General features: G+C 70.9%; 117 protein-coding genes and 3 pseudogenes (1 of these 120 only partly in view). 53 read left to right on the top strand and 67 right to left on the bottom strand.

The window, feature by feature from the left end; genetic code table 11:
• The 3 genes from glpK to VEC03_RS04095 form a co-directional block, all read right to left on the bottom strand.
• Window positions 1-1,427, bottom strand: the 5' portion of a protein-coding gene (gene glpK, locus VEC03_RS04105) for a glycerol kinase GlpK (RefSeq protein ID WP_324912883.1). It extends 130 nt beyond the left edge of the window; 1,427 of the gene's 1,557 nt are visible here — the first part of the coding sequence; the start codon lies at window positions 1,425-1,427; the stop codon falls past the left edge of the window.
• 62 nt (window positions 1,428-1,489) lie between these two features.
• Window positions 1,490-1,699, bottom strand: coding sequence for a DUF2945 domain-containing protein (locus tag VEC03_RS04100; protein ID WP_324912882.1), 210 nt, complete (start codon window positions 1,697-1,699; stop codon window positions 1,490-1,492).
• Window positions 1,700-1,785: 86 nt separating this feature from the next.
• Complete coding sequence (locus VEC03_RS04095) at window positions 1,786-4,209, bottom strand: hybrid sensor histidine kinase/response regulator (RefSeq protein WP_324912880.1); 2,424 nt, start codon at window positions 4,207-4,209, stop codon at window positions 1,786-1,788.
• A 132-nt stretch (window positions 4,210-4,341) separates the two neighbouring features.
• On the opposite strand from VEC03_RS04095, the gene VEC03_RS04090 reads away from it, so the two are divergent.
• Both VEC03_RS04090 and VEC03_RS04085 read left to right on the top strand, forming a co-directional pair.
• Window positions 4,342-4,707, top strand: a complete 366-nt coding sequence (locus VEC03_RS04090; RefSeq protein WP_324912951.1) for a hypothetical protein — start codon at window positions 4,342-4,344, stop codon at window positions 4,705-4,707.
• A 62-nt stretch (window positions 4,708-4,769) separates the two neighbouring features.
• A complete protein-coding gene (locus tag VEC03_RS04085; RefSeq protein WP_414708453.1) occupies window positions 4,770-6,443 on the top strand; it encodes a RecQ family ATP-dependent DNA helicase in 1,674 nt (557 codons plus the stop codon).
• Here VEC03_RS04085 and VEC03_RS04080 read toward each other — a convergent pair.
• From VEC03_RS04080 to VEC03_RS04070, 3 genes are read right to left on the bottom strand one after another with little or no spacing between them, the layout of a single operon-like run.
• The gene (locus VEC03_RS04080; protein ID WP_324912879.1) at window positions 6,430-7,887 is read right to left on the bottom strand and encodes a hypothetical protein; all 1,458 of its coding nucleotides are present in this window, start codon (window positions 7,885-7,887) and stop codon (window positions 6,430-6,432) included. The two genes, VEC03_RS04085 and VEC03_RS04080, sit on opposite strands and share 14 nt — an antisense overlap.
• A 1-nt stretch (window position 7,888) precedes the next feature.
• A complete protein-coding gene (locus tag VEC03_RS04075; protein ID WP_324912877.1) occupies window positions 7,889-9,193 on the bottom strand; it encodes an SPFH domain-containing protein in 1,305 nt (434 codons plus the stop codon).
• Window positions 9,194-9,212: 19 nt separating this feature from the next.
• A complete protein-coding gene (locus tag VEC03_RS04070) occupies window positions 9,213-9,869 on the bottom strand; it encodes a hypothetical protein (RefSeq protein WP_324912876.1) in 657 nt (218 codons plus the stop codon).
• 143 nt (window positions 9,870-10,012) lie between these two features.
• Between VEC03_RS04070 and VEC03_RS04065 the strand changes: the two genes are divergently transcribed.
• Both VEC03_RS04065 and VEC03_RS04060 read left to right on the top strand, forming a co-directional pair.
• Window positions 10,013-10,729 (top strand): response regulator transcription factor, encoded by a 717-nt coding sequence (locus VEC03_RS04065; protein WP_324912874.1) that lies wholly within the window; start codon window positions 10,013-10,015, stop codon window positions 10,727-10,729.
• Complete coding sequence (locus VEC03_RS04060; protein WP_324912873.1) at window positions 10,726-12,816, top strand: HAMP domain-containing sensor histidine kinase; 2,091 nt, start codon at window positions 10,726-10,728, stop codon at window positions 12,814-12,816. The genes VEC03_RS04065 and VEC03_RS04060 overlap by 4 nt, the downstream gene beginning before the upstream one ends.
• Before the next feature lie 6 nt (window positions 12,817-12,822).
• On the opposite strand, the gene VEC03_RS04055 is transcribed toward VEC03_RS04060, so the two are convergent.
• Entirely contained in the window at window positions 12,823-13,119 is a 297-nt protein-coding gene (locus tag VEC03_RS04055; protein ID WP_324912872.1) for a hypothetical protein, read from the bottom strand.
• Window positions 13,120-13,218: 99 nt separating this feature from the next.
• The gene (gene rocF / locus VEC03_RS04050; RefSeq protein WP_324912870.1) at window positions 13,219-14,136 is read right to left on the bottom strand and encodes an arginase; all 918 of its coding nucleotides are present in this window, start codon (window positions 14,134-14,136) and stop codon (window positions 13,219-13,221) included.
• An 89-nt stretch (window positions 14,137-14,225) separates the two neighbouring features.
• Here rocF and VEC03_RS04045 point away from each other — a divergent pair, with 89 nt between their 5' ends.
• Both VEC03_RS04045 and VEC03_RS04040 read left to right on the top strand, forming a co-directional pair.
• The gene (locus VEC03_RS04045; RefSeq protein ID WP_324912869.1) at window positions 14,226-15,383 is read left to right on the top strand and encodes a zinc-dependent alcohol dehydrogenase; all 1,158 of its coding nucleotides are present in this window, start codon (window positions 14,226-14,228) and stop codon (window positions 15,381-15,383) included.
• Between the two features lie 10 nt (window positions 15,384-15,393).
• Window positions 15,394-15,915 (top strand): hypothetical protein, encoded by a 522-nt coding sequence (locus tag VEC03_RS04040; RefSeq protein WP_324912867.1) that lies wholly within the window; start codon window positions 15,394-15,396, stop codon window positions 15,913-15,915.
• Between the two features lie 16 nt (window positions 15,916-15,931).
• Here the strand turns inward: VEC03_RS04040 and VEC03_RS04035 are convergent, their stop codons facing one another.
• Window positions 15,932-16,639: a TerC family protein gene (locus VEC03_RS04035; protein ID WP_324912866.1), complete on the bottom strand. Its 708-nt coding sequence runs from the start codon at window positions 16,637-16,639 to the stop codon at window positions 15,932-15,934.
• A gap of 282 nt (window positions 16,640-16,921) precedes the next feature.
• On the opposite strand from VEC03_RS04035, the gene VEC03_RS04030 reads away from it, so the two are divergent.
• Entirely contained in the window at window positions 16,922-18,061 is a 1,140-nt protein-coding gene (locus VEC03_RS04030) for a YeeE/YedE family protein (protein ID WP_324912865.1), read from the top strand.
• 129 nt (window positions 18,062-18,190) lie between these two features.
• The gene (locus VEC03_RS04025) at window positions 18,191-18,544 is read left to right on the top strand and encodes a DUF1428 domain-containing protein (protein ID WP_324912863.1); all 354 of its coding nucleotides are present in this window, start codon (window positions 18,191-18,193) and stop codon (window positions 18,542-18,544) included.
• Window positions 18,545-18,556: 12 nt separating this feature from the next.
• Here VEC03_RS04025 and VEC03_RS04020 read toward each other — a convergent pair whose 3' ends face one another.
• Entirely contained in the window at window positions 18,557-19,564 is a 1,008-nt protein-coding gene (locus VEC03_RS04020) for an asparaginase (protein WP_324912862.1), read from the bottom strand.
• A gap of 163 nt (window positions 19,565-19,727) precedes the next feature.
• Between VEC03_RS04020 and VEC03_RS04015 the strand changes: the two genes are divergently transcribed.
• From VEC03_RS04015 to VEC03_RS04000, 4 genes and pseudogenes are all read left to right on the top strand, one after another.
• A complete protein-coding gene (locus VEC03_RS04015) occupies window positions 19,728-20,153 on the top strand; it encodes an Hsp20/alpha crystallin family protein (RefSeq protein WP_324912860.1) in 426 nt (141 codons plus the stop codon).
• A 37-nt stretch (window positions 20,154-20,190) separates the two neighbouring features.
• The gene (locus VEC03_RS04010) at window positions 20,191-21,129 is read left to right on the top strand and encodes a 1-phosphofructokinase family hexose kinase (protein WP_324912859.1); all 939 of its coding nucleotides are present in this window, start codon (window positions 20,191-20,193) and stop codon (window positions 21,127-21,129) included.
• Window positions 21,130-21,210: 81 nt separating this feature from the next.
• Entirely contained in the window at window positions 21,211-21,660 is a 450-nt protein-coding gene (locus VEC03_RS04005) for a universal stress protein (protein ID WP_324912858.1), read from the top strand.
• A 4-nt stretch (window positions 21,661-21,664) separates the two neighbouring features.
• A pseudogene (locus tag VEC03_RS04000) lies at window positions 21,665-23,491 on the top strand (carboxyl transferase domain-containing protein); the annotation flags it as partial.
• Window positions 23,492-23,506: 15 nt separating this feature from the next.
• Here VEC03_RS04000 and VEC03_RS03995 read toward each other — a convergent pair.
• Complete coding sequence (locus VEC03_RS03995) at window positions 23,507-23,911, bottom strand: hypothetical protein (RefSeq protein WP_324912856.1); 405 nt, start codon at window positions 23,909-23,911, stop codon at window positions 23,507-23,509.
• Between the two features lie 242 nt (window positions 23,912-24,153).
• Between VEC03_RS03995 and VEC03_RS03990 the strand changes: the two genes are divergently transcribed.
• The 3 genes from VEC03_RS03990 to VEC03_RS03980 all read left to right on the top strand — a co-directional run bounded on the left by VEC03_RS03990 (window position 24,154) and on the right by VEC03_RS03980 (window position 27,319).
• On the top strand, window positions 24,154-25,347 hold the full coding sequence (locus VEC03_RS03990) for an alpha/beta hydrolase (protein ID WP_324912855.1): 1,194 nt from the start codon (window positions 24,154-24,156) through the stop codon (window positions 25,345-25,347).
• A gap of 92 nt (window positions 25,348-25,439) precedes the next feature.
• Window positions 25,440-25,742 (top strand): hypothetical protein, encoded by a 303-nt coding sequence (locus VEC03_RS03985; RefSeq protein ID WP_324912854.1) that lies wholly within the window; start codon window positions 25,440-25,442, stop codon window positions 25,740-25,742.
• Between the two features lie 47 nt (window positions 25,743-25,789).
• Window positions 25,790-27,319 (top strand): MFS transporter, encoded by a 1,530-nt coding sequence (locus tag VEC03_RS03980; protein WP_324912852.1) that lies wholly within the window; start codon window positions 25,790-25,792, stop codon window positions 27,317-27,319.
• Between the two features lie 556 nt (window positions 27,320-27,875).
• On the opposite strand, the gene VEC03_RS03975 is transcribed toward VEC03_RS03980, so the two are convergent.
• The gene (locus tag VEC03_RS03975) at window positions 27,876-28,850 is read right to left on the bottom strand and encodes an AEC family transporter (protein ID WP_324912851.1); all 975 of its coding nucleotides are present in this window, start codon (window positions 28,848-28,850) and stop codon (window positions 27,876-27,878) included.
• A gap of 117 nt (window positions 28,851-28,967) precedes the next feature.
• On the opposite strand from VEC03_RS03975, the gene VEC03_RS03970 reads away from it, so the two are divergent.
• From VEC03_RS03970 to VEC03_RS03955, 4 genes are all read left to right on the top strand, one after another.
• Window positions 28,968-31,052: an ATP-dependent helicase gene (locus VEC03_RS03970; protein WP_324912850.1), complete on the top strand. Its 2,085-nt coding sequence runs from the start codon at window positions 28,968-28,970 to the stop codon at window positions 31,050-31,052.
• Window positions 31,049-31,447: a hypothetical protein gene (locus VEC03_RS03965; protein WP_324912848.1), complete on the top strand. Its 399-nt coding sequence runs from the start codon at window positions 31,049-31,051 to the stop codon at window positions 31,445-31,447. Before VEC03_RS03970 ends, VEC03_RS03965 begins: the two co-directional genes overlap by 4 nt.
• A 70-nt stretch (window positions 31,448-31,517) precedes the next feature.
• Entirely contained in the window at window positions 31,518-31,838 is a 321-nt protein-coding gene (locus VEC03_RS03960) for an EthD family reductase (RefSeq protein ID WP_324912847.1), read from the top strand.
• Window positions 31,839-31,957: 119 nt separating this feature from the next.
• On the top strand, window positions 31,958-33,127 hold the full coding sequence (locus tag VEC03_RS03955) for a phospholipase A (RefSeq protein WP_324912846.1): 1,170 nt from the start codon (window positions 31,958-31,960) through the stop codon (window positions 33,125-33,127).
• On the opposite strand, the gene VEC03_RS03950 is transcribed toward VEC03_RS03955, so the two are convergent.
• The 4 genes from VEC03_RS03950 to VEC03_RS03935 are packed head-to-tail and all read right to left on the bottom strand — an operon-like array spanning window position 33,096 to window position 35,506.
• Window positions 33,096-33,725: a lipoyl protein ligase domain-containing protein gene (locus VEC03_RS03950; protein WP_324912843.1), complete on the bottom strand. Its 630-nt coding sequence runs from the start codon at window positions 33,723-33,725 to the stop codon at window positions 33,096-33,098. The genes VEC03_RS03955 and VEC03_RS03950 overlap by 32 nt on opposite strands.
• 28 nt (window positions 33,726-33,753) lie before the next feature.
• A complete protein-coding gene (locus tag VEC03_RS03945) occupies window positions 33,754-34,557 on the bottom strand; it encodes a cytochrome b/b6 domain-containing protein (RefSeq protein ID WP_324912842.1) in 804 nt (267 codons plus the stop codon).
• A gap of 20 nt (window positions 34,558-34,577) precedes the next feature.
• A complete protein-coding gene (locus tag VEC03_RS03940) occupies window positions 34,578-35,084 on the bottom strand; it encodes a diheme cytochrome c (protein WP_324912841.1) in 507 nt (168 codons plus the stop codon).
• Complete coding sequence (locus VEC03_RS03935) at window positions 35,081-35,506, bottom strand: DUF1924 domain-containing protein (protein ID WP_414708452.1); 426 nt, start codon at window positions 35,504-35,506, stop codon at window positions 35,081-35,083. The genes VEC03_RS03940 and VEC03_RS03935 overlap by 4 nt, the downstream gene beginning before the upstream one ends.
• A 124-nt stretch (window positions 35,507-35,630) precedes the next feature.
• Between VEC03_RS03935 and VEC03_RS03930 the strand changes: the two genes are divergently transcribed.
• From VEC03_RS03930 to VEC03_RS03910, 5 genes are all read left to right on the top strand, one after another.
• Window positions 35,631-35,963: a PepSY domain-containing protein gene (locus tag VEC03_RS03930; protein ID WP_324912839.1), complete on the top strand. Its 333-nt coding sequence runs from the start codon at window positions 35,631-35,633 to the stop codon at window positions 35,961-35,963.
• A complete protein-coding gene (locus VEC03_RS03925) occupies window positions 35,963-36,625 on the top strand; it encodes a response regulator transcription factor (protein WP_324912838.1) in 663 nt (220 codons plus the stop codon). The genes VEC03_RS03930 and VEC03_RS03925 overlap by 1 nt, the downstream gene beginning before the upstream one ends.
• Entirely contained in the window at window positions 36,622-38,025 is a 1,404-nt protein-coding gene (locus tag VEC03_RS03920; RefSeq protein WP_324912836.1) for a sensor histidine kinase, read from the top strand. The genes VEC03_RS03925 and VEC03_RS03920 overlap by 4 nt, the downstream gene beginning before the upstream one ends.
• Before the next feature lie 147 nt (window positions 38,026-38,172).
• The gene (locus VEC03_RS03915) at window positions 38,173-38,676 is read left to right on the top strand and encodes a hypothetical protein (RefSeq protein ID WP_324912834.1); all 504 of its coding nucleotides are present in this window, start codon (window positions 38,173-38,175) and stop codon (window positions 38,674-38,676) included.
• 112 nt (window positions 38,677-38,788) lie between these two features.
• Complete coding sequence (locus tag VEC03_RS03910; RefSeq protein ID WP_324912832.1) at window positions 38,789-39,505, top strand: Crp/Fnr family transcriptional regulator; 717 nt, start codon at window positions 38,789-38,791, stop codon at window positions 39,503-39,505.
• 23 nt (window positions 39,506-39,528) lie between these two features.
• On the opposite strand, the gene VEC03_RS03905 is transcribed toward VEC03_RS03910, so the two are convergent.
• A complete protein-coding gene (locus VEC03_RS03905; protein WP_324912830.1) occupies window positions 39,529-39,939 on the bottom strand; it encodes a hypothetical protein in 411 nt (136 codons plus the stop codon).
• Window positions 39,940-40,212: 273 nt separating this feature from the next.
• Between VEC03_RS03905 and VEC03_RS03900 the strand changes: the two genes are divergently transcribed.
• The 3 genes from VEC03_RS03900 (at window position 40,213) to fusA (ending at window position 44,169) form a co-directional block, all read left to right on the top strand.
• Window positions 40,213-41,502: an O-acetylhomoserine aminocarboxypropyltransferase/cysteine synthase family protein gene (locus tag VEC03_RS03900; RefSeq protein WP_324912829.1), complete on the top strand. Its 1,290-nt coding sequence runs from the start codon at window positions 40,213-40,215 to the stop codon at window positions 41,500-41,502.
• Between the two features lie 107 nt (window positions 41,503-41,609).
• A complete protein-coding gene (locus VEC03_RS03895) occupies window positions 41,610-41,954 on the top strand; it encodes a RidA family protein (RefSeq protein WP_324912827.1) in 345 nt (114 codons plus the stop codon).
• Between the two features lie 163 nt (window positions 41,955-42,117).
• On the top strand, window positions 42,118-44,169 hold the full coding sequence (gene fusA, locus VEC03_RS03890; protein ID WP_324912826.1) for an elongation factor G: 2,052 nt from the start codon (window positions 42,118-42,120) through the stop codon (window positions 44,167-44,169).
• A 2-nt stretch (window positions 44,170-44,171) separates the two neighbouring features.
• Here the strand turns inward: fusA and VEC03_RS03885 are convergent, their stop codons facing one another.
• The 3 genes from VEC03_RS03885 to VEC03_RS03875 all read right to left on the bottom strand — a co-directional run bounded on the left by VEC03_RS03885 (window position 44,172) and on the right by VEC03_RS03875 (window position 46,004).
• Window positions 44,172-44,540, bottom strand: coding sequence for a PA2779 family protein (locus VEC03_RS03885; RefSeq protein WP_324912824.1), 369 nt, complete (start codon window positions 44,538-44,540; stop codon window positions 44,172-44,174).
• A gap of 92 nt (window positions 44,541-44,632) precedes the next feature.
• Window positions 44,633-45,553: a cysteine synthase A gene (gene cysK, locus VEC03_RS03880; RefSeq protein ID WP_324912823.1), complete on the bottom strand. Its 921-nt coding sequence runs from the start codon at window positions 45,551-45,553 to the stop codon at window positions 44,633-44,635.
• Window positions 45,554-45,623: 70 nt separating this feature from the next.
• Entirely contained in the window at window positions 45,624-46,004 is a 381-nt protein-coding gene (locus tag VEC03_RS03875) for a hypothetical protein (RefSeq protein ID WP_324912821.1), read from the bottom strand.
• 191 nt (window positions 46,005-46,195) lie between these two features.
• Here VEC03_RS03875 and VEC03_RS03870 point away from each other — a divergent pair, with 191 nt between their 5' ends.
• Window positions 46,196-46,600: an HIT family protein gene (locus VEC03_RS03870; RefSeq protein WP_324912820.1), complete on the top strand. Its 405-nt coding sequence runs from the start codon at window positions 46,196-46,198 to the stop codon at window positions 46,598-46,600.
• Window positions 46,601-46,610: 10 nt separating this feature from the next.
• On the top strand, window positions 46,611-46,778 hold the full coding sequence (locus VEC03_RS03865) for a hypothetical protein (protein WP_324912819.1): 168 nt from the start codon (window positions 46,611-46,613) through the stop codon (window positions 46,776-46,778).
• Between the two features lie 41 nt (window positions 46,779-46,819).
• On the opposite strand, the gene VEC03_RS03860 is transcribed toward VEC03_RS03865, so the two are convergent.
• Genes VEC03_RS03860 through VEC03_RS03835 form a run of 6 tightly spaced genes read right to left on the bottom strand, consistent with a single transcriptional unit; the run spans window position 46,820 to window position 53,732 of the window.
• Window positions 46,820-47,428 (bottom strand): UbiX family flavin prenyltransferase, encoded by a 609-nt coding sequence (locus VEC03_RS03860; protein ID WP_324912818.1) that lies wholly within the window; start codon window positions 47,426-47,428, stop codon window positions 46,820-46,822.
• A complete protein-coding gene (locus VEC03_RS03855) occupies window positions 47,425-47,925 on the bottom strand; it encodes a CBS domain-containing protein (protein WP_324912817.1) in 501 nt (166 codons plus the stop codon). Before VEC03_RS03855 ends, VEC03_RS03860 begins: the two co-directional genes overlap by 4 nt.
• A complete protein-coding gene (locus VEC03_RS03850) occupies window positions 47,922-49,184 on the bottom strand; it encodes a Tm-1-like ATP-binding domain-containing protein (RefSeq protein WP_324912816.1) in 1,263 nt (420 codons plus the stop codon). The genes VEC03_RS03855 and VEC03_RS03850 overlap by 4 nt, the downstream gene beginning before the upstream one ends.
• Window positions 49,185-49,203: 19 nt before the next feature.
• Entirely contained in the window at window positions 49,204-50,715 is a 1,512-nt protein-coding gene (gene ppcB, locus VEC03_RS03845; RefSeq protein WP_324912815.1) for a phenylphosphate carboxylase subunit beta, read from the bottom strand.
• A gap of 46 nt (window positions 50,716-50,761) precedes the next feature.
• A complete protein-coding gene (locus tag VEC03_RS03840; protein WP_324912814.1) occupies window positions 50,762-51,883 on the bottom strand; it encodes a PEP/pyruvate-binding domain-containing protein in 1,122 nt (373 codons plus the stop codon).
• A gap of 13 nt (window positions 51,884-51,896) precedes the next feature.
• The gene (locus tag VEC03_RS03835; RefSeq protein ID WP_324912813.1) at window positions 51,897-53,732 is read right to left on the bottom strand and encodes a PEP-utilizing enzyme; all 1,836 of its coding nucleotides are present in this window, start codon (window positions 53,730-53,732) and stop codon (window positions 51,897-51,899) included.
• A gap of 342 nt (window positions 53,733-54,074) precedes the next feature.
• On the opposite strand from VEC03_RS03835, the gene VEC03_RS03830 reads away from it, so the two are divergent.
• On the top strand, window positions 54,075-55,820 hold the full coding sequence (locus VEC03_RS03830) for a sigma 54-interacting transcriptional regulator (RefSeq protein ID WP_324912812.1): 1,746 nt from the start codon (window positions 54,075-54,077) through the stop codon (window positions 55,818-55,820).
• Complete coding sequence (locus VEC03_RS03825; protein ID WP_324912811.1) at window positions 55,811-56,266, top strand: pyridoxamine 5'-phosphate oxidase family protein; 456 nt, start codon at window positions 55,811-55,813, stop codon at window positions 56,264-56,266. The genes VEC03_RS03830 and VEC03_RS03825 overlap by 10 nt, the downstream gene beginning before the upstream one ends.
• A gap of 72 nt (window positions 56,267-56,338) precedes the next feature.
• Here VEC03_RS03825 and VEC03_RS03820 read toward each other — a convergent pair whose 3' ends face one another.
• The 5 genes from VEC03_RS03820 to VEC03_RS03800 form a co-directional block, all read right to left on the bottom strand.
• A complete protein-coding gene (locus VEC03_RS03820; RefSeq protein WP_324912810.1) occupies window positions 56,339-57,673 on the bottom strand; it encodes a hypothetical protein in 1,335 nt (444 codons plus the stop codon).
• Window positions 57,670-58,770: an ACR3 family arsenite efflux transporter gene (gene arsB / locus VEC03_RS03815; protein WP_324912809.1), complete on the bottom strand. Its 1,101-nt coding sequence runs from the start codon at window positions 58,768-58,770 to the stop codon at window positions 57,670-57,672. The genes VEC03_RS03820 and arsB overlap by 4 nt, the downstream gene beginning before the upstream one ends.
• A 13-nt stretch (window positions 58,771-58,783) precedes the next feature.
• Window positions 58,784-59,287, bottom strand: a complete 504-nt coding sequence (locus tag VEC03_RS03810; RefSeq protein ID WP_324912808.1) for an arsenate reductase ArsC — start codon at window positions 59,285-59,287, stop codon at window positions 58,784-58,786.
• Window positions 59,288-59,311: 24 nt separating this feature from the next.
• Window positions 59,312-59,638 (bottom strand): metalloregulator ArsR/SmtB family transcription factor, encoded by a 327-nt coding sequence (locus VEC03_RS03805; protein WP_324912807.1) that lies wholly within the window; start codon window positions 59,636-59,638, stop codon window positions 59,312-59,314.
• A gap of 100 nt (window positions 59,639-59,738) precedes the next feature.
• Window positions 59,739-60,542 (bottom strand): exodeoxyribonuclease III, encoded by an 804-nt coding sequence (locus tag VEC03_RS03800; protein WP_324912806.1) that lies wholly within the window; start codon window positions 60,540-60,542, stop codon window positions 59,739-59,741.
• On the opposite strand from VEC03_RS03800, the gene pyrE reads away from it, so the two are divergent.
• Window positions 60,541-61,221 carry an orotate phosphoribosyltransferase gene (gene pyrE, locus VEC03_RS03795; protein WP_324912946.1) on the top strand — a complete coding sequence of 227 codons (681 nt, stop codon included), beginning with the start codon at window positions 60,541-60,543 and terminating at the stop codon, window positions 61,219-61,221. The genes VEC03_RS03800 and pyrE overlap by 2 nt on opposite strands.
• A gap of 25 nt (window positions 61,222-61,246) precedes the next feature.
• Here the strand turns inward: pyrE and VEC03_RS03790 are convergent, their stop codons facing one another.
• Complete coding sequence (locus tag VEC03_RS03790) at window positions 61,247-61,717, bottom strand: MarR family transcriptional regulator (RefSeq protein ID WP_324912805.1); 471 nt, start codon at window positions 61,715-61,717, stop codon at window positions 61,247-61,249.
• A 116-nt stretch (window positions 61,718-61,833) separates the two neighbouring features.
• On the opposite strand from VEC03_RS03790, the gene VEC03_RS03785 reads away from it, so the two are divergent.
• From VEC03_RS03785 to VEC03_RS03775, 3 genes are all read left to right on the top strand, one after another.
• Complete coding sequence (locus tag VEC03_RS03785; RefSeq protein ID WP_324912804.1) at window positions 61,834-63,036, top strand: 3-hydroxybenzoate 6-monooxygenase; 1,203 nt, start codon at window positions 61,834-61,836, stop codon at window positions 63,034-63,036.
• A 23-nt stretch (window positions 63,037-63,059) separates the two neighbouring features.
• The gene (locus VEC03_RS03780) at window positions 63,060-64,094 is read left to right on the top strand and encodes a cupin domain-containing protein (protein ID WP_324912803.1); all 1,035 of its coding nucleotides are present in this window, start codon (window positions 63,060-63,062) and stop codon (window positions 64,092-64,094) included.
• A gap of 156 nt (window positions 64,095-64,250) precedes the next feature.
• Window positions 64,251-65,294 (top strand): nitronate monooxygenase, encoded by a 1,044-nt coding sequence (locus tag VEC03_RS03775; protein ID WP_324912802.1) that lies wholly within the window; start codon window positions 64,251-64,253, stop codon window positions 65,292-65,294.
• On the opposite strand, the gene VEC03_RS03770 is transcribed toward VEC03_RS03775, so the two are convergent.
• The 4 genes from VEC03_RS03770 to gatC form a co-directional block, all read right to left on the bottom strand.
• A complete protein-coding gene (locus tag VEC03_RS03770) occupies window positions 65,295-65,846 on the bottom strand; it encodes a DUF488 domain-containing protein (RefSeq protein ID WP_324912801.1) in 552 nt (183 codons plus the stop codon).
• A gap of 82 nt (window positions 65,847-65,928) precedes the next feature.
• A complete protein-coding gene (gatB, locus tag VEC03_RS03765) occupies window positions 65,929-67,374 on the bottom strand; it encodes an Asp-tRNA(Asn)/Glu-tRNA(Gln) amidotransferase subunit GatB (protein ID WP_324912800.1) in 1,446 nt (481 codons plus the stop codon).
• Window positions 67,371-68,837, bottom strand: a complete 1,467-nt coding sequence (gene gatA / locus VEC03_RS03760) for an Asp-tRNA(Asn)/Glu-tRNA(Gln) amidotransferase subunit GatA (RefSeq protein WP_324912799.1) — start codon at window positions 68,835-68,837, stop codon at window positions 67,371-67,373. The genes gatB and gatA overlap by 4 nt, the downstream gene beginning before the upstream one ends.
• The gene (gatC, locus tag VEC03_RS03755; RefSeq protein WP_324912798.1) at window positions 68,834-69,133 is read right to left on the bottom strand and encodes an Asp-tRNA(Asn)/Glu-tRNA(Gln) amidotransferase subunit GatC; all 300 of its coding nucleotides are present in this window, start codon (window positions 69,131-69,133) and stop codon (window positions 68,834-68,836) included. Before gatC ends, gatA begins: the two co-directional genes overlap by 4 nt.
• 149 nt (window positions 69,134-69,282) lie before the next feature.
• On the opposite strand from gatC, the gene VEC03_RS03750 reads away from it, so the two are divergent.
• From VEC03_RS03750 to mrdA, 4 genes are read left to right on the top strand one after another with little or no spacing between them, the layout of a single operon-like run.
• Complete coding sequence (locus VEC03_RS03750) at window positions 69,283-70,326, top strand: rod shape-determining protein (protein WP_324912797.1); 1,044 nt, start codon at window positions 69,283-69,285, stop codon at window positions 70,324-70,326.
• 21 nt (window positions 70,327-70,347) lie between these two features.
• Window positions 70,348-71,265 (top strand): rod shape-determining protein MreC, encoded by a 918-nt coding sequence (gene mreC, locus VEC03_RS03745; protein ID WP_324912796.1) that lies wholly within the window; start codon window positions 70,348-70,350, stop codon window positions 71,263-71,265.
• Entirely contained in the window at window positions 71,262-71,780 is a 519-nt protein-coding gene (mreD, locus tag VEC03_RS03740; protein ID WP_324912795.1) for a rod shape-determining protein MreD, read from the top strand. The genes mreC and mreD overlap by 4 nt, the downstream gene beginning before the upstream one ends.
• Window positions 71,781-71,790: 10 nt before the next feature.
• Window positions 71,791-73,884: a penicillin-binding protein 2 gene (mrdA, locus tag VEC03_RS03735; protein ID WP_324912794.1), complete on the top strand. Its 2,094-nt coding sequence runs from the start codon at window positions 71,791-71,793 to the stop codon at window positions 73,882-73,884.
• On the opposite strand, the gene VEC03_RS03730 is transcribed toward mrdA, so the two are convergent.
• Genes VEC03_RS03730 through VEC03_RS03715 form a run of 4 tightly spaced genes read right to left on the bottom strand, consistent with a single transcriptional unit; the run spans window position 73,868 to window position 76,573 of the window.
• Window positions 73,868-74,242 (bottom strand): hypothetical protein, encoded by a 375-nt coding sequence (locus VEC03_RS03730; RefSeq protein ID WP_324912793.1) that lies wholly within the window; start codon window positions 74,240-74,242, stop codon window positions 73,868-73,870. The genes mrdA and VEC03_RS03730 overlap by 17 nt on opposite strands.
• Window positions 74,243-74,302: 60 nt before the next feature.
• The gene (locus VEC03_RS03725; RefSeq protein ID WP_324912792.1) at window positions 74,303-75,352 is read right to left on the bottom strand and encodes a YheT family hydrolase; all 1,050 of its coding nucleotides are present in this window, start codon (window positions 75,350-75,352) and stop codon (window positions 74,303-74,305) included.
• On the bottom strand, window positions 75,352-75,801 hold the full coding sequence (locus tag VEC03_RS03720; RefSeq protein ID WP_324912791.1) for a YybH family protein: 450 nt from the start codon (window positions 75,799-75,801) through the stop codon (window positions 75,352-75,354). Before VEC03_RS03720 ends, VEC03_RS03725 begins: the two co-directional genes overlap by 1 nt.
• A 22-nt stretch (window positions 75,802-75,823) precedes the next feature.
• Window positions 75,824-76,573, bottom strand: a complete 750-nt coding sequence (locus tag VEC03_RS03715; protein ID WP_324912790.1) for a hypothetical protein — start codon at window positions 76,571-76,573, stop codon at window positions 75,824-75,826.
• 45 nt (window positions 76,574-76,618) lie between these two features.
• Between VEC03_RS03715 and VEC03_RS03710 the strand changes: the two genes are divergently transcribed.
• From VEC03_RS03710 to VEC03_RS03700, 3 genes are read left to right on the top strand one after another with little or no spacing between them, the layout of a single operon-like run.
• Window positions 76,619-77,287 carry a LemA family protein gene (locus VEC03_RS03710; RefSeq protein ID WP_324912789.1) on the top strand — a complete coding sequence of 223 codons (669 nt, stop codon included), beginning with the start codon at window positions 76,619-76,621 and terminating at the stop codon, window positions 77,285-77,287.
• 4 nt (window positions 77,288-77,291) lie between these two features.
• A complete protein-coding gene (locus VEC03_RS03705; RefSeq protein WP_324912788.1) occupies window positions 77,292-78,242 on the top strand; it encodes a TPM domain-containing protein in 951 nt (316 codons plus the stop codon).
• Window positions 78,242-78,751: a TPM domain-containing protein gene (locus tag VEC03_RS03700; RefSeq protein WP_324912787.1), complete on the top strand. Its 510-nt coding sequence runs from the start codon at window positions 78,242-78,244 to the stop codon at window positions 78,749-78,751. Before VEC03_RS03705 ends, VEC03_RS03700 begins: the two co-directional genes overlap by 1 nt.
• A gap of 433 nt (window positions 78,752-79,184) precedes the next feature.
• Here the strand turns inward: VEC03_RS03700 and VEC03_RS03695 are convergent, their stop codons facing one another.
• From VEC03_RS03695 to VEC03_RS03655, 9 genes are all read right to left on the bottom strand, one after another.
• Window positions 79,185-79,613 (bottom strand): F0F1 ATP synthase subunit epsilon, encoded by a 429-nt coding sequence (locus VEC03_RS03695; RefSeq protein WP_324912786.1) that lies wholly within the window; start codon window positions 79,611-79,613, stop codon window positions 79,185-79,187.
• 1 nt (window position 79,614) lies between these two features.
• A complete protein-coding gene (gene atpD / locus VEC03_RS03690; protein WP_324912785.1) occupies window positions 79,615-81,024 on the bottom strand; it encodes a F0F1 ATP synthase subunit beta in 1,410 nt (469 codons plus the stop codon).
• A 17-nt stretch (window positions 81,025-81,041) separates the two neighbouring features.
• Window positions 81,042-81,920, bottom strand: a complete 879-nt coding sequence (gene atpG, locus VEC03_RS03685; protein WP_324912784.1) for a F0F1 ATP synthase subunit gamma — start codon at window positions 81,918-81,920, stop codon at window positions 81,042-81,044.
• Between the two features lie 57 nt (window positions 81,921-81,977).
• Window positions 81,978-83,531 (bottom strand): F0F1 ATP synthase subunit alpha, encoded by a 1,554-nt coding sequence (gene atpA, locus VEC03_RS03680; protein WP_324912783.1) that lies wholly within the window; start codon window positions 83,529-83,531, stop codon window positions 81,978-81,980.
• Window positions 83,532-83,566: 35 nt separating this feature from the next.
• Window positions 83,567-84,097 carry a F0F1 ATP synthase subunit delta gene (locus tag VEC03_RS03675; RefSeq protein ID WP_324912782.1) on the bottom strand — a complete coding sequence of 177 codons (531 nt, stop codon included), beginning with the start codon at window positions 84,095-84,097 and terminating at the stop codon, window positions 83,567-83,569.
• A gap of 12 nt (window positions 84,098-84,109) precedes the next feature.
• Entirely contained in the window at window positions 84,110-84,580 is a 471-nt protein-coding gene (locus VEC03_RS03670) for a F0F1 ATP synthase subunit B (RefSeq protein ID WP_324912781.1), read from the bottom strand.
• A 72-nt stretch (window positions 84,581-84,652) separates the two neighbouring features.
• On the bottom strand, window positions 84,653-84,916 hold the full coding sequence (gene atpE, locus VEC03_RS03665) for a F0F1 ATP synthase subunit C (RefSeq protein ID WP_414708451.1): 264 nt from the start codon (window positions 84,914-84,916) through the stop codon (window positions 84,653-84,655).
• 70 nt (window positions 84,917-84,986) lie between these two features.
• Window positions 84,987-85,844: a F0F1 ATP synthase subunit A gene (gene atpB / locus VEC03_RS03660; protein ID WP_324912780.1), complete on the bottom strand. Its 858-nt coding sequence runs from the start codon at window positions 85,842-85,844 to the stop codon at window positions 84,987-84,989.
• Between the two features lie 16 nt (window positions 85,845-85,860).
• Window positions 85,861-86,346, bottom strand: coding sequence for an ATP synthase subunit I (locus VEC03_RS03655; RefSeq protein ID WP_324912779.1), 486 nt, complete (start codon window positions 86,344-86,346; stop codon window positions 85,861-85,863).
• A gap of 125 nt (window positions 86,347-86,471) precedes the next feature.
• Here VEC03_RS03655 and VEC03_RS03650 point away from each other — a divergent pair, with 125 nt between their 5' ends.
• From VEC03_RS03650 to VEC03_RS03625, 6 genes are all read left to right on the top strand, one after another.
• Complete coding sequence (locus tag VEC03_RS03650; protein WP_324912778.1) at window positions 86,472-87,365, top strand: D-amino acid aminotransferase; 894 nt, start codon at window positions 86,472-86,474, stop codon at window positions 87,363-87,365.
• Window positions 87,366-87,376: 11 nt separating this feature from the next.
• Entirely contained in the window at window positions 87,377-87,673 is a 297-nt protein-coding gene (locus tag VEC03_RS03645) for a DUF493 family protein (protein WP_324912777.1), read from the top strand.
• Window positions 87,674-87,684: 11 nt separating this feature from the next.
• Window positions 87,685-88,350: a lipoyl(octanoyl) transferase LipB gene (gene lipB / locus VEC03_RS03640; protein ID WP_324912776.1), complete on the top strand. Its 666-nt coding sequence runs from the start codon at window positions 87,685-87,687 to the stop codon at window positions 88,348-88,350.
• Window positions 88,351-88,358: 8 nt separating this feature from the next.
• Window positions 88,359-89,342: a lipoyl synthase gene (lipA, locus tag VEC03_RS03635; RefSeq protein WP_324912775.1), complete on the top strand. Its 984-nt coding sequence runs from the start codon at window positions 88,359-88,361 to the stop codon at window positions 89,340-89,342.
• Window positions 89,343-89,388: 46 nt separating this feature from the next.
• Window positions 89,389-90,243 (top strand): DMT family transporter, encoded by an 855-nt coding sequence (locus VEC03_RS03630; protein WP_324912774.1) that lies wholly within the window; start codon window positions 89,389-89,391, stop codon window positions 90,241-90,243.
• A gap of 166 nt (window positions 90,244-90,409) precedes the next feature.
• Window positions 90,410-92,836 carry a penicillin-binding protein 1A gene (locus VEC03_RS03625; protein ID WP_324912773.1) on the top strand — a complete coding sequence of 809 codons (2,427 nt, stop codon included), beginning with the start codon at window positions 90,410-90,412 and terminating at the stop codon, window positions 92,834-92,836.
• Window positions 92,837-92,857: 21 nt separating this feature from the next.
• Here VEC03_RS03625 and ptsP read toward each other — a convergent pair whose 3' ends face one another.
• From ptsP to VEC03_RS03605, 4 genes and pseudogenes are all read right to left on the bottom strand, one after another.
• Window positions 92,858-94,615, bottom strand: coding sequence for a phosphoenolpyruvate--protein phosphotransferase (ptsP, locus tag VEC03_RS03620; protein WP_324912772.1), 1,758 nt, complete (start codon window positions 94,613-94,615; stop codon window positions 92,858-92,860).
• 85 nt (window positions 94,616-94,700) lie between these two features.
• Entirely contained in the window at window positions 94,701-94,970 is a 270-nt protein-coding gene (locus tag VEC03_RS03615) for an HPr family phosphocarrier protein (RefSeq protein ID WP_324912771.1), read from the bottom strand.
• Window positions 94,942-95,395, bottom strand: a pseudogene (locus VEC03_RS03610) (PTS sugar transporter subunit IIA); the annotation flags it as partial. The pseudogene VEC03_RS03610 and the gene VEC03_RS03615, both read right to left, overlap by 29 nt.
• Window positions 95,392-96,624, bottom strand: a complete 1,233-nt coding sequence (locus VEC03_RS03605) for an MFS transporter (protein ID WP_324912770.1) — start codon at window positions 96,622-96,624, stop codon at window positions 95,392-95,394. The pseudogene VEC03_RS03610 and the gene VEC03_RS03605, both read right to left, overlap by 4 nt.
• 77 nt (window positions 96,625-96,701) lie before the next feature.
• Here VEC03_RS03605 and VEC03_RS03600 point away from each other — a divergent pair, with 77 nt between their 5' ends.
• The 3 genes from VEC03_RS03600 (at window position 96,702) to VEC03_RS03590 (ending at window position 99,230) form a co-directional block, all read left to right on the top strand.
• Window positions 96,702-97,937: a CaiB/BaiF CoA-transferase family protein gene (locus VEC03_RS03600; protein WP_324912769.1), complete on the top strand. Its 1,236-nt coding sequence runs from the start codon at window positions 96,702-96,704 to the stop codon at window positions 97,935-97,937.
• Window positions 97,937-98,671, top strand: a complete 735-nt coding sequence (locus VEC03_RS03595) for an alpha/beta fold hydrolase (protein ID WP_324912768.1) — start codon at window positions 97,937-97,939, stop codon at window positions 98,669-98,671. Before VEC03_RS03600 ends, VEC03_RS03595 begins: the two co-directional genes overlap by 1 nt.
• Before the next feature lie 61 nt (window positions 98,672-98,732).
• Entirely contained in the window at window positions 98,733-99,230 is a 498-nt protein-coding gene (locus VEC03_RS03590) for a TlpA disulfide reductase family protein (RefSeq protein ID WP_324912767.1), read from the top strand.
• Window positions 99,231-99,312: 82 nt separating this feature from the next.
• Here the strand turns inward: VEC03_RS03590 and VEC03_RS03585 are convergent, their stop codons facing one another.
• Entirely contained in the window at window positions 99,313-99,768 is a 456-nt protein-coding gene (locus VEC03_RS03585; RefSeq protein WP_324912766.1) for a cytochrome c, read from the bottom strand.
• 141 nt (window positions 99,769-99,909) lie between these two features.
• Between VEC03_RS03585 and VEC03_RS03580 the strand changes: the two genes are divergently transcribed.
• Together VEC03_RS03580 and VEC03_RS03575 are read left to right on the top strand one after the other, a co-directional pair.
• Window positions 99,910-100,569, top strand: a complete 660-nt coding sequence (locus VEC03_RS03580) for a cytochrome b/b6 domain-containing protein (protein WP_324912943.1) — start codon at window positions 99,910-99,912, stop codon at window positions 100,567-100,569.
• 103 nt (window positions 100,570-100,672) lie between these two features.
• On the top strand, window positions 100,673-101,149 hold the full coding sequence (locus VEC03_RS03575) for a GNAT family N-acetyltransferase (protein WP_324912765.1): 477 nt from the start codon (window positions 100,673-100,675) through the stop codon (window positions 101,147-101,149).
• A 40-nt stretch (window positions 101,150-101,189) separates the two neighbouring features.
• Here VEC03_RS03575 and VEC03_RS03570 read toward each other — a convergent pair whose 3' ends face one another.
• The 13 genes and pseudogenes from VEC03_RS03570 to tuf all read right to left on the bottom strand — a co-directional run.
• Window positions 101,190-101,696: a peroxiredoxin gene (locus VEC03_RS03570; protein WP_324912764.1), complete on the bottom strand. Its 507-nt coding sequence runs from the start codon at window positions 101,694-101,696 to the stop codon at window positions 101,190-101,192.
• Between the two features lie 79 nt (window positions 101,697-101,775).
• Window positions 101,776-102,045 (bottom strand): 30S ribosomal protein S17, encoded by a 270-nt coding sequence (rpsQ, locus tag VEC03_RS03565; protein WP_324912763.1) that lies wholly within the window; start codon window positions 102,043-102,045, stop codon window positions 101,776-101,778.
• Window positions 102,046-102,057: 12 nt separating this feature from the next.
• Window positions 102,058-102,264 (bottom strand): 50S ribosomal protein L29, encoded by a 207-nt coding sequence (gene rpmC / locus VEC03_RS03560; protein ID WP_324912762.1) that lies wholly within the window; start codon window positions 102,262-102,264, stop codon window positions 102,058-102,060.
• 10 nt (window positions 102,265-102,274) lie between these two features.
• Window positions 102,275-102,691: a 50S ribosomal protein L16 gene (rplP, locus tag VEC03_RS03555; RefSeq protein WP_324912761.1), complete on the bottom strand. Its 417-nt coding sequence runs from the start codon at window positions 102,689-102,691 to the stop codon at window positions 102,275-102,277.
• A 2-nt stretch (window positions 102,692-102,693) separates the two neighbouring features.
• Window positions 102,694-103,611, bottom strand: coding sequence for a 30S ribosomal protein S3 (rpsC, locus tag VEC03_RS03550; protein ID WP_324912760.1), 918 nt, complete (start codon window positions 103,609-103,611; stop codon window positions 102,694-102,696).
• 14 nt (window positions 103,612-103,625) lie between these two features.
• Window positions 103,626-103,955, bottom strand: coding sequence for a 50S ribosomal protein L22 (rplV, locus tag VEC03_RS03545; RefSeq protein WP_324912759.1), 330 nt, complete (start codon window positions 103,953-103,955; stop codon window positions 103,626-103,628).
• 12 nt (window positions 103,956-103,967) lie between these two features.
• Window positions 103,968-104,246, bottom strand: coding sequence for a 30S ribosomal protein S19 (gene rpsS / locus VEC03_RS03540; RefSeq protein ID WP_324912758.1), 279 nt, complete (start codon window positions 104,244-104,246; stop codon window positions 103,968-103,970).
• A gap of 12 nt (window positions 104,247-104,258) precedes the next feature.
• Entirely contained in the window at window positions 104,259-105,083 is an 825-nt protein-coding gene (gene rplB, locus VEC03_RS03535; protein ID WP_324912757.1) for a 50S ribosomal protein L2, read from the bottom strand.
• A gap of 3 nt (window positions 105,084-105,086) precedes the next feature.
• Window positions 105,087-105,422 carry a 50S ribosomal protein L23 gene (rplW, locus tag VEC03_RS03530; RefSeq protein ID WP_324912756.1) on the bottom strand — a complete coding sequence of 112 codons (336 nt, stop codon included), beginning with the start codon at window positions 105,420-105,422 and terminating at the stop codon, window positions 105,087-105,089.
• Window positions 105,419-106,039: a 50S ribosomal protein L4 gene (rplD, locus tag VEC03_RS03525; protein WP_324912755.1), complete on the bottom strand. Its 621-nt coding sequence runs from the start codon at window positions 106,037-106,039 to the stop codon at window positions 105,419-105,421. Before rplD ends, rplW begins: the two co-directional genes overlap by 4 nt.
• 14 nt (window positions 106,040-106,053) lie before the next feature.
• Complete coding sequence (gene rplC / locus VEC03_RS03520; RefSeq protein ID WP_324912754.1) at window positions 106,054-106,740, bottom strand: 50S ribosomal protein L3; 687 nt, start codon at window positions 106,738-106,740, stop codon at window positions 106,054-106,056.
• A 186-nt stretch (window positions 106,741-106,926) separates the two neighbouring features.
• Window positions 106,927-107,238, bottom strand: a complete 312-nt coding sequence (gene rpsJ / locus VEC03_RS03515) for a 30S ribosomal protein S10 (RefSeq protein ID WP_145895499.1) — start codon at window positions 107,236-107,238, stop codon at window positions 106,927-106,929.
• Between the two features lie 63 nt (window positions 107,239-107,301).
• Window positions 107,302-107,442: pseudogene (tuf, locus tag VEC03_RS03510) on the bottom strand (elongation factor Tu); the annotation flags it as partial.

Raw genomic sequence — 107,442 nt, 5'->3', positions numbered from 1 at the left:
TACACGCCGGCCGACAAGCCCGCCAGGTAGGCGGCGCCCAGGGCCGTGGTCTCGGTAACGGCCGGACGCACCACGGGGATGCCCAGCAGGTCGGCCTGGAACTGCATCAGCAGGTCGTTGACGCAGGCGCCGCCGTCGACGCGCAGCTCGGTGACCGGCGCCACCCCGGCGGCCTGTGCGTCGCGGGCCATGGCCTGCAGCAGCGCGGCGCTCTGGTAGGCGATGCTCTCCAGCGCGGCGCGCGCGATGTGGGCCACCGTGGTGCCGCGCGTCAGCCCGGTGATGGTGCCGCGCGCGTCGGGTTTCCAGTAAGGCGCGCCCAGGCCGGTGAAGGCCGGCACCAGCATCACGCCGCCGGCGTCCGGCACGCTCTCGGCCAGCGCCTGCACCTGGGCGCTGCTCTGGATCGCACCGAGGCCGTCGCGGAGCCATTGCACCACCGCCCCGCCGACAAACACGCTTCCCTCCAGCGCGTACGCGCTGGAGGATCGCGTGGCGTGGGCTTGACGCCCGCCCCCTCCCAAACCCTCCCCCTCACGGGGGAGGGCTTCAGGCAACTGGCACGCCGCCGTGGTCAACAGCTGATTGGTGCTCGCAATCGGCCGTGCCCCGGTGTGCATCAGCAGGAAGCAGCCGGTGCCGTAGGTGTTCTTGGCCAGGCCCTCGCGGAAGCAGGCCTGGCCGAACAGCGCGCTCTGCTGGTCGCCGGCTACGCCGCCGATGCGCACCGGCGCGCCCAGCAGCGCTTCCACCGTGCGGCCGTAGTCGGCGCTGGACGGCAGCACCTGCGGCATCAGCGAGGCCGGCACCTGCAGCAGCGCCAGCAGGTCCTCGTCCCAGCGGTTGCGGTGCACGTCGAACAGCATGGTGCGGGACGCATTGGTCACGTCGGTGGCGTGCAGCGCGCCGCCGGTGAGCTGCCACAGCAGCCAGCTGTCGATGGTGCCGAAGGCCAGTTCGCCGCGCTCGGCCGCCGCGCGGGCGCCGGGCACGTTGTCCAGCAGCCAGCGGATCTTGGTGCCGGAGAAATAGGAGTCGATCAGCAGCCCGGTGCGCTGCTGGATGCGATCGGCGTGGCCCTGCTCGCGCAGCTGCGCGCACAGCGGCTCGCCGCGCCGGTCCTGCCAGACGATCGCGTTGTGGCTCGGCTGGCCGGTCTTGCGGTTCCACAGCACCGCGGTCTCACGCTGGTTGGTGATGCCCAGCGCCGCCACGTCGCGCGCGGTGATGCCGGCCTTGGCCAGCGCCTCCTGCGCGGTGGCGAGCTGGCCGCGCCAGATCTCCAGCGGGTCGTGCTCGACCCAGCCGGGCTGCGGATAGATCTGCGGCAATTCGCGCTGGGCCAGCGCGACGATGCGCCCCTGGCGGTCGAAGACGATGCTGCGGGAGCTGGAAGTGCCCTGGTCGAGCGCGAGCAGGTAGGTCATCCGCCGATGCTAGCCGCAGCCGCGGCGGCCCGGCATCCGGGCCAGCCCGCGCCGCAGCCGCTTCAGCTGCCGGTGCGATCGGGCTTGCGCGCTTCCTGCTGCGCAGCCTCGTCGACCTCCGCCGCGGACGCCTCGGGCTGGTCGGGCGAGGTGTCGACCTGGTGGCCCTTGAGGGTGGTGCGGCTGGTCAGCTTGCGGCCGGCCTTGCCCTTGGCGATGCCGCCGTGCGAATTCCATTCGGCGGCCTCGCCGGCGCGCAACTTCTCTCCCATGCTTCGGTGCTCCTTCGGATGGACCACCCATGATGGCGGCGTTCTGCCCGGCGGCGGGTTACCGGGCGTGTCGGCCGGGCCGCCCCTCACTGGCGCCGGCGCTCGGCCAGCTCCTCGATCAGGCCGCGGATGCGCCCCACGTTCAGCGGCTTGGTCAGGTGCGCGTCGAAGCCGGCCTGCATCGACTCCTGCACGTCCGTGTCCTGCCCCCAGCCGGTGGCGGCGATCAGGATCATCGAGCGACCCCATTCGGTGGCGCGCAGCCGCCGCGCGACCTCGTGGCCGCTGAGGTCCGGCATGCCGATGTCCAGCAGGGCGATGGCCGGCCGCTGCTGCTCGGCCACGTGCAGGGCCTCGTTGCCGCTGCGCGCCAGCACGGCCCGGAAGCCCGACAGCTCCAGCAGCTTGGCCAGGCCCCAGGCGGCGTCGCCGTTGTCGTCGGCAACCAGGATCAGCTCGCCCTGCGCGGCCGGCGCCGGCTCGGGCGCCTGCTGGGCCGGCGGCTGGGGCAGCGCCTCCGCCCGGCCCTCCGCCGGCAGCAGCGGCAGGCCGACGCGCAGCTGGCAGCCCTGCCCCAGCCCGGCCGAGCTGGCCATGATCCAGCCGCCGTGCAGCTCGACGATGTTGCGCGCCAGCGCGAGGCCGATGCCCAGCCCGCCGTTGGAACGGTCGAGCGAGCCCTGCCCCTGGGAGAACAGGTCGAACATGCGCTCGATCTGCGAGGGGTCCATGCCGATGCCGTTGTCGCACACCTCGATCACCACCTCGTCGTGGAAGACCTCGGCCGACACCTCGATGCGGCCGCTCTCCGGCGTGTACTTGGCGGCGTTGGTGACCAGGTTGGAGACCACCTGGGCCAGCCGCATCGGGTCGCCGTCGACCTGCACCGTGGGCGGCGGCAGCCGCACCACCAGCTCGTGCGAGGCGGCCTGCACCAGCGGCCGGGTCGCCTCCAGCGCCGACTGGATGAAGGCGGACACGGCGACCGGCTGCCGGGTCAGGCTCAGCCGCCCCAGCGTCAGCCGCGAGACGTCCAGCAGCTCGTCCAGCAGCGACTTCATGGCGCGCGCCTGGCGCTGCACCACCTCGGCCGCCTTCTGCCGCGCCGATTCCGGCAGCCGCGGCATCAGCAGCAGCTCGGAGGCGCTGGCGATCGAGGCCAGCGGGTTGCGCAGCTCGTGCGACAGCACGGCGAGGAAGCGATCCTTGTTGGCGTCGGCCTGCTCCAGCGCGTGCCGCGCCTGCTCCATTTCCTCCAGCGCCCGGCGCAGTTCGGCCTGGCTGCGCTCCATCGCCTGCTGCGCTTCCATCGCTTCCTTCATGTCGCGCGCGATGGCGGTGCCGCCGATGACCTCGCCGCCGGGGCCATGGATGGGCGAGACCCGCACCGAGATGTGCGCGTCGGTGCCGTCCTTGCGCCGCCGCACCGCCTCGTACTGGATCGCCTCGCCCTGACGGATGCGCCGCATGTTGTCGTGGTACTCCGCCTCGCGGCCCGGCGCCAGCATGAACAGCGGCTGCCCGACCACCTCCTGCGCCGTATAGCCGTAGATGCGTTCGGCGCCGGCGTTCCAGCTCAGGATGGTGAAGTCGGTCGAGAAGCTGGTGATCGCGTCGGTCGACGCGTGGACCACGGTGGACAGCCAGCGCAGCGCCTGGTCGGCCTGCTTGCGCTCGGTGATGTCGACGAAGGACAGCACCACGCCGGACCGGTCGTCCTGGGCCACGCGATAGGGCAGCAGGCGCACCAGGTAGCAGCGCCTGGCGCGGTCGCCGACTTCGCGCTCGACCGGCTCCGGGCGCTCGAGCACGCGCTGCACGTCGGCCGCCAGCTCGGGGTAGTCCAGCGGCGTTGCCAGATCGGTCAGCGGCCGGCCGCGGTCGGCCGGGATCAGGCTGAACAGGCGCGTCGCGGACTCCGTGTAGTGCCGCACCCGCAGCGCGGTGTCCACGAACACGGTGGCGATACCGGTGGCCTTCAGCAACTCGACCAGCCCGCGGTCCGCGCGTTCCATCTCGGCCGGCCGCGGGCCCTGGGCCGGCTGCGTCGGCGACACCGCCGGGCTGCCGGACTCGAACAGCACCAGCAGCAGGCCGGCACCGACGTCGGGGGCCGGCACCACGCGCACGGTGAGCGTGAGCGGCCCCGAGCCATCCTGCAGTTCGACCGGGTCCGACTGGACCGCGGCCTGCGACTGCGCCGCCTGCTGCAGCGCCGCGGCGAGCGCCGGCCGCAGCGCCGGATCGACCAGCGACGGCAGCCGGCGCGTGGGCTCGCCGCCGCGCCACTGCAGGAAGCGGCCGGCCTGGGGCGACAGGTGGACGATCTCGTGCCCGGCATCCACCAGCACCGAGGGTGGGCCCAGCCGTTCGAGCAGCCTCAGGTGCAGCTCGGCCGGGGTCTCGCGCCGCGCCGGAAGGGACTCGACGCGCGGGGTCCCCTTGCGGCCGGGACGGTCGGCGGAATCGTCGGGCGAGGCCCCGGACGGGTCGGGCTGCGCGGCTTGCATGCTCCTGCACCAGCGACTGGTGTGCGGGTCGTTTTTTCATTATGCGCTGCGTCCGACAGCAGTCGCGCCCCGCCGACTACGCGACAGCAGCGAACCGGGACCCACACTGCGGCCAGACCACAGGAGGACCCCATGGCCTACAGCAGCATCCTCGGCGCCGACCCGGCGCCAGCCCAGCCCGCGGGCCGCGGCAGCGACGCGCTCGGCCCGAGCGACAACTCGGACAGCGGCAGCGACGCCATCGGCACGCGCGAGGTCCACGCCGATTCGGACGGCCCCGGCACCGGCGAGCGCGGCGGCGTGGCCGGCGCCGACGCCGAGGAAGGCGCCGACATCGCGCCCGACCGGGTGGTTCGCATGGGCGCCGGCGACGACGAGGCGCTCGGCGAGGACGTGGAATCCGGCGAGGGCTTTCCGGAAGCGGATCCCGACAGCCAGGAATTCACCGACCTGGACGGCGACAGCGAGCCGGAAGCGGACGGCGAGGCCGACCGCTGAAGCCCGCATCCCATCCGCCGGGCGAGCGGCGCATCGCCGAAACCCTGCGCCGCCGCTTCGGCGTGCGCCGGCTGCGGCCGGGCCAGCGCGTCGTGATCGACCAGGTGCTGGCCGGCCGCAACACGCTGGCGATCATGCCGACCGGCGCCGGCAAGTCGCTGTGCTACCAGCTGCCGGCCCTGCTGCTGCCCGGTCGCACGCTGGTGGTGTCGCCGCTGATCGCGCTGATGAAGGACCAGGTGGAAGCGCTGGGCGAGCGGGGCATCGCGGCGGTGCAGCTGAACAGCTCGCTGGACGGCGAGGCCACCAAGGCCGCGCTCGCGCAGGCCCTGGACGGCAGCGCCGGCATCGTCATGGTCACGCCGGAGAAGCTGGCCGAACCCGGCTTCGTGCAGGAGCTGGCGCGCCACCCCACCAGCCTGCTGGTGGTCGACGAGGCGCACTGCATCTCGCAATGGGGACACGACTTCCGGCCCGCCTTCCTGGAGATCGGGCCGGCGCGCGAGGCGCTGGGCCAGCCCACGGTGCTGGCGCTCACGGCCACCGCGACCGACGAGGTCGCGCAGGACATCGCGCAGCAGCTGGGGATCGCGCGCACCGGCATCGTCCACACCGGCTCCTACCGCCCCAACCTGGCACTGCAGGTGGAACAGGTCGCCGACGAGGCGGCCAAGCTGGCGCGGGCGGTGGCGCTGGTGCGCGAGGCTAAGGGCTGCGGGCTGGTCTACACGGCCACGGTGAAGGCGGCGCAGGCGCTGCACGAGGCGCTCGCGGCGGCGAACGAATCGGTGGGCCTGTACCACGGCCGGCTGGATGCCGCCACACGCCACGCGGCGCAGGATGCCTTCATGGACGGCGCCGTGCGGGTCATGGTGGCGACCAACGCCTTCGGCCTCGGCATCGACAAGCCCGACATCCGCTTCGTGCTGCACTACCAGCTGCCCCCCGGGCTGGAGGCCTACTACCAGGAAGCCGGGCGGGCCGGCCGCGACGGCCAGGCGGCGCTGTGTACCCTGCTCTACCGGCGCGCCGACAAGGCGGTGCAGCAGTTCTTCCTGGCCGGCCGCTATCCCGGCGACGAGGACGCGCAGGCCCTGTACGAGGCGCTGCGGCAGGCGCCGTCCGAGGGGACGCACTGGACGCTGGCGCTGCTCGCGGCGCGGCTCGTTCGGCCGCGCAGCAAGCTGCAGGTGGCGCTCGGGCTGCTGCGGCGGCGCAAGATCGTCCGCGTGGACGCCGAAGGCGAGCTGCACCTGCTGCGCGAGGACGTCGGCGGTGACACGCTGCGCGAGCTGATGGCCGCCTACCGCGACAAGCGGGAGCAGGACCAGGCCACGCTGGAGCGCATGGTGTTCTACGCCCAGACCGGCCAGTGCCGCTGGCGCCTGCTGCTGGAGCACCTGGAAGGCGAGGCCGCGTTCGAGCGCTGCGGGCATTGCGACAACTGCGTGCGGCTGGCCCGCGCGGAAGCGGCGCAGGCGCAGCAAGAGCAGCCCGCCGACGCCCCGGCCGATGACGAGGCCCCCGCCCGGCCGGCGTTCGCGCCCGGCGACATCGTCACCGTGCGGCGCTACGGCCGCGGCGAGGTCCGGCAGTCCAGCGCCATCGAAGTCGGCGTCGCCTTTGCCGACGGCAGCGTGCGCAGCTTCCGGCCGGAGTTCGTGCGCCGCGCGCGCGGCCAGCCCGCCGTGGGCGCGCAGGCGCCTTCCGCGGCGGTATCGCTCAGCGCAGGCTGACGGTGCCACGCTTCCAGTCCGGGTCGGCCCAGCGCTGGAAGGGGCCTAGCGCCTCGGCATCGCGCGACTGCCGCTGCACCGCCAGGCCGTCCAGCGACAGCACTTCATAGCGGCGCCGGTAGCGGCCCTCGCCGCGCGCCTCGCGCGCCACCAGCACCTGGCGCCCGCCCGGCACCCAGCCGGCGAATTCGGCGTAGCCGAGCCCGGGCGTCACGGCTGCGGGCGGCACCAAGTCGACCGACCAGCCGCCGCGCGAGCGCCGGAACAGCCACAGCTCACGCCAATCCGCCACCGGCTGCACCGCCAGCGCCAGCGCGTTGCCTTCGCGGTTGAGCGAGGCCGACTGCGGCCACACCACGCCGAAGGTGCAGCGGCGGGCCAGCGGCCTGGCCGCATCGTGCCTGGCGTCCACCAGCAGCACGCAGGTCTCGCCCGGCTGGCCGGGGACGGTCTGCACCGAGGGCCGCGACGAGAGCTTGTCCGCAACCGGCGCCGGAACCGCCGCCCAGCGCGAGGCGTTGACCCGCATCACCGCATCGTTCCAGGCGGGCGCGTCGGACTCGGGCAGCTCGGCCGGCTGCACCGACGCCAGCTCCGCGATCGCCCGCTGCGCCGCCGCGTGCGGCGGCTCGCCCCGCCGGGCCTGCTCCCAGGCCAGCGTGCTCCACACCTCGGCGCGGCGCATCGCGACGCGGTTCCTCACGTAGCCGGGCAGGGCTTCCACCTGCACCCGGTCGAGCAGCTCGGCCCGCCAGCGGTTGGCCTCGTGCAGCTGCAGCGGTGGCAGGGCCGGGTCCAGGCAGTCGGCACGCGTCAGCGCCAGCGCCGCGTCGGCCTGCTGCGCCGGGCGCGCGGCCATCGCCAGCACGCGCCGGAACGCCTCGCCGTCGTAGCACACGCGCATGCGGCCTTCGCGTTCGTAACTGGCGAAGCGCACGCCGTAGTGCCGCGCGAGGTCCAGGTCGGCGGCCAGCGCTGCCTGCGCGTTGGCGCTCGTCGCCGCGCCGGCCGACGCTCGCTGCGCCAGCCGATCAGCCATGGTGCCCAGCGCGGCCAGCACCTCGATGCCGGCCTGGCCGCTCACGGCCTCCGCCGGCGCCGCCTGCAGCCAGGCAGCGGCCAGGCCGATGCCCAGCGCCTCCCGCCCGGGCGCGTCCTGCACGAAGCGCAATACGGCCAGCAGCTCGGGCGCCTCGCCCGGCGTGCCGGCCAGGCGTCGAACCTGGCTGGCTCGCACGAAGCCGCCGCGCTCGCGCCGGTGGTCCCACACCTGCAGGTGGTCCAGCCGCTCGCCGCGCACCTCCAGCAGCTCGCCCGGGCGCAGTTGCGCCTGCAGCGGCGCCGAGTCGCGCGCGGCGGCGCGCAGCACGGCGTGGTCGGCGGTCACCAGCGCGGTCCCCAGGCTGGCCGCGGCGGCGGCCGCCAGCAGCACGCCGGCCGGCATCTCACTCGTCCTCCGCTGCGCTGGAGGCAGCGTGCTGCGATACGGCCGGAGCGCCCGGCCCGCCGCCCAGCAGATTGGCGCCGATGAAGCCGCCGGCCGCGCCCGGCGGCGCGATGATCACCTGCACCTTGTCCGAGAGCTTGTCGGCCAGCGTCTTCTGGATCAGCAGCGGGTGGCGCGACAGCAGCGTGCCCTCGCGCGCCATCTGCTCGGCGCTCGCCTGCCCCAGGCGCTCCAGCCGGAAGGCCTCGGCGTCGGCCAGCTGGCGGCGCGCGTCGGCCTCGCCGCCGGCCTCGATGCGGCGCGCCTGCGCGCTGCCCTCGGCCATCTTCAGCCGCACCTGGCGCTCGGCTTCCGCCTCCAGCCGGCGCTGCTCGACCTGGCGCTGCTTGAACGGCAGCACGTGCTTCATGGCCTCCTCCTGCGCCCGCGCGGCGATCACCTGCTCGCGCGCCGCCGCTTCGGCGCGCACCTCGCGCCGCACCTTGTCGGCCGCGGCCTCGAGCTCGGTCTCCTTCACCCGCTTGTCCTTGAGCTCCAGCGTGTAGCGCATCTTCTGCGTGGCCAGTTCCTCGGCCAGCAGCGCCTCCATGCCGCGCCGGTAGTCGTCCGGCAGGTCCACCTTGCCGACCAGCACGCTGCGCAGCAGCACCCCGTCGGCGGCCAGCCGCGGCGCCAGCTCGGTCTCGAGCGCGGCCTGGATCTCGGCCCGCCTGGTCGAGAAGATCTCGCGCACCGTGTAGCGCGCGAACACCTTGTAGACCACGTTGCGCACCGCCGGCTCCACCACCTCGGTGTCCAGGTCGGCGGGCAGGCCGCGCAGCAGCGCGAGCTGCGCCGGATCGACGGCGTAGCGCACCGTCAGGTCGATGCCGACCGACAGGCCCTCGACCGATTGCACCGGCGCCGGACCGGACGCCAGCGCCATCTGCGCCGGCCGCCAGGTGCGGTCGCGCAGCGGCACCCGTCGCAGGCGGTGCACCCCGGGCACGACCAGCACCAGCCCGTCGCGCCACTGGGTGACCTCGCCGGTGAACTGGTTCACCCGCAGGCCGACCTCGCCACGCGGCACCGGCTGCAGCGGCGGATGCCGGACCAGTAGCCAGCCGACCACGGCCAGCAGCGCAAGGACGAGCAGGGCCGGGCCCAGCCGCGAGATGCGCGCCAGCGTGGCCTCGGCGCCGAAGGGCGCGGGCGCGGCGGCCTCCTCGGCGGGCCGGGGAGCGGGATGCGGGAAGGCACGTGACAGGACCCGCGACACGGTGCTGCGCAGCGCGCGCAGCAGGGATTGCAGCTTCTCGATCATGGCGATGGCTCCGGCCGGTTCAGCAGCCGTCCTGCGCCGCCGCCCACAGTTCGGCGCTAGGGACGTTCACGCCGGGGCGGGCCGTGCCGGACAGCAGCAGCACGGTGCGATCGCCCACGTCGACGATGAAGTCGGGGCCGCCATCGCCGTCCAGGTCGGCGATCGAGCGGATGGCGGTCGGCTCGCCGGGCTGCCCGAGCCGGTACAGGTGCTCGGTCCCCGCATAGCGGATGGTGTAGGTCAGCGCGCCGTTGCCGTCCTCCACCGTGAAGCCGAAGGGCGTGCGGCCGAACATCAGCTGGTACTCGCGGTCCGGCATGGGCTGCGCCACCGGCGCGGTCATGCGGTACAGCGGGCGCTCGCCGGTCCTGAGCAGGACGCCGGGGATGCGCACGTACCAGCCCTCGTCCCCGGCCTCGGGCACCGCCCGCTGCGGGTCGGCGGTGCTGACCTCGATCGCGCGCTCGCCGGTGGCCAGGCGGAACCAGCCGTCGACCGGCCAGTGCCCGCCGCCGCTGCCGGCCACTTCGCTGCGCCAGAGGTCGGCGTCCAGCAGGTAGCCGTCCTCCTGCAGGCCGGCGGCCCAGGTGGAGGCGGCGATCACCGCGGCGGCCAGCAGGGCCAGCAACTGGACCAGGGCGCGCAGCGGACGGAACGGGGCGGAAGCGGTGGGCATCGCGTTTCTCCTTCGGGTTGGTGCGATGCGGTCATTCTTCGAAGCGGCCCCGGAGCGAACAATGCAGCCGGCGGGCGGCTTGCTTCACGCGGCGGAAGAAACCTTCACGCGGCGCGCGCGGGGGCCCGCCCATAATCCGCCGCATGGCCCGCATCGCCGTCATCGAGGACGATCCGCCCACCAGCGGGCAGCTCGCCGGCTGGATCCGCGCGGCCCACCCGGCGGCGCAGATCGAGCAGTTCTTCACCCGCGACGAGGCCGAAGCCGCGCTGGCGCGCGCCGCCTACGACGTGGTGGTGCTGGACATCGAGCTGGGGCGCGAACGCCATGCCGGCGTGGCCCTGATCAACGCGATCAACAAGCAGGGCCGCGGCACGCCGGTGCTGGTGGTGTCGGCCATGCCGGCCGCGATCTACCGCAGCATCATGAAGGCGCTGGACGCCTGGGACTACCTGCAGAAGACCACCTTCGAGGAGGCCGACTTCGTCGAGACCTTCCTGGAGATCCTGCGGGTGGCGCGCGAGCGCCGCGCCCTCGATTCGACGCCGCAGCACCCCGGCCCGGAGCTCTCGCTCGACCCGCTGTGGCAGCGCACGCCGACCTGGCGCGGCGAGCGCATCAACCTGCCGCTGACCGCCCAGCGCATCCTGGCCACGCTCTACCAGCGGCGCGGCCAGGTGGTCGGCTACGACGAGCTGTTCGAGGTGGTCAAGAGCGGGCGCAACCGCGACAACGTGCGCAAGCACGTGAGCACCATCCGCGACGCCTTCCGCGAGGTCGATCCCGGCTTCGAGGGCATCGAGAACGTGCCCATGCGGGGCTTCCGCTGGGTGGACCCGCCCGCCGCGGGACGGCCATGAAGCTGCCGCTGGGCGCGCGTGACCGGCCGCGCCTGGGGCTGGCCGCCTTCACCCGCCGCATCCTGCTGCGCGGCGTGTTCGCGCTGCTCGTGATCGCCACGCTGGCGCTGGTGCTGGCGCTGCTGCAGGACGAGAAGGAGCGCAGCTACGCCAACTACCAGCGCGGCTTCCATCGCACCCAGGCCGAGCTGATGGCGCGGCTGCGCCACCCGGCCGGGCTGCTGGCCCTGCTCAATCCCGCGGCCGGCGGCGGCGGGCCGGCCTTGCACCCGCTGCTGCTGCCCTATGCGGCGATCGACTTCGACGACCAGAACAAGGCGCAGCAGGCCGTGGAGATGGCCGGCTGCTCGGTGCGCTACCCGGACGGCAGCTCGGTGTGCGTGGCGATCGGCAGCAACCCGTACGCCGGCGGCTTCGTCTACCTGGTGGGCAGCTTCCGGGCCGCCGACCTGGTGCCGCGCGAGCGCGGCATGCTGGACCTGGATGCGGTGCACCGGGCCCAGGTCACGCTGGCGATGCGGGGCGAGACCTGGCGCTGGATCGCGCCCTTCGAGCGGCTCGGCGGCACGCGCTCGCCGCTGGTGCGCGGGCGCCTGACCGGCTTCGTGGACACCGGAGCGCCCACGCTGCCCTCCCATGCGCGGCCGGTGCGCGACTTCCGCGGCTGGCTGTGGCAGGCCGGCGCCTGCGCCGAGGGCGAGCCGCAGCCGGGCTGCGTGCGCAACACCTTCTTCTCGATCCGGCTGCCGGTGCAGGCCTTCAGCGAGGCCCTGTTCGGCGACCAGCGGCCCGTATGGCCGCCGGCCGACCTGGACCGCATCGAGGTGCGCATGCAGGTGCTGGGTCCGGGCTCGGACGAACCGCTGTTCGACACCGCCGCGCCGGGCGCCTCGCCGCCGCCGTCGCTGCAGGACCTGCGCAAGGCGCTGCTGCCGGGCGAGACGCTGAGCATCCGCAAGCTGGGCGCGAAGGACACGCGGCCGCTGGTGCTGCACGGGCGCGACGAATCGGCCGAACCCTCCTCGCCGCTGATCACGCGGCTGGTGCGGCAGCTGCCGGTGAAGGGCACCACCGGGCTGGTGGAGGCGCGCGAGCTGCTGGCCACGCCAGCCGGCCGCTACGAGGTGCTGCTGACCGGCGACGCACGCGGCATCGAGCGCGGCCTGAGCGCGGTGGCGACCCGCATGTCCTGGTACGTGGGCGCCATGCTGGGTGCCATCGTGCTGGCCTGGCTGGTGATCGAGCTCGGGCTGATCCGCCGCATCACCGTGCTCACCCGGCGCGCCGCCGCCGTGTCGCACAACGTGCAGCAGGACGCCCGCGGCGGCGAGCGCATCGGCCAGCTGGACGTGTCGGACCTGCGCGGGCGCGACGAGCTGGGCATCCTGGCCGGCGGCCTGGCCGACCTGCTGCAGCGGGTGAAGGACGACGTGCAGCGCGAGCAGCTGCGGGCGCGCCAGGAGCGCGACATGCTGCAGGCGGTGGGCCACGAGATCCTGTCGCCGCTGCAGTCGCTGATGGTGCTGCACCCGGATCCGGACGACCCGGCGCGGCGCTACGTGCAGCGCATGCAGCACGCGGTGCGCGTGCTGTACGGGCAGGCCTCGCCGAGCGAGGCGCTGGCCGCGGCCGACCTGTCGCTGGCACCGCTGGACCTGGACGAGTTCCTGCGCCACGTGGCGGACAACGCCGCCTTCGCCGGCATCGCCGGCGTGCAGTACGCCGCGCTCGGCCGGCCGGTGGTGGTGCGGGCCGACGGCTTCTCGCTGGAGGACGTGTTCACCCACCTGCTGCGCAATGCCGACCGGCACCGCACGGCCGGCACGCCGATCGCCATCGGCCTGTCGGTCGCCGACGGGCAGGCGCTGGTGCGCATCCACAACCAGGGGCCGCCGATCGCGCCGCAGCTGCTGGACAAGGTGTTCGACTACGGCGTCAGCGACGCGGCACCCGACGGATCCGGCGGTCGCCGCGGCCAGGGGCTGTTCGTCGCCCGCACCTACCTCGCCAAGATGGGCGGAAGCATCCGGGCCGCCAACGAGGACGGCGGCGTGGCGATGGAACTGGCCTTGCCGCTGGGCGCCTGAGGCGGGTCAGCGCGCGGGCCGCTGCGCCGGCTTGCTGCGCGGCGGCGCCGGGGCTGCGGGGTGGGCGGACGGCGCGGGCGGCGCACCCATCGCCGCCGTGTCGGGCGCCGGCGCAGCGGCGGTGGTCGGCGGCGGCAGCGGGATGGCCGCAGCCGCGGGATCGGGTTCGCGCTTCCAGTCCAGGCTCAGGGCCAGCGCCAGCACGAACAGCGCGTGGGCGACCAGGGCCACGGGCAGCCCGCGCAGGATCTCGCGCTGCCGCCGGGGCGGATCGAGATCCTGGTGGTCGAGGGTGGGGTCCATCGCGGGCTCCTGCAACCCTCCAGCCTAGGCCCGGGCCGGGGCGAGCGAGCCCGGCCGTCACACTTTGCGGCCGACGTGACGCGGCCGATACGGCGCTGCTCAGCGCGCCAGCGTGGAGGCGCCGAACAGGCTGCGCACGAACTCCACCGCCAGCTCGGCCGTGCGGTTGCGCACATCCAGCGCCGGGTTGATCTCCACCACGTCCAGCGAGCCCAGCCGGCCGGTGTCGGCGATCATCTCCATGCACAGCTGCATCTCGCGGTAGGTCGGGCCGCCGCGCACGCCGGTGCCCACGCCGGGCGCCTCCATCGGGTCCAGGCAGTCGAGGTCGAAGCTCACGTGCAGGTGGGTGTCCTCGTGCACGTCCGACAGCACCTCGGCCATGGTGGTGCGCATGCCGTGCTCGTCGAGGTGGCGCATGTCGAACACCTGCAGGCCGAGCTGCCGGATGGCCTCCTTCTCGTCGGCATCGACGCTGCGGATGCCGATGAAGTCGATCTGTTCCGGGCCGATCGCGGCCGGCTCGCCACTCCAGCCCACCAGCGCCTTGGGTCCGTGGCCCAGCAGGCAGGCCACCGGCATGCCGTGCAGGTTGCCGCTGGGGCTGATGGCCTCGGTGTTGACGTCGGTGTGGGCGTCCAGCCAGACCACCCGCAGCTGCTGGCCCCTGGCCCGGCAGTGGCGGGCCACGGCGCTGATGGAGCCGATCGCCAGGCAGTGGTCGCCGCCCATGAGCATCGGCACCTGGCCCTCGGCCAGCGCCTGCTCGACCGCGCCGTAGACGCTCCAGTTCCAGGCCACCACCTCGTCCAGGTGGCGCAACCCGCCTTGCGGGGGCGCCCACGGATTGGGCGGGCCGGACAGGTTGCCGCGATCCACCACCTCCAGCCGGTGCGCGCGCAGCGCCTCGGTGATGCCGGCCACCCGCAGCGCATCCGGTCCCATGCCGGCGCCGCGCACGCTGGCCCCGACGTCGGTGGGTGCGCCGATGAGGCAGACGGTGCGCGGCGCGTTCATGGCGCGATTGTCGGGCCGATGGCGGCAGCCGTGGGGCAATTGCGCGGCACGGGACTTGCCCGCTGGGGGAGACCCATGAAAGGAACCCCATGCTGGCCATGAACTACCGCGGTCCCTACCGCGTGCGCGTGTCGCACAAGCCCGAGCCCGAGATCGAGCACCCGCAGGACGCGATCGTGCGCGTCACGCGATCCTGCATCTGCGGTTCGGACCTGCACCTGTACCACGGCCTGGTGCCGGACACGCGGGTGGGCATGACCTTCGGCCACGAGTTCACCGGCATCGTCGAAGAGATCGGTCCGGAAGTGCGCAACCTGAAGAAGGGCGACCCCGTGCTGGTGCCGTTCAACATCTTCTGCGGCACCTGCTACTACTGCCGCAAGGAGCTGTACGGCAACTGCCACAACACCAACCCCGGCTCCACCACCGTGGGCGGCGTCTATGGCTACTCGCACACCGCGGGCGGCTACGACGGCGGGCAGGCGCAGTACGTGCGCGTGCCCATGGCCGACGTCGGCCCGACCGTGATCCCGGAGGACATCGCGCTGGACGACGCGGTGCTGCTGACCGACGTGTTCCCCACCGGCTACCAGGCCGCGGAGATGGGCGACATCGGCGAAGGCGACACGGTGGTGGTGTTCGGCGCCGGGCCGGTGGGCCTGATGGCGGCCAAGTCGGCCTGGCTGCTGGGCGCTGGCCGGGTGATCGTGGTGGATCACGTCGAATACCGGCTGGACTTCGCCCGCCGCTTCGCGCATGCCGAGGTGGTGGACTTCCGCTACGTGGACGACATGGCGATCCACCTCAAGCGCATGACCGACTGGCTGGGCGCCGACGTGTGCATCGACGCGGTGGGCGCCGAGGCGGCCGGCAGCGCCCTGCAGCGGCTGACCGGGGTGCGCCTGAAGACGCAGGCCGGCTCCGCCACCGCGCTGCACTGGGCGATCAACTCGGTGCGCAAGGGCGGCACCGTGTCCATCGTCGGCGTGTACGGCCCGACCTTCAACTTCGTGCCGATCGGCAACGTGGTCAACAAGGGGCTGACGATCCGGGCCAACCAGGCCAGCGTCAAGCGCCACCTGCCGCGGCTGGTCGAGCACATCCGCGCCGGCCGGGTGCGGCCCAGCGAGATCATCAGCCACCGCATCCCGCTGGAGGAGGTGGCCGACGCCTACCACCTGTTCTCCAGCAAGCTGGACCACTGCATCAAGACGGTGCTGATCCCCCCGGGCGTCCCGGTGCACTGAAGGAGCGGCCATGACCGACGTGACCTACACCGAAGCCACCGACCCCGAGACGCGCCGTCAGGACGGCCGCCACGTGCCCGGCTGGGGCGCCGACCTGGACCCGGCCGACCGGCCGGCCTACCCGAAGGAACGCACGCCACCGCGGCTGGACAACGTGCACTGGCAGTCGCCGGCGGCCCAGCGCAACCGCCACGGCATCGTCGTCCTGCACTCCAACGAACGGCCCGGGCTGACGCCGATCTACGGCACCAGCACGCCGCCGCGCGGCCTGTCGGGCCTGCTGCGGCGGCTGGCGTTCCGCTACAGCGAGAACGACCTGCGCCACTGGCTGGTGCTGCTGGCGGCCGACCGGGTGAACGTGGGCGAGGGGCTGCTGGACGACCTGGCGCACGGCCACCTGCCCAACCTCTATCGCGAGATGGGCGGGCCGGCGGAATGGCGCCACAACCGCACCGGGCTCATGAAGAAGGCACTGGTGGCCGGCATGGTGGCCGGCGTGGCGGTGTACCTGCTGCGGCGGCGCGGCAGGTGACGCCGCCGCGCGGTGCTCAGGCCGCTTCCGACCCGGCCGGGCGGCGCGCGGCCAGTCCCTTGCCCAGGGCCAGCACCAGCAGCGCGCCGGCGATGGCGAAGCCGTACTCCCAGGCCTTGGAGTCGGGCAGGTGCTCGTGCAGCGCCGGGTCGGTGAAGATCATGTGGCCCGCGATCCAGCCCAGCAGCATGCCGCCCAGGGTGATGATGATCGGGAAGCGGTCCATCAGCTTGAGCACCAGCTGGCTGCCCGCCACGATGATCGGGATGCTGACGATCAGGCCGAAGATCACCAGGAAGATCTGGTGCTGGCCGGCGTTCTCGGCGGCGCCGGCGATGGCCAGCACGTTGTCCACGCTCATCACCAGGTCGGCCACGATCACGGTCTTCACCGCGCTCCACAGCTTGTCGCTGGAGGCGATGTTGGCGTGCTCGTCGTCCTCCTCCGGCGGCAGCAGCAGCTTGACCCCGATCCACACCAGCAGCAGGCCGCCCACGACCTTCAGGTAGGGAATGGCCAGCAGGGCCAGCGCGAAGGCGATCAGGATGACGCGCAGGACGATGGCCCCTGCGGTCCCGTAGATGATGCCCAGCTTGCGCTGCTGCTTGGGCAGCCCGCGGCAGGCCAGCGCGATCACCACCGCGTTGTCGCCGCCCAGCAGGATGTCGATGAGGATGATCTGGCCGACGGCGATCCAGAACGCGGGGGTCAGGAACTCGAGCATGGATGGGCTTGGTTGTTCTCGCGCGATCGCGGGGGATCGCACGTGGGCGGCGGGGCCGCACGGACGGGCCTCCGATGCGGAGGCCACCCCGGATTATCCGCGCTTGCCGCCGCGGCCTCCTGCGGCAACCACGTAGCCCTGCCGCGGGCGCGGACGAAGCGGTCGCCGCACCGCTGGGCCTGGCCCTGCGCCGTAGCGGCAGCAGCAGGGCATTGGCGCCCCGGCCAGCAGCCTCCGGTCGCGTTGTTTATCATCGCCGCCCACCCCTGCCCGCCCCTCCCCATGGAAGTCACGCCCGAGACCCTCACGCTCCTGACCCGGCTGGTGGTCTGGGGGGCGCTGCCGCTGGGCATGGCCTTCGGCGCCGTGGCGCAGGCCACGCGCTTCTGCGTGCGCGGCGGCATCGCCGACTGGGTGACCTTCCGCGGCCCCTCGCGCCTGTTCGCCTGGCTGCTGGCGGTGGCCGTCGGCGCCGTGCTGCTGCAGGCGATGATCGCCGCCGGCGCCTTCGACGCCACGCGCGCGCTGGCCTGGAGCGAGCGCCTGACCTGGTTCTCGGCGCTGGCCGGCGGCCTGCTGTTCGGCGTCGGCATGATGCTGGCCCCCGGCTGCCCGCAGCGCTGCCTGGTCAAGGCCGGCCAGGGCGACCTGAACGCGTGGATTACGCTGGCGGTGGTGGCGGTCGTTTCCATCATGACCATCCGCGGCATCCTGGCCGTGCCGCGCACCGCCCTGTTCGACAGCCTGTCGGTCACGCTGTCGGGGCCGCAGGACCTGGGCTCCCTGGTCGGCGCCGCCCTGGGCGTGTCGGCGACCGCGGTGCGGGCCGGCTTCGCCGTGCTGCTGGCGCTGGCCGTCGGCGGGGTGGCCCTGCGCATGCGCGGCCGGCTGGAGCCAGGCGCCTGGGTCGGCGGCGCCGGCGTGGGCCTGCTGGTGGCCGTGGCCTTCTGGCTCACCGGCCGCGTGGGCTTCGTGGCCGAGCACCCCGAGACGCTGGATGCCGCCTGGCTGGGCACCCAGGGTCGGCGGCCGGAAGGGCTGTCGTTCGTGGCGCCGCTGGCCCACAGCCTGGACCTGCTGACCCTGTGGACCGACCGCAACACGGTCGCCACCTTCGGCGTGATGCTGGTGGCCGGCATGGTGCTGGGCAGCCACCTGAGCGCGCGCTGGCGCGGCGACTGGCGGCTGGAGACGCCGCGCACGCCGCGCGAACTGCTCACCAACGTCGTCGCCGGCGTGCTGATGGGCTTCGGCGGCGTCACCGCGCTGGGCTGCTCGGTCGGCAATGGCATCACCGGCGCCGCCCTGCTGTCGGCCGGCTCGCTGCTGGCGGTGATCGGCATGGTGGCCGGCGCGCTGGGCGTGCTGTGGTGGCAGCAGCGCAGCGACGAGGCTGCGCAGGCGAACGCCGCGGCCGCCTGAAGTCCTCCCGGCCGCGCCACGCGCCACGCGCCACGCGCGGCGAGCGGCGGATGTCGATTCCGCCTACTCTCCTTCGTCATGTCCTTGCGGGGCGCTCTGTGCCGCCCCGCCCATCGAAGGAGAGTCCGGATGAACTACGTGGATGGATTCGTGCTCGCGGTCCCGACCGCGGACCGGGAGACCTACCGGCGCCACGCGCAGGCCGCGGCCGCCGTGTTCAAGGAGAACGGGGCCCTGGCCGTGGTCGAGTGCTGGGGCGACGACGTGCCCGAGGGCAAGCTGACTTCGTTCCCCATGGCCGTCCAGCGCAAGGACGACGAGACCGTGGTCTTCTCCTGGATCACGTGGCCGTCCCGTGCCGTGCGGGACGAGGGCATGAAGCGGGCCATGGAGGATCCCCGGTTGCAGCCGGAGACCAACCCGATGCCGTTCGACGGCAAGCGGCTCATCTACGGCGGATTCGAGGTGATCGTCGACGCCTGAGCGGCGGGCGGATCAGCCGCCGCGCTGCAGGCGGAAAACCGCGCGCCGCTCGCCGACCGGCGCGCCGCGCACGCTGCGGACCACCTCGGCCAGCCAGGGCCGCAGCTGCTCGCGCTGGCGCTCGTCCAGCCAGCCGAGCTGGTCCATGGCGGCCACGGTCGCGGCCGTCACCGCCAGCTTGCTGCCGTCGGTCACCTTCACCGCGATGGCCTCGCCGCGGCTGATGCTGGCGATCGCCTGCACGCCGTCGGCACCGCCCTTGCTCACCCAGTCGCCGCGGCCGGCCTGCATGAAGGCCAGGTCGCTCCGCCCGGTGCCGGACACCAGTTCCGGATGGGCCCGCATGGCTTGCGCCAGCGGCCCGAAGCTGGCGCCGAACTCACCGTCCGCGTCGCCACTGGCCAGCCGCGCGTAGGCGCGCGCGAGGCTGGACAGCGGCAGCGCGTAGTTGGGCGCCGAGCAGCCGTCCGTGCCACTCCTCATCTGCTCCGCCGGCAGCCCGGCCACGCGGGCCACCGCGTGCCGCACGGCCTGCTGCAGCGGGTGGCCGGGGTCGAGGTAGCTGTCCAGCGGGTGGCCCTGCTGCACGCACCAGGCCAGGAAGCCGGCGTGCTTGCCGCTGCAGTTGTGGTGGCGCTCGTCGACCTGTTCGGGTGCGGGCCCGACGCCATCGCCGACGTAGATCGGCACGTGGCAGCCGCACTGCAGCACCCGGTGCTCCAGGCCCGCGCTGGCCAGCATGCCCTGCACCACCTGCACGTGCATGGGCTCGCCACTGTGGCTGGCGCACAGCAGGGCCAGCTGCCGTTCGCCGAAGCCGAAGTGCGCCGGACCGCCGGCCTGCACGAAGGGCAGGGCCTGGAAGGGCTTGAGGGTGGAGCGCGTGAAGCTCAGCCAGTGCGGATCGCCTGCGTGCGCCAGCACCCGGCCGCGGGCGTCGCAGACCGCCACGGCACCGAAGTGCCGGCACTCCAGCGTGCCGCCGCGCAGGGTGTCGACCAGGGGCACGAACTCGGGCATCGACGGATTGTCGCGCGGGCGCCTGCCGCGCCAGCTCGGCGCAAGGCCTGGCCTACGCGCGATGCAGACCGGGCTGGCTGGACCGCGAAGGACAGCGGCAGAAGCATCGGGGCGGCGCCGGCGGGTGCCGGCGTGTTCACCGACAAGCCAAGGAGCAACCACCATGAGCAACCTGCGCGTGCTGGATCCGGCATTCAGCGATCCCTTCGACTCGGCCTTCCGCCGCTTCTTCGCGCCCATGCACCCCGATGACAACCAGCCGCTGCGCATGCGCATCGACGTCAACGAGAACGACCAGGCCTACCAGGTCAAGGCCGACCTGCCGGGCGTGCGCAAGGAGGACATCCACGTGCGGGTGGACGGCAACGTGGTGCGCATCGATGCCGAGTGCAAGAGCGAGAAGGAGACCCGGGGCGAGGGCGACAAGGTGCTGCGCAGCGAGCGCTACTACGGCAGCCTCTCGCGCAGCTTCAGCCTGGCCAACGACATCGACGACAGCAAGGTGGAGGCGAAGTACGCCGATGGCGTGCTGAGCCTGCAGCTGCCCAAGAAGGCCCCGGCCGCCGCCCGCAAGATCACCGTGACCTGACCCGCAGCGGCGTGCCGGCGCGCACGACAATCCGCGCATGGCCGCCATCGTGACGCTCACGCTGAACCCCGCGCTCGACCTCTCCACCCGCACCGAGCGCGTGGTCGATGCGCACAAGCTGCGCTGCGCGCAGCCGCGCTTCGACCCGGGCGGCGGCGGCATCAACGTGGCGCGCGTGCTGCGCCGGCTCGGCGCCGACGTGAGCGCCGTGTTCCCCTGCGGCGGCCCGACCGGCGACCGGCTGCGCGCGCTGGTGGCGGCCGAAGGCGTGCCGGTGCACTGCATAGGCATCGCCGGAGAGACGCGCGAGAGCTTCACCGTCAACGAGACCGCGACCGGGCGCGAGTACCGCTTCGTGCTGCCGGGGCCCGAGCTGGCGGAGCGCGACTGGCGCGCGTGCCTCGACGCGCTGGCCGCCTTCTCGCCGGCGCCGCGCTGGATCGTCGCCAGCGGCAGCCTGGCGCCGGGCGTGCCGCTGGCGTTCCAGCAGGAACTCGCGGCGGTGGCGCGGCGCCTGGGCAGCCGGCTGGCGGTGGACACCTCGGGGCCCGCGCTGCCGGCCGCGTTCGAGGCCGGGCTGACGCTGGCCAAGCCCAGCCTGTCGGAATTGCGCGCCCTGGCCGGCGAACCGCTGGCCGGCGAAGCGGACTGGCTGCGCGCGGCCCGCGCCCTGATCGCCCGCGGGCAGGCCGAGATCATCGCCGTCTCGCTGGGCGCGCAAGGCGCGCTGCTGGTCACGCGCGAGCAGGCGCTGCGCGCGCCGGGGCTGGCGGTGGACGTGGCCGGCACGGTGGGCGCGGGCGACAGCTTCCTGGCCGGCCTGGTGGCCGCGCTGGAGCGCTCCAGCGACCTCACCGATGCACTCGCCACCGCCATGGCGGCCGGCAGCGCCGCGCTGCTGGGTGGCGGCACCCGGCTGGCGCAGCCGGAGGACATCGCGCGGCTGCGCGCCCAGGTGCAGGTGCGGCCGGCCTGAGCGTCCGGCCGGCGACGGCAGGGGCGCCGCGCGGCCGATATGCTCGGAGCCGCGGCTCGTCCGCTTTGCAGGAGGTTCCCCATGCCCAACTACCAACGCATCCTCGTTCCCGTCGACGGCAGCGCCACCGCACTGCAGGCGCTGGCCACCGCCATCGAGTTCGCCCGCGCCTCGGGCGGCCGGCTGCTGGCGGTGCACGCGGTGGAGGAACTGGCCTTCGTCGCCGGCATGGACTACTCGGGCCAGCTCATCACGGTGGCGCGCGAAGCCGGCGAGAAGTCGCTGCAGGAAGCCGCCCAGCGCGCCCGCGAGGCGGGTGTCGAGGTCGAGACCCGGCTGCTGGAGCACAACGCGCGCCGCCTCGGCGAATCGATCGCGCACTGCGCGCAGGAGTGGCAGGCCGACCTGATCGTGGTCGGCACCCATGGCCGGCGCGGCATGGGCCGCCTGCTGCTGGGCAGCGGGGCCGAGCAGATCATCCGCCTCGCGACCGCGCCGGTGCTGGTGATCCGCGCCAGCGACGTCGACTGAGCGGCCGATGACGGCGCTGCGCGCACCCCTGCAGGCCCAGGTCGTGCAATGGCTGGTCGAGCCCGGCGCGGTGGCGCGCGAGGGCGAGGTCGTGCTGGTGCTGGAAGCCATGAAAATGGAGCACGAGCTGCGCTCGCCGGCCACGCTGCGCGTGCGCGAGCTGCTGTTCGCGCCCGGCGAGACCGTCAATGCCGGCGACGTGCTCTGGACCGCCGAGCCGCACGCGGGCGAGCACCCGCACGACGAGCGCACCGACGCGCACCGCAGCGGCCCCGATGCCGCCGCGATCCGGCCCGACCTGCAGCGCGTGATCGATCGCCATGCGCTGACGCTGGACGAGAGCCGGCCCGAAGCAGTGGCGCGCCGGCATGCGGCGGGCCTGCGCACCGCGCGCGAGAACATCGCCGACCTGTGCGACGCCGGCAGCTTCGACGAATACGGCGCGCTGGCCGTGGCCGCGCAAAGCAGCCGACGCAGCGAGGACGACCTGCAGCGCAACACGCCGGCCGACGGCATGGTCACCGGCGTCGGCAGCGTCAATGGCCGGTGGTTCGGGCCGCAGCGCGCACGCAACGTGGTGATGGCCTACGACGCCACCGTGCTGGCCGGCACCCAGGGTTTCCGCAACCACCAGAAGACCGACCGGCTGCTGGAGCTGGCGCTGCGCCACCGCTGGCCGGTGGTGCTGTTCGCCGAGGGCGGCGGCGGCCGGCCCGGCGACACCGACCTGGCCATCGTGGCGGGCCTGCACGTGCCCACCTTCGCCCGCTTCGCGCGCCTGAACGGCGAGGTGCCGACCATCGCCATCGCGGCCGGCCGCTGCTTCGCCGGCAACGCCGCCCTGCTGGGCTGCTGCGACCTGGTGATCGCCACCCGCGGCGCCAACATCGGCATGGGCGGGCCGGCGATGGTGGAGGGCGGCGGGCTGGGCCGCTTCCCGCCGGAGGCGATCGGGCCGGCCGAGGACCAGTACCGCAACGGCGTGCTGGACCTGCTGGTCGACGACGAGGCGCAGGCGGTGCAGGCGGCGCGGCAGTACCTCTCGTACTTCCAGGGCGCGATCCCCGAGTGGGAAGCGCCCGACACCCTGGTGCTGCGCCAGGTGGTGCCGGAGAACCGGCTGCGCGCCTACGACACGCGCGCGGCGCTGCACGGCATCGCCGACAAGGGCTCGGTGCTGGAGTTGCGCGCGGGCTTCGGCGTGGGCATCCACACCGGTCTGGCGCGCATCGAGGGCCGTCCGCTCGGCTGGATGGCCAGCAACCCGGCGCACCTGGGCGGCGCGATCGACGCCGATGCGGCGGACAAGGCGGCGCGCTTCATGCAGCTGTGCAACGCGCACGGGCTGCCGATGCTCAGCCTGGTCGACACGCCCGGCTTCATGGTGGGACCCGAGATCGAGCGGCAAGCGCAGGTGCGGCACGTCAGCCGCATGTTCGTCGCCGCGTCGCACCTGGCAGTGCCCTTCTTCGCCGTGGTGCTGCGCAAGGGCTATGGGCTGGGTGCGATGGCGATGGCCGCCGGCGGCTTCCACTGCCCCGAGTTCACGATCGCCTGGCCGACCGGCGAGTTCGGCGGCATGGGACTGGAAGGGGCGGTGAAGCTGGGTTACCGCAAGGAACTGGAAGCGCAGCCCGAAGGGCCGCAGCGCGAGGCGTTGTACCAGCAGCTGCTGGCGCGCCATTACGAGAACGGGCAGGCGCTGCGCATGGCGCAGACGCTGGAGATCGATGCCGTGATCGACCCGGCGCGCACGCGCGACTGGCTCGCGCGTGCGCTGGCATCGACGCCGGCCGCCACGAAGGTGCGGCGGCCGGTCGACGCCTGGTAGGAACGCCGCGTACTCTTACTGCTTCTCGCCCGCCTTGGCCTGCTGCTCCTTGTCGTCCGGCGTGTTGACCGTGACCTTGGGCACCTCGATGGTCTTCTTCTCGGCGTTCACGTCCACGTCCGGCACCGTGACCTGCTTCTGCGTGGTGCCGACATCCACGTCGGGCGTCTTCACGTTGTAGTTGGGCAGGTCCATCTTGCCTTCCTGGGTCTTCTGCACGTCCACCTTGGGCAGCTGGACGTTGCCCTCCTCGGTCTTGCGCACGTCGTACTTCGGCAGGTCCACCTTGGCTTCCTGCGTCTTGTCCACGTCGTACTTGGGCAGGGCGACGTTGCCCTCGTCGGTCTTCTGCACGTCGCAGGCGGCCAGTCCCAGGGCGGCCGTGGTCACGAGCGCGGCGGTCAGTGTGGTCTTGAACATGTCGAAACTCCCGATGCTTGAAAAAAATGATGAGAAGCGGAGCGCGGCCGCGGGCCGCAAGTCCTGGAGCCATTCTGGGCAGCGGGACCTGGGCCGGGGTGTAGGAACGCGGCGGCGGGGGATGTGCGGCCGTGCCTCGGCGCACGGCCCGGGGCCGGCAGGCCGATTTGTCACCCTCCTCCTACGCGCCGTGCGGACATCCCCTCCTAGGATGCCTGCAGCACGGGACCGGGAGGACAGCCATGGCCAGCCCCACATCGCCAGCCAACGACGCATGGCCGCGCCACGCGGCGGCCGCGGTGCGCGACCTGCGCGGCGGCGTGCGGCTGGCGATGGACGGCGTGCGGCTGGGCATAGACCGCGTCGAGGCCGCGCACGACCGCATGGCCCGCATCGACCCGCCGGTGCGCGGCACGCGCATCCTGCGGCCCACCACCGGCTGGGGCGCGGCCTTCTACCACGGGCTGCGCGGCACGGCGGGCCTGGCCGGCGGTGCCATGGACCTGGTGCTCGCCTCCGTGCAGGCCTCGCTGGCGGATCCGCCGCGGGAGCGGGCGCCGGCCGAGCCCTCGCCCACGCGCGAAGCGGTGCTCGCCGTCCTCAATGCGCTGGCCGGCGAGCACCTGCACCGCACCGACAACCCGCTGGCGATCGCCACCCGGCTGCAGCGACCGGCCGGCACGGCCACGTCGCGCGTGCTGGTGCTGGCGCACGATTTCGGCCTCGACGACCTGCACTGGAACCGCCACGGCCACGGCCAGGCCCGCGCACTGGCCGAGGCCCTCAAAACCACCCCGGTCCATGCGCAATACAACACCGGCCGGCCGGTGGCCGCGCTCGGGCGCGAGCTGGCGGCCGAACTGCAGGCACTGCTGTCGCACTGGCCAGAGCCCCTGCAGGACGTGGTGCTGCTCGGACACGGGATGGGTGGACTGGTGCTGCGCAGCGCGCTGCACCACGCCGGCCGCACCGGCATGACCTGGCCGGCCCGCGTCGGCCATGCGGTCTTCCTCGGCACGCCGCACGGCGGCGCCGAGCCGCAGCAGGTGCTCGCCTGGCTGGCCCGCCTCGGCGCCGGCCGCGCCGCGGCACTGCTGCCGCTGGGGCGCCTGGCGCGGCACCGCAGCGCCGGCATGGACGACGTGATCCACGGCAACGTGCTGGCGGTCGATTCGCGCACCGGGACGAGTGCGCCCGCCGACAGTGCGGCCGGCCTGCCGCCCACGCTGCGCACCTACGCCGTGGCCGGCGCGATCGGTGACGGCAGCAGCGACGGACTGGTGTCCGTGGCCAGTGCCCTGGGTCGTGAACCGGGTCCGCACGGAACCCTGCCGCTGGCCGACGAACACCGCTGGGTCGCGCAGGGCGTGGACCACATGGGCTTGCTTTCAAGCGATGCCGTCTTTCGCACGATGCAGCAATGGCTGTCGGCCTGAGAGGCGGCGCTCGCACATGGGGGTAGGCCGGTCGCTGACAGCGGGCCCGCGGGGCGCGCCGCACACTGGCTCCAACTTGTGGAGTGCGTGCGATGTCCTATCTTCCCCGAGCCCAGGAGCAGATGAACGGCGACCTGCTGGTGCCCGAAACGACCAAGCTCTTCCTGCACCGCGTGGTGCGCGACCTCAAAGACCACCTGGCGCGCAGCGGCTCGCCGGAGCTGGAGACCGTCAGCCTGAACGCGCTGGAGACGGCGCTCGGCCCCTGCCTGGAGCCCCTGCCCGAGGTGCGCGAGATGCTGGACCTGCCCGACCCCGAGACGGAGCAGCGCGGCCGCAACCTGCTGAAGGCGCTGCACGGCGACGGCGCGGCGCGCCTGCACGGCCTAGGCTGACGCGGGCGTCCCGGCGCGTCGCGGGCGCAGGGGGCGCCCGCTGACCGATGCTGCGCCCCGTCTCCCACATCACGCCGGAGCAGCTCGAGTCCGGCCAGCGCGCGCTGGTGCAGGACCTGGCCTGGGCCAGCCTGTGCGGCGCGTTCTCCGGCGGCGTGATCCTGGTCGCCTTCGCGCTGACCCTGGGCGCCACGCCGCTGCAAGTCGGCCTACTCGCGGCCATCCCCTTCCTCACGCAGGCCTCGCAGCTGCCGGCCACGCTGCTGATCGAGAAGGTGCGGCTGCGCCGGCGCATCGGCGTGCTGTCGATCACCGCGGCGCGGGTGGTGGTGCTGGCGATGGCGCTGCTGCCGCTGATGCCGCCCCACGGGCCGGTGCTGCTGTCGCTGATCGCGGCCCAGGTGCTGATCTCCACCTTCAATGCGGTCGGCGGCTGCGCGATCAACTCCTGGCTGCACCAGCTGATCCCGCACGAGCGGCTGGGCAACTTCTTCTCGCGGCGCCTCTTCTTCGGGACCGCGCTGGCCTGCGTCGGCACGCTGGCGGCCGGCCAGCTGGTGGACAGCGCACCGTTCGGCAACCCGAAGTACGCCTACGCAGCGGCGTTCGCGATCGCCGGCATCGCCGGCTTCATCAGTTCCTGGCACCTGGGGCGCGCGCCGGAGCCGGCCATGCCGTCCGGCGCGCCGCCGGGCCGCGCCTGGGAGCGCCTGCGCCGGCCGTTCCGCGATCCCAACTTCCGCCGCCTGCTGGTGTTCCTGTCGGCATGGACCATCGCGTCCAATTTCGCGGCGCCCTTCCTGACCGTCTACCTGATCGAGCAGCGCGGCTACGCGATCGGGACGGTGACCAGCCTGTGGGTGACCAGCCAGGTCGGCAACGCGCTGACCCTGTATCTCTGGGGCCGGCTGTCGGACCGGCTGTCCAACAAGGGCGTGCTGGCGGTGGTGCTGCCGGTGCACTTCGCCTGCGTGCTGGCGCTGGTGTTCGTCGATGCGCTGGACAAGGCGCAATGGCAGCTGGGCGTGCTCTATGCCATCCACCTGGTGATGGGCATCGCCACCGGCGGCATCGCGCTCGCCACCGGCAACCTGGGCCTGAAGCTCGCGCCGCAAGGTGAAGGCACGGCCTACCTGGCCGCGATCGGCCTCGCCTCGGCGGTGGCCGGCGGCCTCGCGCCCGTGCTGGCCGGTGCGCTGGCCCAGGCCTTCCAGACCAGCGAGCTGTCGGCCGTGGTGCGCTGGCAGTCGCCGGGGCAGTGGAAGGAGCTCGGCATCTTCAGCTTCGCTCACTGGGAGTTCCTGTTCGGGATCTCGGCGCTGCTGGGCCTGTACGTGATCCACGCGCTGTACCGCATCGAGGAAGGCCGCGAGGTCAGCGAGCGCCAGGTGGTGCAGGCCTTCGTGCTGGAGGCGCGGCGCTCGCTCAACAACCTGTCCTCGGTCGCCTTCGGCGGCCTGTTCCCCTTCGAGCGCCTGAACGAGCGGCGCAAATGGTGGCGCGCCGAACGCCGCCGCCTGCGCGAGCCGCCGCGCTGGCCGGAGCAGCGCAGTTTCGACCGGCGGCAACGGGCTTAGGGGATTCCGCACCGCTGTCTGGGGACCAACGGGTCGCAGCGGTGGTTTGAATTCGCATGTCATCCCCGCGAAGGCGGGGATCCAGGGCTCCCGCATCCGGCAGCGCGCAAGGCGCGCGCATCGAAGGCTGCCGAGTCGAGGCCGGGGGGCGCGGCGGGCGGCGCCGGACGGTGCTTCATGGTGGAGCGGCCCCTGCGCGCTGGCGCTTGCAGGGGCTTCCCGCGAAATGTCTCCGGCCTGGGGCGGGCGGCATAACTCGCTGCGCTCCTTCGTCGCGCTGCTCAAACAGATGCCGCCAGTCAGAGCACGGTCGCGCGCCTGCGGCGCGCTGCCCCAGTCCGGAGCCATTTCGCGGCGCCCCACAAATCAGCCCCGCCCGGCACCGCCCGCCGCGAGAAACGCTCTGCGGGTGCGAGCACGGTATGAGCACCTGGTCGATGCGAACGATTCCCACAGAGCAGTGGGAGGAGCCGCGAATCCCGCCTTCTGCTGTTCTTTCGCAGACGAGGCGCTTCGCGTTGCCTGGCTCCTCCGCATGCGCGGAGGATGGCGAATTTCACCCCCGCGGCCCCACCAACGCCACGGCCGCCGAGAAGGTGAGGAACGCCGCCGCCGTCGTCAGCAGGATGATGCGGGCGATGCGGCCGTTGTCGGCCTCGAAGCGTTCGGCCAGCAGGGACACGTTGCTGGCGCTGGGCAGGGCGGCCACCAGCACCATCACCGACAGCGTGAAGCGGTCCAGCGGCAGGCCCAGCGCGATGGCGGCCTGGCCGGCCGCCAGCACCAGCAGCGGGTGCACCAGCAGCTTGGCCACCGCGACCGGCACGAAGTCGCGCGCCGGCATCGGGCCATGCTCCGCCGCGGCCGCGACGATCTGCGAGCGCGCCAGCACCGAGCCGATGGTGAACAGCGCGACCGGCGAGGCGGCGGCGGCCAGCAGCGAGATGGTGGCCATCACCGGCTGGATCGGCCGCACGCCCAGGCCCGAGGACAGCGCGCCCAGCGCGATCGACCAGGGCATCGGGTTCAGCGCCATCCCGCGCAGGGCCTTGCGTGCGGCAGCAGACGCGCCGTGTTCGTCGGCCCCGTCCAGCCGCGACAGCGCGATGCACAGCGAGCTGGTGATCACCAGGTCGATCAGGATGGTCAGGATGGCCGGGCCGGCCGCCGTCGCGCCCAGCAGCGCGACCAGCAGCGGCACGCCCATGAAGCCCGTGTTGGGGAAGGCCGCCACCAGCGCGCCGAAGGCGGCGTCGTTCCACCGGATCCGCTCGTTCAGGCTGAATCTCACGGTGCCGGCCACCATCAGCAGCGCGCAGGCCAGGTAGACCGTGAAGGCCACCGGGTCCAGCATCTGGCCCAGGGGCGTGCCGGCGCCGAACTCGTACAGCATGGCCGGCAGCGCGAAGTACAGGACGAAGGCATTGAGCCCGCCGATCGCCTCCAGCGGCAGCAGGCGCCAGCGCGCGGCCAGGTAGCCGCACAGCACCAGGGCGAAGAACGGGAAGGTGACCCTCAGGACGTCGAGCACGCGGCGTATTGTCCGTGCAACCCGGTGCGGTCTTTTTGCCGCCGGGCGTCCGGGGCCGGCGCTTATGATGCCCCGCTTTCCCTTCGCGCCGCACGGCGCCCGCAGTACCTCCCCCGAATGTCCGGCCTCAACCTCGCCCAGCAGGAAGCAGTCAACTACATGCACGGGCCCTGCCTGGTGCTGGCCGGGGCCGGCTCCGGCAAGACGCGCGTGATCACGCACAAGGTCGCGCGGTTGATCCAGTCGGGCGTGGAAGCGCGCCGCATCCTGGCCATCACCTTCACCAACAAGGCCGCCGCCGAGATGCGCGAGCGCGCCAGGGGGCTGATCGGGCGCGACGCCAGGGAAGTGGTGATCTGCACCTTCCACGCGCTGGGCGTGCGGCTGCTGCGGCAGGACGGCGCGGTGCTGGGGCTCAAGCCGCAGTTCTCCATCCTGGACACCGACGACGTCACCGCCATCCTGAAGGACGCGGGCGGCACCAGCGACGCCGCCACCGCGCGCCAGTGGCAGTGGGCGATCAGCCTGTGGAAGAACATGGGCCTGGACGCGGCCCAGGCCGAGGCGCAGGCCAAGGACGACCACGAGAAAGTGACCGCGCGCATCATGGCGCGCTACCAGGAGCGGCTCACCGCCTACCAGGGCGTGGACTTCGACGACCTGATCGGGTTGCCGCTCAAGCTGCTGCGCGACCACGCCGAGGTCCGCGCCAAATGGCAGCAGCACCTGGGCCACGTGCTGGTCGACGAGTACCAGGACACCAACGCCACCCAGTACGAGCTGCTCAAGCTGCTGGTGGGCGAGCGCGGGCGCTTCACCGCGGTGGGCGACGACGACCAGTCGATCTACGGCTGGCGCGGCGCCACGCTGGACAACCTCAAGCGCCTGCCGCAGGACTGGCCGCAGCTGAAGGTGGTCAAGCTGGAGCAGAACTACCGATCCACCGGCGCCATCCTGCGCGCCGCCAACAACGTCATCCAGCCCAACCCCAAGCTGTTCCCCAAGACGCTGTTCTCCGAGCTGGGCGAGGGCGAGCCGGTGCGGGTGGTGGACTGCGACAACGAGGAGCACGAGGCCGAGCGCGTCGTCGCCCGCATCCAGTCGATCCGCGCCAACGGGCTGGGCAAGGACTGGAAGGACTTCGCCGTGCTGTACCGGGCCAACCACCAGGCCCGAATCTTCGAGCAGGCGCTGCGCAAGGCGCAGATCCCCTACAAGGTCTCGGGCGGCCAGAGCTTCTTCGACCGCGCCGAGATCCGCGACCTGTGCGCCTGGCTGCGGCTCTGGGTGAACAACGACGACGACCCGGCCTTCCTGCGCGCCGTCACCACGCCCAAGCGCGGCATAGGCCACACCACGCTCGCGAACCTGGGCGTGTTCGCGAGCAAGTACAAGTTGTCGCTGTTCGAGGCCCTGTTCTCCTCCTCGCTCGGCTCGGTGCTGCCGACCAAGGCGGTGGGCAGCCTGCACGAGTTCGGGCGCTACGTGAACGACCTCGAGTACCGCGCCCGCCACACCCTGGGCGCCGAGGATGCCAAGGCCTTCCTCGCCGACTGGCTGAAGGACATCGGCTACGAGAAGCACCTGTACGACAGCGAGGACAGCGAGAAGCTCGCCGCCGCACGCTGGACCAACGTGCTGGAGTTCTGCGACTGGATGGCCGGGCGCTGCGGCGGCGAGATCGACGACACGGCCGGTGTCGCGCTGGCCGGCGAGAAGAAAAGCCTGCTGGAGGTCGCGCAGACCATCTCCCTGCTGTCCACCCTGTCCGAGCGCGAGCAAGACCAGGACGTGGTGACGCTGTCCACGCTGCACGCCGCCAAGGGCCTGGAGTGGCCGCACGTGATGCTGGTCGGCTGCGTGGAGGGCCTGCTGCCCTTCAAGCTGGGCGACGACGACAACCCGAGCGGCCGTGCCGACGGACCCATGAGCGAGAGCCTCGTGCAGCGGCTGCAGGAGGAACGCCGCCTGATGTACGTGGGCATCACGCGCGCCCAGCGCTCGCTGGCGGTGAGCTGGACCAAGCGGCGCAAGAAGGGCCGCGAAGTGGTCGCCGCGCAGCCGAGCCGTTTCATCGCCGAAATGGCGCTGGACACGGCCACGGTGAAGGAAGACCCGCGCGAGAAGCTCAAGGCGCTGCGCGCCGAGTTCGCGCGCAAGAGCGCGGCCAGCGCAGCAGCCGCTGCGGCGGGCACGCCATGAAGGCGCTGCTGGCGGGCCTGCTGCTGGCCGGCGCGTCCGCAGTCGCGGGTGCGGAGCCCTGCCCGCAGCCGGTCGACGTCACGCAGGCCGACCTGCTCGGGCTCTGGCACGCCGAATTCGACGGCCTGGCGCAGGGCGCCACGCTGCTGCTGGAGCGCCACCCGGAGTACGCCCAGAGCCTGCGCGGCGGCATCAACCGCAACGGCGAGCGCGGGCTGGTGGCCGCGGACATCGAGGATGGCGCGCTCACGCTGGAGGAATCCGCCGACGGCCGGCGCATCGACGCCACCTGGCTGGGCGAGGTGGTCGAGGGCTCGTGCGGGCGCGAGATCCGCGGCACCTGGCTGCCGCGGGACGAGGACGCGGCGCGGAGCTTCGTGCTGCGCAAGCGGTAGCCGGAATGTCCCGCCTGGCGGGTCCGACGGCGGCAGTATGCTGGCCGCCAGCCACGCAGCAGGAGCCGCCATGATCAAGTTCAACGTGCTGTATCCGTATTCCGAGGGTATGCGTTTCGACCACGCCTACTACCGCGACAAGCACATGCCGATGGTGGCCGCGCTCCTGGGCGAGGCCTGCCGGGGCTACACGGTGGATCGCGGGCTGGCCGGCGGGGCGCCGGGCGCGCCGCCGCCGTTCGCGGCCGCCTGCAGCGTCTTCGCCGACTCCGCGGAGCAGCTGCAGGCCGCCCTCGCGCCGCATGCCGCGGAAATCATGGGCGACATTTCGAACTACACGGACGCCAAGCCAGTGATCTGGATCAGCGACGCGGTGGTCGATCGCGCCTGAGCGGCGCCGGCGGTGGCCCTCGCGGCCGGCTGCCACGATGCGCAAGGCTGTAGCGCCTTGATACGCAAGCGCGGCGGTTCGCGGCGGGATGGCGGCCGGCTTGCGGCTAGCATCGCCCGATGCCTGTTTTCCTCACGCGCGGGGCCGCCGGCCTCGTGTTCGCGTCGCTGGCGGCGCAGGCGCAACCCACTTCCCCGCAAGACTGGCAAGCCTGCACCGCAGTAGCCGATCCCGCGGCGCGCCTGGCCTGTTTCGACGGCTGGTCGCGCGGCCAGACCGGCGCCAGCGCCACCACCAACGCCCCGCCTGCGTCCGATCCGGCCGCACCCGGGCCGACGGCACCGGCAGCGGCCGCCGCGGCCGAAGCGCCGCCCGAGCCGCCGGTGCGATCGGCGCCCGGCACCCGCATCGGCCTGCGCCTGACCCGGCTGGAAGGCTGCCGCGATCCCCGCTATTCGTCGATGTCGCGCTTCTGGGAGCTGGAGCCCGGTGCCGATTGCGGCACCTTCGGCCTGCGCGGCTACCGGCCGATCAGCATCGACGTGGTCACCTCCGACAGCGTGAACCGCCGCCCGACCTCCGACAACCCGCTCAACACCGCAACGACCGAGGTGGACTACCGCAACACCGAGCTGCGGCTGCAGCTGTCGGTGCGCACCAAGATTGCCAAGGGCCTGCTGGTGCACGACGAGGACGAGACGGATTCGCTCTGGCTGGGCTACACCCAGCAGTCGTACTGGCAGCTGTTCACGCCCGGCCTGTCGCGGCCCTTCCGCAACACCGACCACGAGCCGGAGATCATGTACGTGGCGCCGGTGCAGTCGGCGCTGCCGGGGCAGTGGCGCCTGCGCTATGCCGGCGTGGGCGCGGCGCACCAGTCCAACGGCCAGTCGCTGCCGCTGTCGCGCAGCTGGAACCGCACCTACCTGATGGCCGGCGCGGAGAACGGCGCGCTGCAGTTGCACGGGCGGATCTGGCGCCGCGCGGCCGAAGGCGGCACCGACGACAACCCCGCCGTCAGCGACTGGCTGGGCCGCGCCGAACTGCAGGCGATCTGGTCGGCCGATGCCGACAACCTGTGGTCGGTCACGGCCCGCCATTCGCTGCAGCGGCCAGGCCGCGGTTCGATCCGGGTCGAGTGGTTCCGTGCGTTGGCCGACAAGGGCACCGGCTCGTCCAGCGGCCTGCAGCTGCACACGCAGCTGTTCTCCGGCTACGGCGACAGCCTGCTGGACTACAACCGCCGGCGCACGACCTTCAGCGTGGGGCTGAGCCTGGTGGACTGGTGATAGCGGCCGGCGCGACATCGGCGGCCGATCCCAGTTTCTCGCGCAACGTGCGCAGCCAATCGGACGCAAGGACTTCGCGGCCCAGGCATTCCTGCGCGGAGGTGGCCTGGGCGCGCAGTTCGGCCGCGTCGTCCGCGGGGCGGCCCAGCACCTCGCACAGCTGCTCCCAGGGCGGCGCGAACAGCAGGGTGCCCGAGGACAGGTAGATGTTCTGGCGGCGCCAGGTCTGGGCGATGCCGGCCAGCTTGCGACCCTGCACCAGCACCTCGCCCGGGCCGAGGCCGGCGAAGCAGGACCAATGCGAGGTGGTCCGGCCTTCGTGCAGCACGGCGCCCTCGATGCCCTGCTCGCGCAGCCAGTCCAGGTGCAGCTGGCCGAACCAGCGCGCCGCTTCGGCCGGACCCTTGGCCGCCACCGGATGCGGGCGCGGCAGCCGCAGCATCGCTTCCAGCATCCAGGGTCCGGTCAGCACCGCACCGCCGCCGCTGGCGCGGCGCTGCACCCGCAGCACCGGGTGGGTGGACAGGCCGCGCTGACTGCGGCCGAGGACGACGGCGGGCACCAGGCCCACGCACGCCCAGAGGCGTGCGGGCTTCATGCGCGGTCGGGCGAGGAGGCTATCGGCATCACACGAGTATCGACCGAACCGGGGCCGGCCGCACCGGCGCGCGCACCCGTTCGCCGTCATCCTCGCCACCATGGCGGCGCTGGCGATGCTCGTCGCCGCGCCATGCCTTGGACGGCAGCAGCCCGTTGGGCGCCTGCTGCCACTCCCAGCTGCCATAGGCCAGCACGGCCGCCAGCAGCAGCAGCGCGAGGCCGGCGCGGTTCTTCTTCGCCAGGTCGGGGCCGCGTCCCGGCAGGCGCCCGGTCAGCATGGGCAGCGCCTGGTTCTGGCGCCGCAGCAGGCTCAGCAGGGCGAGCAGCGCCAGGTGCGCGAACACCACCGTCAGCATCGTGTTGGCGAAGAACTCGTGGATCTCCTCCAGCCATTCGCCGTCGGCCCACTCGTGGTCCGTGGCATAGCCGCTCAGGACGAGCGGCGGCACCAGCGCCAGCATCAGCACGATCGCCAGCGGGCCCAGCAGGTTCTGCCCCTGCCGCCAGTTGGCGCCGGCCAGCCGCGTCGCGACCGCCGATCGCAGCCACTGCGGCGCGGCCGCGAGCCGGCGCCAGGTCAGGCTCAAGCGGGCGTGGCGCGGTCCCACCAGGCCGTAGACGATGCGGAACGCCAGCAGGCCCGCCATCGTGTAGCCGAGCACCACGTGCAGGGCGCGCCAGCGCTCGCCGTCGCCGGTCAGCCAGGCGCCGGCGAAGCTGAGCGCGAACAGCCAGTGGAACATGCGGGTGGGGGCATCCACGACGCGGCGGCTGGGCGCCGGCGCCGGGGTCGATGCACCGGCCGCGAGGGTGGTGGGGGAAGAGGTCATGGCAACAGCTCCTTGGGAAGTCACTCGTCGAAGGCACGCCGCGAACGGGCGTCGAGGCCGGCCGGCACGCGCAGGCGGTCGTCGTCGAACTCGCCCTGCTCGGCACGGCCGTGGCAGGCCGCGCAATTGGCGGCACTCCGGATGCTGGGCAGCTTCCAGGCGCTCGGTGCTATGCGCCGGTGCTTGTGCTCGAACCAGGCCGAGCGCGTGATGCGGTCCTGCGGCGGCTCCTCGCGCACCCGCTTCCAGGTGCCGGCGTGCGCCACCAGCCAGCCGGACAGCTGCTGCACCGTGGCCTCATCCAGCGAGGCATCGGTGCCGTAGTGATCGTCCAGCCCGGACACCATCCGCAGCCAGGAGCGCGCCGGCAGCGCACCGGGCGGGAAGGCCAGGTGGCAACTGCCGCACTCGGCGGCATAGGCCGGCGGCACCTGCGCCGGCATGCGCCGGCCGCCGTCGGCCTGCGCGGCGAAGGGCGCCGCAGAGAGCAGCAGCGCGCCGGCGACGAAAGCAAGGACGCGGCTCATGGCTGGAGCCCCTGCAGGAAGGCCAGCACGTCGGCCTTTTCCCGGGCGCTGCATTCGCGCTCCAGCACGTCGCGGCAATTGCGGCGGAACCACTTCTCCACCTTGGCCGTGTCGGTGAAGGACTTGGGATTGAACGCGGGCGCGAGCGGCGCGATGGTCTTGCCGGTGCTCTCGTGGCGGCCATTCGTGGTCGGCGGGTTGCCGTGGCAGGAGGCACAGGACCACTCGCCGCCGTGCCGGCTGGTGAAGAACACGCGACCGGCGGCGGCGTCGCCGGGCTGGCCGGCCTGGGCGCTCCAGCGCAGCAGCTGCTGGGCGGCCGAAGTGTCCGCCGCACGCGCCGCGGGGCCTGCCGCTGCCATCAGCAGCAAGAGGGCCCAGGGCAGCGCGCCGGCGGCGACATCGCGGAGACGGGGGGACATGCGGCTTCCTTTCATCGAATGGCCGCCATGGTGCGAAGCCGCGCCTGTACCTTCGATGAAGGCGGCGTTCATGCGCCGTTCAGCCTGGGCGCGACACAATGCTTCAACCGCCCCTTACCGCCCCATGCCCACCCATCCCTTCGCCCGACTGTTGCCGCTGCTCGTCGCCGCGCTGGCGCTGGGCGCCGGCCCCTCGGCGGCCTGGGCTGGCCGGCACGACGACGACCACGACCGCGCCCGCGCCGCGCTGCAGGCCGGCGACGTGCTGCCGCTGGACCGCGTGCTGCAACAGGTCGCGCAGACCCATCCCGGCCAGGTGATGGCGGTGGAGCTGGAGCGCGAGCACGAGCGCTGGGTCTATGAACTCAAGCTGCTTCAGCCCGGCGGCGCGCTGCTCAAGCTGGAAGTCGACGCCAAGACCGGCGAGGTGCTGCGGCGCAAGGAGAAGGTGCGCTGATGCGGCTGCTGCTGGTGGAAGACGAACCCGCCCTGCGCCGCCAGGTGTCGCAGGCGCTGACCGAGGCCGGCTACGCGGTCGACACCGCCGACAACGGCCAGGATGCGCTGCACCTGGGATCGGTGGAACCGTACGACGCCATCGTGCTGGACCTGGGCCTGCCGGTGCTCGACGGCCTGAGCGTGCTGCGCCGCTGGCGCGCCGGCGGGCTGGCCACGCCGGTGCTGATCCTCACCGCGCGCGACCTCTGGCACGAGAAGGTGGCCGGCATCGACGCCGGTGCCGACGACTACCTGGCCAAGCCCTTCCACGTGGAGGAACTGCTGGCCCGCCTGCGCGCCCTGATCCGCCGTTCGCAGGGGCTGGCCTCCGCCGTGCTCAGCTGCGGGCCGGTCACGCTGGACACGCGCAGCGGGCGCGTGACCTGCGACGGCGCGCCGGTGGCGCTGACCAGCCACGAGTTCAAGCTGCTGGCCTACCTGATGCACCGGCCCGGCACCGTGGTGTCGCGCACCGAACTCACCGAGCACCTGTACGCGCAGGACTTCGAGCGCGACTCCAACACCATCGAGGTGTTCGTCGGCCGGCTGCGCCGCAAGCTGCCGCCCGGGATGATCGAGACCGTGCGCGGCATGGGCTACCGCCTCGTGCCCGGCGCATGACCGCGGCCGCCGCGCCTTCGCTGCGCCGGCGGCTGCTGGCGGCCACCACGGTGGTGCTGGCGCTGGCGCTGCTGGCGGCCGGCTGGGGTTTGTCGGCGCTGTTCCGCGACCATGCGATGCAGCAATTCCAGGCGGGGCTGCAGGGGCAGCTGGACCAGCTCACGGCACGGCTGGAGTTCGACTCCGCGGCCCAGCCCGTGCTGGATGCCGCCACCCTCAGCGATCCGCGCTGGGACCGGCCCTACTCCGGCCTGTACTGGCAGCTGGACGGCGCCGGCCGCGCCGGCGTGCTGCGCTCGCGCTCGCTGTGGGACCAGGCGCTGCAGCTGCCGGCCGACCGCGTCGCCGACGGCACCGTGCACGTGCATGACGCCACCGGGCCGCGCGGCCAGCCGGTGCTGGTGCTGGAGCGCCAGGTGCACGACCCGCGGCAACCGCAGGCCGCCTGGCGGCTCGCCGTAGCGGCCGACACGGCGCCGCTGGACGAGGCGGTGCAGCGCTTCCGCGGCCAGCTCGCGCTGTCGCTGCTGGTGCTGTTCGCGCTGCTGCTCGCGGCGTCCTGGATCCAGGTGCTGGTGGGGCTGGCGCCGCTGCGCGCCCTGCACCAGGCACTGGATGCCGTGCGCAGCGGTAGCGCGCCACGACTGCAAGGACGATTCCCGGCCGAGGTGCAGCCGCTGGCGGACGACTTCAACGGCGTGCTGGACCAGAACGCCGCCATGGTGGAGCAGGCGCGCAAGCACGCCGGCAACCTGGCGCATGCGCTCAAGACGCCGCTGGCCGTGCTGCGGCAGGTCGGCGATCGCCTCGCCACCGTCGGGACGGCACCGGCCACCGGCGAGCTGCCGCAGCTGGGCGCGCTGGTGCACGAGCAGGTCGCCCGCGCGGCCCGGCACGTGGACTGGCACCTGGCCCGCTCGCGCTCGGCGGCGCTGGGGCGAGCGGGCTCCCAGGCCACGCGCATCGAGCCCGTGCTGCAAGGGCTGGCGCGCGTGATGACCCGCGTGCACGCGCAACGCGACCTGGACGTAGCGATCGAACCGTTCGACGCAGGGTTGGCCTTCCAGGGCGAGGAGCAGGACCTGCAGGAGTTGCTGGGCAACCTGCTGGACAACGCCTGCAAGTGGGCCCGCCGCGAGGTCCGCGTGCGCGTGCAGCCGGCGGACCTCGCTGGCCGCCCGCAACTGCGCGTCGAGGTGGAGGACGACGGCCCCGGCATGGACGATGCCCAGCGCGCACAGGCCTCGCTGCGCGGTGTGCGGCTGGATGAAAGCGTGCCCGGCGCCGGGCTGGGCCTGGCCATCGTGCAGGACCTGGTGGAGCTGTACGGCGGCACGCTGGATCTGCAGCGCAGCAGCCGCGGCGGACTGCTCGCGGTGCTGCTGCTGCCGGCGGCCTGAGCATCCGCCCCGGCAACAGACCGCTCCCCATTTCTTAGCAGATATCAAGACGACATCACGCACCGGGAATCCATGCCGCGCCGGAAACCTCCATCCCGCACGAGGAAGGCCATCGTCCTTCCCGCAACGAGAGAAAGGCACTTTTCCATGCAATCGATTCCTGCCACCGCCCGCCTGCTGGCCGTCGCCCTGGCGGCCACCGGCTTCGCGGCATTGACCACGCTCGGCACCCCCGCGCTGGCCGCCGGCGACGCCCATGACCATGGCCACGCCAGCGCCGCGGCCAAACCGCTGCCGGCCGGCAAGCGCTGGGCCACCGACGCGGCGCTGCGCGAAGGCATGACGGAAATCCGCCATGCGCTGGAGCCGCAGCTGGGCGCCATCCACGACGACAAGCTGGCGCCCGAGCAGTACCAGGCGATCGCTGCCAAGACCGAGCAGCAGGTCGCCCACATCGTCGCCAACTGCAAGCTGCCGCCCGACGCCGATGCGGCGCTGCACGGGATCATTGCCGACATCGGCGAGGCGACCGAGGCGATGTCCGGCAAGTCCAGGGCCAAGCCGCGCGACGGCGCGGTCAAGCTGCTGGGCGCACTCGACGCCTACGGCCGCACCTTCGACCACCCCGGCTGGAAGAAGCTGCGCGGCTGAGCGGCGGTATCGGTCCGCGCGGGTGCACGCTTGCGACAACGCAAACCGGTCGACCCACGCTGCGCTAAGGTCCCTGCACGGGAGCCCGCCGGCTCCCGAGTTCCGCACCGCAGTGACCCGCCCGCTCGCCACCCGCCACACGGCCGCCCTTGCGGCCGCGCGGGAGCGTGCGCTGCTGGCCGCCCTGCCGCTGCTGCAGGGCATGGACCGCGGCACGCTGGAGCGGCTGGCCGCGCGCACCCAGCGCCTGCCGCTGCAGCGCGGCCAGGTGCTGTTCCGCACCGGCGACCCGGCCGCCGGCATCTACCTCGTGGTCTTCGGCGAGGTCCGGCTGCTGGCGCGCGGCGAGCAGGGGCGCCAGCGCCTGACCGGCGTCGCCTCGGCCGGCCGCAGCTTCGGCGAAGCCGTGATGTTCCTCGAGCGCCCCGCCGTGGTGGATGCCGTGGCCGCCAGCGACGCGCTGCTGCTGCTCCTGCCCAGGGACGCCGTGTTCGACGAGATCGACCGCAGCCCCGTGTTCGCGCGCCGCATCATCGCGGCGCTCAGTGCGCGCATCGAGAGCCTGGTGCAGGAGCTAGACCGCCAGGCCCAGGGTAGCGGGCGCGAGCGCGTGATCGAGTTCCTGGCCCGGGTGGCCGAGGCCAGCCCGGACGCCGGCGGCATCACGCTGCCGGCCAGCAAGGCCTCCATCGCGGCGCGGCTGCGCGTCTCGCCCGAGCACTTCTCGCGCCTGCTGCGCGAACTGCAGGGCCAGGGGCTGCTCTCCGTGGCGGGGCGGCGCATCACGGTGCCCGACGTGGCAGCGCTGCGGGCGGCCCGCGCCGGCTGACCGGCCGCCTCTTCGCGATCGGGTCAGGGATCGCCGGCGTGCAGCAGGAACTGCCAGGGGGTGCCGCGTAGCGAACGGTTGCACGCCTGCACGGTGGGACCCAGCAGCTCGAACACGCGGCGCACCGTCAGCTCCGAGCGGAAGCTCAGGCTGCCGGCGGGCGCACCGGGCGCGGGCGCCTGCACCCGGCCGATCACCGCGCACTGCACCAGCAGCCGGCTGCAGGCGTCGAACACCGCGGGATCGTCGAAGGCGACGGCCTGCACCGGCGAGCAGTCGGCCCGCTGGGCCAGGTGCAGGTGGTACAGCAGGGCCTTGCGGGCTTGCGGCTGCCGGGACGCCGGAGCGATCCGCGCAGGCCGGTTCAGGGTGAGGGTGCCGGGGGTGGCGGTAGGTCGGACTCGCTCGGGAGCCCAGGTACTGTCGGAGAACACTATGGCTGTACAAGAGGTACTACAGGCGAGCCATGGTGTTCCCGCAAGCCCAGGGTGTCTGTAGGACGCTGCTGATGCCGAGTCGATGGCACATAGGGGCTTTGACCTGCATCAGTGCGCGCGTCGCGTCAAGCACGGCGGCGGCCGACCGCCGTACCGCCGGGCTTCCATAAGCTCATGAGAACTCGTTCGTTGGCACGGGCGATTTCGCGGGCAAGCTACGCGCTTTTGCCCGCCGGCGTCCGGCGGGCTGCACGCTGCAGGAGCAAGCCCATGAGCCAGGACTGGAAATTCGAGACGCGGTCGGTGCACGCCGGCTATTCGCCCGACCCGACCACGCGCGCCGTGGTGCCGCCGCTGTACCAGACGGTGGCCTACGCCTTCGACAGCGCGCAGCACGGCGCCGACCTGTTCGACCTGAAGGTCGAGGGCAACATCTACACGCGCATCATGAATCCGACCCAGGCGGTGCTGGAGCAGCGGCTGGCGGCGCTGGAAGGCGGTGTCGGTGCGCTGGCCATGGCCTCGGGCATGGCGGCGATCACGGCGGCGATCCAGACCATCGCCGAGGCGGGCGACAACATCGTGTCGGCCAGCACGCTGTATGGCGGCACCTACAACCTGTTCGCCCACACCTTCCCGCAGCAGGGCATCGAGGTGCGCCTCGCCGACCCGGCGAGGCCGGAATCGTTCGCCGGGCTGATCGACGACCGCACCAAGGCCGTGTTCTGCGAATCGATCGGCAACCCGCTGGGCAACGTGTCGGACATCGCGGCGCTGGCGCGGGTCGCGCACGACCACGGCGTGCCGCTGATCGTGGACAACACGGTGCCCAGCCCCTACCTGCTGCGCCCGTTCGAGCACGGCGCCGACATCGTGGTGCACGCGCTGACCAAGTACCTCAACGGGCACGGCAACAGCATCGGCGGCGTGATCGTCGACAGCGGCAAGTTCCCCTGGGCGCAGCACGCGGCGCGCTTCCGCCGCCTGAACGAACCGGACGTCAGCTACCACGGCGTGGTCTACACGCAGGCGCTGGGCCCGGCCGCCTACATCGGCCGTGCGCGCGTGGTGCCGCTGCGCAACATGGGCGCGGCGATCTCGCCCTTCAACGCCTGGCTGGTGCTGCAGGGCATCGAGACGCTGGCGCTGCGCATGGACCGCATCTGCGACAACGCCCTGGCCATCGCGCAGTTCCTGCAGCAGCAGGAGGGCGTGGAATGGGTCAGCTACGCCGGGCTGCCGCAGCACCCGCAACACGAGCTGGCGAAGAAGTACCTGGGCGGACGGGCCTCGGGCATCCTGACCTTCGGCGTCAAGGGCGGCCGCGAGGCCGGTGCGCGCTTCCTCGACGCGCTCCAGCTGTTCATCCGGCTGGTGAACATCGGCGACGTTCGCTCGCTGGCCACCCACCCGGCCTCGACCACGCACCGGCAGCTCTCGGCCGAGGAACTGAAGAAGGCCGGCGTGTCGGAAGAGACGGTGCGCCTGTCGATCGGCATCGAGCATGTCGACGACCTGAAGGCCGACCTGGCCCAGGCGCTGGCGGCGGCGGCGCGCTGACGCGGCCTTCGCGCGCTTGGCCGGCGCTGCAACAATGGCGCCCCCGCGCCGCCGGACAGCGGCGCCATGCACGAGGGCCCATCCAGGGCCGCACGAAAGGAATCGACTTGATCCAGCGCTTCGACGTCGGTGCCCGCCTCTCCGAGATGGCGGTGCACAACGGCACCCTCTACCTCGCCGGCCAGGTCGCCGGTGACGCCACCCAGGACATCCGCGGCCAGACCCGGCAGGTGCTAGCCGCCGTCGACGCCCTGCTGGCGCGCGCCGGCTCGGACAAATCGAAGATCCTCATGGCCCAGATCTTCCTGCCCGACCTGGCGGACTTCGCCGGCATGAACGAGGTGTGGGAGGCCTGGGTCGCGCCCGGCAACGCACCGCCGCGCGCCACCGTGCAGGCCCGGCTGGCCAAGCCGGAGTGGCGCGTCGAAGTCGTGGTCACGGCCGCGGCCTGAGCGTCCCGGCCCGCCGCGGGCTCAAGCGTGGCGAGCCCATCGACTGCAGAGCCAGCGCTCGCCGGCCTGCGCGCGGGGGCTGCAGCGAGCCGCCGAATGCACCCACAATGAAGGACAAGGCCCCGGGCACGGGGTTGTTCCCTCGTTGCGAAAGGAGTGTCTCGTGGTCGCTCATCGTGACATTGCCAGCCGTCGCACGGTGGCCCTGGTGGGCCCCAGCGGCGCAGGCAAGACCAGCCTGGCCGAAGCCTTGCTGTGGAAGGCCGGTGCGGTGGGCGCCCCCGGCAGCGTGGAAAAGGGCAGCACGGTCTCCGACTGGGACCCGCTGGAAAAGCGCCTGCTGCGCTCGCTCGGCAGCAGCGTGCTGCACCTGGACCATCGCGGCATCACCAGCTACCTGGTCGACACGCCCGGCGCGCCCGACTTCCTGGGCCAGTCGCTGCCGGCGCTGCAGGCGGTGGAGACCGCCGCCATCGTCATCAATGCCGCTACCGGCATCGAGCCGATGGCGGTACGAATGATGGAGTGGGCGCGGCAGCTCGGCCGTGACCGGATCATCGTCGTCAACCGCATCGACGGCCAGGGCGCCGGCCTGCAGGCGCTGGTGGAGCAGGTCCAGGCCACCTTCGGCAAGGAATGCCTGCCCGTCAACCTGCCGGCGCAGGACGGCCAGGCGGTGCTGGACTGCTTCTGGAAGCTCAAGGACGACGGCCCGGCACCGGATTTCTCCTCGGTGGAGCAGGCCCACCGTGCGCTGGTCGAGCAGGTGGTGGAAGTCGACGCGGCTTTCGTCGAGCGCTACCTGAACGAAGGCGACGTCGATCCGGCCGAGCTGCATGCGCCTCTGGAGCAGGCGCTGCGCGAAGGCCACCTGGTGCCGATCTGCTTCGTGTCGGCGCGTACCGGCGCCGGCGTGCCCGAGCTGCTGGACGTCATCGAGCGGTTGCTGCCCGATCCGACCGAGAGCAACCCGCCCGAATTCCTGCAAGGCGAAGGCGAAGAGGCCCGGCCGATCGCCGCCGAGGTGGACCCGCAGCGGCACGTGCTGGCGCACGTCTTCAAGGTCACGCAGGACCCCTACGTCGGCAAGATGGGCGTGGTGCGCGTGCACCAGGGCACGATCACGCGCGACAGCCAGCTCTACGTGGGAGATGGCCGCCGCCCTTTCAAGGTGGGCCACCTCTTCCAGCTGCAGGGCAACCGGCTGGCGGAGGTGGACCAGGCGGTGCCGGGCGACCTGTGCGCGATCGCCAAGGTCGAAGAGATGCACTTCGATGCGGTGCTGCACGACGCCGCCGAGGACGCGCACATCCACCTCAAGCCGCTGCAGTTCCCGCTGCCGGTGCACGGGCTGGCGATCGAGCCCAAGCGGCGCGGCGACGAGCAGCGCCTGCACGACATCCTGCACAAGCTGGTGAGCGAGGACCCCTGCCTGCGGGTGGAGCAGCCGGCTGGCAGCCATGAGACGGTGGTCTACGGCCTGGGCGAGCTGCACCTGCGCACGCTGCTGGACCGGCTGACCGAGGTGCACGGCTGCCAGGTCGAGACGCGGCCGCCGCGCATCGCCTACCGCGAGACCGTCACCGCGCCGGCCGAGGGGCACCACCGCCACAAGAAGCAGACCGGCGGCGCCGGCCAGTTCGGCGAGGTGTTCCTGCGCATCGAGCCGCTGCCGCGCGGGGCCGGCTTCCAGTTCGCCGACGAGGTCAAGGGCGGCGCCATCCCGGGCAACTTCATGCCCGCGGTGGAAAAGGGCGTGCGCCAGGCGATGGAGCAGGGCGTGGTCGCCGGCTATCCGGTGGTGGACCTGAAGGTCACCGTGTACGACGGCAAGCACCACAGCGTGGACAGCAAGGAGATCGCCTTCGTCACCGCCGGCCGCAAGGCGCTGGTGGAGGCCGTGAAGGCGGCGCGGCCCTGCGTGCTGGAGCCCATCGTGACCATGGAGATCAGCGCGCCCGAGCCCAACCTGGGCGACATCACCGGCGACCTGGCTTCCCGCCGCGGCCAGGTCAGCGGCACCCAGGCCGGCGCCGACGGCACCTCGACGGTGCAGGCGCTGGCGCCGCTGTCGGAGCTGGCCAGCTACCAGTCGCGGCTGAACTCGCTCACCGGGGGGCAGGGCCGCTACACGCTGGCCTTCAGCCACTACGAGCCGGTGCCGCCCAGCGTGCAGGCGCAGCTCGCGCAGCAGTTCAAGCCGAAGGAGGAGTAGCCCTACAGCGCCACCACGATCAGCAGCGCGATCAGCAGCACCAGGATGATGTCCCGGTCGCTGAAGGCGCCGCCGGCGGGCAGGCTGTCGATGCGCTGCGCCAACGCGTGCACCTCCTGCTCGGTCATCGCATCGACGCGCTGGCTGGCGGCGATGCCGTCGACACCCATGGCACGCAGCCGGTCCTTGAGGTCCGCGCTCTCGATGAACTGCTGCACCTTGGCGCGGTCGAGCTGCTCCTGGGAGGGCGACTGCATGGCCAGCACGGCCTCGGGGCCGATCAGCTCCGCCTGCGCCAGCGGCAGCTGCAGCGCGAGGACCGCCGCCAGGCATTGGCACGAGCGGCGAACGAATGGCGACAGTGGCTTCATGCGCGGGCCTCACTCGGTGGACGTGGAGCCGCCCACTATATCGGCCGCGGCCCGCGCGCGGGGGTGCGGTTACCGGATGGGCTGCCGCGTGCTCAGGGCACCGGCAGGAAGCCTTCGACCGAGAGGTAGCGCTCGCCGGTGTCGTAGTTGAAGGTCAGCACCCGGGCGCCGGCCGGCAGCTCGGGCAGCTTCTGCGCGACGGCGGCCAGTGCCGCGCCGGACGAGATGCCCACCAGCAGGCCTTCCTCGCGGGCGCAGCGGCGCGCCATCTCGCGCGCCGGCTCGGCATCCACCTGGATCACGCCGTCGAGCAGCTGGGTGTCCATGATCTTCGGGATGAAGCCGGCGCCCAGGCCCTGCAGCGGGTGCGGGCCCGGCTGGCCGCCGGAGAGCACCGGCGAGGCGGTGGGCTCCACGGCGAACACCTTCAGCTGCGGCCACTTCGGCTTGAGCACCTTCGCGCAGGCAGTGATGTGGCCGCCGGTGCCCACGCCGGTGATGATGCAGTCCAGCCCATCCGGGAAGTCCTCCAGGATCTCGCGCGCGGTGGTCTGCTCGTGCACGGTGACGTTGGCCTGGTTCTCGAACTGCTGCGGGATCCAGGCACCGGGGGTCTGCGCGGCCAGTTCCTCGGCCCGCGCGATCGCGCCCTTCATGCCCTTCTCGCGCGGGGTCAGGTCGAAGGTGGCGCCATACGCGAGCATCAGGCGGCGGCGCTCGACCGACATGCTGTCGGGCATCACCAGCACCAGCCTGTAGCCCTTGACGGCGGCCACCATGGCCAGCCCGATGCCGGTGTTGCCCGAGGTCGGTTCGATGATGGTGCCGCCGGGCTTGAGCCGGCCGGACTTCTCGGCATCCTCGACCATGGACAGGGCGATGCGGTCCTTGATCGAGGCGCCGGGATTGGCGCGCTCGCATTTGACCCACACCTGGTGGCTGTTGCCGAACAGCCGGTTGATCCGCACGTGCGGCGTGCGGCCTATGGTCTCGAGGATGTTGCTGGCCTTCATCGGTGGGCGCTCCTTGCAGAAGGCGGCCATTGTGCGCCCGGGGGGCCGTGGCGTGAAGCGATGCCCCCGCCTAGTGGCTCCAGGCGCCGGCGCTGTCGCCCAGGATGCGCTGCAGGTCGCGCCCGACCTGGGCCACCTCCGGCAAGGGGGCCAGCCGCCCCTCGCGTCCGGCCCGCAGCCCGCCTTCGGCGGTGACCTCGGCGATCCAGCACGGCGGCGCGAACGGCGAGCCCGTGACGCGCCGGGCCGCGGCGCAGTCCACGTAGAGCGGCACCGGCAGCTGGATGCAGATGCGCTGGCCCCAGGAGCGCTCCTGCGGCGCCTGCACCTCGTAGCCCACGGCCTTCAGCTGTTCGCGCAGCCAGGCGGCGATCTGCCGCTCGCCCTGCGTCGTGAACTCGGCGCCGACATGCTCGGCCCGGAACCAGAACTGCGGATGGTGCTCGTTCATGCAGACTCCCTCCTGTAGCTGGACAGGTCCATGCTAAGCCGCGCACACCGCCGTCCGGCGCAGGTCACGGACTCTTACATGAGGGAAATCCTGAACATCTTTCGGCCTACAGCGGCACGATCGATGCGTGCGGCCGCGTTCGACGGGATGAACGAGAATCGAAGGCAATCGTGCTGCAGGAGGCCCCCGCGTTGGAACCGACCATCTTCACCCGCATCCTCCGCCGCGAAGTGCCGGCGGCGATCGTCTACGAGGACGAACTGACCTTCGCATTCATGGACGCAGGCCAGCTCAATCCCGGGCACGTGCTGGTCGCCACGCGCCAGCAGGCCGAGACCCTGCTCGACATCGACGAGGCCACCGCGATGGCGCTGTTCCGCACGGTGCACCGGGTGGCGCATGCGGTGCAGGCGGCCTTCCAGCCCGAGGGCATGACCATCCTGCAGGCCAACAAGGTCGCCGGCTGGCAGACCGTGCCGCACCTGCACGTGCACGTGCTTCCGCGGCACGCGGACGATGGCGTCGGCCTGGTGTGGCCGCGCAAGAACCCTTCCCTCGACGAGCTGCGCCGCATCGCCGCGCAGATCCGGCTCTGAGCGCGACACCATGCCTGCACGCACCTTGCGCATGCGCTGCTCCAGCCTCGTGCTGTTGCTGATGCTGGCCGGCTGTTCGGCCCTGCCGCCGGTCCAGCGGCAAGAGTCGCCGTGCGACCGGAGCGAGGCGTCTTACGAGTGCCAGATCCAGCGCTATCACGACGTCTCGGTCGGCTGAAGCCCTGCACGGCCCGCGCGGCGTCGCCCTGACCGCCAGCCTCAGGTCGCCAGTCGCACCGGCGCAGCGGAATCGGCTGCTTCCTCGTGGCGGCCGCTCCAGCGCCGGAACAGGTCGTGCTCGATGCCGACCTGGTCCAGCGCCTTGCCGATGCTCTGGTGCACCAGGTCCATGATCGATTCGGGCCGGTGGTAGAAGGCCGGCATCGGCGGCAGGATCACCGCGCCGCAATCGGCGGCCCGCGCCATCAGGTCCAGGTGGCCCTTGTGCAGCGGCGTCTCGCGCACCATCAGCACCAGCTTGCGCCCTTCCTTGAGCTGCACGTCGGCCGCCCGCGCCACCAGGTTGTAGGTGAAGGAATTGGCGATCGCCGACAGCGTCTTGACGGTGCAGGGCGCCACGATCATCCCGCGGGTGCGGAACGAACCGCTGGCGACGGTGGCGCCCACGTCCTTGTTGCTGTGGACCACCGTGGCCAGGCTCCGCACATCCTGCAGCGTGTAGGCGGTCTCGATGCCGAGGTTCACGCCGGCGGCCTCGCTCAGGACCAGGTGGGTGGGCTGGCCGAGCTCGCGCAGGATGCGCAGCATCTCGACGCCGTAGATCACGCCGGTGGCGCCGGTGATGGCAACGATCAGGGGCAGGGTCATGGCAGGCTCCGTGAGGAAGGCGGGTCGCAAGGGATAGGCGCCGCATCGGCGGCGTGGGCGGCGGCCAGGCAGTGCGCGGCGAGCTGGAAGATCTCGTTGGCAGAGATGACTCCCACCAGGCGGCCGTCCTCCATCACCGGGAACTGCGCCACGCCCAGCTCGCGCCCGCGCGCCAGGCACTGCTCCATGCTGTCGCCGGCCTGCACGGTCGCGGGCCGGCGCACCATGACGTCCTTGACCTGCAGGCGGCTGACGAAGAAGGCGAACTCGTCGGCGTCCTGGGTGTGCAGCACGAAGTGGCCCATGCGCAGCAGGTTGGCCCGCGTCACCAGCCCGCGCAGCCGGCCCTGCTCGACCACCGGCAGCGCGTGCAGCCGGTGCTCGCTCATCAGGCGCTTGGCCTCGGAGACCAGGGTGTCGCCGGGAATGGTGAGCGGCTGCGCCTGCATCCAGTCGCGCACCAGCAGGGGCCGAAGCGGCAGCAGGGCGACGTTCATGCCGCCACCTGCGCGCGCGCGATGTGGGCCTGCTCGTACAGCCGCACGAACTCGTCGACGGCGGCGCGCGCGAACTCCGGCGTGTACAGGTGCAGGTCGAGCTCCTTGACCCGGCCCGGCTCCCGCAGCTGCAGCTTGAGCCGCTCGACGAAGGCGGCATCGGCCAGCGGGTCGTAGATCGGCCGCCCAGGCTTGTCCAGCGAGGACCAGCCCTGCAGTGGAATCAGGAAGGTCCAGGGCCCGGTGGCCTCGTTCAGCCGCTCGGCGATCACGTCGGCCGCGGCGCGCAACTCCTCGGCGGTCGTGCGCACCTGCACGCGCAGGGCGTCCTGCACCACCTGCGGCCGGCCCCGGGTGCGCTCCAGCATGTCGGCCCGTCCGCCATAGGACAGGATGTCCAGCCCGCAGGGCGCCAGCACCATCGGGATGCCGGCGCGCGCGGCCGCCTTCAGCCGGTCGGGGCCCGGGTCGCGGTTGCCGTGGAACAGGTGCTCGACGATGCCACCGGTGCAGATGTCCAGCACGCCGTGGAAGGCGCCGCTGGCGATCATCTCCTCCATCGCCCGGTCGCCCTTGCCCTGTGCATGGCAGACGATGGGCGTGAAGCCCTCGTCCTCCAGCAGGCCGACCGCCGACTGCACGGCCATCTCGCCGAAGCCGAAGGAGGAAATCGCGACACAGGGCTTGTCGAAGCGGATGTCGCTGCCCTGGGTGAGCTCCACCATGCCGCAGATCGCACCGACGGCGTTGGTGATCTGCGCCTTCAGCAGGGGATTCATCTTGACGATGTCCAGCACCGTGTGGTGCATGGTGATGTCGCTGGTGCCGACGTACTTGTCGATGTAGGCCGGGTGCGCCGCCATCGGCGAGGCCATCAGCTTGGGCATGCCGAACGGCAGCCGGCGCATCACCGAAGTGGCCACCAGCGTGGCGGTGCCGCCGCCGATGCCGATCACGCCGTGCACGCGCCGCTCGCGCAACAGCTCGCCCACGATCGCCGCCGCGCCGGCGATCTGGTTGCTGGTGGCGGCGTCACGGTCGCTGCGGTACTTCTCGCGCACCGCCTCGATCGGCAGGCCGCCTCGCCGCGCCACCTGCTCGGTCGTGATGTCGCCCGGGAACGGCGGCGGCTCCTCCATGCTGAAGTCCAGCAGGATGGGCTCGTGCCCGCGGCCGGCGATCAGGTCCTTGACGAACACGATGTCCTCGCCGCGGGTGTCGAGGTTGCAGATGATGACGATGCCCTTGCGCGCGGCCATCACGTCGCTCCCCGTGGCCTCAGGCCGCCTTGGCCTTCTTGGTCTCCGGCCGGGTCAGCCGGTTGATCATCCCGGCGACCGGGCTGGGCCCGGTGAAGCCGTACTGGTTCCAGCGGTCCGAGACCTTCTGCAGCACGGCGCGGTCCATGAAGATCTCGTTGGGCTTGTCCTTCCACTCGTACGGCGTGCAGGCGTCCAGGATGATGCGGCTGGTGATGTCGCGCGCGCTGATCGGCAGACCGGGGTCCAGCGGCGTGGAGCGGCCGCGGTCGATGATCTGCGCCGAACGCTTCGGGTCGAAGCGGGTGGCCAGAGCCCACCAGACGCGGTCCCAGTCGTCGGCCTCGATGTCGTGGTCCACCGTGATCACGCCCTTGACCCCGTAGTGGCCGGTGGTGCTGGCGATCACGGCGTTGCCGACGTGGTTGGAGTGGCCCGGGTACATCTGCTTGACCGACACTACCACCCAGAAGCGGCCGCAGGCTTCCGGCGGGATGTAGACGCTCTGGATGCCCGGCACCTTCATCATCTCGAGGTCGTACCAGAGCGTGGCCGTGCGGTTGAGCGACTGGATCATGTGGATGTCGTTGATCGGCTTGCCCACGGTGGTGGACCACATGACCGGCTTGTTGCGGTGCAGGATGCGCTTGATGCGCAGCACCGGCTTCGGGTAGTCCTTGCCCTTGTTGCCGGAGTAGTAGCCGGTGTACTCGCCGAAGGGGCCCTCCTCCATCAGCTCGTTCGGGTCGATGAAGCCCTCCGCGATGATCTCGGCGTTGGCCGGCAGGGTCAGCCCGGTCACCTCGGACTTGAACACCGGCACCGGGCGGCCGCGCAGCGAGCCGGCGACGTCGTACTCGTCGACGCCGGCGCTCACCAGCGTGGAGCTGGCCAGGAACAGCACCGGGTCGCAACCGACGACGGCCGCCGCCGGCATCAGCTCGCCGCGCTCCTGGTACTTCTTCATGTGCATGTCGCCATGCTTGCCCTTGATGATCTGCGAGCCCAGGATGTCCTTGCCCAGCACCTGCGAGCGGTAGGTGCCCAGGTTTGTCCAGCCGGTGTCCGGGTCCTGCGTCACCAGGTAGCCGGCGGTCACGAAGAAGCGGCCGCCGTCGTCGGGGTAGAACCAGGGCGAGGGAAACTTCTCGATGTCGATGTCGGCGCCGGTGACCTGGTTCTCCATCACCGGCGGGTTGTCCACGAACACCGGCTTGACCATCTGCTTGGTGGTCAGCTCCATCCACTTCTTGGCCAGCTGGCTCATCGACAGCGAGGGGTCCTGCTCCAGCGCGATCGCCAGCCGCTGGGTGGTGGTGAAGGCGCTCGTGAACACCGGGATGTCGTAGCCCTTGACGTTCTCGTACAGCAGCGCCGGGCCCTTCTGCTCCTCGTTGACTTTCGAGACGTGGCACAGCTCGTATTTCCAGTCCACCTCGGTGCGCACCCGCTGCAGCTGGCCGTGCTGTTGCAGCGCGTCCATGTAGCTGCGCAGGTCGTCGATCGGGCGGACGTCGGTTCTCGCGTTCATCGTGGTCTCCGTTGGGATGGATGGAATGGGGAGGGAGGGAAAGGCGTCAGCCGACCTTCTTGCCGGCCAGCATGGCGGTCAGGATGTAGTCCATGGCCGAAGTGGCCGGGCGCTCGTCCGCGGTGCGGGCGCGCGCGCTCCACACCGTCTCGGGCCGCGCTTGTAGGATGAAGATGTTCCCGCCCGAGGGCAGGTCCTTGTCGACCGCCCATTCGATGTCCATCGGGCGGCCGTAGTGCTTCTCGATGCGCTTGCCCATCCAGGCCAGCTCGGTGATCTCGTCGTCGATCAGCGACTGCACCTGCTGCCGCTCGGACGGCACCTCGACGGCGATGGAGGCCTGCGCCTTGGGATCGACCGTGTAGCAGACCAGCTTCCGCGAGACGGTGCGATGGATGATGTCCAGCGTAACCTTGTTGACCACGAAGTGGTCCGGCGTCACCTCGCCCGACACCACCGACTCGCCGAAGCCGAAGTTGGAATCGATGACGATCACCGAGCGGTCGCCGTTGGCCGGATGGATGGTGAACATCACGCCGGCGGCAAAGGCGTTGGCCATCTTCTGCACGCCCACGCTGATGGCCAGGGTGTCGTCATCGATCCCGCGGGCGGCGCGGTAGGCGATCGCGCGCGCCGTGTAGAGGCTGGAGATGCAGCGGCGCATGTGGTGCAGCACCGCGTCGATGCCGCGGATCCACAGGTAGGTGTCCTGCTGGCCGGCGAAGCTGGCATCGGCCAGGTCCTCGGCGGTGGCGCTGGAGCGCACCGCCACCGGCACCGCCGGCAGTCCGCAGCGCAGCGACAGTTGGCGATAGCACTCGGCCACCTCGTCCTCGAGCTCCTCGGGGAAGGGTTGCGCCTCGATGGTGCGCCGGATCCGCACGCTGGCCGCCTCCAGCGCGGCCAGGTCGGCGGTGTCCACCCCCGCCAGCAGCGTGCGCACCGCTTCGGCTACGCCGGCGGCCGCTATGAAGCGGCGAAAGCCCTCGGTGGTGAGCGCGAACCCGGGCGGGACGCGCACGCCGGCGTTGATCAGCTCGCCCAGGGACGCGCACTTGCCGCCGACCAGCGGCACGTCGTCCTTGTGGCAGTCCTCGAACCAGCACACCGGCGGCGGCACGTGGGCCACGTGCCGCACCGGGGGCCGGTCGACCGAAGGAACCTGCATGGCGCCGGCTCCTTCAGCGGGCGATGGCCACGGCCCCGGTGGAGCCGTCGACGCGCAGCATCATCCCGGTGCGGATCACCTTGGTCGCGTGGCCGGTGCCCACCACCGCCGGCATGCCGTATTCGCGGCAGACGATGGCGGCGTGGCTCATCACGCCGCCCACGTCGGTGATGCAGGCGCCGATCTTGGCGAAGGCCGGCGCCCACGACGGGGAGGTGGTCGGGGCCACCAGGATCTCGCCCGGCTGCAGGTCGCCTACTTCGCCGACGGTGCGGCACACCCGCGCTCGGCCCTCGACGATGCCGGGACTGCCGGCGAAGCCCTTGAGCTCCGTGATGCTGTCGGGGTCGCCCACCTCCTGCACGGCGGCCCAGTCGGCCAGCGACTTGTTGGTGACGCCCCAGAGCACGATGGTGAAGGGCTCCTGGATCACCTCCGGCGCGGTGCCGATCGCCGGCGGCGGGCTCCAGGCCTGGAAGGCGGCCATGACACCCTTGCGCCAGCGGATCTCCTGCGGCCAGGTCCGGGTGCCGCGCGGCTTCACGCCGGTGGCCCAGGCGGTGACGATGTCCCACAGCGCCTGCTTGACCTCGTCGCGGCGCAGCAGCCACACGTCCTCGACGTCCTCGATGACGCCGTGCTCCTTCATGATGGCGGCGACCTCGCGCATCTTGTTCCAGAACACCGAGTGGAACCAGTGCTCGACGTAGAACAGGTGGTTCTCCACGTAGGGGAACACGGTCTTGGCGCAGGCGAGCAACTCGTCGAACTGCTTGAGGTCTTCCGGCTTGTCGATCAGCGCCCGGTACTCCTCGGTGATGCGGTCGCGCTCCGCACGCACCTTGGCGGTGGGCCGGTCGATCACCTCGCCCCGGCGCAGCTTGGCGATGTAGGTGGCGATGCCCGACAGCGGCACGTTCATCTGGTCGTTCCACGAGCGGTCGTGGTGGAACCAGCCGGTGCCGCAGGAGATGTTGAACCAGGGCTCGCGCGCCAGGTTCAGCGAGGTGAGCCACTTCACCCCGTTGGGCAGCTCCTTGAGCGCACCCTCGACCACGGTCCACTCGGGGCTGAAGCAGACGGCTTCATCGACGCCGAGCTCGATGGCCAGCCGCGCCAGCTTCTTCAGCTCCTCGTCGGGCTGGTACATGATCACGTCGATGCCCGAGATCATCTGGGTGACGCGCTGCGCCGGGATGTTGGGGAACAGCTTCTGCGCGAAGTCGAGGAAGAACACGTAGGCGGCGTAGCCCAGGTTCAGGAACTCGAAGTGGTACTGCCAGCACTTGATGCCCAGGTTGATCAGGTCGTCGTAGTTCTTCAGCAGGTGGTAGCCCTGGGACTCGCCGAGCGCATCGGTGACGACCTTCAGGTCCTCCATCTCGCCCAGCCGCGGGATCTGCAGCGCCTCCAGCTCGCGGATGGTGGCTTCCATCTTCAGCTTCCACCTGGCTTCCAGCGCGTCCCAGTTCTTGTAGTAGTAGCCCGCCCGCTCCATGAAGTTGGGCACCCGCGCGCCGATCTCCTGCGCGTCCTTGACGGGCACCGGCGAGATGTAGACGTAGCCGTTGACGATGCGGTGGTCCACCCCGCGCACCGGCGGCACCATGAAGATGCGGTTGTTGAACTGGGACAGCGCGAGGTACCAGGCCTCGTCCCAGATGGTGTCGAAGGGGTACAGCGGCTCGGGGTAGTGCAGGCCGTCGTAGAACCAGAAGGTCTCCTTCTCGTAGGCGTTGCGCTCGGGATCGTCGTTGACGAACTGGTAGTGGTAGGGGTACATCCGCTCCCAGCCTTCGGTACCGGGGATGGCCTTGGCCTTCACGTCGTGCGGAACGGGAAATTTCATGGCTTGTCTCCTTCTGGCGATGCGCGTTGGACGGTCGGCCGCAGCGGGCCGCACGTCGCCGTGAACGCATAAGACGTGCCAGAGGAGCTGCGCGCCGTCCGCGCGCCTCGGGGGACAACGAGGCGAGTGCCATTCGAGCGCACGCGCAGCGCCGGTCGACCCTTGTCCATTTGGTGAGGCTGCGCGCCCGCGGCACCCGCGCTTTGATCATTTGGTGAAGCGCCGTGGCGCGGCCGTTCGGGATCGCCCGGAGGCGCGCCGGGGGCGCCGCTTGATGCGGATCAACGGCCGCGCGCGTCCACTGCCTACAAAGGCCGCTGGAGACCTCCACGAAGGAGCGCGATGGCCAAGCTCCACAGCATTGCCCGCGGGCCGGACGACGCCGTGCGGGCCCGGATCCATTTCTGCCCGCGCACCGGGCAGATCTGGCTGCACGAGCACCGCATGCTGCTGGTGCACGCCGAGGCGCAGGGCCTGCTGCGCAAGGAGCTGATCGATTCGCTCGGCATGGAACGCGCGCGCGGGCTGCTCACGCGGATGGGCTACGCGTCCGGCCTGCGCGATGCCGAACTCGCGCGCACCCGCTCGCACGACTGCAGCGACGCCGAGGCCTTCATGGTGGGACCGCAGCTGCACACGCTGGAAGGCATCGTGCAGGTCACGCCGGTGCAACTGGAACTGGACCGGCTGACCGGCCGCTTCTTCGGCGAGTTCCTGTGGGAGAACTCGTGGGAGGCGCAGTGGCACCGGCACCACTACGGCCAGCACCACGAGCCGGTGTGCTGGACCCAGATCGGCTATGCCTGCGGCTACTCGTCGGCCTTCATGGGACGGCCCATCCTGTTCAAGGAAGTCGAGTGCGCGGGCATGGGCCACGCCAGCTGCCGCATCGTCGGCCGGCCGGCCGAGGAATGGCCGGACGCGGCGGAGCAGCTGCACTACTTCACGCCGGACGCCATCGCCGAACAGCTGATCGACCTGCAGACGCAGGTGGTGCAGCTGCGCTCGACCATCAGCGAGAAGGAAGCGCTGCCGCCCGACATGATCGGCGTATCGCCTGGCTTCATGCGCGCCTTCGAGCTGCTGCGCCAGGGCGCCAAGAGCCAGATCACCGTGCTGCTGCTCGGCGAGACCGGTGTCGGCAAGGAGCTGTTCGCGCATGCGCTGCACGCCATGGGATCGCGCCGCGACAAGCCCTTCGTGGCGGTGAACTGCGCCGCCATCCCGGCCGAACTGGTGGAGGCCGAGCTGTTCGGCGTGGAACGCGGTGCCTACACCGGCGCCCAGTCGGCGCGTCCCGGGCGCTTCGAGCGCGCCGACGGCGGCACGCTGTTCCTGGACGAGATGGCCGACCTGCCGCTGCCCGCCCAGAGCAAGCTGCTGCGGGTGCTGCAGGACCGCGAGATCGAGCGCCTGGGCGACCACCGCCCGCGCCGCGTGGACGTGCGGGTGATCGCCGCAAGCAACGTCGATCCGGCCCGGCTGGTCAAGGAAGGCCGCTTCCGCTCGGACCTGTACTACCGGCTCAACGCCTTCCAGGTCGAAATCCCGCCGCTGCGCGAGCGCAAGGAGGACATCTCCTTCCTGGCCAAGCGCTTCCTCGAGAAGTACGGCGCCGTGCACGGCAAGAAGCTGCGCGGTTTCACCGACAAGGCCAAGCGCGCGCTGCTGTCGTACCAGTGGCCGGGCAACGTGCGCGAGCTGCAGAACATGGTCGAGCGGGGCGTGATCCTGGCGCCCAGCGGCTCGCGCATCGAGGTGGACCACCTGTTCTCGTTCCAGGCCCCCGACCAGCCGCGCGAACTCGGGCTGGGCGCCGACGGCAACCTGGCGGCGGGCGACTGGGAGGCCGGCAAGGACCTGTGCGAGGCGGTGCTCAACGGCGTGCACACGCTGGACCAGGTGGAGGCGATGCTGATCGAGACCGCCGTGGACAAGGCGCACGGCAACCTCTCGGCGGCGTCCCGGATGCTGGGCCTGACCCGGCCGCAGCTGGCCTACCGGCTCAAGCGGCTGAACGAGGCGGCCGCCAGCCGGCAGCCGGCGGAGGACGCGCCGGACGCCGACGAGGCATCGCCGTGGCGCTGAACCTGGCCGAGGAAGCGGCGGCGTTCCTGCACGGCCACCACGTGCTGACGCTGGCCACGCAGGGGCCCGACGGCCCCTGGGCGGCGGCGCTGTTCTATGCCGTCGATGGCGACGACCTGCTGTTCCTGTCCACCCCGTTCAGCCGCCATGGCCGCGACCTCGCGCGCGAACCGCGCTGCGCGGCCACCATCCAGGGCCAGCAGCAGGACTGGCGCAGCATCCGGGGCCTGCAGATCGAGGGTTATGCCCAAGCGCTGGAGGGCGCCGAGCGCGAACTGGCGCGCCAGGTCTATGCGGAGCGCTTTCCCTTCGTGCGGCCGGGAAGCGCGCCGGCCGCGATTGCGCAGGCGCTGGCGCGGGTGCAGTGGTACCGGCTGCACATGGAACGGCTGCTGTTCATCGACAACAGCCGCGGGCTCGGGCGGCGGCAGGAGTTCGGCGGCTGAGCGGGCGGCCGCGGCGGTGCGGCACCGCGAGCCGCATCCACGGCTCGTCGTCGGGCCGTCACCGGCGACAAGCTAGAGCGGCCCTTCGTAGACGGGCGCGAAGCCGCCGCCGGGTGTGCGGAAATTGGTGGTCTGCCCCTGGTACAGGCGTGCGGCGCTCCACTGCACCACGCCCTCGTAGACGTACTCGCGCAGGTCGAACTTCAGGGGCTTTTCGGGCCCCGCGTCCACGCTGCGCTCGCCCGGGGCCACCAGCGCCTGGGCGACGTAGCCACCTTCGACGATCTCCGACCAGACACGTTGCGTGAGCTTGTCGCCGCGGTACGCCGCCCGGCTGCCGAAACCCGCGAACGGCTTGAAGAACCATCGCCTGCGCGCGGCCCAGAGCCGGTTGGCGTTGGACGCATCGACCGGCACGGTGTGCGGCACGCCGGCCAGCAGTTCCTGGCGGACCTCCGCCGGCACGCCGAGCGCTTCGAGCTGCAGCCCGTCGCTCATCACCGCGAGATTCCGCTTGTCCGCGTACAAGGCATGCGCCTGCGGATGCGGGGTCAGGACCACGCCGTCGGCCAGGTAGGCGGCGCGGATCGCCGCCGAGGCCGGCTCGTCGAGATAGAAATCGGTGAGGCGGTTGTAGACCAGGTCGATCCGGGTGTCGTCCAGGTACAGCGCCCCGTCGCGCAGCCGGAACTCCCCCGGATCCGCGATCACCGCGCGCAGCCGGCTGCGCTCGAACAGGCGCTGGAACAGCAGGAACTCGGGGTAGAGGTACTGGTCCCGCGGCGACTCGTCCACGATGGCGATCGTCTGCAGTGCACCGGTCCTGCCGCTGCGGCGCCACTCGGCGTGGAACATGTCCACCATGGCGCGCTCGAACGCCTCGGCCCGGGCCGCCGTCGGGCCGAGCCGCTCGACGGGCAGGCAGCAGGCCCGGTGGGCGCGCGCCAGCACGGCGTTGAGCATCGCCCCGCCGGCATTCGTGTTCACCTCGATCAGGCCGAAGGCGTCCTCGGCCACGTGGAAGTCGTAGCCGAAGAACACCCCCCGCGCCCCCGGCGTGTGGCGGGCGATCTCGGGCGAGCGCGCCAGGACGTGCTCCCGGTACGTCGCAAGCCCCGCGACCGTCTCGACGGCCTTGACGACCCGCGCCATGCGGTCCATGTGCCCGTGGGACACGAACACCGGCCGGGCGGAAAACAGGTAGGGGCAGCGCTCCTGGACCAGCCGGAGGATCTCCGGCGATCCGAATTCCGCCTCCAGCGCCCTCGACAAGACGTCGGCATCGAGGCTGACACAGAAGCAGCCCGCATTCAGGGCTTCGATGGAGAGGGGTGCCGACCGACCCCCTTGCGCCCAGGCGGCCAGCAGGTTCCGGTCGGCAACGGGAAGTCCGGGCGGCAGGTTCATGCGCGCCTCACCGGGGAAGGTCCCGCGCAGGCCGCCGCCTCGTACCAGCCCTTGCTGCGGTTGACCACGCGCACCACCAGCAGCATGACCGGCACTTCGATCAGGACGCCGACGACGGTGGCCAGGGCAGCGCCGGACTGGAAGCCGAACAGGCTGATCGCAGCGGCCACGGCCAGTTCGAAGAAGTTGCTGGCGCCGATCAGGGCCGACGGGCAGGCGACGCTGTGCGGCTCGCCGGCCCTCCGGTTGAGCCAGTAGGCCAGTCCCGAATTGAAGAGCACCTGGATTAGGATGGGTACCGCCAGCATGGCGATGACCAGCGGCTGCTCGATGATGGCCCGGCCCTGGAAGGCAAACAGCAGCACCAGGGTGGCCAGCAGCGCCGCGATGGACCACGGCCCGATGCGCGCCAGCGCGTTCTCGAAGGCCGCCTGCCCCTTGCGCAGCAGGCTCCTACGCCACCACTGGGCCAGCACGACCGGGATCACGATGTACAGGACCACCGAGGTGACCAGCGTCTCCCAGGGAACGACGATGGACGAGAGCCCGAGGAGCAGGGCCACGATGGGCGCGAACGCGAACACCATGATGGTGTCGTTCAATGCGACCTGCGAGAGCGTGAACAGCGGATGGCCGTTGGTGAGGCGGCTCCAGACGAACACCATGGCGGTGCAGGGCGCCGCGGCCAGCAGGATCAGGCCGGCGACATAGCTGTCCAGCTGGTGGGCGGGCAGGTACGGCGCGAACACGTGCCGCACGAAGATCCAGCCGAGCAGCGCCATGGAGAACGGCTTGACCGCCCAGTTCACGAACAGCGTCACGCCGATGCCGCGCCAATGCCGGCGGACCTGGTGCAGGGCGCCGAAGTCCACCTTCACCAGCATCGGGATGATCATCACCCAGATCAGCAGGCCGACCGGCAGGTTGACCTGCGCCACCTCCATGCGGCCGATCGCCTGGAAGGCGCCGGGCAGCAGCTGGCCCACGGCGATGCCGGCCACGATGCACAGCAGGACCCAGACAGTGAGGTAGCGCTCGAAGACGCTCATGGTCGCCGGCGCGGGCACGGCAGGGGCGGTGAAGGAAGGCGAAGTCATGTGCGTGCGGCGTTCAGCGACCGGCGATGTCGTTCAAGGCGGCCTGCAGCGCGGGCCGGTCCATGGTCTCGAGCGGCAGGGCGAGCAGCTGCAGCATGCGATAGCCGATGGCCTGGCGCGTGAGCTCGAACGCGCGGCGCCGGCCTTCCTCGCCGCCTTCGGCGCCCGAGGGGTCGGAATAGCCCCAATGCACCCGCACGGGCTGGCCGCCGGCGGCGATGAACACCGGACAGGTCTCGGCCGCGGCGCTGTCGCAGACCGTGATCACGATGGACAGCGCAGGCGCACCGGGCGAGGCGTACTCGTCCCAGCTCTTGCTGCGAAAGCCGCTGGTGTCCACGCCGGCCTCGTGCAGCACTTCGATGGCCAGCGGATTCACCCGTCCGCCGGGTTGGCTGCCGGCGCTGTGGCCGCGCACGTCCCTGGCGAGCCGCTTCGCCCAGTGATTGAGCATGCCCTCCGCCAGGATGCTGCGCGCGGAGTTGTGGGTGCAGAGGATGAGGACGTCGACGGTCATGATCGGTCGGCAGCGGGCCGGGTGTCAGCAGGTTTTGCAGGAAACCCGGGCGATCTCCTCGCAGCCGGCCCCCAGGCAACAGTGGGCCGCCAGGTATTCCATCAGCTCGGACATCCGGTCGAGCTCGGCGCGGTAGATCAGGTTGCGGCCGTCCCGCTCCTGGACCACCAGTCCGGCGTGCATCAGCTCCTTCAGGTGGAAGGAGAGGGTCGACCCCGCCACCCCCAGCAGCGCGGCCAGCGTCGATGGTGTCGTTCCCTCCGGGCCGGCGCCCACGAGGGCGCGGAAGACGCGGAGCCGGACCGGCTGCGCGAGGGCGGCGAGGGCGGCGACGGCGCTTTTCTCTTCCATATTTCGAATCATATGGAATCATAGGCCGGCGCGCAAGCCGGGCATCGACGTGGAACCGGTGGCGGCCGTCGGCCGCGTGACCTGGCGGTCCGCCGGCGCGTCAGATCGCGAACTCGTACTCGATCGTCAGGGGCGCGTGGTCGCTGAAGCGCGTCGCCTTGTAGACCGCCGCGTGGCGGGCCGTCCGGGCCACGCCCGCGGTGGCGATGTGGTAGTCCAGCCGCCAGCCGACGTTCTTCGCATAGGCCTGGCCGCGGTTGCTCCACCACGTGTAGCACTCGTCGGTGGTGTGCGGCTGCAGGTGGCGGTAGACGTCCACCACCCCGTGCTCGTCCAGCAGCCGCGTCATCCAGGCGCGCTCCTCGGGGAGGAAGCCACTGTTCTTGCGGTTGCCGCGCCAGTTCTTCAGGTCCTGCTCCTTGTGCGCGATGTTGATGTCGCCGCACAGCACGAAGTCACGTTCGCCCTTCAGGCGCAGCAGGTGCGGCTCGAACTCGTCGAGGAAGCGGAACTTGGCCTGCTGGCGCTCCTCGCCGGACGAGCCGCTGGGGAAATAGGCGCTGACGACGGAGAACCGGCGCTGCGGCGTGTCGAAGCGCAGCTCGACGTAGCGGCCTTCGGCGTCGAACTCCTCGGAGCCGAAGCCCATGATCACGTCGGTGGGCTCGTGCCGGCTGTAGACGCCCACGCCCGAGTAGCCCTTCTTCTGCGCGAAGTGGAAGTGGCCCTGCAGCCCGGCCAGCTGCTCGAAGCGGCCCTGCACCTCGGGCGCCTGGCACTTGACCTCCTGCACGCAAATACAATCCGGCATCGCCTGCGCCAGCCACTGCTCCACGCCTTTCGTCGTCGCGGACCGGATGCCATTGAGGTTGAGGCTGGTGAGCTTGAACAAGGAACTTCCCATGGTGGCAGCGCCCGGCCAGGACTCCCTGGCGCAGGACTTCGTGCAGTTTGCGGTGGAAGCCGGCGTGTTGCGCTTCGGCGAGTTCAGGACCAAGGCCGGTCGCCTGTCGCCCTACTTCTTCAACGCGGGGCTGTTCGACGACGGCGCCAAGCTCGGCCGGCTGGCGCAATTCTATGCACGCCGCATCCTGGCCTCCGGCATCGAGTTCGACATGCTGTTCGGGCCCGCCTACAAGGGCATCCCGCTGGCGGCCGCGGTGGCGATCGAGCTGGCGCGCGCCGGCCGCACCGTGCCCTACGCCTACAACCGCAAGGAAGCCAAGGACCACGGCGAAGGCGGCAACCTGGTCGGCGCCCCGGTCAAGGGCCGCGTGCTGATCGTCGACGACGTGATGTCGGCCGGCACGGCGGCACGCGAGTCGATCGCGCTGATCCGGGCCGCCGGCGCCACCCCGCACGCGGTGGCGATCGCGCTGGACCGGCAGGAGAAGGCGACCGAGGACGGTCGCGATGTCGAGCACAGCGCGGTGCAGTACGTGCAGCAGCAGCTCGGCCTGCAGGTGTGCGCGATAGCGAAGCTGGCCGACCTGCTGGCCTACCTGGAGCAGCACGCCGGCGACGAGCTGGGCGCGCACTACGCGAAGGTGCTGGCCTACCGCGAGCGGTACGGGGTCGGCTAGATCCCCGGGCGCGCGCAAGGCGCGCTCAGATCCCGCTGCTGGGCGCGCGGCTCAGCTCGTTGTTCGCTTCCACCAGCACGCGCAGCATCCGCAGGAACTCCTTGCGGTCCTTGGCCGGCAGCGGCGCCAGGATGCGCTCCTGCGCGCGCAGCATGGCGGGGGCCACCGCTTTCGCCAGCGCCTGGCCCTCCTCCGTGGCGGTGAGCAGGCGCACCCGGCGGTCGTGCTCCGAGGGGCTGCGCTGCAGCGCGCCCTTGGCCTCCAGCCGGTCGATCACGCCCCCGGTGGTCGAGGTGTCCAGCCCGATGGCGGCGGCCAGCGTGCGCTGGTCGATGCCGGGGCTGCGGCACACCGTGTGCAGCGCGGCGTACTGCACCGGCGTGATGCCGTGCACCTCGGTCTCCTGCAGGAACAGCGCCACCGCGATCTGCTGCAGGCGGCGGATCGAATAGCCGGGCAACTGGTCGAGTTCGGGCGCGATCGGTGCTTTGGACATGCGCGGGGTGGATCAGGGTTAACCCGTGTGGGCCGTACGCATTTTATCAATACACTTTTTATCAGTGTGCTGACGATCAGCACACGGCCAACACAGCCATCCCGGGGACCCGCGCCATGAACTCTCCTTCTTCCTCCCTGCCGGTGATCGTGGCCGGCGGCGGCATCGGCGGGCTGGCCGCCGCGCTGGCCCTGGTGCGCCAGGGCTTCCAGGTGCTGGTGCTGGAGCAGGCGGCCGAGATCGGCGAGATCGGCGCCGGCATCCAGCTCGGCCCCAACGCCTTCCATGCCTTCGACGCGCTCGGGGTCGGCCCGAAGGCGCGGAGCCGCGCGGTCTACACCGACTGTCTGGTGATGCACGACGCGATCGACGAGTACCTGGTCGCGAAGATCCCCACCGGCGAGGCCTTCCGCAAGCGCTTCGGCAATCCGTACGCGGTGATCCACCGGGTCGACGTGCACGGCTCGCTGCTGGAAGGTGCGGTCGAGACCGGCCGCGTCGAGTTCGTCACCCGCACGCGGGTGGAGCGCATCGAGCAGGACGGCGACACGGTGGTCGCGCACTGCGCCGGCGGCCGCCAGTACCGCGGCCAGGCGCTGGTCGGCGCCGACGGCGGCAAGTCGGTGCTGCGGCAGCAGTACGTGAACGACCCGCCGCGGGTCACCGGCCACGTGGTCTACCGCGCGGTGGTCGACAAGGCCGACTTCCCCGAGAACCTGCGCTGGAACGCGGCCAGCATCTGGGTCGGTCCCAACTGCCACCTGGTGCACTACCCGCTGCGCGGCGGCGAGCAGTACAACGTGGTCGTCACCTTCCACAGCCGCCAGCCGGAGGCGTGGGGCGTCACCGACGGCAGCAAGGAAGAGGTGGAGAGCTACTTCCAGGGCATTTGCCCCAAGGCCCGCCAGCTGATCGAGCTGCCGAAAAGCTGGCGGCGCTGGGCCACCGCCGACCGCGAGCCGATCGCCAGCTGGGTGTTCGGCCGCGCCACGCTGCTGGGCGATGCGGCCCACCCCACCACGCAGTACATGGCGCAGGGCGCCTGCATGGCGATGGAAGACGCGGTGACGCTGGGCGAGGCACTGCGCGTCAATGGCAATCGCTGGGAGCCGGCGCTGGCGCTCTACCAGCGCTCGCGCGTGGCCCGCACGGCCCGCATCGTGCTGTCCGGCCGCGAGATGGGCCGCATCTACCACGCCAAGGGCGTGGAGCGGCTGGTGCGCAACGAGATGTGGAAGGGCCGCACGCCGGAGCGCTTCTACGACGCCCTCGAATGGCTGTACGGCTGGAACGTGGGCAACTGCCTGGCCCCTCACTGACCCTTCAAACCGGAGACAACCCCATGCTCGAACTCGGCCGACTCGAAGACCTGCCGCAGGCCTATCGCGACCAGCTGCAGGCGCTCAACCTGGTGCCGCTGTGGCCTAGCCTGCGATCGGTGCTGCCGCCCGACCTTCCGACCCGGCACACGCGGCCGATCCACTGGTCCTACCAGGCGCTGCGCCCGCTGCTGATGCAGGCCGGCGAGCTGACGCCGATCGAGAAGGCCGAGCGCCGCGTGCTGGTGCTGGCCAATCCCGGCCACGGGCTGGAGAAGATGCAGGCCAGCGCCGCCATGTACCTGGGCATGCAGCTGCTGCTGCCGGGCGAGTGGGCGCCCTGCCACCACCACACGCCCAACGCGCTGCGCATGATCGTCGAGGGCGAAGGCGCCTGGACCACGGTCGACGGCGAGAAGTGCCCCATGCGCCGCGGCGACCTGATCCTCACGCCCACCGGACTGTGGCACGAGCACGGCCACGACGGCGACCAGCCGGTGGTCTGGCTGGACGTGCTGGACCTGCCGCTGGTGTATTTCCTGGAGGCCAGCTACCACGTCGAAGGGCAGCGCCAGCGCGTGGCGCCCGGGCATGCCGAGCGGGCCTATGCGCGCGGCGGCGTCGTGCCCACGCGCGTGTTCCAGCGCTCGCGCAAGGCCTACCCCATGCTGCGCTACCCGTGGGTGGATGCGCGCGCGGCGCTCGTTTCGCTGGCCGAGGACCAGCCGGACCTGGAAGCGGTGCAGGTCACCTACGTCAACCCGGAGACGGGCGGCGACGCGCAGAACATCCTCGGCTTCTACGCGCTGATGCTGCGGCCCGGCCAGACCCTGCGGCTGCCGGCGCGCTCGCCGGCGACGGTGTTCCACCAGATCGAAGGCGAATCCGAAGTCACGGTGGACACGACGACCTTCGCGATGGACGGCGCCGACACCTGCTGCGCGCCGGGGTTCACGTCCATCGCGCTGCGCAACCGCTCGGCGAAGGAGCTGGCCTTCCTGTTCGTCGCCGACGAGGCGCCGCTGCACCGCAAGCTGGGGCTGTACGAGGAGCGCTGACGAGGCCCTCCTGCCCGACGTGGAGGACGCGTCCGTGCGCGTGCATGGATTCCCGCGTTCGCGGGGATGACGAATCGAGGCCCCTGCCGACGACAAGGGGCCGCCGCTACCATGGCCGCTTTGCACACGGACTGCCATCCGGCTGAGGAGCGCGCCATGACCACCCTGCAGCAACTCCTGGGCATCGAGCTGCCCATCGTCCAGGCACCCATGGCCGGCGTGCAGGGCAGCGCGCTCGCGATCGAAGTCTCCAACGCGGGTGGACTGGGCTCCCTGCCCTGCGCCATGCTGGCGCCCGATGCGCTGCGCAAGGAACTGGAAGCGCTCCGCTCGGGCACCGCCAAGCCCTACAACGTCAACTTCTTCACCCACACCTCGCCCCCCGCCGATCCGCAGCGCGAGGCGCGCTGGGATGCCACGCTGGCGCCGTACTTCCAGGAACTCGGGCTGGACCTCGCGTCCATTCCGCGCGGACCCGGACGCCTGCCGTTCGGGCCGGAGGCGGCCGCCCTGCTGGAAACTTTCCGCCCACCGGTGGTCAGCTTCCACTTCGGCCTGCCATCGCCCGAGTTGCTGCAGCGCGTGCGCGGCTGGGGCGCCAAGGTGCTGTCCACGGCCACCACGGTGGAAGAAGCGCTGTGGCTGCAGGAGCGGGGCGTGGATGCGGTGATCGCCCAGGGCCTGGAGGCCGGCGGCCACCGCGGCATCTTCCTCGGCGACGACCTCGCCACCCAGGTGGGCACCTTCGCGCTGGTGCGCCAGCTCGCGCAGCTGCTGCGGGTGCCGGTGATCGCCGCCGGCGGCATTGCCGACGCCCAGTGCGTGGCCGCGGCGATGGCGCTGGGCGCGGCCGGCGTGCAGGTCGGCACCGCCTACCTGCTGTGCCCGGAGTGCACGACCACCGCGCTGCACCGCGCGGCGCTCAAGAGCGAAGCGGCCCGCACGACGGTGCTCACCAACGTGTTCACCGGCCGCCCGGCACGCGGCATCCTCAACCGCGTGGTCCGCGAACTGGGTCCGATCAGCACCGCCGCGCCGGCCTTCCCGCAGGCCGCCCCGGCCATGGGGCTGCTGCGCGCCCGGGCCGAGAGCCAGGGCAGCAGCGATTTCTCGCCGCTGTGGGCAGGCCAGAACACGGGCGGCTGCCGCGAAGTGCCGGCGGCGCAGCTCACGCGCGAGTTGGCCCGCGGCGTGGCGTAATCAACAGCAGTCCCGCCTCGACAGCGGCTCGCCTTCCAGCGAATAGACCAGTTCGCCACCCTTGGCCCGGGCCGGCGGCGTGTACGGATGCGGGCTGGCCTTGCGCTGGTCCAGGATGTGCGTGACGGCGATGCCGCTGAACAGCAGCGCGTCGGCGATCAGCCCGCGGTGGCAGCGCCACCAGACCAGTTCCGAGCACATGATCGCGGTGCGGCAGGCCGATGCCATGTGCAGCAGCTCGGCCAGGCCTTCGGCGAACTCCGGCGTGGCCAGGTGGTCGGCATAGGCGCGGAACGACTCGTTGCGCCAAGCGACGTTGGGCGATGCCGGATCGGGCCGGCGCCGGCCGCCCAGCTTCTGCAGCCACGCATACGCGATACCGTTCGATTGCAGCGACGCCGCCAGCGCATCGGCACCGAACTGCGGGTGCTTGCGCGAGCCGGGGAAGCGGCGCACGTCGGCCAGCGCCTCGATGCGCCAGGCCTGCAGCAACGAGAGGAACTCCTGCGCCGAGCGGGTGGAGTGGCCGACCGTCCAGATTTCGAGGGACATCCCGCGACCACTCTAGCCCGTACACGGCCCGGCGTGTGATGCGTCCGTCGGCTCCCGCCAGCGAGGAGGGAGAAGACCTCTCTCAGCCCTGCAGCTTCCGGCGCAGCAGCTCGTTGACCTGCTGCGGATTGGCCTTGCCCTTGGTCGCCTTCATCGCCTGGCCGACCAGCGCGTTGAAGGCCTTGTCCTTGCCGGCCTTGAACTGGGCCACGTTGTCCGGGTTGGCGGCGATGATGCCGTCCAGGATCTTCTCCAGCTCGCCGGTGTCGTTCATCTGCTTGAGGCCCTTGGCCTCGATGAGCGCATCGACGTTGCTGCCCTCGCCGCTCCACAGCGCCTCGAACACCTGCCGGGCGGCGCTGTTGGAGATGGTGCCGTCGGCGATGCGGCCGACCAGCGCGGCCAGCGTGGCGGCCGGCACCGGCGCCTGGCCGATGTCGATCTCCTGCGCGTTCAGCCGGCGCGAGACCTCGCCCATGATCCAGTTGCTGGCCAGCTTGGGCTGGCCGCTGGACCTGGCGGCGGCCTCGAAGTAGGCCGCCATCGCCGGGCTCTGCGTCAGCGTGGTGGCGTCGTATTCGGGCAAGCCGTAGTCGGCAACGAAGCGCGCTGCCATCGCGCGCGGCAGCTCCGGCATCGAAGCGCGCACCTGCTCGACCCACTCGGGCGCCACCACCAGCGGCGGCAGGTCGGGGTCGGGGAAGTAGCGGTAGTCGGCCGCGTCCTCCTTGGTGCGCATGGCGCGGGTCTCGCCGGTGTCGGGATCGAACAGCACGGTGGCCTGCTCGATCGCGCGGCCGTCTTCCAGCTCCTCGATCTGCCAGCGGATCTCGTAGTCGATCGCCTGCTGCATGAAGCGGAAGCTGTTCAGGTTCTTGATCTCGCGCCGCGTGCCCAGCGGCTGGCCGGGCTTGCGCACCGAGACGTTGGCGTCGCAGCGGAAGCTGCCTTCCTGCATGTTGCCGTCGCAGATGCCGATCCAGGTGACGATCTTGTGCAGCTCCTTGGCGTAGGCGACCGCTTCCTCGGTGGAGCGCATGTCGGGCTCGGTGACGATCTCCAGCAGCGGCGTGCCCGCGCGGTTGAGGTCGATGCCCGACTGGCCGACGAAGTCCTCGTGCAGCGACTTGCCGGCGTCCTCCTCCAGGTGGGCGCGCACCAGTCGCACCGAGCGCTTCTCGTCGCCCAGGTAGAACTCGACGACCCCGCCCTGCACCACCGGGATCTCGTACTGGCTGATCTGGTAGCCCTTGGGCAGGTCCGGATAGAAGTAGTTCTTGCGCGCGAACACGCTGCGCGGCGCGATGTGCGCATTGACCGCCAGGCCGAACGCAATGGCTCGCTCGACCGCCCCCTTGTTCATCACCGGCAGCGTGCCGGGCAGCGCCAGGTCGACCGCGCTGGCCTGGGTGTTGGGCTCGGCGCCGAAGTCGGTCGGCGCGCGGCTGAAGATCTTCGAGCGGGTGGACAGCTGGGCGTGGGTCTCGAAGCCGATCACGACTTCGTAGCCCTGGACGAGCCGGCTCATTGCACGCCCTCCGGTTGCTGCAGGTGGAAATCGGTGGCCTGCTGGAAGGCATGGGCGGCATTCAGCAGCCGGCCTTCCTGGAACCAGTTGCCGATCAGTTGCAAACCGACCGGCATGCCGCCGGCGCCGAAGCCGCAGGGCAGGCACATGCCGGGCAGGCCGGCCAGCGAGGCCGGCAGGGTGAAGATGTCGGCCAGGTAGTCGGCCAGCGGGTCGTTGCCGTGCTCGCCCAGCTTCCAGGCCACCGTGGGCGCAGCGGGCCCGGCGATCACGTCGCACTCGGTGAACGCGCGGCGGAAGTCGTCGGCGATCATGCGACGCACCTTCTGCGCCTGCAGGTAATACGCGTCGTAGTAGCCGTGCGACAGCACGTAGGTGCCGACCATGATGCGTTGCTTGACCTCCTCGCCGAAGCCTTCGGCGCGGGTCTTCCTGTACATGTCGAGCAGGTCGGTGTACTGCTTCGCGCGGTGGCCGAACTTCACGCCGTCGAAGCGCGAGAGGTTGGACGAGGCCTCGGCCGGCGCGATGATGTAGTAGACGGGGATCGACAGCTCGGTACGCGGCAGGGACACCTCCACGCGCCGCGCGCCCAGCTTCTCGTACTGCTGCAGCGCCGCTTCGATGGCGGCGCGCACGTCGTCCGCCAGCCCCTCACCGAAGAACTCCTTCGGCACGCCGATGCGCAGCCCCTCCAGCGAGCCGCCCAGCGCGCGCGTGAAGTCTTCCGAGGGCACGTCCAGCGAGGTCGAGTCGCGATCCGGGTCCGGCCCGCACAGCGCCGACAGCAGCAGCGCGCAGTCCTCGGCGCTGCGCGCCATCGGCCCGGCCTGGTCCAGGCTGGAGGCGTAGGCGATCATCCCGTAGCGCGAGGCGCGCCCGTAGGTCGGCTTGATGCCGGTAATGCCGCAGAACGACGCCGGCTGGCGGATCGAGCCGCCAGTGTCGGTGCCGGTGGCGGCCGGCGCCAGGCGCGCGGCAACTGCCACCGCACTGCCGCCGGAGGAGCCGCCGGGGATGCGGCTGGTGTCCCAGGGGTTCTTCACCGGGCCGTAGGCCGAGTTCTCGTTGGACGAACCCATGGCGAATTCGTCGCAATTGAGCTTGCCCAGGGTGACCATGCCGGCCTCGGCCAGCTTGCGAACGACGGTGGCGTCGAAGGGCGAGCGGTAGCCTTCCAGCATCTTCGAGCCGGCGGTGGTCGGGAAGTCGCGCGTGACGAAGATGTCCTTGTGCGCGACCGGCACGCCCAGCAGCGGTGCGGCCTCGCCGGCGGCGATGCGCGCATCGGCGGCCCGGGCCTGGGCCAGGGTGACCTCTGGGTCCGTGGCCAGGAAGGCGCCCAGTCCGGCGTGCGCTCCACCCCGTGCCAGGAAGTGCTGCGCCACTTCGACGGCGGACACCTCCCGGGCCTTCAGCCGCCCCGCCAGCGCGGCCACCGACAGATCGTGCAGCGCGCTCATTCGATCACCTTCGGCACCAGGAACAGCCCGCGCTCCACGGCCGGCGCGCTGCGCTGGTTGGCCTCGCGCTGGTCGGTCTCGGACGCCACGTCCTCGCGCAGCCGCAGCTGCACGTCCTGGAAGGCGGCCACCGGGTGCGCGAGCGGCTCGATCCCCGCGGTATCCACAGCCTGCATCGCCTCCACGATGGCGAAGAAGCCGTTGATCCGGGTCAGCATGTGCTCGCTCTCGTGCGGCTGCAGTTCCAGCCGCGCGAGATGCTGGATGCGGCGGATGTCGTCAGGGGTCAGGGCCATGGGGGCGGATCGGCGGGAAACGGAATGTAAGCGCGACAGTTGCACGCCCGCGCCGAAGAGTTATTCACAGGGGATCAGTTATTATCCCGCCTTTAGCGCACGGCCCCTCCGCGGGGCCGCTTTCGTAGAAGAAAGAGGACCCACCCCCCATGTTCGGAGCGTTCCGTCGGTACCTGTCGACCGATCTGGCCATTGACCTGGGCACCGCCAACACGCTGATCTTCGTGAGGGACAAGGGGATCGTCCTGGATGAACCCTCGGTGGTCGCAATCCGCCACGAGGGCGGCCCGCAAGGGAAGAAGACCATCCAGGCCGTGGGCCACGAGGCCAAGGCCATGCTGGGCAAGGTGCCGGGCAACATCGAGGCGATCCGCCCGATGAAGGACGGCGTGATCGCCGACTTCACCGTCACCGAGCAGATGCTCAAGCAGTTCATCAAGATGGTCCACCCGCGGTCCATGATGAGGCCCAGCCCGCGCATCATCATCTGCGTGCCCTGCGGCTCCACCCAGGTGGAGCGGCGCGCCATCCGCGAGTCGGCACTGGGCGCCGGCGCGAGCGAGGTCTACCTGATCGAGGAACCGATGGCCGCGGCCATCGGCGCCGGCCTGCCGGTGAGCGAAGCCTCCGGCTCCATGGTGGTGGACATCGGCGGCGGCACCACCGAGGTCGGCGTGATCTCGCTGGGCGGCATGGTCTACAAGGGCAGCGTGCGCGTGGGTGGCGACCGCTTCGACGACGCCATCATCGCGTACATCCGCCGCAACTACGGCATGCTGATCGGCGAACCCACCGCCGAGGCGATCAAGAAGAACATCGGGTCGGCCTTCCCTGGCAGCGAGGTCAAGGAGATCGAGGTCAAGGGCCGCAACCTCGCCGAGGGCGTGCCGCGCTCGTTCACCATCTCGTCCAACGAGATCCTGGAAGCCCTGACCGACCCGCTGAACAACATCGTGTCCGCCGTCAAGAACGCGCTCGAGAGCACGCCGCCCGAACTGGGCGCCGACATCGCCGAGCGCGGCATGATGCTCACCGGCGGCGGCGCACTGCTGCGCGACCTGGACCGCCTGCTGGCCGAGGAGACCGGCCTGCCGGTGCTGGTGGCCGAGGACCCGCTGACCTGCGTGGTGCGCGGCTGCGGCATGGCCCTGGAGCGCATGGAGCGCCTGGGCTCGATCTTCACCAGCGAGTAATCCCTTCCACCGGAGACGGCGATGCCGCTCGGTACGCTGGACAGGACCCCGCCGCCGTTCTTCAAGCAGGGCCCCTCGGCGCTGTCCAAGCTGATGGTGTGCAGCGCGCTGGCGCTGTTCCTCATGGTGGCCGACACCCGCTTCGGGATCACCCAGCCGCTGCGCGCGGGGGTGGCGACCGTGCTCTACCCCGTGCAGTGGCTGGTGCTGCGGCCGGTGCTGGCGCTGCGCGAGGCCGGCAACTACTTCGAGTCGCTGCGCAGCGCGCAGCTGCAGGAGGCGGCGGCGCGCGAGAAGCTCGCCCGGCAGTCGCTGCGCGCCAACCAGGTCGAGCAGCTGTCGCAGGAGAACGAGCGGCTGCGCAAGCTGCTTGAACTGCGCGAGCGCATCACCACGCCGGCGCAGGCCGCCGAGGTGCTGTACGACGCCGCCGACCCCTACACCCGCAAGGTGGTGATCGACAAGGGCCTGGCGCACGGCATCGAGGAAGGCTCGCCGGTGATCGACGAGTCCGGCGTGCTGGGCCAGGTCACCCGCGCCCACCCGCTGATCAGCGAGGTGACGCTGATCACCGACCGCGACCAGGCCATCCCCGTGATGAACACCCGCACCGGCGCGCGCAGCGTGGCCTTCGGTGACCCCGCGGGCGGCCAGTCCGGTGCGCTGGAGCTGCGCTTCATGGCCGGCAACGCCGACGTCCACGAGGGCGACCTGCTCACCACCAGCGGCGTCGACGGCATCTACCCGGCCGGCCTGCCGGTGGCTCGGGTCGACCAGGTGGAGCGGCGCGCCGACGCCGGCTTCGCCCGGATCCACTGCGTGCCGCAGGCGCAGGTGGACGGCGCCCGCTACGTGATGGTGATCAAGCCGGTGGCGGGGCAGCTGCCGCCGAGGCCCGCCGACCTGGCGCCCACGCCGGCGAAAGGGGGCCGGAAATGATCATGCGCCCCGGCCAGCAGCTGCTGCTGCCGGCCAACCCCCTGTTCATCTGGTCCAGCCTGCTGGTGGCGATGGTGATCGGGATGCTGCCGTTCGGCCGGGTCGCCTGGATGCCCGACCTGCTGGCACTGGTGCTGGTGTTCTGGAGCGTGCACCAGCCGCTGCGGGTGGGCATAGGCGCCGCCTTCCTGTTCGGCATCGCGATGGACGTGCACCAGGCTTCGCTGCTCGGGCAGCACGCGCTGGCCTACACCACCCTGAGCTTCTTCGCCATCACCATCCACCGCCGCCTGCTCTGGTTCACCGTGCCCTCGCAGGCGGTGCAGGTGCTGCCCCTGTTCGCCGCGGCCCACGCGATCGAGCTGGCGATCCGCATGGTCGCGGGCGGGGTGTGGCCCGGCCCCAGCGTGCTGCTCGCGCCCGTGATCGAATCCCTGCTGTGGCCGCTGGTCAGCGTGATCCTGCTCGCGCCACAGCGCCGGGCCCCGGATCCGGACGAAAATCGCCCCCTCTGAGGGGGCCACCGTGACCGAACTGCGCAACGTCGAAGCCGACCTCTCGCGCTTTCGCGCGCGGGTGCTCGCGGCCAGCCTGGTGGTGCTGGCCTGCTTCCTGCTGCTGGCGCTGCGGCTGGTGTACCTGCAGGTGGTGCGCTACGACGACCTGAGCGAGCAGGCGGAGAACAACCGCACCGCGATCGTGCCGATCGTGCCCAACCGCGGGCTGATCCTGGACCGCAACGGGATCGTGCTGGCCACCAACTACTCGGCCTACACGCTGGAGATCATGCCCTCGCGCCTGAAGGGCAGCCTGGATGCCACCATCGATGCGCTGTCGGAGCTGGTGGAGATCCAGCCGCGCGACAAGCGGCGCTTCCGCAAGCTGCTGGAGGAGACCAAGGGCTTCGAGTCGCTGCCGATCCGCACCAAGCTCACCGACGAGGAGGTGGCGCGCTTCGCCGCCCAGCGCTACCGCTTCCCGGGCGTGGAGATCAAGGCCCGCCTGTTCCGCAACTATCCCTGGGGCGAGCTCGCCAGCCACGTGATCGGCTACATCGGCCGCATCAACCAGGCCGAGAAGAAGCAGATGGAGGAGTGGGAGGAAGAGGACCAGGCCAACTACCGCGGAACCGAGTACATCGGCAAGCTGGGCGTGGAGCAGAGCCTGGAGCGGCAGCTGCACGGCACCACCGGCGTGGAGCAGGTCGAGACCTCCGCCGGCGGCCGGGCCGTGCGCAAGCTGGCCAGCAAGCCGGCCACGCCGGGCGACACGGTGATGCTGTCGATCGACATCAAGCTGCAGAAGCTGGTGGAGGACCTGTACGGCGATCGGCGCGGGGCCCTGGTGGCGCTGGACCCCAAGACCGGCGAGGTGCTGGCCTTCGTCTCCAAGCCGACCTTCGATCCCAACCTGTTCGTCGACGGCATCGACGTCGAGAACTGGCAGGCGCTGAACGAATCGATCGACAAGCCGCTGCTCAACCGGGCCCTGCGCGGCACCTACCCGCCCGGTTCCACCTACAAGCCCTTCATGGCGCTGGCGGCGCTGGCCACCGGCAAGCGCTCGGCCACCCAGGTCGTCATGGACAACGGCAGCTGGACCTTCGGCGGCCACGTGTTCCGCAGCCACGGCGACCACGGGCTGGGCCCGGTGGACATGTACACCAGCATCGTCAAGTCCAGCAACGTCTACTACTACTCGCTGGCCAACGAGATGGGCGTGGACCTGATGCACGACTTCATGAAGCCGCTGGGCTTCGGCCAGATCACCGGCATCGACATCCAGGGCGAGGTGCGCGGCGTGCTCCCCAGCCAGGAGTGGAAGCGCAACTACTACCGGCGCCCGGAGCAGAAGAAGTGGTACGCCGGCGAGACCATCTCGCTGGGCATCGGGCAGGGCTACAACAGCTTCACCATGCTGCAGCTCGCCCAGGCCACGGCCACCCTGGCCAACAACGGGGTCAAGCACAAGCCGCGCCTCGTGGTGGCCACCCAGGACCCGATGACGCGCGTGCGCACGGCGATTCCGCTGCCGCCGGGCGAGGACCTGGGCCTCAAGCCCGAGCACGTGGCGGTGGTGCGCAAGGCCATGGTCGGCGTCACCCAGGGCGGCACCGGCACCCGGGCGTTCGCCGGTGCCGGCTACCTCTCCGGCGGCAAGACCGGCACGGCCCAGGCCGTGACCATCGGCCAGAAGGAGAAGTACAACGCGGCCAAGCTGGAGGAGCACCAGCGCGACCACTCGCTCTACATCGCCTTCGCGCCGGTGGACGATCCGCAGATCGCCCTGGCCGCGGTGGTGGAGAACGCCGGCTTCGGCGCGGCGGCGGCGGCCCCGATCGCCCGGCGCGTGTTCGACTACTGGCTGATGGGGCTGTATCCGAGCGAGGAGGACCTGGCCGCCGTGCGCAAGGGCCAGGGCGGACCGCCCGTGGGCAAGCCGCGGCTGGCGTCCGAAGCCGCCTGGCCGCCACCGGGCGCCGGCGGCGCGGCCGCCACGCTGGCGCCCCCCGCGCTTGCGCCCGCGGCCAAGGCGCCCGCTCCCACGCCGGCCGCGGTCCCGGCCGGCAGCACCGTGCCGGTGTCGGCACCGGCCGGCCCGGCTACAGCAGCCCGCTAGCGCCCTCGCGCTGGTGCCACCAGGCCAGCAAGGCCTGGAAGTCGCCGCCGAAGCCGCGCTTGAGCAGCGCCTCGTAGCCGATCGAGCAGGCGAACGCGCTGCCCGGGTCCAGCAGCTGGCGGGCGGCGGCGGCATGGCACTCCACCATCAGCTGCTTGAGGCAGTGCTCGCCCAGTGCCTCGAACTGGGTCATGCGCTCCTTCCGGTGCAGCAGGGCAGGACCGTCGTACGGCGGCGCCTGGCAGCGGGCGGGCTGCGGCGCCGGCACGGCCAGCAGGCCCGGTTCGGCCTGCACGGCCGGCAGCAGGGCCAGCGCGGCGCAGCCCAGCACGTGCTGCAGCAGATGTCGCGTCCTCATGCCGGCCGACCTTGCCATCGCCGGCGGCCCCTTCGCATAGTCCGGACGCGACGGGCGGCGTCAGCCGGCGCCACCTCCCGGTGCGCGGCATCCGGCGGCCTGCAGCAGCCATCGGCCTACGGCCTGCGGCATCGAGCGCACGTGGGTGGGCCAGCGGCCGGCCGGGAATCCCACGTGCCCGCCCTGGCGCGGCTGCCACAGCGTGACCCAGTCGCCCACCCCGCCCGGCAGCGGCAGGCTGTGCGCGGGCACGAAGGGATCGTTGCAGGCATTCAGCGCCAGCGCCGGGATGCGGATGCGCGCCAGGTGCGGCTTGGCCGAGGCGCGCGCCCAGTAGTCGTCGGTGTTGCGGAAGCCGTGCAGCGGCGCCGTGAACACGTTGTCGAACTCGTAGAGGTCGCGCGCGGCGAGCAGCGCGTCGCGATCGAACAGGCCAGGGTGCTGGGCCAGCTTGCGCAACGCCTTGGGGCGCATGGTGCGCAGGAACATGGTGGTGTAGACCAGCCGGTTGAAGCCGCGCCCGATGGCGCTGCCGCCGGCCGCCAGGTCGAGCGGCGAGCAGACCGCGGCCACCGCATCGGCCAGCCGCGCCGCCTCCGTGCCCGCTTCGCCGGCCCAGCGCAGCAGGGCATTGCCGCCGAGCGAGACGCCCGCGGCCAGCAGGGGCCCGGCATGGCGCTCGCGCAGGCGCTGCAGCATCCAGTGGACTTCCTCGAAGTCGCCCGAGTGGTAGGCACGCGGGCCCAGGTTCAGCTCGCCGCTGCAGCCGCGGAAGTGCGGCACCACGAAGGCCAGGCCCTGCTCGCGCGCGAAGCCGGCGAAGGCCTCGGCGTAGTGGCTGCGCGAAGAGCCCTCGAGCCCGTGGAAGAGTACCAGCAGGGGCCCGCCGGCCGTGGACGGCCGGTCTGGCGCCTCGAGCCAGTCGAGGTCCACGAAGTCGCCGTCCGGCGTGTCCCAGCGCACGCGCCGGTACTGCGGCGGCGCGCCGGCCGCGCGATCGGCACAGAGGGCCGCCCAGATCGTCTGCAGGTTGCCGCCGGGCAGCCAGGCGGGCGCCGCATAGGGGAACGCCTCCGGCTGGGCGGGGGATGCCTGCGCCGCCGCCTGCATCAGTGCAGCACCGACGGTGCGTCGGAGAACTCCTGGATGTCGGTGGCGGTGCCGGGGCTGGCGTGGTGCGCGACCAGGCGCCAGCCCTGCGCGGTGCGGTGGTAGATGTTGGTCGCGATCACCCAGGCATGGCGCGGCCCCTCGGGCGTGAGCACCTCGACCTTCTCGAGCAGGTTGTGCACGCAACTGGCCACCGACTCGATCTTGCGCACGCGCTCGGGCCAGGCGCGGATGCTGCCATTGGCGAACATGGCTTCGAAGGTGGCGCGGATGGCGGCCGCGCCGACCACGCGCGGGCCGCCGGGGTGGATGCAGACGATCTCGTCCTCGTCGGCCCAGCAGGCCATCAGCTTGTCGATGTCGGCGTTCTGCAGCGCGTCGTAGAACGCGGCCTCGACTTCATCGGCATTGCCCTCGAGGTTGGCGGCCTGGAGTCTGGACTTGGGCATGAGCGGCCGATTGTGCATGGATTCAGGGGCGCAGCCAGCCGCGCACCGCATCCCGGGCGTCGCCCTGGGCCGCCTGCCACACGGTCTCGGGCGCGGCGACGTGGATCCCGGGCGGCGCGGCCTGCAGCGCGGCCGCGACGAACTCCGCCACCTTCACCGAGCGCACCGGCTGCTCGGTGCTGGGCACCATGTACCTGAACACCGAGTGCATCCAGTGCGCGACCGCTGGCAACAGCCCGCCGGCGGCCGCGGCCTCGGGCTTGCGCGCGCTGCGCACGATCAGCAGGCGCTCGAAGCCGAGCGCGGCGACGGCCTGCTCATCCAGGCTGGCCAGTCCGTGCTTGAGCGCTTCCGGCAGCCGCCCCTGCGCATGGGGCAGCACGACCGCCAGGGTTCGCACGCCGCTGCGGCGCATCCATTGCGCGAGCGCCGGCAACTGCTCGGGCCGGGGCGTCCACAGGGCGCGCTCGCGGTCGTAGAACAGGCGCGGGGGTTCGAACAGCACCAGGCCGGTGTCGGCCGCGCCCGGTGCCCACTGGCCCGGATCGTCGCCCTCGACCACGCGGCTGCCGACCCCGCGCAGCCCGGCACGGATCGGCTCGCGCGCCAGCACTTCCGTGCTGCCGTACTGCTGCAAGCCGACCAGGCGCCGCAGCACTTCGTTGCCGAGCACGCCGGTGGCCCCCGCGATCACCAGCCGCGGGCCTTGCGGAGCCGGCCCCGCGGCGCCGCGGGCAGCCGCGTGCAGGGCCTGGATCGGCTCGGGACGCATGGCTTCTATGCTACCGTCGACGTGCTTGCCCAAAGGAGAACAACGATGCGCCGCTGGCTCGCCCTCATTGCCCTGGCCCTGTCGCTGACCGGTTGCGGCTACAACGATTTCCAGCGCCTGGACGAACAGACCAAGTCGGCCTGGGCCGAGGTACTCAACCAGTACCAGCGGCGTGCCGACCTGGTGCCCAACCTCGTCGCCACGGTCAAGGGCGAGGCCAACTTCGAACAGGAGACGCTCAGCCGCGTGGTCGAGGCGCGCTCCCGCGCCACCTCGATGCAGGTCACGCCCGAGACGCTGAACGACCCGCAGGCGTTCCAGCGCTTCCAGCAGGCCCAGGGCGAGCTGTCCAGCGCGCTGAGCCGGCTGATGGTGGTGGTCGAGCGCTATCCGGACCTGAAGGCGAACCAGGGCTTCCGCGACCTGCGCGTGCAACTCGAAGGCACGGAGAACCGCATCACCGTCGCGCGCAACCGCTACATCCAGGCGGTGCAGGAATACAACGTGCTGACGCGCAGCTTCCCGACCAACCTGACGGCCATGGTGTTCAGCTACGAACCCAAGCCCAACTTCACGGTGCAGAACGAGGCCGAGATCTCGGCGCCGCCGCGGGTGGACTTCGGCGGTGGCGCATCGCCCGCGCAGCCCGCCGCGCCGGCCGCACCTGCGGCATCGGCCGCGCCGAGCGCGCCGGCGGGAACGCCGACCCGGTAGCCGGATGGCGGCTTCGCGCGTCATCCCCGCCGTGGCGGGGATCCACGCATGGGCGCGGCTCCTCCTGGCGGGTTTCGTCTGCCTGCTGGCGGCGATGGGGCTGCCCGCCGCCGCCCAGGACCTGCTGCCCGTGCCCGAACTCACGGCGCGCGTCATCGACCAGACCGGCACGCTGGACGACATCCAGCGCAAGGCGCTGGAGGACAAGCTGGCCGCCTTCGAGCAGCGCAGCGGCACGCAGATCGCGATGCTGATGGTGCCGACCACCCAGCCCGAGGACATCTTCAGCTATGCCAATCGCGTGGCCAACGCCTGGAAGATCGGACGCCGCGACGTGGGCGACGGCATCGTCGTGGTGGTGGCCAAGGACGACCGGCGGGTGCGCATCGAGGTGGCCAAGACGCTGGAAGGCGCGGTGCCGGACCTGGCGGCCCGGATGATCATCGACGAGGCCATCACGCCGCGCTTCCGCCAGGGCGACTTCGCGGGCGGCCTGCAGGCCGCGGCCGACCGGCTGATTGCACGCATCAGCGGCGAGGGACTGCCCGCACCCGAGCGCCAGCGGCAACGCTCCGTGCAGGGCTTCGACTGGTTCGACCTGGCGATCTTCCTGTTCTTCGCCGTGCCCATCGCCGGCGCCATGCTGCGCGGCATCTTCGGGCGCAAGCTCGGCTCGCTGCTCACGGCCGGCGGCGTGGGCGGGCTGGCAATGCTGATCACCTCCAGCCTGGTGATCGCGGCCGTCGCGGCGGTGCTCGCGCTGTTGTTCTCGCTGTTGTCGGGGGTGGCGCCCCTGGGTGGGCGCCGGCGCGGCGGCCCGGTCATCTTTCCCGGCGGTGGCTGGGGTGGCGGCGGCGGAGGCTGGGGCGGCGGCGGAGGCTGGGGCGGAGGCGGCGGCTTCGGCTCCGGCGGCGGTGGTGATTTCGGGGGCGGCGGCGCCTCGGGGGGATGGTGATGCTGCGCAAGCTCCAGCGCATCCTGCGCCACAGCTGGCTCGACGAGTCCGACACCCGCAAGGCGATTCCGCCGGAACTGGTGGAGCGCCTGGCCGCGCGCGTGGCCGCCAGCGAACGCCGGCACACGGGCGAGATCCGCATCTACGTGGAGGCCGGGCTGCCCCTCAGCTACTTGTGGCGCGAGGCCAGCCCACGCGAGCGGGCCATCGCCATGTTCGGCAAGCTGCGCGTGTGGGACACGGAGCAGAACAACGGCGTGCTGATCTACCTGCTGCTGGCCGAGCACGCGATCGAGATCGTGGCCGACCGCGGGCTGGCCCATGTGGTGGGCCCCGGCCATTGGGAAGTGATCGTGCAGCACATGCGCGACGCCTTCCGTGCCGGCCGCTTCGAGGACGGCCTGACCCACGCGCTGGAGGAGGTCTCGGCGCTGCTGGTGGAACATTTCCCGCTGGAGCCCGGTGCGGCCAACCCCAACGAGCTGCCGGATACGCCGGTCCTGGGTTGATGCCTGGCGGCGGCATGCGCTGAGCATGCTGCGAGGCGACCCGCGGAGCACAAGAAAAAAGCCCCGGCCTTGCGGTCGGGGCTGGAGAGCGCTGGTTTTTGGCGCGTTCTTGTTGCGGGTGGGTGCGGCGAGGCGGGCTCGCGGCTCCTCTTGTTCGGGGGTTCTGGCCAGGCAAGCGGTTCGCGCTTGCTGAGGGCCCTCCGGATTCTTCCAGTCAGTTGGTGTCAGGGCAAGCGCCAGGCGCTTGGTGAACACCCGAATTCATTTTTTTCTAGTCAGTCGGGGACAGGCAAGCGCGTCGCGCTTGGTGCGCCTCGAAAATTCTTCTAGTCAGTCGAGGACAGAGCAAGCGCTGCGCGCTTGGTGAAGCTCGAGGATTCTTCTAGTCAGTTGGGGACAGAGCAAGCGCGTCGCGCTTGGTCTGTCCCCAAGATCATTTCTTTTGCCTGAACTTCCGGGCGGCGGCGATCTCCGCGGCCATCACGGCGAGTTCCGACTGGATGCGGGCGATGTCGATCTCGCTCTTGGCGTTCTTGAGCGCTTCCTCGGCCGCGCGCTTGGCTTCGTTGGCCTTTTCCTCGTCGAGGTCCTTGCCGCGGATGGCGGTGTCGGACAGCACGGTGACGCGGTTCGGCTGCACCTCCAGGATGCCGCCGGCCACGAACACGAACTCCTCCGAACCGTCGGCCTTCTCGATGCGCACCGAGCCCGGCCGCACGCGCGTGATCAGCGGCGTGTGGCGCGGGTAGATGCCGAGCTCGCCGGCCTCGCCGGGCAGCGCGACGAAGCGCGCCTCGCCGGAGAAGATCGACTCCTCGGCCGACACCACGTCGACCTGGATGGTGTGGGTGGCGTCGACCATGTCAGGCCGCCAGCTTCTTGGCCTTCTCGAAGGCTTCGTCGATGGTGCCGACCATGTAGAAGGCCTGCTCGGGCAGGTGGTCGCACTCGCCGGCCACGATCATCTTGAAGCCGCGGATGGTCTCGGCCAGCGGCACGTACTTGCCGGGCGAGCCGGTGAACACCTCGGCCACGTGGAAGGGCTGCGACAGGAAGCGCTGGATCTTGCGCGCGCGCGCCACCGCCAGCTTGTCTTCCGGCGACAGTTCGTCCATGCCCAGGATGGCGATGATGTCGCGCAGTTCCTTGTAGCGCTGCAGGGTGGCCTGCACCGCGCGGGTGGTGGTGTAGTGGTCCTCGCCGACGACGTTGGGGTCGACCTGGCGGCTGGTGGAGTCCAGCGGGTCCACCGCCGGGTAGATGCCCAGCGCGGCGATGTCGCGCGACAGCACCACGGTGGCGTCCAGGTGGGCGAAGGTGGTGGCGGGGGACGGGTCGGTCAGGTCGTCCGCCGGCACGTACACGGCCTGGATCGAGGTGATCGAGCCGACCTTGGTGGAGGTGATGCGCTCCTGCAGGCGGCCCATTTCCTCGGCCAGCGTCGGCTGGTAGCCCACGGCGGACGGCATCCGGCCCAGCAGGGCGGACACTTCCGTGCCGGCCAGCGTGTAGCGGTAGATGTTGTCCACGAAGAACAGCACGTCGCGGCCCTCGTCGCGGAACGACTCGGCGATGGTCAGGCCGGTCAACGCCACGCGCAGGCGGTTGCCCGGGGGCTCGTTCATCTGGCCGTAGACCATGGACACCTTGGATTCGGCCAGGTTGTCCAGCTTCACGACGCCCGACTCGGCCATCTCGTGATAGAAGTCGTTGCCCTCGCGGGTGCGCTCACCCACGCCGGCGAACACCGACAGGCCCGAGTGCGCCTTGGCGATGTTGTTGATCAGCTCCATCATGTTCACGGTCTTGCCGACGCCGGCGCCGCCGAACAGGCCCACCTTGCCGCCCTTGGCGAACGGGCAGATCAGGTCGATCACCTTGATGCCGGTTTCCAGCAGCTCCTGCGAGGGCGACAGCTCGTCGTACGCGGGTGCCTTGCGGTGGATCGGGGCGGTGAGCGCCTGGTCGATCGGGCCGCGCTCGTCGATCGGCGTACCCAGCACGTCCATGATGCGGCCCAGGGTCGCCTTGCCCACCGGCACCGTGATCGGCGCGCCGGTGTTGTAGACCATCGAGCCGCGGCGCAGGCCGTCGGACGAGCCCAGCGCAATCGTGCGCACCACGCCGTCACCCAGCTGCTGCTGCACCTCCAGCGTCAGCGCGCTGCCTTCCATCTTCAGCGCGTCGTACACGCGCGGCATGTTCTCGCGCGGGAATTCGACGTCGACCACGGCGCCGATGCACTGAACGATCTTTCCTTGAACTTGAGCCATGTGATTGCTCCGAAGAATTAAACAGCCGCCGCGCCGGACACGATCTCGGAGAGTTCCTTCGTGATCGCCGCCTGGCGCGTCTTGTTGTAGACCAGCTTGAGCTCGCCGATGAGGTTGCCGGCGTTGTCGGTGGCCGCCTTCATGGCGACCATGCGGGCCGACTGCTCCGAGGCCATGTTCTCGGCCACCGCCTGGTAGACCAGCGCCTCGACGTAGCGCAGCAGCAGGTCGTCGATCACCGTCTTGGCGTCGGGCTCGTAGATGTAGTCCCAGCCGTGCTCGCCGCCGGCCGCCTTGGCCTCTTCCTGCATGCGGGCCGCCGACAGCGGCAGCAGGGTCTCGACCACCGGCTCCTGCTTCATCGTGTTGATGAAGCGCGTGTAGCACAGGTACACGGCGCTGAGCTTGCCTTCGGCGTACTGGTCCAGCAGCACCTTCACGGGGCCGATCAGGCGCTCGAGATGCGGCGTGTCGCCCAGCTGGGTGGCGTGCGAGACCACCTGTGCGCCGATGCGGTTCAGGAAGCCCAGCCCCTTGTTGCCGATGGCCACGGTCTGGGCGCTGATGCCCTGCTCCTGCAGCTCGCGCAGCTTGGTCGTGACGGCGCGCAGCACGTTGGTGTTCAGGCCGCCGCACAGTCCCTTGTCGGTGGACACCACGATGAAGCCCACGGCCTTCACGTCGTTGTGGCGCATGAAGGCGTGGGTGTACTCGGGGTTGGCCTTGCCGAGGTTGGCCGCGATGTTGCGGACCTTGTCGCTGTAGGGCCGGGCCGCGCGCATGCGGTCCTGCGCCTTGCGCATCTTGGAGGCGGCGACCATTTCCATGGCCTTGGTGATCTTCTTGGTGTTCTCCACCGATTTGATCTTGCCGCGAATCTCTTTGCCTGCAGCCATTGATAGTTCCTGGTGTCCCGCGCGAGCCGGCGGTGCGGCCCGCGCGGGAAAGCGGGTTTAGGCGAACGTCTTCTTGAAGGCCTCGATCGCGCCGGTCAGTTCGGCCTCGGCGTCCTTGTCCATGGCCTTCTGGGTTTCCAGCTTGTCCAGCAGGCCGGCGTGCTTGTCCTTCAGCCAGGCATGCATGCCCGACTCGAACGGCAGCACCTTCTTGACGTCGATGTCGTCCAGGTAGCCCTTGTTCACCGCGAACAGCGAGGCGGCCATCAGCGAGATGGGCAGCGGGCTGTACTGCGGCTGCTTGAGCAGCTCGGTCACGCGGGCGCCGCGGTCCAGCTGCTTGCGGGTGGCGGCGTCCAGGTCGGAGGCGAACTGCGCGAAGGCGGCCAGTTCGCGGTACTGGGCCAGGTCGGTCCGGATGCCACCGGACAGCGCCTTGATCAGCTTGGTCTGGGCGGCGCCGCCGACGCGGGACACCGAGATGCCGGCGTTGATGGCGGGACGGATGCCGGCGTTGAACAGGCTGGTCTCCAGGAAGATCTGGCCGTCGGTGATCGAGATCACGTTGGTCGGCACGAACGCGGACACGTCGCCGGCCTGCGTCTCGATGATCGGCAGCGCGGTCAGCGAGCCGGTCTTGCCCTTGACTTCGCCCTTGGTGAAGGCCTCGACGTAGTCGGCGTTCACGCGGGCGGCACGCTCCAGCAGGCGCGAGTGCAGGTAGAACACGTCGCCCGGGTAGGCTTCGCGGCCCGGCGGGCGGCGCAGCAGCAGCGACACCTGGCGGTAGGCGACGGCCTGCTTGGACAGGTCGTCATAGATGATCAGGGCGTCCTGGCCGCGGTCGCGGAAGTACTCGCCCATGGTGCAGCCGGCGTAGGCCGACACGTACTGCATGGCGGCCGACTCGGAGGCCGACGCGGCCACGACGATCGTGTACTCCATGGCGCCGTTCTGCTCCAGCGCGCGCACGATGTTCTTGATGGTCGACGCCTTCTGGCCGATGGCCACGTAGACGCAGACCATGTCCTGGCCCTTCTGGTTGATGATGGTGTCGACCGCCACCGCCGACTTGCCGGTCTGGCGGTCGCCGATGATCAGCTCGCGCTGGCCGCGGCCGATCGGCACCATGGAGTCGATGGACTTCAGGCCGGTCTGCACCGGCTGGTCCACGCTCTTGCGCGCGATCACGCCGGGCGCGACCTTCTCGATCACGTCCGTCAGCTTGGCGTTGACGGGGCCCTTGCCGTCGATCGGCTGGCCCAGCGCGTTCACCACCCGGCCGATCAGCTCGGGGCCGACCGGCACTTCCAGGATGCGGCCCGTGCACTTGACGGTGTCGCCCTCGGAGATGTGCTCGTACTCGCCCAGGATCACCGCGCCGACCGAGTCGCGCTCGAGGTTCAGCGCCAGGCCGAACGTCGGGGTGCCTTCCTTGGTGGCCGGGAACTCCAGCATTTCGCCGGCCATCGCCTCGGACAGGCCGTGGATGCGGACGATGCCGTCGGTCACGGAGATCACCGTGCCCTGGTTGCGGATGTCGGCGCTGGCGGCCAGGCCCTCGATCCGGCTCTTGATCAGTTCGGAAATTTCTGCGGGATTGAGCTGCATGACTCGTTCCTTGTGTCCTTGGGAGCGGGCGGCCGTCAGGCCGTCAGCGCAACTTTCATTTGCTCGAGGCGGGCCTTGACCGAGGTGTCCAGCACCTCGTCGCCGACCACCACGCGGATGCCGCCGATCAGCGACGGATCCTCCTGCACCGTGACATTGAGCTTGCGGCCGAAGCGGCGCTCCAGCGTCTGCGCCACCTCGCCCAGGCTCTCGGCCGGGATCGGGAACGCGCTGTAGACGATGGCGTCGGAGGCGCCGCTCTGCGCATTCTTCATGGCGCGGAACTGCGCAGCCACCTCGGGCAGCGCGGCCAGCCGGCCGTTGTCGATCACCGTGCGCAGGAAGTTCTGCCCCACCGGCGGCAGCGGCTGGCGCAGGATGCCGGCGACCAGCTCGAACACCTCGCGGTCGGTGACCTTGGGGTTGTCGGCGTACTGCAGCAGCTGCGGGTTGCCGGCGACGTCAGCCAGCGCGTCCAGCCACTGCGAGGCGCCGTTCAGGTCGGCGACGCAGGACTTGAACAGCGCTTCGGCGTAGGGGCGGGCGATGGTGGCGAGTTCGGCCATGGTCCTGACCCTTTACAGCTCGGTCTTCAGGCGGTTGAGCAGGTCGGCGTGGACGCCGGCGTTGACTTCCTTGCGCAGGATCTGCTCGGCACCCTTGACGGCCAGCGCGGCCACCTGCTCGCGCAGCGCCTCGCGGGCCTTGACCGTCTGCTGCTCGGCCTCGGCGCGGGCAGCTGCCACGATCTTGGCCGCCTCCTCGGAGGCGCGGCCCTTGGCTTCCTCGATGATGGCCTGGGCGCGACGTTCGGCGTCGGCCAGCAGCGCGGCGATCTGGTTGCGCGACTTGCCCAGCTCCTCGTCGACCTTGGCGTTGGCGGCAGCCAGTTCCGACTTGGCGCGGTCGGCGGCAGCCAGGCCCTCGGCGATCTTGGCGGCCCGCTCGTCCAGCGCGGCGGCGATCGGCGGCCACACGTACTTCATCGTGAACGCTACCAGCAGCAGGAACACGATGATCTGAATGATGAGGGTACCGGTGATGCTCACTGTTTCATCCTTGGCCCCGGCACGCGCGGTGCCGGGAAAGACGTTGACGAAGGAAGGTCCGCGCGCGGCGGCTTACTTCGGCAGGTTGGCCAGCTGGCCCAGGAACGGGTTGGCGGTGGCGAACCACAGGGCGATACCGACGCCGATGATGAAGGCCGCGTCGATCAGGCCGACCAGCAGGAACATCTTGGTCTGCAGCTCGTTCATCAGCTCGGGCTGGCGGGCAGCCGATTCCAGGTACTTGCTGCCCATGACGCCGATGCCGATGCAGGCACCGATGGCGCCGAGGCCGATGATCAGGCCGGCGGCCAGGGCGACAAAGCTGATAACTTCCATGATTGCTCCTAAGGGACTTGGGGTTGGTGAGGGAAAGGGAAAAAGCGCGGACTGGAAAACGGAAACCGGATCAGTGGGCGTCGTGGGCCTGGCCGACGTAGACCAGCGCCAGCATCATGAACACGAAGGCCTGCAGCACGATGATCAGGATGTGGAACACCGCCCAGGCCCAGCCGGCGATGACGTGGCCGATCGCCAGCCCGATGCCGGTGGCCGACAGCGAGAAGGCGCCGCCCATCATCGCGATCAGCAGGAACACCAGCTCGCCCGCATACATGTTGCCGAACAGTCGCATGCCGTGCGAAACCGTCTTGGCCACGAACTCGATGATCTGCATGAAGAAGTTCGGCAGCCACAGCAGCGGGTGCGAGCCGAAGGGGGCGGTGAACAGCTCGTGCACCCAGCCGCCCAGGCCCTTGATCTTCACGTTGTAGTACAGGCAGACCAGCAGCACGGCCACCGACAGGCCCATGCTGATCGACAGGTCGGCGGTCGGCACCACGCGCATGTAGGCGTGGTGCGGGTCATGGCCGGTGGCGCTGTAGATGCCCTGCCAGATCACCGGCAGCAGGTCCACCGGCAGCAGGTCCATCGCGTTCATCAGCATGATCCACAGGAACACGACCAGCGCCAGCGGCGACACCGCCTTGCGGCTGGCGGCGTTGTGCACGATGCCCTTGGCCTGCGACTCGACCATCTCCACCAGGATCTCCACCGCCGCCTGGAAGCGGCCCGGGACCCCGGCATGCGCCTTGCGCGCCGCCTTCCACAGGAAGAAGCAGGTCAGCGCCCCCAGGACGATCGACCAGAACAGGGAGTCGAAGTTGAAGACGGAGAAATCGACGACGTTGTTCGGCGCGTGATTCTGCAGGAAGGCCAGGTGGTGGGCGATGTACTCGCCTGCGCTCGGTCCGGTTTCGGCAGCCATGTTGTTTCGCGTCTCTTCAATTCGACTTCGGGGTGCGCCCGCGCGGTGCATACGCCAGCGCCACCCAGTACACCTTCATCGCGAGTACCAGCCCCACCAGCAGTGCCGGCCAGCTCAACTCGCGCACCAGCCTTGGCGCGGCCACCAGCATGGCCACCGTCAAGGCAATCTTGACCATCTCCCACAGCATGAAGCCGAACGCCGCGGTGCCCGCATTGAGCGAGGCGATCCGCCCGGTCAGGCCCCGCGCGAAGACCGCAGCGGGGACCACGACGGCCAGTGCGCCATACCCGACGGACCACGCCACGTCTTGCTTGCCGGTGATGGCCCAGGCCGCGAGCGCCGCGACCAACCCCACCACCGCCTGCCCCCCGATCACCCACCAGGGGGAAACCGGCGGGTGCTGTTCGCGCAGCTTTCGCGCCTCCTCGGCACTCAGCGGCTTGACTGGGGTTTGCTCGTCCTCCCAGGACTCAGGCAGCGGGGCAACGTTTTTTTTCATTTCGAGCGGCCCCGGCTCTTGACCCTGAAATCCACAAAGCCGCCCATTATAAGTAGAAACCCACGGGCCAGAACCATGGCCGGGCTGGTGCGTGTCGCAGTTCGGCACAGGACGACAATGACGCCATGAACGACACCCCCGCACCGCTGCCCGACCTGCCCTGCTACCTCAACGGCGAGATCACCCGCGTCGACCAGGCGCGCGTGAGCGTGCTCGACCGCGGCTTCATCTTCGGCGACGGGATCTACGAGGTGGTGCCGGTGTACGGCGGCCGGCCGTTCCGCTTCGACGAACACATGGCGCGGCTGGACCGCAGCCTGGGCGAGCTGCGCATCGCCAACCCGATGACGCGGCCGCAGTGGCGCGAACTGGTGGACCAGCTGGTGCAGGCCTACGCCCGCCACATCGGCCAGCCGGCCGACGCGACGAACCAGATGGTCTACATGCAGGTCACCCGCGGCGTGGCCATGCGCGACCACGTGATGCTGCCCGGGCTGCAGCCGACGGTGTTCGCGATGAGCAACCGCCTGCCGACCTACAGCGAGGAGGACCGGGCCCGCGGCGTGGCCTGCGTGACGGCCGACGACTTCCGCTGGAAGAAGGCCCACATCAAGAGCACCAGCCTGGCCGGCGCCGTGATGGCCCGCCAGATCAGCGCCGACCAGGGCGCGACCGAGACGGTGATGTTCCGGGACGGCATGCTCTCAGAGGCCGCCGCCTCCAACGTCTGGGTGGTCCGCAACGGCGTGGTGCTGGGCTCGCCGCGCGACAACCTGGTGCTGGAGGGCATCCGCTACGGCCTGCTCGAACAGCTGTGCCGCGACGCCGGCATCCCCTTCGAGCTGCGCCGCGTCAGCCGCGAGGAGGTGCTGGGGGCCGACGAGTTGCTGCTGACCTCGGCCACCAAGGAAGTGCTGGCCATCACCACGCTGGACGGCAAGCCGGTTGGAAACGGCCGCCCCGGCCCCATCTACGGGAAGCTGTACGCCGGCTACCAGCAAGCCAAGCAAGCCTCCTGACCTCCAAGCCCATGACTGCCCGTTCCCCCGCCCCCAGCGCCGACCCGCGCAAGGATTCGCTCATCGAATACCCCTCGCGCTTCCCGATCAAGGTGATGGGCGCCAAGGTCGACGGCTTCGTGCACGCGATCACGCAGATCGCCCGGCAGTTCGACCCCGGCTTCGATGCCGCGTCGGTGGAGCTGCGCGACAGCCGGGCGGGCAACTACCTCGGCATCACCATCACGGTCACCGCCACCAGCCGCCAGCAGCTCGACGACCTGTACCGTACGCTGACCGCGCACCCGATGGTCAAGGTCGTGCTCTGAGCGGCAGCGGCATGCAGGTGCGCATGCTGGGGCGGGTGGACTACCTGCCCATCTTCCGGGCCATGCAGGCCTTCACCGATGCGCGCACGCCGGACAGCCCCGACGAGCTCTGGCTGTGCGAGCACCCGCCGGTGTTCACGCAAGGCCTGTCCGGCCGCGCCGAACACGTGCTGGCGCCGGGGGAGATCCCGGTGGTGGCCACCAACCGCGGCGGGCAGGTCACCTACCACGGCCCCGGCCAGGTGGTCGCCTATCCGCTGCTGGACCTGCGCCGGCGCGGCTACTTCGTCAAGGAATACGTCTACCGGCTGGAGGAAGCGACGATCCGCACCCTGCGCGAGTTCGGCGTCACCGGCCATCGCGTGCGCAGCGCGCCGGGCATCTACGTCCGGCTGGACGATCCGTTCTCGCACGCCGTGGTGCCGCCGGCGCCGGGCGGCGACCCCTTCCGCGGCCTGGGCAAGATCGCGGCGCTCGGCGTGAAGGTCAGCCACCACTGCACCTACCACGGACTGGCGCTGAACGTGGCCATGGACCTGGAACCCTTCGGCCGCATCAACCCTTGCGGCTACGCAGGGCTGGAGACGGTCGACCTTTCTAGAATCGGGGCTCCCACCCACTGGAACGATGCGGCGCAGGTCCTGGGCCAGAAGCTCGTCGCCCTGCTGTCGCCCTGAAGACCCCCATGAGCTCCATCCGCGTCGTGCGCACCGCGCAGCCCCTAGAGACCTATGACCCGGCCGCCAAGCAGAAGGCCGCCGCCAAGCTCTCGCGCATCCCGCTGAAGGTGGAGCCGCACGAGCTGCTGCGCAAGCCCGAATGGATCCGGGTGCGCGCCGGCTCGCCCAGCACCCGCTTCTACGAGATCAAGCAGATCCTGCGCGAGGCCAACCTGCACACGGTCTGCGAGGAGGCCTCCTGCCCGAACATCGGCGAGTGCTTCGGCCGCGGCACCGCGACCTTCATGATCATGGGCGACAAGTGCACGCGGCGCTGCCCGTTCTGCGACGTGGGCCACGGGCGGCCGGACGCGCTGGACCCGCACGAGCCGGAGAACCTGGCCCGCACCATCGCCCGCCTGAAGCTGAAATACGTGGTGATCACCAGCGTCGACCGCGACGACCTGCGCGACGGCGGCAGCCAGCACTTCGTCGACTGCATCCGCAAGACGCGCGAGCTCTCGCCCGGCACCACCATCGAGATCCTGACGCCCGACTTCCGCGGCCGCGACGATCGCGCGCTGGAGATCCTGAAGGCGGCGCCGCCCGACGTGATGAACCACAACCTGGAGACGGTGCCGCGCCTGTACAAGCAGGCCCGCCCGGGCTCGGACTACGCCTTCAGCCTGAACCTGCTGAAGAAGTTCAAGGCGCTGTTCCCGCACATCCCGACCAAGAGCGGGCTGATGGTCGGCCTGGGCGAGACCGACGAGGAGATCCTCGAGGTGATGCGCGACATGCGCGCGCACGGCATCGACATGCTGACCATCGGCCAGTACCTCGCGCCGTCCACCTCGCACCTGCCGGTGCGCCGCTACGTGCACCCGGACACCTTCAGGATGTTCGAGCAGCAGGCGCACGAGATGGGCTTCAGCCACGCCGCGGTGGGCGCGCTGGTGCGTTCCAGCTACCACGCCGACCAGCAGGCGCACGCCGCCGGCGTCGCCTGACCGCGCCCCCGGCGGGCCCGTGCGAGGGCCCGCTAAGCTCGCATCCATGCACGCCAACCTGTACGCGCTCGGCGCCATCGCACTGTGGGCCGGCCTCGCTGCGCTGGGGCTGGCGCTCAAGCACCTGCCGCCCTTCCTGCTCACCGGCATCGCGCTGGTGATCGGCAGCGTGCCGGCCTGGCCGCTGGTGCGCCAGTGGCGGGTGCCGCCATCCACGCTGGCACTGGGCATCTGCGGCCTGTTCGGCTACCACTTCCTGCTCTTCATCGCCCTGCGGCTGGCGCCGCCGGTCGAGGCCAATCTCGTGAACTACCTGTGGCCGCTGCTCATCGTGGTGCTGGCACCGGTGGTCCTGCCCGGGCTGTCGCTGCGGCCGGGCCACGTGGTGGGCGCCGTGATGGGATTCGCCGGTGCGGCGGTCGCCATTCTGGGCGCGGGGCAGGCCTCCGGCTCCTGGTCCTGGGGCTTCCTGCCGGCGCTGGGCGCGGCCTTCATGTGGGCCAGCTACTCGCTGCTGACCCGCCGCGTGCGGGCCTTTCCAACCGCGGCCATCGGCTTGTTCGGCCTGCTGTCCGGACTGCTGTCGCTGGCCTGCCATGCGGTGCTCGAGCCCCGGGTCGTTCCCAGCGCCGCCGACTGGGGACTGCTCGCGCTGATGGGGCTGGGCCCGCTCGGCGGCGCCTTCTTCCTCTGGGACAAGGCCCTCAAGACCGGCGACGCCCGGCAGATCGGCGTGCTGAGCTACCTGACGCCGCTGGCGTCGACCGCGCTGCTGCTGCTCGTGACCGGCCAGGGCCTGAGCGGGAGCATCGCCCTGGCCGCCGCGCTGATCGTCGGCGGCGCCGTCCTGGGCACGCGCACGCGCGAACGCCGCGCCGGCACGGATCCCGCGTCGGCCTGAGGCGGCGCTCCAAAGGCTGCTGCAAACCCGCCGGCCCCACGCGACCTCAGCGTTGGCGTGCATCGGCGCAGATCGCGCCGACCGCGCGGGCCGCTGGCGTCCAAGTCCTACAGGGCTGCGACGGGCGTCTCCGTAGAGTCGTTGTTCGCCCGCCCCCGATACGACCATGGCCGACAGCGCCACCGCTTCCCCTGCCCGTCCGCAACGCTCATGGGTCCGGCGCCACCCCTGGCTGCTGGCCCTGGCCTTCCTGGTCGCGCTGGTGGTGGCGGTGACGGTGCCGCCGGTGCTCTACGTCCTCGACCAGCTGCCCAAGACGCCGCTGATCGGCGACCTCAAGCGGACCCAGGACGACCACCCGAGCGTGCTGCTGACCTCGGACGGGCAGCAACTCGCGGTATTCCGTCAGACCTGGCGCCAATGGGTGCCGCTGGCGGACATCTCGCCGCACGTGATCGACGCCCTGCTGGCCACCGAGGACCAGCGCTTCTACGAGCACCACGGCCTGGACCTGCGCCGCACCGCGGGCGCCGCCCTCAGCACCTTGCGCGGGCGGCTGCAGGGCGGCTCGACGCTGACGCAGCAGCTGGCGCGCAACCTGTACCCCGAGGCGATCGGCCGCGCGCCCACGCTGGAGCGCAAGGTGCGCGAGGCGATCACCGCGCTGAAGATCGAGCGCGTCTACGGCAAGGACGACATCCTCGAGATCTACCTGAACACGGTGCCTTTCCTCTACAACACCTACGGCATCGAGATGGCCGCGCGCACCTACTTCGACAAGCCGGCGCGCGAGCTGGACGTGCGCGAGAGCGCCACGCTGGTGGGCATGCTCAAGGGGACCACCTCGTACAACCCGGTGCTCAACCCGGAGCGCGCCCGCGAGCGGCGCAACGTCGTGATGGCGCAGATGGTGCGCGCGGGCCGGCTGGACGCCGAGCAATTCGAGCAGCTCAAGGACACGCCGCTGCAGGTCAAGTTCGAGCGCCGTGACGAGCTGCTCGGGCCGGCGCCGCACTTCACCGTGCTGCTGCGGCGCTGGCTGATCGACTGGGCCGACCGCAACGGCTACAACATCCACTCCGACGGACTGGTGGTGCGCACCACGCTGGACTCGCGCGCCCAGGCCATGGCCGCCGAGGCAGTGGCGCAGCAGACCGAGCGACTGCAGCAGCGCGTCGACAAGGCCTGGGATGGGCGCAAGGGCTGGGACGGACAGCGCGAGCTGGTCGACGCCTTCATCCGCGAGAGCCCGCAGTTCCAGGCCGCGCGGGCAGCGGGGCAGGACGAGGCCCAGGCCATCGCGCGACTGCGGGCGGACGCCGGCTTCATGAAGGCGCTGCGCGCGGACAAGACCCGCCTCGAGGCCGGCTTCGTGGCCCTGGAGCCCGGCACCGGCTACGTCCGCGCCTGGGTGGGCAGCCGCGACTTCCAGCTCGACCAGTTCGACCACGTGAACCAGGCCCGCCGCCAGGCCGGCTCGACCTTCAAGCCCTTCGTCTATGGCGCCGCCTTCGAGCTCGGCGCCCTGCCGACCGACATGCTGATCGACGAGCCGATGGAATACGTCACCCCCGACGGCAAGGTGTGGCGGCCGACCGACATCGGCGAGCCGAGCTACCAGCCGATCAGCCTGCACGACGCGCTGGCGCGCTCCAAGAACACCATCACGGCCCAGGTGATGCATTACGTCGGCGCCGACACGGTGGCGCGGCTCGCGCAGGCCATGGGCGTGCGCGACAGCAAGCTCGCGGTGGTGCCCTCGCTGGGCCTGGGCACCAGCGGCGTGACGCTGCGGGAGATGGCCACCGCCTATGCCACCATCGCCAACGGCGGCAACTACGTGGCGCCGCTGCTGGTGCTCAGCGTGGAGGACCGCAGCGGTCGCGTGCTGGAGTCCTTCGCCCCGGCCCCCGCCGAGTCGGTGCTGTCGCCCACCGCCGACGCCGACCTGCTGGCGGCCATGCGGGCGGCCGTCGACCGCGGCACCGGCGCCGCCATCCGCACCCGCTACAAGCTCAAGGGCGAACTGGCCGGCAAGACCGGCACCACCCAGGACAACACCGACGGCTGGTTCATCCTGATGCACCCGCGGCTGGTCTCGGGCGCCTGGGTCGGCTTCAACGACAGCCGCATCCGGATGCCGGACAGCTGGGGGCAGGGCGCCCGTAGCGCGCTGCCGATGGTGGGCGAATTCATGCGCCGCATCGTGGACGCGCGGCTGGTCGATACCGCCGCGCGCTTCCCGGCGGCGCCGCAACCCTGGTCGTGGGAGCCGCAGCCGCCCGCCTGGGGCAGCCTGTTCGAGCGACCACCCCAGCTGCAGCCGGAGCTGCTGCCCCTGACCCCTGCCAACCCCTATCCGGCGGAGTACGCGGTGAACGGGGGTCCGGCGCTGGGGTTCCCGCCGGTGCGGCCGGTGGTGGTCGGGCCGCCGGACGAGCCGGGCCGGGTCATCGAGCACGCCGTGGTGGTGGCGCCACCCCGCGAGCCGCCGGCGGTCGCCGGGGTTGCGCCGCGCGCCGGGACGCCGCCGGGCGAAGCCAGCGGGGCCGGCCCCGCCATGGCACCGGCCGACAGCTACCAGAACCCGTAATCCTTGGCGCCGGAGCCGGAGCTACATCAGCAGCTTGGCCGGCTCCTCGGCGGCGACCACCTCGCGCGCCCAGTCGCGCAGGCGCCGCGTGTCGGCCCGCAGCACCTCCTGCTTGACCGCCAGGATCTGTGCCGGGTGCATGGAGAAGCTGCGCAGGCCCAGGCCCAGCAGCAACCGCGTGTACGTGGTGTCGCCGGCCATCTCGCCGCAGACGCTGACGCCCTTGCCCTGTGCATTGCACTCGGCGATGGTCTGCGCCACCAGGTTCAGCACGGCCGGGTGCAGCGGGTCGTACAGGTGGGCCACCGACTCGTCGGCCCGGTCGATCGCCAGCGTGTACTGGATCAGGTCGTTGGTGCCTATGGACAGGAAATCGAAGTGGCGCAGGAAGGTCTTGAGCGTGAGCGCCGCCGCCGGGATCTCGATCATCGCGCCCATCTGCACCGGCCCGTAGGCGACGCCGCGGGCATCCAGTTCGGCACGGGCCGCGTCCACCAGCGCCAGCGTCTGGCGGATCTCGCTGGCATGGGCCAGCATGGGGATCAGCAGGTTGACCTTGCCGTGCGCGGCGGCCCGCAGGATGGCGCGCAGCTGGGTCAGGAACATCCCCGGATCGGCCAGGCACCAGCGGATGGCCCGCAGCCCCAGCGCCGGGTTGAGGTGGTCGGCGTCGCGCTCGTCGTCCAGCGGCTTGTCGGCGCCCACGTCGATGGTTCGGATGGTCACCGGCAGGCCGTGCATGCCGTCCACGGCGCGGCGGTACGCCTCGTACTGCTCGTCCTCGCCGGGTAGCGGGCCGCGCCGGTTCATGAACATGAACTCGCTGCGGAACAGGCCGACGCCGACCGCCCCGGCCTCGACGGCGATGGCGGCATCCTCCGGCAGTTCGATGTTGGCCAGCAGTTCGATCTTCTCGCCGTCCAGGGTGACCGCCGGGGTGTGCCGCAGGCGCAGCAGGCGCCCCCGCTCGAGCTCGGCCTGGCGCTGCTTGAAGCCGTACTCGGCCAGGATGATGGGCGAGGGGTCGACGATCATCACGCCCTCGTCGCCGTCGATGATCACCCAGTCGTCCTGGCGCACCAGCTGGCTGGCCCCGCGCGCGCCCACCACCGCCGGGATGTCCATGCTGCGCGCCACGATGGCGGTGTGCGAGTTGCGCCCTCCGACGTCGGTGACGAAGCCGGCGAACACGCTCTGCTTGAACTGCAGCATGTCGGCCGGCGACAGGTCGTGCGCGATCAGCACCAGCGGCACGTCGACCCCGCCGTCCAGCAGCAGGTCCTGCTGGGTGGTGCGGCGGCGCGGCGGCGGCGCGGCCACCGGCGAGGGCACGCCCTTCATGTAGCGCAGGATCCGCTCGGCCACCTGCTCGAGGTCGGCCTTGCGCTCGCGCAGGTACTCGTCCTCCATCTCGTCGAACTGGCGCGAGAGCTGCTCGAGCTGGGTGGTCAGCGCCCACTCGGCGTTGTACAGGCGCTCGCGGATCCAGTGCTTGACGCCGTCGATCAGGTCCTGGTCCTGCAGCAGCATCAGGTGCACGTCCAGCAGCGCCGACAGCTCGTGCGGTGCCTCCTTCGGTCCCATCGCGGCGATCGACTGCTGCAGGCGCTGGATCTCGTCCACCACCGCGTTGCGGCCCTCGCGCACGCGGGCGATCTCGGCATCGACCTGCGAGGGCTCGATGAAGTAGTGCGCCACGTCCACGCGCCCGGCCATCAGCACCGCGCGGCCGATGGCGATGCCGCGCGCTACTGGGAGGCCGTGGACGGCGAAGGTCATCGTTCCGCCGCCCGGCCGCCCGAAGGCGGAACGCGGCCCTCTTGGGGGGCAGCGAGCCACACGAAGTGGGGGAGCGTGGGGGCTCTCATTCCCCTTCCCCGAACTTGTCGCGGATCAGCGCAACCATGGCATCGATGCACTCCTGCTCGCGCGGGCCCTCGGCCTCCAGCAGCACCTCGCTGCCGACGCCGGCGGCCAGCATCATCACGCCCATGATGCTCTTGGCATTGACCCGTCGCTCGCCCTTGCTCATCCAGACGTCGCACGGGTAGCTCGCGGCCAGCTTGGTGAGCTTGGCCGAAGCGCGCGCATGCAGCCCGAGCTTGTTGGCGATGGTGGTGCGGGTCGAGATCATGGACGGCGGGGCGGGGGGTTGCTGGGTGCTCCGGGGGCCACCTGCATCACGCCCTGGGTGCCGCCGACAACGGCGCGCGAGACCAGCGCGTCCAGCGCTTCGTTGCGGTAGCAGACGCTGCGCAGCAGCATCGGCAGGTTGACGCCGGTGATCAGGCGCGAGCTCACGCCATCGACCAGCTTCTGGGCGACGTTGCCGGGCGTGGCGCCGAACAGGTCGGCGAGCACCAGCACGCCGTCCACGCCGGGCTCCGCGGCGATCCGGCCCAGGGCGGCCCGGCCCTCGGCCAGGGTCGCTTCCGGTGCGGCGTCGGGCAGCACGTCGATGGCCGCCAGGGTCGGTCCGCAATCGGGGAACACGTGCAGCGCGCACTGGCGCAGCGCGGTGGCGAGCGGTGCGTGGCCGATGATCAGGATCGCATTCATGACGAGACCGGCTGGCCGGCCTTCGGATTATCCCGGTTCCCCAGCAGGAACCAGGCGTACGAGGCGACGCTGAAGGCGAGGAACATGGCGAAGGCGCCACGGAAGGCCGCCACCTGGGTCCAGCCCAGCGCCTCGAAGCCGTCCACCAGCAGGCCGATGCCCCATTGAAGGGTGAACACGCCCAGGAAGACGACCAGGTTGTAGGCCGACAGGGCGCGGCCGGCGAGGGCTGCCGGGAACGCCATGCCGACCGCAGGCTGGGCCAGCGTCACGAAGGTGGACGTGACGCAGAAGAGGGCCAGCGCCGGCGCACCGGCCGCGGGCCCGGCCCAGACGATGCCGGCCAGCACCAGCAGGCTCCAGGGCAGCCCCCAGGCGATCAGCCGCTCGGCACTGAGCCCGCGCCGCGCCAGCAGGGGCGTGACCATGCCCCAGCTCCAGAAGGTCAGCAGCATCGACAGGTTGATGGTGAACAGGCCCTGCGCCGACTCGATCGGCGTGTAGCCGGCGACCCGCACCATCCACGGCCCCGCCCACAGCGTCTGCAGGGCCAGCATGCCGCCGTAGCTGAAGAAGCCGATCGGCACCATGCGCTGGAAGTAGGGGTTGCGCCAGACCTCGGCATAGCTGGCCGGCGAGCCGGTGGCGGGAGCGGGCGCCTGCCAGGCCGGCACCTTCCAGGCCAGCACCAGCATGGACAGCGCGATCAGCGCGGCCAGGCCCCAGAACAGCGGACGCCAGCCCGCCAGCGGCACCAGCCATTGCACGGGCAGGGTGGAGGCCAGCATGCCGAAGGAGCCGGTCATCAGCATCCAGGAGTTGGCGCGCAGCTGGGCGGCGGGATCCAGCCAGCGGCGAAAGCCCGTCAGCGGCGCCATCAGGCAGGCGCTGACGCCGACCCCGCACAGGACGCGGGCGGCCAGCAGGGTGGCGAAGCTGCCGGCCAGCGAGAAGGCGGCGCAGCCCAGGACCGCGATCGACAGGAAGGCGATGATCACCTTCTTCGGGCCGTGCCGGTCCAGCCAGGTGCCCAGCGGCAGCTGGGTGGCGGCGAAGCCGATGAAGTAGCCGCCGGCCAGCAGGCCGAGGTCGCGCGCGCTGAGCGCGAATTCGCTGGTCAGGGTGGGCGCCAGGGTGGCCGTGACGGCGCGCAGCAGGGCGGAGAAGAAATACGCGAACGCGAAGGCCAGGAACACCTGGATCGCCGCTCGCCGGCTCAGCAACGTCATGCGGACTTCGGATTCGGGCGCACGGCGCAGGTTCGGGGCATCGGTCGATGATACGGTTCCGTTCGACAATCCCGCCCATGAATTCCCTCGACGGCATCCGCATCCTCGACCTGTCCCGCGTGCTGGCGGGGCCCTGGTGCACCCAGACACTGGCCGACCTCGGCGCCGACGTGATCAAGGTCGAGCGCCCGGGCAGCGGCGACGACACGCGCAGCTGGGGCCCGCCGTTCCTGCAGGACCGCGACGGGCAGGACACGCGCGAGGCCGCCTACTACCTGGGCGCCAACCGCAACAAGCGCTCGGTGACCTGCGACATCGCCCAGCCGGCCGGGCAGGAACTGGTGCGCGAACTGGTGCGCCACTGCGACGTGTTCGTGGAGAACTTCAAGGTGGGGGACATGGCCCGCTACGGGCTGGACTGGGACTCGCTGCGCGCCCTCAACCCCCGGCTGGTCTACTGCAGCATCACCGGCTTCGGCCAGACCGGTCCCTACCGCGAGCGCGCCGGCTATGACTACGCGGTGCAGGGCATGGGCGGCCTCATGAGCATCACCGGGGAGCGCGACGACCTCGGCGGCGGTCCGCAGAAGGTCGGTGTCGCGGTGGCCGACCTGTTCACCGGCCTGTATGCGACGGTGGCCATCCTCGCCGCGCTGCGGCACGCCGAGCGCACCGGCGAGGGCCAGCACATCGACATGGCGCTGCTGGACACCCAGGTGGCCATGCTGGCCAACCTGGGCGCCAACTACCTGGTCAGCGGCAAGGTGCCGGGCCGGGCCGGCAACGCGCACCAGAACATCGTGCCCTACCAGGTGTTCGAGGTGGCGCCAGCCGCCGACGGCAGCAAGGACCACATCATCCTGGCGGTCGGCAACGACGGCCAGTTCGCCAAGTTCTGCGAAGTCGCGGGCCGGCCGGAACTGGCGCGCGACGAGCGCTTCGCGCGCAACCAGGACCGGGTGCGGCACCGCGCCGTGCTGGTGCCCCTGCTCGAGCAGGTGATGAAGGGCCGCGGCAAGGCCGACTGGCTGGCGGCGCTGGAGGCCGCCAAGGTGCCCTGCGGCGCGATCAACAACATCGGCGAAGTCTTTGCCGACCCGCAGGTGCGCGAACGCGGCATGGTGACCGAATGGCAGCACCCGCTGGCCGAGGCCCTGCGGCTGGTGGGCAGCCCGATCAAGATGGGCGCGACCCCGGTGCGCAGCGAGCGGCCGCCGCCGCTGCTGGGGCAGCACACGCACGAGGTGCTCGCCGGCGTGCTCGGCTGGGACGAGGAGCGCATTTCCGGGTTGCAGCAGCAGGGGGTGATCTGATGGCGAACTTCGTCCTGGTCCATGGCGCATGGCACGGCGGCTGGTGCTGGCAGCGGGTGGTGCAGGCGCTGGCGCGCGAAGGCCACCGGGCGCATGCGGTGACGCTGACCGGGCTGGGCGAGCGCGCCCACCTGCTGTCGCCGGCCATCACGCTCGAGACCCACATCCAGGACGTGGCAGCCGCCATCGAGGCCGAGGAGATGGACCAGGTCGTGTTGGCCGTGCACTCCTACGCCGGCATGATCGGCACCGCGATCGCCGACCGACTGGGCTCCCGGCTGCGGCACCTGGTCTACGTCGATGCGGTGGTTCCGCGCCCCGGCGAGAGCTGGAGCAGCACCCATGCGCGCGCCGTGCGCGAGGCCCGGCTGGCCAGCGCCGCCGCCTCGCCCGACTTCGCCCTCGCCGTGCCGGACCCCGACAACTACGGGCTGGTCACCGCCGACTACCAGTGGGTCAAGCGCCGGCTGACGCCGCAACCGGGCCATTGCTACGAAGCGGTGCTGGCCTTCGACCCGGCCCGCGTCGCCGCAATCCCGCGCACCTTCGTCAACTGCACGGCGCCGGCCCTGCCCACCATCGACGCGATCCGCCCGCGGATGGCCGACCCGAACCTCTGGGGCGGCGCCTGGCGTGGCGGCGCGGGGGCCCGCGTGGTCGAGCTGGCCACCGGCCATGACCCCATGGTCAGCCGCCCGGCCGAGCTGGCCGGCATCCTGTCGGGCTGCGCCTGAGGCCGCGGAAGAAACCTTTTGCCGGCGTGGGAGTCCATCCGGGTCGTAAACTGGACGGGCGATGAAGAAAGCACTGATTGGCGTGGTGGCCGCGGCCCTGGTGGCCGGGGGCGCCGCCGTGTTCCTGGGCACCGGGACGGCGGCTGCGCCGGAGTCGACGTTCGTGCTGCTGGATGGGAGCAAGAAGACCACCACCGACCTCAAGGGCAAGGTCACGCTGGTCAATTTCTGGGCCACGAGTTGCACCACCTGCGTCGCCGAGATGCCCCACATCGTGGAAACCTACGACAAGTACAAGTCGCGCGGCTACGAGACGCTGGCCGTCGCGATGAGCTACGACCCGCCGAGCTACGTCGTCAATTACGCCGAGACCCGCAAGCTGCCGTTCCCGGTGGCGATCGACAACACGGGCGCCGTGGCCAAGGCCTGGGGCGACGTGCAGATCACGCCCACCACCTACATCGTCAACAAGCGCGGCGAGATCGTGAAGCGCTACGTCGGCCAGCCCGACTTCGCCGAACTGCACCAGCTGATCGAGCGGCTGCTGGCGGAAGGGTGAATCAGCTTGCGATGAAAAGCGAAGGGCGCCGGTGGCGCCCTTTTTGTTGCCTGCATGCGCCGCGGCAGCGGCGCCATCCAGGTCACCGGTTCCGGAAATCGTCGTGGCAGGCCTTGCAGGTACCGGCGGTGGCGCCGAATGCGGCCTTCAGGTTGTCCAGGTTGTTGGTTTTGGCGGCGGCGAGCAGCTTGGCGGACTCGCCGACCAGCTTGTCGTTGTGCTCCTTGAACTTCACCTGCTCGGACCAGATCTCCGATTTCGCCTTGGTGTTACCCACCTTGTCGGTGCCGGCGACGAAGCCCGCCCACGGCAGCCGCGCCATCACGTTGACGATCTCGGCGTTTTCCACCGCCGCCTTCGCGTCGTAGGGGGCCTTGCCGTTCACCATGGCGCCGATGCGGCCGAAGTGCTGCGCCATCACGAACAGCGCGTTCTGGCGGTACTTCACGGCGTCCTCGGGCTTGGCGAATTGCGCCGAGGCGGGCGCCGCGAAGGCGACAGCAGCGGCGACGACGGCCAGGGGGGCGAAAAATCTCATGCAGTTCTCCGGGTTGATGGGTACCGCGGTGCGGCGCCGGGTTTGTAGCAAGAGTTCGCGGCACGACCACTCCACTCGGGAATTGGCGTGGCGCCGGCGCACTCGGCGATTGCACGCACAATCCGGCGCGTGAACGAACCCATGAGCACGCACACCATCCGGGTCTGGGACCTGCCGACCCGCCTGTTCCACTGGGCCCTGGTGGCCTGCGTCATCGGCTTGCTGGCGACCGCCTGGGCGCCGGGCACCTGGATCGAATGGCACGCCCGCCTGGGCATCGCCGTCCTGGCGCTGCTCGCGTTCCGGCTGGTCTGGGGCCTGGTCGGCGGCCGCTGGTCTCGGTTCGCCGCCTTGCTGCATGCGCCCGCCAGCGTGGTCGCCTACCTGCGCGGGCGGCCGCACCGGGATCACCTGGTGGGCCACAACCCCCTGGGCGCCGCGTCGGTGCTGGCCATGCTGGCCGCGCTGCTGGCCCAGGTCGGCACCGGCCTGGTCAGTGACGACGAGATCGCCTTCCAGGGGCCGCTCAACCGCCTGGTGGACACCGAGACCGGACTGGCCGCGACCGCCTGGCACGCCGACGTGGGCCAGTGGCTGCTGGTCGCGCTGATCGGCCTGCACGTCGCGGCCATCGTGTTCTACCAGTGGCGCAGGAAGCAGGACCTGGTCGGTCCCATGCTGCGCGGCGACAAGGTGCTGGCCTTCCCGGCAGCCCCGTCGCGCGACGATGCCGCCAGCCGGCTGGCGGCCCTGGGCGTGTTCGCGGCATGCGCCGGCGCGGTCTGGTGGCTGGTGCGATAGGCCCGCTATCCCGGCTGAGCTTGAGGCTCCGCGGGCTGCGGCTAAACTGCCCTGCTCTGCCACTACCTTTGCTGCCATTCCATTGCCGACGGCCGACCTGCCTGTGATCGAGGTGGCGACCGCCACCAGCCCCGAGGAGCTGGACGCCACGCGAGAGCTGTTCCGGGAGTACGCCCAGGGCCTGGGCGTGGACCTGTGCTTCCAGGGCTTCGACGACGAGCTGCTGTCCCTCCCGGGGGACTATGCGGCGCCCCACGGCACCCTGCTGCTGGCGCGGGTGGACGGCGCGTTGGCGGGCTGCTGTGCGCTGCGCCCGCTGATCGCCAGCGACTACCCCAATGCTGCCGAGATGAAGCGGCTGTACGTGCGCAAGGCCTTCCGCGGCTTCGGCCTGGGCCGCCGGCTGGCCGAGGCCATCCTGGATGCCGCCCGGCAGGGCGGCTATGCCTGCGTGCTGCTGGACACGCTGGATGACATGGAGGCGGCGCGGGCCCTGTACGAGGACCTGGGCTTCGTGGCGATCGATCCCTACTACCACAACCCCATCCCCGGGGCGCACTACCTCAAGGTCGACCTGTGAGAGGGAGCGCCCTCCCCGCACGGAGAGGGCACGCCGGGCGTCAGCCCTTGACCTGCGCCAGCAGGGTGCCGGCGTCGCTCACCTCGAACTTGCCCGGCGCCTCGACGTTGAGCGTGGCGACCTTGCCGTCCTTGACCAGCATGGAGTAGCGGGCGCTGCGCAGGCCCATGCCGCGGCCGGTGAGGTCCATGGTCAGGCCGGTGGCCTTGGCGAACTCGGCGCTGCCGTCGCCCAGCATGCGCACCTTGCCGTCGGTCTTCTGGTCGCGCGCCCAGGCGCCCATGACGAAGGCGTCGTTGACGCTGACGCACCAGATCTCGTCGACGCCGGCCTTCTTCAGTTCGTCGAACTGCTGCACGTAGCCGGGCACGTGCTTGGCCGAGCAGGTGGGCGTGAAGGCGCCGGGCAGGGCGAAGAGCGCGATGGTCTTGCCGGCGGCGGCGTCCTTCACCTTCACCGGGTTGGGGCCGATGCTGCAACCGTTGCCTTCGACTTCCGAGTACTCCTGCAGCGTGACGTCCGGCAGGCTGTCTCCGACCTTGATCATGGGTTCTCCTGTTGCGTGGGTGGAAAAAGAAAACGGCCCACATTGTGGGCCGTTTCGAATGGCGCTGCGCCGGGGTGGGTCAGACCGCCGCCGCCTTCTGGACCAGGCGCGTGGCGACCCAGTTCTTGGTCTTGGAGATCGGCCGGCTCTCGGTGATCTCGACCAGGTCGCCGACGTGGTACTCGCCCTTCTCGTCGTGGGCGTGGTACTTGCTCGAGCGCGCCACGATCTTGCCGTAGAGCTCGTGCTTGACGCGGCGCTCGACCAGGACCGTCACGGTCTTGGCGCGCTTGTCGCTCACCACCTTGCCGACCAGGGTGCGCTTGAGGGAGGTCTTGGCTTCCGTCATGTTCGTCACTCCTTACTTGGCGGCGGATTCGGCGCGCTTCTGGGCCAGGATGGTCTTGGCGCGCGCGATGTCGCGGCGCGTGACGCGCAGCGAGGCGGTGTTGTTCAACTGCTGGGTGGCCTTCTGCATGCGCAGGCCGAAGTGGGCCCGCTGCAGGTCCTTGACCTCGGCTTCGAGGGCGGCCACGTCCTTCTGGCGCAGGTCGGATGCTTTGCTCATGCTGTGCTCCTTACGCGCCGATCATGCGCGACACGAACGTGGTGCGCAGCGGCAGCTTGGCCGCGGCCAGGCGGAACGCCTCGCGCGCCAGTTCCTCGGGCACGCCCACGATCTCGTAGAGCACCTTGCCCGGCTGGATCTCGGCGACGTAGAACTCGGGGTTGCCCTTGCCGTTGCCCATGCGGACTTCGGCCGGCTTCTGCGAGATCGGCTTGTCGGGGAACACGCGGATCCAGATGCGGCCGCCGCGCTTGACGTGGCGGGAGATCGCGCGGCGCGCGGCCTCGATCTGGCGAGCCGTCAGGCGGCCGCGGTCGGTGGACTTCAGGCCGAAGTCACCGAAGGCGACCGTGTTGCCACGGGTCGCGATGCCGGTGTTGCGGCCCTTCTGCTCTTTGCGGTACTTGCGTCGAGCGGGTTGCAGCATGTTTACTCTCCTTTGCCGTCGGCCGGGGTGGCGGCCGGCGCGGCGACCTTGCGGGCTACGCGCTTAACGGCGGGTTTCGGCGCATCCGCGCCTCCAGTTGCCTCTTGGGGCTTGTCGCTGCCATCGGCAGGGGCGGCGCTGGTGCCGGCGCCGGCACCGCCGCGCGGACCGCGCGAGGGGCCACGGCGATCGCCGCCGGGGCCGCCACGGCCGTCACGGCGCGGGCCGCGCGGACCACGGCGCTCCTCGCCCTCGGGGCGGGGGGTGCTGTCCAGCGACGGCGCATCGCTGCGGCCGAGGGTGTCGCCCTTGTAGACCCAGACCTTGACGCCGATGACGCCATAGGTGGTCTTGGCCTCGGAGAAGCCGTAGTCGATGTCGGCGCGCAGCGTGTGCAGCGGCACGCGACCTTCGCGGTACCACTCGGTGCGCGCGATCTCGATGCCGTTCAGGCGGCCCGAGGACATGATCTTGATGCCCTGCGCGCCCAGGCGCATGGCGTTCTGCATCGCGCGCTTCATGGCGCGGCGGAACATGATGCGCTTCTCGAGCTGCTGGGTGATCGAGTCGGCGATCAGCTGGGCATCGACTTCGGGCTTGCGCACTTCCTCGATGTTGACGGCGACCGGCACGCCCAGGCGGGTGGCCAGTTCCTTCTTCAGCGCCTCGATGTCCTCGCCCTTCTTGCCGATCACCACGCCCGGGCGGGCCGAGTAGATGGTGATGCGGGCGTTCTTGGCGGGGCGCTCGATCAGCACGCGCGAAACCGCGGCGTTCTTCAGCTTGCTCTTGAGGTAGTCGCGGACCTTGATGTCCTCGGCCAGCATGCCGGCGAAGTCGCGGTTGTTGGCGTACCAGCGGCTGGCCCAGTTGCGGCTGACCGAGAGACGGAAGCCGGTCGGGTGGATTTTTTGTCCCATATTCTTGCCTTGCCTCAGTTGCCGACCGTCACGTACACATGGCACGTGGGCTTGCTGATGCGGTTGCCGCGACCCTTGGCACGCGCCGTGAAGCGCTTGAGCGTGGCGCCCTGTTCGACGTAGATGGTCTTGACCTTCAGTTCGTCGATGTCGGCGCCTTCGTTGTGCTCGGCGTTCGCGATGGCGGACTCCAGCACCTTGCGCACCACGATGGCGGCCTTCTTCTGGGTGAAGTTCAGGATGTTCAGGGCCTGGTCCACCTTCTTGCCGCGGATCAGGTCGGCCACCAGCCGGCCCTTGTCGACGGACAGGCGGACGCCGCGGAGGACTGCACGGGTTTCCATGGTGTCTGCTCCTTACTTCTTCTGGACTTTCTTGTCCGCCGGGTGGCCCTTGAAGGTGCGCGTCAGGGCGAACTCGCCGAGCTTGTGGCCCACCATCTGGTCGGTCACGTAGACCGGGACGTGCTGCTTGCCGTTGTGCACGGCGATGGTCAGCCCGATGAACTCGGGCAGGATCATCGAGCGGCGCGACCAGGTCTTGATCGGCTTCTTGTCCTTGGTCGTCACGGCCTTGTCGGCCTTGGCCACCAGGTGGTGGTCCACGAACGGACCCTTCTTGAGAGAGCGAGTCATCTGTGCGACCCCTTACTTCTTGCGACGCGAGACGACGAAGGTCTGCGTGCGCTTGTTGTTACGCGTGCGGTAGCCCTTGGTCAGGTTGCCCCACGGATCGACCGGCGGCTTGCCCGTGCCGGTGCGGCCCTCGCCGCCGCCGTGCGGGTGGTCGATCGGGTTCATCGCGACGCCGCGCACCGTCGGGCGGATGCCCATGTGGCGCTTGACGCCGGCCTTGCCGAGCTGGCGCAGGCTGTGCTCTTCGTTGGCCACTTCGCCGATGGTGGCGCGGCACTCGATGTGCACGCGGCGCACTTCGCCGGAGCGCATGCGCACCTGCGCGTAGGTGCCCTCGCGGGCCAGCAGCGTCGCCGAGGTGCCGGCCGACCGCGCGATCTGCGCGCCCTTGCCGGGCTGCAGCTCGATGCAGTGGATGGTCGAACCCACCGGGATGTTGCGGATCGGCAGGGTGTTGCCGGCGCGGATCGGGGCCTCGGAGCCGGACACCAGCTGGGCGCCGACTTCCAGCCCGCGCGGGGCAATGATGTAGCGGCGCTCGCCGTCGGCATACACCACCAGGGCGATGTGGGCCGTGCGGTTCGGGTCGTACTCGATGCGCTCCACCTTGGCTGGGATGCCGTCCTTGTTGCGCACGAAGTCCACCACGCGGTAGTGGTGCTTGTGGCCGCCGCCCTTGTGGCGAACGGTGATGTGGCCGTTGTTGTTGCGGCCGGCCTTCTGGAACTTCTTCTCCAGCAGGGGCGCGTACGCCTCACCCTTGTACAGGTGGTCGCGCGTGACCTTGACCACGGCACGCTGGCCGGGCGAGGTCGGTTTCATCTTCACGACTGCCATGATTTACGCGGCCTCCCCGGAGAGGTTGAGCTCCTGGCCTTCCTTGAGCGTCACGTAGGCCTTGCGAACGTTGTCGCGGCGGCCCACCGAGCGGCCGAAGCGCTTGGTCTTGCCCTTGGTATTGACCACCGACACGCCGGTGACCTCGACCTTGAACATCAGTTCCACGGCAGCCTTGATCTCGGGCTTGGTGGCGTCCTGCAGCACCTTGAAGGTGACCGCATTGGTCTTGTCCGCCACGTGCGTCGCCTTCTCGGAGACGACCGGTGCGAGCAGCACCTGCATCAGGCGGCCTTCGTCGAACTTGCGCTCGGCGGGAGTGGGGTTCACACGGCTCATGCGAACATCTCCTTGAGCTGGTCGAGGGCACCCTTGGTGAGCAGCACCTTCTTGAAGTGCACCAGCGACAGCGGATCGGCGTAACGCGGCTCGAGCACGAGCACGTTGGCCAGGTTGCGGGAGGCGAGGTACAGGTTCTCGTCGACTTCCTCGGCGATCACCAGCACCGACTCGAGGTTCATCGCCTTGAACTTCGCGGCCAGCTGCTTGGTCTTGGGCGAATCCACCTTGAGGGAGTCGACCACGGCCAGGCGCCCTTCGCGGGCCAGCTGGGAGAAGATGGACGCCATGCCGGCGCGGTACATCTTCTTGTTGATCTTCTGGGTGAAGTTCTCTTCCGGGCTGTTCGGGAAGATGCGGCCGCCCCCGCGCCACAGCGGCGAGGAGGTCATGCCGGCGCGGGCGCGGCCCGTGCCCTTCTGCTTGAACGGCTTCTTGGTCGAGTGCTTGACCTGCTGGCGGTCCTTCTGGGCACGCGTTCCCTGGCGGGCATTGGCCTGGTAGGCCACGACGATCTGGTGGACCAGGTCCTCGTTGTATTCACGGCCGAACACGGTCTCGGGCGCGTCCACCTTGGACGCGGCCTGGCCCTGCTCGTTCAGGAGTTCGAGTTGCATGAGGCTTCGCTCCCTTACTTCGAGGCAGCCTTGGGCTGCGCGGAGGCCTTGGCCTTCACGGCCGGGCGCACGGTGACGAAACCACCCTTGGCACCGGGCACGGCGCCGCGGATCAGCAGCAGCTGGCGCGCTTCGTCGATGCGGATGACGTCCAGGTTCTGGGTGGTGACGGTCTCGTCGCCCAGGTGGCCGGTCATCTTCTTGCCCGGGAACACGCGGCCAGGGTCCTGCGCCATGGAGATCGAACCCGGCACGTTGTGCGAACGGCTGTTGCCGTGCGAGGCGCGCTGCGAGCTGAAGTTGTGGCGCTTGATGGTGCCGGCGTAGCCCTTGCCGATCGAGGTGCCCTGCACGTCGACCTGCTGGCCCACGGAGAACACGTCGGCCACGGGCAGGGTGGCGCCGGCGGCGTACTTGCCGGCGGCCTCGGCCGTCACGCGGAATTCCTGGATGATTTCGCCCGCTTCCACGCCGGCCTTGGCCAAATGGCCGGCCAGGGGCTTGGACACGCGCGAGGGACGGCGCTTGCCGAACGTGACCTGCAGGGCCACGTAGCCGTCGTTTTCCTGGGTCTTGACCTGGGTGACGCGGTTGCCCGACACGTCGACCACCGTGACGGGAATGGCATCCCCGTCATCGGTGAACAGGCGCATCATGCCCACCTTGCGGCCCAGCAACCCGAGGGAGTTGCTCTGACTCATGTTCTTGCTCCGTTGCTTTCACCGCAGCCGCTGCAATTGGCTTCTGCGTTGGACGTCGCGCCCCAGGGGCGAAACGGCGAAAGAAGGTTGAAAAAAGCTCCGCACCTTGACGGCGCGGAGCCCGAGATTATAGACCGGCCCCGGCAAAGCTGCCAAGAGCGGGTACTGACTTCCTCGCTGCCGTGTTTACTGCAGCTTGATTTCGACGTCCACGCCGGCCGGCAGGTCCAGCTTCATCAGCGCGTCCACGGTCTTGTCGGTCGGGTCGACGATGTCCATGAGGCGCTGGTGGGTGCGGATCTCGAACTGGTCGCGCGAGCTCTTGTTGACGTGCGGCGAGCGCAGGATGTCGAAGCGCTTCATGCGCGTCGGCAGGGGCACCGGGCCCTTGACGATGGCGCCGGTGCGCTTGGCGGTGTCGACGATCTCGGCGGCGGACTGGTCGATCAGCTTGTAATCGAAGGCCTTGAGGCGGATGCGGATCTTTTGTTGAGCCATTTCTGTTTCCTAATCAGTTGGGGTCGGAGCACATCGCTTCGCGAGTGATCTGACCCCAAAGCCTCATTCCATGATCTTGGCGACGACGCCGGCGCCCACGGTCTTGCCGCCCTCGCGGATGGCAAAGCGCAGGCCCTCTTCCATGGCGATCGGGGCGATCAGCTTGACGGTGATCGTCACGTTGTCGCCGGGCATCACCATCTC

The organism is Ramlibacter sp., assembly GCF_035627355.1.
GTDB lineage: Bacteria > Pseudomonadota > Gammaproteobacteria > Burkholderiales > Burkholderiaceae_C > Ramlibacter.
This window is presented reverse-complemented; position numbering and strand designations above follow the sequence as displayed.

Bases quoted from the DNA above. Each gene is read 5' to 3' on its own strand.
- VEC03_RS04070 (WP_324912876.1), bottom strand. From the start codon at position 9,869: ATGCCCACCGCTTCCGCCCCGTTCCGTCCGCTGCGCGCCCTGGTCCAG.
- VEC03_RS03930 (WP_324912839.1), top strand. From the start codon at position 35,631: ATGCCCACCCATCCCTTCGCCCGACTGTTGCCGCTGCTCGTCGCCGCG.
- VEC03_RS03915 (WP_324912834.1), top strand. From the start codon at position 38,173: ATGCAATCGATTCCTGCCACCGCCCGCCTGCTGGCCGTCGCCCTGGCG.
- rplP (WP_324912761.1), bottom strand. From the start codon at position 102,691: ATGCTGCAACCCGCTCGACGCAAGTACCGCAAAGAGCAGAAGGGCCGC.
- VEC03_RS03830 (WP_324912812.1), top strand. From the start codon at position 54,075: ATGGCCAAGCTCCACAGCATTGCCCGCGGGCCGGACGACGCCGTGCGG.
- rplC (WP_324912754.1), bottom strand. From the start codon at position 106,740: ATGAGTCAGAGCAACTCCCTCGGGTTGCTGGGCCGCAAGGTGGGCATG.
- VEC03_RS03820 (WP_324912810.1), bottom strand. From the start codon at position 57,673: ATGAACCTGCCGCCCGGACTTCCCGTTGCCGACCGGAACCTGCTGGCC.
- rpmC (WP_324912762.1), bottom strand. From the start codon at position 102,264: ATGAGCAAAGCATCCGACCTGCGCCAGAAGGACGTGGCCGCCCTCGAA.
- gatB (WP_324912800.1), bottom strand. From the start codon at position 67,374: ATGAGCCGGCTCGTCCAGGGCTACGAAGTCGTGATCGGCTTCGAGACC.
- VEC03_RS04010 (WP_324912859.1), top strand. From the start codon at position 20,191: ATGGCCGCCATCGTGACGCTCACGCTGAACCCCGCGCTCGACCTCTCC.
- VEC03_RS03650 (WP_324912778.1), top strand. From the start codon at position 86,472: ATGAACGACACCCCCGCACCGCTGCCCGACCTGCCCTGCTACCTCAAC.
- mreC (WP_324912796.1), top strand. From the start codon at position 70,348: ATGCCGCTCGGTACGCTGGACAGGACCCCGCCGCCGTTCTTCAAGCAG.
- VEC03_RS04035 (WP_324912866.1), bottom strand. From the start codon at position 16,639: ATGCTCGAGTTCCTGACCCCCGCGTTCTGGATCGCCGTCGGCCAGATC.
- VEC03_RS03920 (WP_324912836.1), top strand. From the start codon at position 36,622: ATGACCGCGGCCGCCGCGCCTTCGCTGCGCCGGCGGCTGCTGGCGGCC.
- rpsS (WP_324912758.1), bottom strand. From the start codon at position 104,246: ATGACTCGCTCTCTCAAGAAGGGTCCGTTCGTGGACCACCACCTGGTG.
- VEC03_RS03770 (WP_324912801.1), bottom strand. From the start codon at position 65,846: ATGTCCCTCGAAATCTGGACGGTCGGCCACTCCACCCGCTCGGCGCAG.
- VEC03_RS04065 (WP_324912874.1), top strand. From the start codon at position 10,013: ATGGCCCGCATCGCCGTCATCGAGGACGATCCGCCCACCAGCGGGCAG.
- VEC03_RS03580 (WP_324912943.1), top strand. From the start codon at position 99,910: ATGAGCACGCACACCATCCGGGTCTGGGACCTGCCGACCCGCCTGTTC.
- VEC03_RS03855 (WP_324912817.1), bottom strand. From the start codon at position 47,925: ATGAACGTCGCCCTGCTGCCGCTTCGGCCCCTGCTGGTGCGCGACTGG.
- VEC03_RS03990 (WP_324912855.1), top strand. From the start codon at position 24,154: ATGGCCAGCCCCACATCGCCAGCCAACGACGCATGGCCGCGCCACGCG.
- rplD (WP_324912755.1), bottom strand. From the start codon at position 106,039: ATGCAACTCGAACTCCTGAACGAGCAGGGCCAGGCCGCGTCCAAGGTG.
- VEC03_RS03805 (WP_324912807.1), bottom strand. From the start codon at position 59,638: ATGGAAGAGAAAAGCGCCGTCGCCGCCCTCGCCGCCCTCGCGCAGCCG.
- VEC03_RS03725 (WP_324912792.1), bottom strand. From the start codon at position 75,352: ATGCAGGCGGCGGCGCAGGCATCCCCCGCCCAGCCGGAGGCGTTCCCC.
- VEC03_RS04100 (WP_324912882.1), bottom strand. From the start codon at position 1,699: ATGGGAGAGAAGTTGCGCGCCGGCGAGGCCGCCGAATGGAATTCGCAC.
- VEC03_RS03835 (WP_324912813.1), bottom strand. From the start codon at position 53,732: ATGAAATTTCCCGTTCCGCACGACGTGAAGGCCAAGGCCATCCCCGGT.
- VEC03_RS04055 (WP_324912872.1), bottom strand. From the start codon at position 13,119: ATGGACCCCACCCTCGACCACCAGGATCTCGATCCGCCCCGGCGGCAG.
- VEC03_RS03865 (WP_324912819.1), top strand. From the start codon at position 46,611: ATGCCTGCACGCACCTTGCGCATGCGCTGCTCCAGCCTCGTGCTGTTG.
- rpsJ (WP_145895499.1), bottom strand. From the start codon at position 107,238: ATGGCTCAACAAAAGATCCGCATCCGCCTCAAGGCCTTCGATTACAAG.
- VEC03_RS03595 (WP_324912768.1), top strand. From the start codon at position 97,937: ATGGCGAACTTCGTCCTGGTCCATGGCGCATGGCACGGCGGCTGGTGC.
- VEC03_RS03775 (WP_324912802.1), top strand. From the start codon at position 64,251: ATGACCACCCTGCAGCAACTCCTGGGCATCGAGCTGCCCATCGTCCAG.
- VEC03_RS03885 (WP_324912824.1), bottom strand. From the start codon at position 44,540: ATGAAGCCACTGTCGCCATTCGTTCGCCGCTCGTGCCAATGCCTGGCG.
- VEC03_RS03935 (WP_414708452.1), bottom strand. From the start codon at position 35,506: ATGTCCCCCCGTCTCCGCGATGTCGCCGCCGGCGCGCTGCCCTGGGCC.
- VEC03_RS03900 (WP_324912829.1), top strand. From the start codon at position 40,213: ATGAGCCAGGACTGGAAATTCGAGACGCGGTCGGTGCACGCCGGCTAT.
- VEC03_RS03730 (WP_324912793.1), bottom strand. From the start codon at position 74,242: ATGAGGACGCGACATCTGCTGCAGCACGTGCTGGGCTGCGCCGCGCTG.
- VEC03_RS03810 (WP_324912808.1), bottom strand. From the start codon at position 59,287: ATGACCGTCGACGTCCTCATCCTCTGCACCCACAACTCCGCGCGCAGC.
- VEC03_RS04090 (WP_324912951.1), top strand. From the start codon at position 4,342: ATGGCCTACAGCAGCATCCTCGGCGCCGACCCGGCGCCAGCCCAGCCC.
- atpA (WP_324912783.1), bottom strand. From the start codon at position 83,531: ATGCAGCTCAATCCCGCAGAAATTTCCGAACTGATCAAGAGCCGGATC.
- pyrE (WP_324912946.1), top strand. From the start codon at position 60,541: ATGGTGGCAGCGCCCGGCCAGGACTCCCTGGCGCAGGACTTCGTGCAG.
- VEC03_RS03965 (WP_324912848.1), top strand. From the start codon at position 31,049: ATGAAGGCGCTGCTGGCGGGCCTGCTGCTGGCCGGCGCGTCCGCAGTC.
- VEC03_RS03860 (WP_324912818.1), bottom strand. From the start codon at position 47,428: ATGACCCTGCCCCTGATCGTTGCCATCACCGGCGCCACCGGCGTGATC.
- VEC03_RS03985 (WP_324912854.1), top strand. From the start codon at position 25,440: ATGTCCTATCTTCCCCGAGCCCAGGAGCAGATGAACGGCGACCTGCTG.
- VEC03_RS03700 (WP_324912787.1), top strand. From the start codon at position 78,242: ATGCTGCGCAAGCTCCAGCGCATCCTGCGCCACAGCTGGCTCGACGAG.
- VEC03_RS03875 (WP_324912821.1), bottom strand. From the start codon at position 46,004: ATGAACGAGCACCATCCGCAGTTCTGGTTCCGGGCCGAGCATGTCGGC.
- VEC03_RS03925 (WP_324912838.1), top strand. From the start codon at position 35,963: ATGCGGCTGCTGCTGGTGGAAGACGAACCCGCCCTGCGCCGCCAGGTG.
- VEC03_RS03840 (WP_324912814.1), bottom strand. From the start codon at position 51,883: ATGCAGGTTCCTTCGGTCGACCGGCCCCCGGTGCGGCACGTGGCCCAC.
- atpB (WP_324912780.1), bottom strand. From the start codon at position 85,844: ATGGCTGCCGAAACCGGACCGAGCGCAGGCGAGTACATCGCCCACCAC.
- VEC03_RS04005 (WP_324912858.1), top strand. From the start codon at position 21,211: ATGCCCAACTACCAACGCATCCTCGTTCCCGTCGACGGCAGCGCCACC.
- VEC03_RS03630 (WP_324912774.1), top strand. From the start codon at position 89,389: ATGCACGCCAACCTGTACGCGCTCGGCGCCATCGCACTGTGGGCCGGC.
- VEC03_RS03600 (WP_324912769.1), top strand. From the start codon at position 96,702: ATGAATTCCCTCGACGGCATCCGCATCCTCGACCTGTCCCGCGTGCTG.
- ptsP (WP_324912772.1), bottom strand. From the start codon at position 94,615: ATGACCTTCGCCGTCCACGGCCTCCCAGTAGCGCGCGGCATCGCCATC.
- rplV (WP_324912759.1), bottom strand. From the start codon at position 103,955: ATGGAAACCCGTGCAGTCCTCCGCGGCGTCCGCCTGTCCGTCGACAAG.
- VEC03_RS04015 (WP_324912860.1), top strand. From the start codon at position 19,728: ATGAGCAACCTGCGCGTGCTGGATCCGGCATTCAGCGATCCCTTCGAC.
- gatC (WP_324912798.1), bottom strand. From the start codon at position 69,133: ATGGCCCTGACCCCTGACGACATCCGCCGCATCCAGCATCTCGCGCGG.
- mreD (WP_324912795.1), top strand. From the start codon at position 71,262: ATGATCATGCGCCCCGGCCAGCAGCTGCTGCTGCCGGCCAACCCCCTG.
- VEC03_RS04020 (WP_324912862.1), bottom strand. From the start codon at position 19,564: ATGCCCGAGTTCGTGCCCCTGGTCGACACCCTGCGCGGCGGCACGCTG.
- VEC03_RS03955 (WP_324912846.1), top strand. From the start codon at position 31,958: ATGCCTGTTTTCCTCACGCGCGGGGCCGCCGGCCTCGTGTTCGCGTCG.
- cysK (WP_324912823.1), bottom strand. From the start codon at position 45,553: ATGAAGGCCAGCAACATCCTCGAGACCATAGGCCGCACGCCGCACGTG.
- VEC03_RS03605 (WP_324912770.1), bottom strand. From the start codon at position 96,624: ATGACGTTGCTGAGCCGGCGAGCGGCGATCCAGGTGTTCCTGGCCTTC.
- VEC03_RS04075 (WP_324912877.1), bottom strand. From the start codon at position 9,193: ATGATCGAGAAGCTGCAATCCCTGCTGCGCGCGCTGCGCAGCACCGTG.
- VEC03_RS03570 (WP_324912764.1), bottom strand. From the start codon at position 101,696: ATGATCAAGGTCGGAGACAGCCTGCCGGACGTCACGCTGCAGGAGTAC.
- atpD (WP_324912785.1), bottom strand. From the start codon at position 81,024: ATGGCTCAAGTTCAAGGAAAGATCGTTCAGTGCATCGGCGCCGTGGTC.
- VEC03_RS03675 (WP_324912782.1), bottom strand. From the start codon at position 84,097: ATGGCCGAACTCGCCACCATCGCCCGCCCCTACGCCGAAGCGCTGTTC.
- ppcB (WP_324912815.1), bottom strand. From the start codon at position 50,715: ATGAACGCGAGAACCGACGTCCGCCCGATCGACGACCTGCGCAGCTAC.
- VEC03_RS03645 (WP_324912777.1), top strand. From the start codon at position 87,377: ATGACTGCCCGTTCCCCCGCCCCCAGCGCCGACCCGCGCAAGGATTCG.
- VEC03_RS03750 (WP_324912797.1), top strand. From the start codon at position 69,283: ATGTTCGGAGCGTTCCGTCGGTACCTGTCGACCGATCTGGCCATTGAC.
- VEC03_RS03800 (WP_324912806.1), bottom strand. From the start codon at position 60,542: ATGGGAAGTTCCTTGTTCAAGCTCACCAGCCTCAACCTCAATGGCATC.
- VEC03_RS03625 (WP_324912773.1), top strand. From the start codon at position 90,410: ATGGCCGACAGCGCCACCGCTTCCCCTGCCCGTCCGCAACGCTCATGG.
- VEC03_RS03790 (WP_324912805.1), bottom strand. From the start codon at position 61,717: ATGTCCAAAGCACCGATCGCGCCCGAACTCGACCAGTTGCCCGGCTAT.
- VEC03_RS03720 (WP_324912791.1), bottom strand. From the start codon at position 75,801: ATGCCCAAGTCCAGACTCCAGGCCGCCAACCTCGAGGGCAATGCCGAT.
- arsB (WP_324912809.1), bottom strand. From the start codon at position 58,770: ATGACTTCGCCTTCCTTCACCGCCCCTGCCGTGCCCGCGCCGGCGACC.
- VEC03_RS03940 (WP_324912841.1), bottom strand. From the start codon at position 35,084: ATGAGCCGCGTCCTTGCTTTCGTCGCCGGCGCGCTGCTGCTCTCTGCG.
- rpsQ (WP_324912763.1), bottom strand. From the start codon at position 102,045: ATGACGGAAGCCAAGACCTCCCTCAAGCGCACCCTGGTCGGCAAGGTG.
- lipB (WP_324912776.1), top strand. From the start codon at position 87,685: ATGCAGGTGCGCATGCTGGGGCGGGTGGACTACCTGCCCATCTTCCGG.
- rpsC (WP_324912760.1), bottom strand. From the start codon at position 103,611: ATGGGACAAAAAATCCACCCGACCGGCTTCCGTCTCTCGGTCAGCCGC.
- VEC03_RS04060 (WP_324912873.1), top strand. From the start codon at position 10,726: ATGAAGCTGCCGCTGGGCGCGCGTGACCGGCCGCGCCTGGGGCTGGCC.
- lipA (WP_324912775.1), top strand. From the start codon at position 88,359: ATGAGCTCCATCCGCGTCGTGCGCACCGCGCAGCCCCTAGAGACCTAT.
- VEC03_RS03850 (WP_324912816.1), bottom strand. From the start codon at position 49,184: ATGGCCGCGCGCAAGGGCATCGTCATCATCTGCAACCTCGACACCCGC.
- VEC03_RS03585 (WP_324912766.1), bottom strand. From the start codon at position 99,768: ATGAGATTTTTCGCCCCCCTGGCCGTCGTCGCCGCTGCTGTCGCCTTC.
- rplW (WP_324912756.1), bottom strand. From the start codon at position 105,422: ATGAGCCGTGTGAACCCCACTCCCGCCGAGCGCAAGTTCGACGAAGGC.
- VEC03_RS03945 (WP_324912842.1), bottom strand. From the start codon at position 34,557: ATGACCTCTTCCCCCACCACCCTCGCGGCCGGTGCATCGACCCCGGCG.
- VEC03_RS03970 (WP_324912850.1), top strand. From the start codon at position 28,968: ATGTCCGGCCTCAACCTCGCCCAGCAGGAAGCAGTCAACTACATGCAC.
- rocF (WP_324912870.1), bottom strand. From the start codon at position 14,136: ATGAACGCGCCGCGCACCGTCTGCCTCATCGGCGCACCCACCGACGTC.
- atpE (WP_414708451.1), bottom strand. From the start codon at position 84,916: ATGGAAGTTATCAGCTTTGTCGCCCTGGCCGCCGGCCTGATCATCGGC.
- VEC03_RS04080 (WP_324912879.1), bottom strand. From the start codon at position 7,887: ATGCCGGCCGGCGTGCTGCTGGCGGCCGCCGCCGCGGCCAGCCTGGGG.
- VEC03_RS03780 (WP_324912803.1), top strand. From the start codon at position 63,060: ATGCTCGAACTCGGCCGACTCGAAGACCTGCCGCAGGCCTATCGCGAC.
- VEC03_RS03950 (WP_324912843.1), bottom strand. From the start codon at position 33,725: ATGAAGCCCGCACGCCTCTGGGCGTGCGTGGGCCTGGTGCCCGCCGTC.
- VEC03_RS03960 (WP_324912847.1), top strand. From the start codon at position 31,518: ATGATCAAGTTCAACGTGCTGTATCCGTATTCCGAGGGTATGCGTTTC.
- VEC03_RS03615 (WP_324912771.1), bottom strand. From the start codon at position 94,970: ATGATCTCGACCCGCACCACCATCGCCAACAAGCTCGGGCTGCATGCG.
- rplB (WP_324912757.1), bottom strand. From the start codon at position 105,083: ATGGCAGTCGTGAAGATGAAACCGACCTCGCCCGGCCAGCGTGCCGTG.
- VEC03_RS03785 (WP_324912804.1), top strand. From the start codon at position 61,834: ATGAACTCTCCTTCTTCCTCCCTGCCGGTGATCGTGGCCGGCGGCGGC.
- VEC03_RS03695 (WP_324912786.1), bottom strand. From the start codon at position 79,613: ATGGTCGACGCCACCCACACCATCCAGGTCGACGTGGTGTCGGCCGAG.
- VEC03_RS04040 (WP_324912867.1), top strand. From the start codon at position 15,394: ATGACCGACGTGACCTACACCGAAGCCACCGACCCCGAGACGCGCCGT.
- VEC03_RS04025 (WP_324912863.1), top strand. From the start codon at position 18,191: ATGAACTACGTGGATGGATTCGTGCTCGCGGTCCCGACCGCGGACCGG.
- VEC03_RS04030 (WP_324912865.1), top strand. From the start codon at position 16,922: ATGGAAGTCACGCCCGAGACCCTCACGCTCCTGACCCGGCTGGTGGTC.
- gatA (WP_324912799.1), bottom strand. From the start codon at position 68,837: ATGAGCGCGCTGCACGATCTGTCGGTGGCCGCGCTGGCGGGGCGGCTG.
- VEC03_RS03710 (WP_324912789.1), top strand. From the start codon at position 76,619: ATGCGCCGCTGGCTCGCCCTCATTGCCCTGGCCCTGTCGCTGACCGGT.
- VEC03_RS04045 (WP_324912869.1), top strand. From the start codon at position 14,226: ATGCTGGCCATGAACTACCGCGGTCCCTACCGCGTGCGCGTGTCGCAC.
- VEC03_RS03655 (WP_324912779.1), bottom strand. From the start codon at position 86,346: ATGAAAAAAAACGTTGCCCCGCTGCCTGAGTCCTGGGAGGACGAGCAA.
- VEC03_RS03590 (WP_324912767.1), top strand. From the start codon at position 98,733: ATGAAGAAAGCACTGATTGGCGTGGTGGCCGCGGCCCTGGTGGCCGGG.
- VEC03_RS03705 (WP_324912788.1), top strand. From the start codon at position 77,292: ATGGCGGCTTCGCGCGTCATCCCCGCCGTGGCGGGGATCCACGCATGG.
- VEC03_RS04095 (WP_324912880.1), bottom strand. From the start codon at position 4,209: ATGCAAGCCGCGCAGCCCGACCCGTCCGGGGCCTCGCCCGACGATTCC.
- VEC03_RS03980 (WP_324912852.1), top strand. From the start codon at position 25,790: ATGCTGCGCCCCGTCTCCCACATCACGCCGGAGCAGCTCGAGTCCGGC.
- VEC03_RS03995 (WP_324912856.1), bottom strand. From the start codon at position 23,911: ATGTTCAAGACCACACTGACCGCCGCGCTCGTGACCACGGCCGCCCTG.
- VEC03_RS03715 (WP_324912790.1), bottom strand. From the start codon at position 76,573: ATGCGTCCCGAGCCGATCCAGGCCCTGCACGCGGCTGCCCGCGGCGCC.
- atpG (WP_324912784.1), bottom strand. From the start codon at position 81,920: ATGGCTGCAGGCAAAGAGATTCGCGGCAAGATCAAATCGGTGGAGAAC.